83 protein-coding genes and 6 pseudogenes (1 of these 89 running past the window's edge) are annotated in these 101,781 nt (G+C 66.1%); 32 read left to right on the top strand and 57 right to left on the bottom strand.

All coding sequences use genetic code 11. The features are described 5' to 3' along the window. Window positions 1-192: 192 nt before the first annotated feature. Window positions 193-402: a transposase gene (locus ABN273_RS16905; protein WP_349449793.1), complete on the top strand. Its 210-nt coding sequence runs from the start codon at window positions 193-195 to the stop codon at window positions 400-402. A gap of 158 nt (window positions 403-560) precedes the next feature. Here ABN273_RS16905 and ABN273_RS16900 read toward each other — a convergent pair whose 3' ends face one another. Further along, window positions 561-1,103, bottom strand: coding sequence for a hypothetical protein (locus tag ABN273_RS16900; protein WP_349449792.1), 543 nt, complete (start codon window positions 1,101-1,103; stop codon window positions 561-563). Between the two features lie 717 nt (window positions 1,104-1,820). Between ABN273_RS16900 and ABN273_RS16895 the strand changes: the two genes are divergently transcribed. The 4 genes from ABN273_RS16895 to ABN273_RS16880 are packed head-to-tail and all read left to right on the top strand — an operon-like array spanning window position 1,821 to window position 9,836. After that, a complete protein-coding gene (locus ABN273_RS16895; protein WP_349449791.1) occupies window positions 1,821-3,353 on the top strand; it encodes a TIGR02677 family protein in 1,533 nt (510 codons plus the stop codon). Continuing rightward, window positions 3,350-4,501, top strand: coding sequence for a TIGR02678 family protein (locus ABN273_RS16890; RefSeq protein ID WP_349449790.1), 1,152 nt, complete (start codon window positions 3,350-3,352; stop codon window positions 4,499-4,501). Before ABN273_RS16895 ends, ABN273_RS16890 begins: the two co-directional genes overlap by 4 nt. After that, entirely contained in the window at window positions 4,501-8,589 is a 4,089-nt protein-coding gene (locus tag ABN273_RS16885; protein WP_349449789.1) for a TIGR02680 family protein, read from the top strand. Before ABN273_RS16890 ends, ABN273_RS16885 begins: the two co-directional genes overlap by 1 nt. Then, on the top strand, window positions 8,586-9,836 hold the full coding sequence (locus ABN273_RS16880) for a TIGR02679 family protein (protein WP_349449788.1): 1,251 nt from the start codon (window positions 8,586-8,588) through the stop codon (window positions 9,834-9,836). Before ABN273_RS16885 ends, ABN273_RS16880 begins: the two co-directional genes overlap by 4 nt. 555 nt (window positions 9,837-10,391) lie before the next feature. Here ABN273_RS16880 and ABN273_RS16875 read toward each other — a convergent pair. Beyond that, window positions 10,392-10,661 (bottom strand): integrase core domain-containing protein, encoded by a 270-nt coding sequence (locus ABN273_RS16875; protein ID WP_349449787.1) that lies wholly within the window; start codon window positions 10,659-10,661, stop codon window positions 10,392-10,394. Continuing rightward, complete coding sequence (locus ABN273_RS16870) at window positions 10,658-11,830, bottom strand: IS3 family transposase (protein WP_349449786.1); 1,173 nt, start codon at window positions 11,828-11,830, stop codon at window positions 10,658-10,660. Before ABN273_RS16870 ends, ABN273_RS16875 begins: the two co-directional genes overlap by 4 nt. Before the next feature lie 427 nt (window positions 11,831-12,257). Between ABN273_RS16870 and ABN273_RS16865 the strand changes: the two genes are divergently transcribed. After that, the gene (locus tag ABN273_RS16865; protein WP_349449785.1) at window positions 12,258-13,871 is read left to right on the top strand and encodes an RICIN domain-containing protein; all 1,614 of its coding nucleotides are present in this window, start codon (window positions 12,258-12,260) and stop codon (window positions 13,869-13,871) included. Window positions 13,872-14,230: 359 nt separating this feature from the next. Here ABN273_RS16865 and ABN273_RS16860 read toward each other — a convergent pair whose 3' ends face one another. Further along, window positions 14,231-15,292 (bottom strand): site-specific integrase, encoded by a 1,062-nt coding sequence (locus ABN273_RS16860; RefSeq protein ID WP_502911047.1) that lies wholly within the window; start codon window positions 15,290-15,292, stop codon window positions 14,231-14,233. Between ABN273_RS16860 and ABN273_RS59485 the strand changes: the two genes are divergently transcribed. The 3 genes from ABN273_RS59485 to ABN273_RS16850 are packed head-to-tail and all read left to right on the top strand — an operon-like array spanning window position 15,173 to window position 16,601. Further along, entirely contained in the window at window positions 15,173-15,808 is a 636-nt protein-coding gene (locus ABN273_RS59485) for an integrase core domain-containing protein (RefSeq protein ID WP_502911046.1), read from the top strand. The two genes, ABN273_RS16860 and ABN273_RS59485, sit on opposite strands and share 120 nt — an antisense overlap. Next, window positions 15,730-16,062: a hypothetical protein gene (locus ABN273_RS16855; protein ID WP_349449784.1), complete on the top strand. Its 333-nt coding sequence runs from the start codon at window positions 15,730-15,732 to the stop codon at window positions 16,060-16,062. Before ABN273_RS59485 ends, ABN273_RS16855 begins: the two co-directional genes overlap by 79 nt. Beyond that, on the top strand, window positions 16,032-16,601 hold the full coding sequence (locus ABN273_RS16850; RefSeq protein WP_349449783.1) for a transposase: 570 nt from the start codon (window positions 16,032-16,034) through the stop codon (window positions 16,599-16,601). Before ABN273_RS16855 ends, ABN273_RS16850 begins: the two co-directional genes overlap by 31 nt. Before the next feature lie 417 nt (window positions 16,602-17,018). Here ABN273_RS16850 and ABN273_RS16845 read toward each other — a convergent pair whose 3' ends face one another. The 5 genes and pseudogenes from ABN273_RS16845 to ABN273_RS16825 all read right to left on the bottom strand — a co-directional run bounded on the left by ABN273_RS16845 (window position 17,019) and on the right by ABN273_RS16825 (window position 21,266). Further along, the gene (locus ABN273_RS16845) at window positions 17,019-17,735 is read right to left on the bottom strand and encodes an HAD family hydrolase (RefSeq protein ID WP_349449782.1); all 717 of its coding nucleotides are present in this window, start codon (window positions 17,733-17,735) and stop codon (window positions 17,019-17,021) included. After that, a complete protein-coding gene (truD, locus tag ABN273_RS16840; RefSeq protein ID WP_349449781.1) occupies window positions 17,732-18,751 on the bottom strand; it encodes a tRNA pseudouridine(13) synthase TruD in 1,020 nt (339 codons plus the stop codon). Before truD ends, ABN273_RS16845 begins: the two co-directional genes overlap by 4 nt. Beyond that, window positions 18,738-19,277, bottom strand: a complete 540-nt coding sequence (locus ABN273_RS16835) for a GMC family oxidoreductase (protein WP_349449780.1) — start codon at window positions 19,275-19,277, stop codon at window positions 18,738-18,740. The genes truD and ABN273_RS16835 overlap by 14 nt, the downstream gene beginning before the upstream one ends. Before the next feature lie 208 nt (window positions 19,278-19,485). Beyond that, window positions 19,486-20,322 (bottom strand): annotated as a pseudogene (locus ABN273_RS59480) (GMC family oxidoreductase); the annotation flags it as partial. Window positions 20,323-21,080: 758 nt separating this feature from the next. Further along, entirely contained in the window at window positions 21,081-21,266 is a 186-nt protein-coding gene (locus ABN273_RS16825) for a hypothetical protein (protein ID WP_349449808.1), read from the bottom strand. Between ABN273_RS16825 and ABN273_RS16820 the strand changes: the two are divergent. Then, a pseudogene (locus ABN273_RS16820) lies at window positions 21,238-21,441 on the top strand (transposase); the annotation flags it as partial. The gene ABN273_RS16825 and the pseudogene ABN273_RS16820 sit on opposite strands and share 29 nt — an antisense overlap. A gap of 139 nt (window positions 21,442-21,580) precedes the next feature. Then, on the top strand, window positions 21,581-22,639 hold the full coding sequence (locus ABN273_RS16815) for an IS110 family RNA-guided transposase (protein WP_349449778.1): 1,059 nt from the start codon (window positions 21,581-21,583) through the stop codon (window positions 22,637-22,639). A gap of 342 nt (window positions 22,640-22,981) precedes the next feature. On the opposite strand, the gene ABN273_RS16810 is transcribed toward ABN273_RS16815, so the two are convergent. Genes ABN273_RS16810 through ABN273_RS16800 form a run of 3 tightly spaced genes read right to left on the bottom strand, consistent with a single transcriptional unit; the run spans window position 22,982 to window position 25,473 of the window. Further along, window positions 22,982-23,785 (bottom strand): ABC transporter permease, encoded by an 804-nt coding sequence (locus ABN273_RS16810; RefSeq protein ID WP_349449777.1) that lies wholly within the window; start codon window positions 23,783-23,785, stop codon window positions 22,982-22,984. A gap of 9 nt (window positions 23,786-23,794) precedes the next feature. Continuing rightward, window positions 23,795-24,550: an ABC transporter permease gene (locus ABN273_RS16805; RefSeq protein ID WP_349449776.1), complete on the bottom strand. Its 756-nt coding sequence runs from the start codon at window positions 24,548-24,550 to the stop codon at window positions 23,795-23,797. Continuing rightward, window positions 24,550-25,473, bottom strand: coding sequence for an ABC transporter ATP-binding protein (locus ABN273_RS16800; protein ID WP_349449805.1), 924 nt, complete (start codon window positions 25,471-25,473; stop codon window positions 24,550-24,552). The genes ABN273_RS16805 and ABN273_RS16800 overlap by 1 nt, the downstream gene beginning before the upstream one ends. 184 nt (window positions 25,474-25,657) lie before the next feature. Between ABN273_RS16800 and ABN273_RS16795 the strand changes: the two genes are divergently transcribed. Further along, on the top strand, window positions 25,658-27,304 hold the full coding sequence (locus tag ABN273_RS16795; protein ID WP_349449775.1) for a carbamoyltransferase C-terminal domain-containing protein: 1,647 nt from the start codon (window positions 25,658-25,660) through the stop codon (window positions 27,302-27,304). Window positions 27,305-27,641: 337 nt separating this feature from the next. Here ABN273_RS16795 and ABN273_RS16785 read toward each other — a convergent pair whose 3' ends face one another. The 9 genes and pseudogenes from ABN273_RS16785 to ABN273_RS16745 form a co-directional block, all read right to left on the bottom strand. Continuing rightward, window positions 27,642-28,970: an FAD-binding oxidoreductase gene (locus tag ABN273_RS16785; RefSeq protein WP_349449774.1), complete on the bottom strand. Its 1,329-nt coding sequence runs from the start codon at window positions 28,968-28,970 to the stop codon at window positions 27,642-27,644. After that, window positions 28,970-30,196, bottom strand: coding sequence for a condensation domain-containing protein (locus ABN273_RS16780; protein ID WP_349449804.1), 1,227 nt, complete (start codon window positions 30,194-30,196; stop codon window positions 28,970-28,972). Before ABN273_RS16780 ends, ABN273_RS16785 begins: the two co-directional genes overlap by 1 nt. A gap of 99 nt (window positions 30,197-30,295) precedes the next feature. Next, entirely contained in the window at window positions 30,296-31,588 is a 1,293-nt protein-coding gene (locus ABN273_RS16775; protein ID WP_349449773.1) for an aminotransferase family protein, read from the bottom strand. Window positions 31,589-31,758: 170 nt separating this feature from the next. Further along, entirely contained in the window at window positions 31,759-34,086 is a 2,328-nt protein-coding gene (locus ABN273_RS16770) for a lantibiotic dehydratase (protein WP_349449772.1), read from the bottom strand. 33 nt (window positions 34,087-34,119) lie between these two features. Next, on the bottom strand, window positions 34,120-34,521 hold the full coding sequence (locus tag ABN273_RS16765) for an NUDIX hydrolase (RefSeq protein WP_349449771.1): 402 nt from the start codon (window positions 34,519-34,521) through the stop codon (window positions 34,120-34,122). Then, window positions 34,509-34,940, bottom strand: coding sequence for a hypothetical protein (locus tag ABN273_RS16760; RefSeq protein ID WP_349449770.1), 432 nt, complete (start codon window positions 34,938-34,940; stop codon window positions 34,509-34,511). The genes ABN273_RS16765 and ABN273_RS16760 overlap by 13 nt, the downstream gene beginning before the upstream one ends. Before the next feature lie 46 nt (window positions 34,941-34,986). Continuing rightward, window positions 34,987-35,142, bottom strand: a pseudogene (locus ABN273_RS59475) (hypothetical protein); the annotation flags it as partial. Window positions 35,143-35,433: 291 nt separating this feature from the next. Beyond that, entirely contained in the window at window positions 35,434-36,360 is a 927-nt protein-coding gene (locus ABN273_RS16750) for a TauD/TfdA family dioxygenase (RefSeq protein ID WP_349449768.1), read from the bottom strand. Window positions 36,361-36,575: 215 nt separating this feature from the next. Continuing rightward, complete coding sequence (locus tag ABN273_RS16745; protein WP_349449766.1) at window positions 36,576-37,433, bottom strand: class-II aminoacyl-tRNA synthetase family protein; 858 nt, start codon at window positions 37,431-37,433, stop codon at window positions 36,576-36,578. A gap of 316 nt (window positions 37,434-37,749) precedes the next feature. Between ABN273_RS16745 and ABN273_RS16740 the strand changes: the two genes are divergently transcribed. The 6 genes from ABN273_RS16740 (at window position 37,750) to ABN273_RS16715 (ending at window position 50,002) form a co-directional block, all read left to right on the top strand. After that, on the top strand, window positions 37,750-37,905 hold the full coding sequence (locus ABN273_RS16740; RefSeq protein WP_349449765.1) for a hypothetical protein: 156 nt from the start codon (window positions 37,750-37,752) through the stop codon (window positions 37,903-37,905). A 713-nt stretch (window positions 37,906-38,618) separates the two neighbouring features. Next, window positions 38,619-39,899, top strand: coding sequence for a lysine N(6)-hydroxylase/L-ornithine N(5)-oxygenase family protein (locus tag ABN273_RS16735; RefSeq protein ID WP_349449764.1), 1,281 nt, complete (start codon window positions 38,619-38,621; stop codon window positions 39,897-39,899). Window positions 39,900-39,942: 43 nt separating this feature from the next. Beyond that, on the top strand, window positions 39,943-40,617 hold the full coding sequence (locus ABN273_RS16730) for an FMN-binding negative transcriptional regulator (protein WP_349449762.1): 675 nt from the start codon (window positions 39,943-39,945) through the stop codon (window positions 40,615-40,617). 147 nt (window positions 40,618-40,764) lie between these two features. Then, window positions 40,765-46,572 carry an AMP-binding protein gene (locus ABN273_RS16725; protein ID WP_349449761.1) on the top strand — a complete coding sequence of 1,936 codons (5,808 nt, stop codon included), beginning with the start codon at window positions 40,765-40,767 and terminating at the stop codon, window positions 46,570-46,572. A 47-nt stretch (window positions 46,573-46,619) separates the two neighbouring features. Beyond that, window positions 46,620-48,482 (top strand): hypothetical protein, encoded by a 1,863-nt coding sequence (locus ABN273_RS16720; protein WP_349449760.1) that lies wholly within the window; start codon window positions 46,620-46,622, stop codon window positions 48,480-48,482. Continuing rightward, window positions 48,482-50,002, top strand: coding sequence for a phosphopantetheine-binding protein (locus ABN273_RS16715; protein ID WP_349449759.1), 1,521 nt, complete (start codon window positions 48,482-48,484; stop codon window positions 50,000-50,002). The genes ABN273_RS16720 and ABN273_RS16715 overlap by 1 nt, the downstream gene beginning before the upstream one ends. 116 nt (window positions 50,003-50,118) lie before the next feature. On the opposite strand, the gene ABN273_RS16710 is transcribed toward ABN273_RS16715, so the two are convergent. The 11 genes from ABN273_RS16710 to ABN273_RS16660 all read right to left on the bottom strand — a co-directional run bounded on the left by ABN273_RS16710 (window position 50,119) and on the right by ABN273_RS16660 (window position 62,542). Beyond that, on the bottom strand, window positions 50,119-50,868 hold the full coding sequence (locus ABN273_RS16710) for an alpha/beta hydrolase family protein (protein ID WP_349449757.1): 750 nt from the start codon (window positions 50,866-50,868) through the stop codon (window positions 50,119-50,121). Window positions 50,869-50,915: 47 nt separating this feature from the next. Next, on the bottom strand, window positions 50,916-53,366 hold the full coding sequence (locus ABN273_RS16705) for a non-ribosomal peptide synthetase (protein WP_349449755.1): 2,451 nt from the start codon (window positions 53,364-53,366) through the stop codon (window positions 50,916-50,918). A gap of 198 nt (window positions 53,367-53,564) precedes the next feature. Continuing rightward, complete coding sequence (locus ABN273_RS16700; protein ID WP_349449754.1) at window positions 53,565-54,377, bottom strand: phytanoyl-CoA dioxygenase family protein; 813 nt, start codon at window positions 54,375-54,377, stop codon at window positions 53,565-53,567. Window positions 54,378-54,407: 30 nt separating this feature from the next. Beyond that, complete coding sequence (locus ABN273_RS16695; protein ID WP_349449753.1) at window positions 54,408-55,412, bottom strand: LLM class flavin-dependent oxidoreductase; 1,005 nt, start codon at window positions 55,410-55,412, stop codon at window positions 54,408-54,410. Continuing rightward, the gene (locus ABN273_RS16690; RefSeq protein ID WP_349449752.1) at window positions 55,372-55,695 is read right to left on the bottom strand and encodes a phosphopantetheine-binding protein; all 324 of its coding nucleotides are present in this window, start codon (window positions 55,693-55,695) and stop codon (window positions 55,372-55,374) included. The genes ABN273_RS16695 and ABN273_RS16690 overlap by 41 nt, the downstream gene beginning before the upstream one ends. Window positions 55,696-55,702: 7 nt before the next feature. Continuing rightward, entirely contained in the window at window positions 55,703-56,110 is a 408-nt protein-coding gene (locus ABN273_RS16685; protein WP_349449751.1) for an acyl carrier protein, read from the bottom strand. Between the two features lie 100 nt (window positions 56,111-56,210). Next, window positions 56,211-56,987, bottom strand: a complete 777-nt coding sequence (locus tag ABN273_RS16680; RefSeq protein WP_349449750.1) for a hypothetical protein — start codon at window positions 56,985-56,987, stop codon at window positions 56,211-56,213. Between the two features lie 650 nt (window positions 56,988-57,637). After that, the gene (locus tag ABN273_RS16675) at window positions 57,638-59,197 is read right to left on the bottom strand and encodes a GMC family oxidoreductase (RefSeq protein ID WP_349449749.1); all 1,560 of its coding nucleotides are present in this window, start codon (window positions 59,195-59,197) and stop codon (window positions 57,638-57,640) included. A gap of 602 nt (window positions 59,198-59,799) precedes the next feature. Next, window positions 59,800-60,678 (bottom strand): hypothetical protein, encoded by an 879-nt coding sequence (locus tag ABN273_RS16670; RefSeq protein WP_349449748.1) that lies wholly within the window; start codon window positions 60,676-60,678, stop codon window positions 59,800-59,802. An 865-nt stretch (window positions 60,679-61,543) separates the two neighbouring features. Next, the gene (locus ABN273_RS16665; protein ID WP_349449747.1) at window positions 61,544-61,945 is read right to left on the bottom strand and encodes a hypothetical protein; all 402 of its coding nucleotides are present in this window, start codon (window positions 61,943-61,945) and stop codon (window positions 61,544-61,546) included. 102 nt (window positions 61,946-62,047) lie between these two features. Next, a complete protein-coding gene (locus ABN273_RS16660) occupies window positions 62,048-62,542 on the bottom strand; it encodes a hypothetical protein (protein WP_349449745.1) in 495 nt (164 codons plus the stop codon). A 374-nt stretch (window positions 62,543-62,916) separates the two neighbouring features. Between ABN273_RS16660 and ABN273_RS16655 the strand changes: the two are divergent. Then, window positions 62,917-63,003: pseudogene (locus tag ABN273_RS16655) on the top strand (transposase); the annotation flags it as partial. 84 nt (window positions 63,004-63,087) lie between these two features. Then, window positions 63,088-63,882: an integrase core domain-containing protein gene (locus tag ABN273_RS16650; protein WP_349449803.1), complete on the top strand. Its 795-nt coding sequence runs from the start codon at window positions 63,088-63,090 to the stop codon at window positions 63,880-63,882. A 126-nt stretch (window positions 63,883-64,008) separates the two neighbouring features. On the opposite strand, the gene ABN273_RS16645 is transcribed toward ABN273_RS16650, so the two are convergent. The 5 genes from ABN273_RS16645 to ABN273_RS16625 all read right to left on the bottom strand — a co-directional run bounded on the left by ABN273_RS16645 (window position 64,009) and on the right by ABN273_RS16625 (window position 71,904). Beyond that, window positions 64,009-66,120 carry an FtsX-like permease family protein gene (locus ABN273_RS16645; protein WP_349449744.1) on the bottom strand — a complete coding sequence of 704 codons (2,112 nt, stop codon included), beginning with the start codon at window positions 66,118-66,120 and terminating at the stop codon, window positions 64,009-64,011. Next, complete coding sequence (locus ABN273_RS16640; RefSeq protein ID WP_349449743.1) at window positions 66,117-69,287, bottom strand: FtsX-like permease family protein; 3,171 nt, start codon at window positions 69,285-69,287, stop codon at window positions 66,117-66,119. Before ABN273_RS16640 ends, ABN273_RS16645 begins: the two co-directional genes overlap by 4 nt. Window positions 69,288-69,303: 16 nt before the next feature. Beyond that, entirely contained in the window at window positions 69,304-70,044 is a 741-nt protein-coding gene (locus tag ABN273_RS16635) for an ABC transporter ATP-binding protein (protein WP_349449742.1), read from the bottom strand. After that, a complete protein-coding gene (locus ABN273_RS16630) occupies window positions 70,041-70,973 on the bottom strand; it encodes an ATP-binding cassette domain-containing protein (RefSeq protein WP_349449741.1) in 933 nt (310 codons plus the stop codon). Before ABN273_RS16630 ends, ABN273_RS16635 begins: the two co-directional genes overlap by 4 nt. Before the next feature lie 460 nt (window positions 70,974-71,433). Continuing rightward, complete coding sequence (locus ABN273_RS16625) at window positions 71,434-71,904, bottom strand: MarR family winged helix-turn-helix transcriptional regulator (protein WP_349449740.1); 471 nt, start codon at window positions 71,902-71,904, stop codon at window positions 71,434-71,436. A 245-nt stretch (window positions 71,905-72,149) separates the two neighbouring features. Here ABN273_RS16625 and ABN273_RS16620 point away from each other — a divergent pair, with 245 nt between their 5' ends. After that, complete coding sequence (locus ABN273_RS16620) at window positions 72,150-74,003, top strand: extracellular catalytic domain type 1 short-chain-length polyhydroxyalkanoate depolymerase (protein WP_349449739.1); 1,854 nt, start codon at window positions 72,150-72,152, stop codon at window positions 74,001-74,003. Between the two features lie 767 nt (window positions 74,004-74,770). On the opposite strand, the gene ABN273_RS16615 is transcribed toward ABN273_RS16620, so the two are convergent. Continuing rightward, window positions 74,771-75,292: a hypothetical protein gene (locus tag ABN273_RS16615; protein ID WP_349449737.1), complete on the bottom strand. Its 522-nt coding sequence runs from the start codon at window positions 75,290-75,292 to the stop codon at window positions 74,771-74,773. Window positions 75,293-76,492: 1,200 nt separating this feature from the next. Between ABN273_RS16615 and ABN273_RS16610 the strand changes: the two genes are divergently transcribed. Next, a complete protein-coding gene (locus ABN273_RS16610; protein ID WP_349449736.1) occupies window positions 76,493-77,119 on the top strand; it encodes a ClpP family protease in 627 nt (208 codons plus the stop codon). Further along, a complete protein-coding gene (locus tag ABN273_RS16605) occupies window positions 77,116-77,706 on the top strand; it encodes a ClpP family protease (protein ID WP_349449735.1) in 591 nt (196 codons plus the stop codon). Before ABN273_RS16610 ends, ABN273_RS16605 begins: the two co-directional genes overlap by 4 nt. A 27-nt stretch (window positions 77,707-77,733) precedes the next feature. Here ABN273_RS16605 and ABN273_RS16600 read toward each other — a convergent pair whose 3' ends face one another. The 7 genes from ABN273_RS16600 to ABN273_RS16570 form a co-directional block, all read right to left on the bottom strand. Next, window positions 77,734-78,090 carry a helix-turn-helix domain-containing protein gene (locus ABN273_RS16600; protein WP_349449734.1) on the bottom strand — a complete coding sequence of 119 codons (357 nt, stop codon included), beginning with the start codon at window positions 78,088-78,090 and terminating at the stop codon, window positions 77,734-77,736. Between the two features lie 355 nt (window positions 78,091-78,445). Continuing rightward, a complete protein-coding gene (locus ABN273_RS16595; RefSeq protein WP_349449732.1) occupies window positions 78,446-78,817 on the bottom strand; it encodes a hypothetical protein in 372 nt (123 codons plus the stop codon). 303 nt (window positions 78,818-79,120) lie between these two features. Continuing rightward, a complete protein-coding gene (locus tag ABN273_RS16590) occupies window positions 79,121-79,393 on the bottom strand; it encodes a hypothetical protein (protein WP_349449731.1) in 273 nt (90 codons plus the stop codon). A 259-nt stretch (window positions 79,394-79,652) separates the two neighbouring features. After that, window positions 79,653-80,207 (bottom strand): peptide-methionine (S)-S-oxide reductase MsrA, encoded by a 555-nt coding sequence (gene msrA, locus ABN273_RS16585; RefSeq protein ID WP_349449730.1) that lies wholly within the window; start codon window positions 80,205-80,207, stop codon window positions 79,653-79,655. Beyond that, window positions 80,204-80,854, bottom strand: a complete 651-nt coding sequence (gene msrB, locus ABN273_RS16580; protein ID WP_502911044.1) for a peptide-methionine (R)-S-oxide reductase MsrB — start codon at window positions 80,852-80,854, stop codon at window positions 80,204-80,206. The genes msrA and msrB overlap by 4 nt, the downstream gene beginning before the upstream one ends. Before the next feature lie 135 nt (window positions 80,855-80,989). Next, window positions 80,990-81,247 carry a hypothetical protein gene (locus ABN273_RS16575; RefSeq protein ID WP_349449729.1) on the bottom strand — a complete coding sequence of 86 codons (258 nt, stop codon included), beginning with the start codon at window positions 81,245-81,247 and terminating at the stop codon, window positions 80,990-80,992. Next, entirely contained in the window at window positions 81,244-81,912 is a 669-nt protein-coding gene (locus ABN273_RS16570; protein ID WP_349449728.1) for an RNA polymerase sigma factor, read from the bottom strand. The genes ABN273_RS16575 and ABN273_RS16570 overlap by 4 nt, the downstream gene beginning before the upstream one ends. Before the next feature lie 439 nt (window positions 81,913-82,351). On the opposite strand from ABN273_RS16570, the gene ABN273_RS16565 reads away from it, so the two are divergent. Continuing rightward, the gene (locus ABN273_RS16565; RefSeq protein WP_349449727.1) at window positions 82,352-82,762 is read left to right on the top strand and encodes a ferritin-like domain-containing protein; all 411 of its coding nucleotides are present in this window, start codon (window positions 82,352-82,354) and stop codon (window positions 82,760-82,762) included. A 57-nt stretch (window positions 82,763-82,819) separates the two neighbouring features. Here ABN273_RS16565 and ABN273_RS16560 read toward each other — a convergent pair whose 3' ends face one another. Beyond that, window positions 82,820-83,602: an SDR family NAD(P)-dependent oxidoreductase gene (locus ABN273_RS16560; RefSeq protein ID WP_349449725.1), complete on the bottom strand. Its 783-nt coding sequence runs from the start codon at window positions 83,600-83,602 to the stop codon at window positions 82,820-82,822. Between the two features lie 235 nt (window positions 83,603-83,837). Between ABN273_RS16560 and ABN273_RS16555 the strand changes: the two genes are divergently transcribed. Beyond that, complete coding sequence (locus ABN273_RS16555; RefSeq protein WP_349449724.1) at window positions 83,838-84,767, top strand: NADP-dependent oxidoreductase; 930 nt, start codon at window positions 83,838-83,840, stop codon at window positions 84,765-84,767. A gap of 245 nt (window positions 84,768-85,012) precedes the next feature. Here ABN273_RS16555 and ABN273_RS16550 read toward each other — a convergent pair. Next, a pseudogene (locus tag ABN273_RS16550) lies at window positions 85,013-85,396 on the bottom strand (transposase); the annotation flags it as partial. Between the two features lie 343 nt (window positions 85,397-85,739). Between ABN273_RS16550 and ABN273_RS16545 the strand changes: the two are divergent. Next, the gene (locus ABN273_RS16545; protein ID WP_349449722.1) at window positions 85,740-86,378 is read left to right on the top strand and encodes a TetR/AcrR family transcriptional regulator; all 639 of its coding nucleotides are present in this window, start codon (window positions 85,740-85,742) and stop codon (window positions 86,376-86,378) included. A 621-nt stretch (window positions 86,379-86,999) separates the two neighbouring features. Here ABN273_RS16545 and ABN273_RS16540 read toward each other — a convergent pair. Beyond that, window positions 87,000-89,738: a glycoside hydrolase family 15 protein gene (locus ABN273_RS16540; RefSeq protein ID WP_349449721.1), complete on the bottom strand. Its 2,739-nt coding sequence runs from the start codon at window positions 89,736-89,738 to the stop codon at window positions 87,000-87,002. Between ABN273_RS16540 and ABN273_RS16535 the strand changes: the two genes are divergently transcribed. Further along, window positions 89,722-90,132: an NAD-binding protein gene (locus tag ABN273_RS16535; RefSeq protein ID WP_349449720.1), complete on the top strand. Its 411-nt coding sequence runs from the start codon at window positions 89,722-89,724 to the stop codon at window positions 90,130-90,132. The genes ABN273_RS16540 and ABN273_RS16535 overlap by 17 nt on opposite strands. Before the next feature lie 29 nt (window positions 90,133-90,161). Here the strand turns inward: ABN273_RS16535 and ABN273_RS16530 are convergent, their stop codons facing one another. The 3 genes from ABN273_RS16530 to ABN273_RS16520 all read right to left on the bottom strand — a co-directional run bounded on the left by ABN273_RS16530 (window position 90,162) and on the right by ABN273_RS16520 (window position 93,406). After that, entirely contained in the window at window positions 90,162-90,626 is a 465-nt protein-coding gene (locus ABN273_RS16530; RefSeq protein WP_349449801.1) for a YkgB family protein, read from the bottom strand. A 245-nt stretch (window positions 90,627-90,871) separates the two neighbouring features. After that, the gene (locus ABN273_RS16525; RefSeq protein WP_349449719.1) at window positions 90,872-92,254 is read right to left on the bottom strand and encodes a sensor histidine kinase; all 1,383 of its coding nucleotides are present in this window, start codon (window positions 92,252-92,254) and stop codon (window positions 90,872-90,874) included. 900 nt (window positions 92,255-93,154) lie between these two features. Further along, window positions 93,155-93,406, bottom strand: coding sequence for a hypothetical protein (locus ABN273_RS16520; protein ID WP_349449718.1), 252 nt, complete (start codon window positions 93,404-93,406; stop codon window positions 93,155-93,157). A gap of 606 nt (window positions 93,407-94,012) precedes the next feature. Here ABN273_RS16520 and ABN273_RS16515 point away from each other — a divergent pair. Together ABN273_RS16515 and ABN273_RS16510 are read left to right on the top strand one after the other, a co-directional pair. Then, entirely contained in the window at window positions 94,013-94,270 is a 258-nt protein-coding gene (locus tag ABN273_RS16515; protein ID WP_502911043.1) for a hypothetical protein, read from the top strand. Between the two features lie 116 nt (window positions 94,271-94,386). Further along, window positions 94,387-94,620 carry a hypothetical protein gene (locus ABN273_RS16510; RefSeq protein WP_349449717.1) on the top strand — a complete coding sequence of 78 codons (234 nt, stop codon included), beginning with the start codon at window positions 94,387-94,389 and terminating at the stop codon, window positions 94,618-94,620. A 208-nt stretch (window positions 94,621-94,828) separates the two neighbouring features. On the opposite strand, the gene ABN273_RS16505 is transcribed toward ABN273_RS16510, so the two are convergent. Next, window positions 94,829-95,272, bottom strand: coding sequence for a hypothetical protein (locus ABN273_RS16505; RefSeq protein WP_349449716.1), 444 nt, complete (start codon window positions 95,270-95,272; stop codon window positions 94,829-94,831). A gap of 323 nt (window positions 95,273-95,595) precedes the next feature. Between ABN273_RS16505 and ABN273_RS16500 the strand changes: the two are divergent. Beyond that, a pseudogene (locus tag ABN273_RS16500) lies at window positions 95,596-96,172 on the top strand (ISAzo13-like element transposase-related protein); the annotation flags it as partial. A gap of 89 nt (window positions 96,173-96,261) precedes the next feature. Here ABN273_RS16500 and ABN273_RS16495 read toward each other — a convergent pair. The 4 genes from ABN273_RS16495 to ABN273_RS16480 form a co-directional block, all read right to left on the bottom strand. Continuing rightward, window positions 96,262-96,954: a pentapeptide repeat-containing protein gene (locus tag ABN273_RS16495; RefSeq protein WP_349449715.1), complete on the bottom strand. Its 693-nt coding sequence runs from the start codon at window positions 96,952-96,954 to the stop codon at window positions 96,262-96,264. Continuing rightward, window positions 96,954-97,610 carry a thiamine pyrophosphate-binding protein gene (locus ABN273_RS16490; RefSeq protein WP_349449799.1) on the bottom strand — a complete coding sequence of 219 codons (657 nt, stop codon included), beginning with the start codon at window positions 97,608-97,610 and terminating at the stop codon, window positions 96,954-96,956. The genes ABN273_RS16495 and ABN273_RS16490 overlap by 1 nt, the downstream gene beginning before the upstream one ends. Window positions 97,611-97,726: 116 nt before the next feature. After that, entirely contained in the window at window positions 97,727-98,251 is a 525-nt protein-coding gene (locus ABN273_RS16485) for a GNAT family N-acetyltransferase (protein WP_349449714.1), read from the bottom strand. After that, window positions 98,248-98,865: an MFS transporter gene (locus ABN273_RS16480; RefSeq protein ID WP_349449713.1), complete on the bottom strand. Its 618-nt coding sequence runs from the start codon at window positions 98,863-98,865 to the stop codon at window positions 98,248-98,250. The genes ABN273_RS16485 and ABN273_RS16480 overlap by 4 nt, the downstream gene beginning before the upstream one ends. Here ABN273_RS16480 and ABN273_RS16475 point away from each other — a divergent pair. Together ABN273_RS16475 and ABN273_RS16470 are read left to right on the top strand one after the other, a co-directional pair. After that, window positions 98,864-99,307, top strand: coding sequence for a hypothetical protein (locus ABN273_RS16475; protein ID WP_349449712.1), 444 nt, complete (start codon window positions 98,864-98,866; stop codon window positions 99,305-99,307). The two genes, ABN273_RS16480 and ABN273_RS16475, sit on opposite strands and share 2 nt — an antisense overlap. A 1,210-nt stretch (window positions 99,308-100,517) precedes the next feature. Beyond that, window positions 100,518-101,450, top strand: a complete 933-nt coding sequence (locus tag ABN273_RS16470; RefSeq protein ID WP_349449711.1) for an SEC-C metal-binding domain-containing protein — start codon at window positions 100,518-100,520, stop codon at window positions 101,448-101,450. Window positions 101,451-101,582: 132 nt separating this feature from the next. Here ABN273_RS16470 and ABN273_RS16465 read toward each other — a convergent pair whose 3' ends face one another. Continuing rightward, a protein-coding gene (locus ABN273_RS16465; RefSeq protein ID WP_349449710.1) for an A24 family peptidase crosses the window boundary here: on the bottom strand, window positions 101,583-101,781 show its 3' portion. The gene runs 56 nt beyond the window's last position; 199 of the gene's 255 nt are visible here — the last part of the coding sequence; its start codon lies off the right edge, out of view — the gene reads right to left on this strand; it ends in the stop codon at window positions 101,583-101,585.

The following is a 101,781-nucleotide window of genomic DNA, read 5'->3' as shown; positions in this document are numbered from 1 at the left end:
CAACCTCATCCGCCTGGATGCCTGGTGGAACGGACACCCGCTCGACCGGACCCGCACCAGCCACCTCGCCCGCCTCGAACTGGCAGAACTCGCTCTCGCAGCCTGAGACGAGTTAACCAGCAGGATCACGACTTCGCCCAAAACCAGATCTGGTGCGAGCTCGTCGCCCTGGCCTGCGAACTCCTCGCATAGATGCAGATGCTCGCACTGCCCAACACCACCGCCCGCACCTACGAGCCCAAACGCCTACGCCTGCGCCTGCGCCTGCGCCTGTTCGCAGTGGCCGGACGCCTGATCCGCGGCGGCCGACGCCTGCACATACGCATCGCTGCTCGATGGCCCTGGGCCAACACCATCCTGACCGCTCTGCAACGCCTGCAAGCTCTACCGGCACCGACTTGACCAGCAACAAGCCGCCCCTACCACCGGAAGGACACCCTCGGGCCTGTGGAACCCCGCCCACCCAGCGCGCCAGCCGGGCCACCACGTTGACCACAACGCGAAATCGAACTTCAGCCGAACCGTTCAGCTGACCACACCAAGATCACGAAACGTCGAGGCTAACGGTGCACCGACTCACTCCCCGACCACTTCCCGTAATACTTTCCCCAGTCAGTATTCAGGTAGCCTCGAACATCCACAAGGACGTGTTCGTATTTCAGCTTGATGGAGATGCGGAAATCTTTGAGGCTCCCCGTGTTGAAATATTTCTTGTATGCCACATTGGTTGAGTTCATTACCCGGATTCGCACTTGTGCGTGAGTGAAGAGATCACTGCTGTTGGGCTTATGTTTGACGTATCCCCGAAACGTCCACTTCTTTGCCCCTGTGCAACTGGTGCGATTAAACGCAGCCTTTGCGCTCTCGTTGCTCACCGTCCGAACCTTAGACGCCGCACAGTCTGCTTGTGCCGCGATCGAGGGCGCTGTCGCGGCTGGGGCTTCTGACGCAGCCGAAGCAGATGCGGCCGCCGGGGCTCCAGAGAGTCCGATCAGAATAAGACTGCCAGCTCCGATACTGAGAGCACGCTTCATTCCTAGCTCCGGTGGTTGTGTGGCCGCGCCTGCGAGTGCGGCCATCACGACGTTGGTCATCTTGAACATGTCTGATCCCCCTCGGGCGATAGCGGTTATGCTTTGGTGAACTGCTTGCCTCGCTGGTGCATGAACGGTTCCCCTTTAATCACGAGACGATCCCCTGCGCGGGGAATGCAGTGACAGTTCACAGGCATGGGACGCGTCGTGTCAGCATGTTTCGACTGGGAGGAAAACACCGAGGTCACGGCCGTGCGCGTGATTCATTCGGGCGGCCGGGCGCGAACGAGCTCGGTGCCGAGCGGGGTCGCCTGGTGCAGTATCAGGTAGACCCGGCGGGTGCTGGTGATCAGCCCGGCTTGCCGCAGGATGTGGGCGTGCTTGCTGGCGTTGGCCCAGGGATGCGACCTTACGCCGGGCGAGTTCTGTCGTGGTGCAGCCCGGCGTGGCCGCGATGCAGCGGAGCGTCTCGGCGGGGTCCTGCCGAGCAGCTCCACCAGAGGGTTGTTGACGGTGGCAGGTGGAAAGCGATGTAGCAGGCGAAGCCGACCACCATCGACGGCGTGCTCGCCGACTACCGCAAGACCGTCGAGCGAGCGAACCAGGTCATCGACGCCTGCCCAGACCTGGCCTTTCCCGCCACCGGCGCGCAGCGCACACCCTGATGCACCGAATCGCCGAACAGTGCGGCAGCGCGGTGACCGTACGGCGAGATTCTCCTACTATCTGTGAACATCTGGCACCAATAGGGCCGCGGTACTCTCTCCCGTCAGGAAAACTGGCACCATGGCCTTCCCGTCTCAAGAGCATCAGCCTTTCGCTCACCTGAGCGCTCCCAACGCTGCCCTCTACCGGGAGATCCTGCGCGTCTTCGCCCGGGCGAAGGAACGTTTCATCGTGCATCTGCGGCCGGAGGACGTGGCGGCGGAGTTGCGGCGGGACAACGACGATGCGCTCACGCAAGCCCTGGAGAAGCTGCGGGACTGGGGCAACCTGCGGGCCGACGCGGACACCGGCAGGGTCACCTCTGTGGAGGATTTCCACCGCAAGCGGTTCCTGTTCCAGCTCACCCCTGCGGGGCAGGCGGCCGAGCAGGCGATCGACTTCTACGAGGAGGCGATCGGGCGGCGTGGGGTGCTGCAGTCGGTGGCCCTGGGCGACATCGCCGAACAGCTGCAGGCGCTGACCCTTCTGGCTCAGGAGCAGGATCCTGACCCGGCCAGGGTTCATCTGCTCCTGCTCTCCCTCGCGGAGCGGTTTTCGTCGCTGGCGGACAACGCCCAGGCGTTCATGGCCTCGCTGCGCCGGGCGATCGATTTCTCCGACGGCGACGTGGCGGGGTTCGTTGCCTACAAGGAGCGGCTGATCGAGTACATCAACCGGTTCATCGCCGACCTGGCCAACTCCGGCGCGCGGATAGCGACCCTGCTGGCGCGGCTGGAGACGTGCGGGCATGAGGAGCTGCTGAGACTGGCCGCGCGCAGGGAGGCCGCCGACGCCATGCCCGACTGGGAGGAAGCCGCGGACGCGTACGGGAGGGCCGAGGAGGCGGCGTACTCCTCGTGGCTGAACCGCTGGCGAGGACTTCGGGACTGGTTCGTCTCCACGGATGTGGGCCGGCCGTCACAGGCACGGTTGCTGCGCCAGGCGGCGATCACGGCGATCAAGCAGCTCATCGACGCGGTCGGGCTGCTCAACGAGCGGAGGTCCGGACGCTCCGACCGATCCGCGGACTTCCGTGCCCTGGCTCGCTGGTTCGCCGAGGCGCCCGACGAAGCGGCGATGCACCGCTTGTGGCGGGCGGCCTTCGGTTTGACCCCGGCCCGCCACCTGACGGTCACCGCCGCCACCCTGGACGAGTGGCGGGAGGTCGGAGCCGGGACTTCCTGGCAGGACGCAGCGCCGATCAGGATCTCTCCCCAGCTCCGGCGTACCGGCTCCTACGAGCGGCGCGGCAAGCCCAACAAAGTGGCCGACCGCAGCCAGGCGCGCAGGCTGCTGCTGGAGCAGGCCGAGCGGGAGGCGGCCGAGACCGCCGCGGCCCGGGCCCGGCTCCGCACGGACGGGCCGGTGCTGCTTTCGGAGCTGAACGTGCTGGACCCGCGGGCGTTCCGGCTGTTCCTGGGGCTGCTGGGTGACGCGCTGGCGGCCCGGCGGCCCGGGGAGACGGAAGTGAAGACGGTGACGGGCGACGGCTCGATGGAGGTGCGGCTCACCCTTGTCCCCGATGGCGGCGAGGTCGAGATCCACACCGAGGACGGCGTGTTCACTGGACCTGAGCACGTGGTGGAGATCTCCGATCTTATGGTGGTCCGATGACGCCCGAGGAGGAGCTGGCCCAGCGGCGCGCCGCGCTGCGCGCCCTGCTGGCCAAGCCACTGCTGACGGCGCAGGACGACGCGGAGGCGCTGGTGCTGGTCCGCCGCCATCTGACCGAGCTGCGCAAGTGGCTCACCCGGGAGACCGGCTGGCGGCTGACGGTGGATTCGGGCGCCGCGCGGCTGTTCAAGGGTGTCGCGGACACGTCCGACGCCACCCACCCTGCCAGAGGCAAAGCGGGAGAACCGTACGGCAGGCGCCGCTACGTCCTGTTGTGCCTGGCGCTGGCCGTGCTGGAGCGGGCCGACGCGCAGACCACGCTCGGCCGCCTGGCCGAGGAGGTGCTGTCGGCGGCGGCGGAGCCCGAACTGGACTTCCACTTCACCCTCGACAGCCGTGCCGAGCGGGCGGATCTGGTGACCGTGGTGCGCACGCTGCTCGGCTGGGGCGTGCTGCGCAGAGTCGCGGGCGATGAGGAGGCGTATCTGACCTCGACCGGTGACGTGCTGTACGACGTGCGCAGGCCGGTACTGGCCGCGTTGCTCACGGGCACGCGAGGCCCATCGACGATCATCGCGGAGTCGTTCGAGGAACGGCTGGCCGAGCTCACCGCCGAGCCTGTCCCCGACACCGACGACCTGCGCAACCAGGCACTTCGCCGCAGGCTGACCCGCAGGCTGCTGGAGGACCCGGTGATCTACTTCGCCGACATGGACGAGGCAGAGCGTGCCTACCTGACCTCCCAACGGCACGCGATCACCCGCCGGATCGTGGAAGCCACCGGGTTGGTGGCAGAAGTACGCGCGGAGGGCATCGCGATGGTGGATCCTGACGACGAACTGACCGACGTGCGCATGCCCGAACAGCGCACCGACGGCCACGTGACGCTGCTGGTGGCCGAGCACCTCGCCACCCGCGGGGCATCAAGCATGGATGATCTGAGGGCATTCGTCCGGCAGGCCGCCCGTGACCATACGTCGTTCTGGCGCAAGGGCGTGACCGAGCCGGGCGCCGAGGACGGACTGCTGGCCACGGCCCTGGGCAAGCTCACGGCGCTGCGGCTGGTCCACGTCACGGAGGACGCGGCCGTGGGGCTGCCCGCCATTGCCCGTTACGCGCTGGACGAACCCGTCATCAAAGGACAGTGATGCCGCCTTCTCCGACCTCCGAGCGCTGGAAGCCGCTGCGCGCCGGACTCGTCGACATGTTCTACTACGACGTGGAGGAGTTCCACTTCCACGACGGCCGCCTGCTGCTGCGCGGCAACAACGGCACGGGCAAGTCCAAGGTGCTGGCCCTGACGCTGCCGTTCCTGCTCGACGGCGAACTCGCCCCGCACCGGGTCGAGCCCGACGGCGACCGGCAGAAGCGCATGGAGTGGAACCTGCTGCTGGGCGGCAGGCACCCGCACCCCGAGCGGCTGGGGTACGCGTGGATGGAGTTCGGCCGCCGCGCCGCTGACGGGAGCGAGGAGTTCCGTACGATCGGCTGCGGGCTGAAGGCGGTTAAGGAGCGCGGCATCGTCCGGCACTGGTTCTTCGTCACTCCCCAGCGCATCGGCCGCGATCTCCACCTGCTCACCTCCACTGGAGTGGTGCTCACCAGGGAGAAGCTGCGTGAGGCGATCGAGGGCCACGGCATGGTCCACGACCGGGCTGCCGATTACCGCAGGGCGGTGGACGGAGCGCTGTTCGGGCTCGGCGAGCACCGCTACGAGGCGCTGGTGAACCTCCTCATTCAGCTGCGGCAACCGCAGTTGTCCAAGAAGCCCGATGAGAAGCTCCTGTCGCGGGCCCTCACCGAGGCGCTGCCGCCGCTCAGCCCCGCTCTGATCGCCACGGTCGCCGAGGCGTTCCGCGGCCTTGACGAGGAGCGAGACGCGCTGCGCGGGCTGGAGGAGGCGCGCAGGGCGGCGGCCGACTTCCTCGTCCACTACCGCCGGTACGCCGCGGTCGCGGCCAAGCGCAAGGCTGCCGTCCCCCGCCTGGCGCAGAGCCGGTACGAGCACCTGGGCCGCGACCTCGGCGAAGCCGAGGCCCGCCATGCGGCCGCGGAGGCGGAGCTGGCCGCGGCCCAGCAGGTGCTGGAGGAGCTGGCAGCCCAGCGGAACCTGCTGGAGGCCCGCAAGGAGGCGTTGCGGCAGAGCCCCGAGATGCGTGACGCCGAGCGGCTCAAACACATGGGAGAGGAAGCCGGCCGGCTGGACTCCCATGCACGCCGGTGCGAGCAGGAGCGCGACCGCCTCACCGGCGAGACCCAGCGCCGAGAGCAGCGGGCGAGCACCGCCCTCGGCAAGGCCGAGGAGGCGGACCGGGAGCTGGACCAGGCCAGGGAGTCCGCGCTCGCGGCCGCCCGCGCGGCGGCGTTCGAGGCCGGGTACCTCGACATCATCGACTGGCACGCACTCGGCGAGCCGTCGGAGCAGGCCAGGGCCCGGCGGGAGGCCGAGACGCTGGCTGACCGCCAGGAGCAGGCGATCAACGAGCTGGAGCGGCTCATCGACACCGTCCGGCAAGCTCGGTTCCGGCTCGCCGCGGCCCGTACGGAGGTGGACCGGCTGACCGGCGAGCTGCAGTCCGCCGCCGAGCGCATCGAAGCCGCCGAGCAGGCCACCGGCGCGGCCACGGCCGGGCTGGTCCACGAGTACGCCCTGTACCTGGCCGGCCTGACCGAGCTGCGGCTGGACGACCCTGACGAGGTGCTCGCGACGCTGGAGGGCTGGGCCGTCTCCGTCGATGGTCCCAACCCAGCCGCGACGGCGGTCGACGACGCGGCCAGGAACGCCACCGACGCGCTCGGCCGCTTGGGCGCCGAACTGGAGGCGGAGCTGCGCGAGGCGAGGCGGGCCGCCGCATCCCTGACGGAGGAGATGGCCCGGCTGGAGTCGGGCGGTCACGACGCTCCGCCCACCCCGCACACGCGCGCCGCAGACGCCCGGCTCGGCCGTCCTGGCGGCCCGCTGTGGAAGGTGGTGGACTTCGCTGAGGCAGTGCCGGCCGCGCATCGGGCCGGGCTGGAGGCCGCCCTGGAGGCCGCGGGCATCCTGGACGCGTGGGTCACGCCCGACGGGCGGCTGCTTGCCGAGGACGACACCGTCATCGTGACCGGCGAGCCGCCGGCCGGGCCGTCGTGCTCCGCCGTCCTGCGTCCTGCCCTCGACCGCGCCGACCCGCAGGCCGCGGCCCTGTCCGACGCCGCCGTCGAGACCGTGCTCAAGAGCATCGGGCTCGGCCAGGGCGGTGGGACGTGGGTGACCGTGGACGGACGGTGGGCCAACGGCATGCTGGCAGGCTCATGGCGCAAGAACGACGCCCACTACATCGGCGAGGGCGCGCGAGAAGCGGCGCGGCGTGCCCGGCTGGCGGCTCTCCGAGCGGAGCTGGACCAGGTCGCCCAGCGGATCCATCGCCTCGGCGCCAACCTCGACGCGCTCGCCGCCCGGCGCGAGAGGCTCGCGGCCGAGCACCGGGCGCTGCCTCCGGACGCGCCGCTGCGCGAGGCCCACGTCAAGCTCGCCGCCGAGCACGAACGCCGGCGCGAACTCGACGCCCAGCACACCGCCGCGACAGGGGTGGCGCTCCAGCGGCAGAGCGAGCTGGAGGCCGCCGACAACCGGGCCGCCGAGTTCGCCGGCGACGTCGGGCTGCCTGCCGAGCCTCAGGCCTTGGCCGAGGTCAAGAGCGGAGTCGCTGGCTACCGGCTGGCACTGGCCCGGTTCTGGCCCGCCGAACAGGCGCGGCGAGCCGCGCACGAGGCCGCCCACGAAGCCGCCGACGATCTCGAACGAACCCGGAGCCGGCTCGACGACGCGGCCGAACTGGCGGTGGCGGCACGCGGCGAGGCGGACGCCGCGGCGGAGACCTACCGCGCACTGGTGGAAACCGCCGGCGCCGCGGTCGAGGAGCTGTTCCGCCGGCTCGACCAGGTGGAGCGAGAACTACGCGAACGCACATCAGCCGAGGGCGAGACCCGCCGCAGGGAACAGGCGGCTCTGCAGGAACGAGGCAAGGCCGAGGGCGTGCGCGACGCCCTGCGCGGCCAGATCGACGAGGCGACCACGGCACGCGACACCGCCGTACGGGAGTTCCAGGCGTTCGCCGCCACGGGACTGCTGCACGTCGCGCTCCCCGCTCTGGACGTGCCTGACACGGACGGCCAGTGGGCGGCCACCCCCACGGTGCTCCTGGCCAGGACGGCCAACGCCGAGCTCGACGCCGTGGACGACGGCGACGGCCCCTGGGACCGGGTGCAGAAGAAGGTGGCCGAGGAGCACAAGCTGCTGTCGGACGCCATGGCCAGACACGGGCACTCCGTCGGACTGACCCTGCGGGACGGGGTCATGATCGTGGACGTGCTGTTCCAGGGCCGCAGCAGGGACGTTCCCGGCCTCGCCGAAGCGCTGGCGGAAGAGACCGGGCACAGGGCCCGGCTCCTGTCGGCCAAGGAACGCGAGATCCTGGAGAACCACCTGCTCAACGAGGTCGCCGGAACGTTGCACGAGCTGATCGCCGCGGCCGAGTCCGAGGTCCGGGAGATGAACGCCGAGCTGGAGTCCCGCCCCACCTCTACCGGCATGCGCCTGCGTCTGGTCTGGAAGATCGCCAGGAACGCTCCTGAAGGGCTGGAGCGGGTCCGCGACAAGCTCCGGCAGACGGTGGACGCCTGGTCCGTCGCCGACCGCTCGGCCGTGGGCGCATTCCTCCAGGACAGGATCGCCCGCGAGCATGCCGACAACCCTGCCGCCGGATGGATGGAAGCGCTGACCCGGGCCTTGGACTACCGCGTCTGGCACGAGTTCGCGATCCAGCGGCTGCAGGATGGGCAATGGCGGGCCGCCACCGGACCGGCCTCCGGCGGTGAGAGAGTGCTCGCGGCGTCGGTGCCGCTGTTCGCCGCCGCGTCGGCCCACTACAAATCGGCGGGCAACCCGTACGCTCCGCGGCTGGTCGCCCTGGACGAGGCGTTCGCGGGCGTCGACGACGACTCGCGCGCCAAATGCCTGGGCCTGCTGGCCACGTTCGACATGGACGTGGTGATGACGAGCGAGCGCGAATGGGGTTGCTACCCGCAGGTCCCGGGGCTTGCGATCTGCCAGCTGTCCCGTCGCGACGGCGTGGACGCGGTGCTGGTCACCCCGTGGCGTTGGGACGGGCGCGAGCGGCGGCGAGCGGAGCGCCCGGTCACCGCGATGCCGGCCGCTGACATGGCCGTGGCACAGGACGACCTGCTCGCATGAGCGTCCAGGATGAGCGGTTGCGGCGGCTGCTCGGCGGTGACGACATCGCCTGGCTGGTCGATCGGGCACGCCGCCGCCTGGAACAGGGCAAGCCGCTGACCGGGACGGTGACGCTCACGGCCGCGACTTCCGCGCAGCGCCGCGCGGCCGAGGTGCTGCTCGGCCGCCGTGCGGGAGCCGGTTCTTCCCTGTCGGTCTCCTTGGACGAGGTGGACCGCATCCTGCGAGCGGGCGGCGTCACCGCAGGCGGGCTGCGCGAAGCCGTCGTACGACTGCGCGGCCCGATCCGGGACCAGGCTGGAGAGAAGGCCGCGCAGGCGGCGGCCTGGGAACGGGCCTTCGCCAGGCTCGACGCTCTCATCGCCGACCGGCCCGAGCTGTCCGGGTGGCGATCGTGGCTGGAGTCCACCGGACTGGTCAGAAGGCTCGCCGCCACAGCCCAAGAAGCACGTATCCTGCTCGACCGGTTGAGCGCCGTGCTGGAGCGACTGCCGTCACCGGGCACACCCCTCGGCCGGCTCGCCGCCGAGACCTGCGCAGACGCACACGCTCTGGACGAAGGACGCCCGCTGGCCACCCTCGCCCTATCCGCAGCCCGTGCCCTGTCCGGTCTGCCGCACGCGGGCGAAGGCGGCGCGGACGCCCGCCGCTCGGCCTGGGCCGCGGTCGGCGTGCACCTCGATGACCTGTCCTCCCTCGTCCTCTGCCTGGGGCTGCCAGGTGACGAGCGCTCTCCCACCGGACGCATGCTCAGCGCCGCCAGGGCTGCAGGCGAGCCGTGCGTGCTGACATTGCGTCAACTCCGCCGCCACGAAGCACCGCTGCGCGCAGACCTGGTCAGGATCTGCGAGAACCCGGTCGTGGTCGCCGCGGCGGCCGACGAACTCGGAGCCTCCTGCCCACCCCTGGTATGCGGCGGCGGCCGGCCATCGGCGGCCGCCTGGCGGCTGCTGGACCTTCTCGCGGCCGGCGGCGCGACGTTCGCCTACCACGGGGACTTCGACTGGGGCGGAATCGCTATCGCCGCCGCGGTCCACGAGAGAGTCGGGTTCCTGCCATGGCGCTTCGAAACCGCCTTCTATCAAGCCGTGCCCTCGTCGGCGCCGCTGTCAGGGCAGGTGCGCCCGACTCCCTGGGATCCGGAACTGGGCATCGCGATGGAGCGACGAGGCGTACGGGTCGAGGAGGAGCTCGTACTCGCCGAGTTGATCGCCGACCTGGACCCGAAGGGAGGTCGCAGGCACTAAGGCCCAGACTTTCTTGTGATCGTCGACCCGAGGGTCAGGTAGTCTCAGCCGCTCGGCACGTGTTCCCCGATCTACGGGACGGGGAAAGCGTCGGATGCCCGTGGACCAGTAACCGAACAAGCCCGGCGAAAGCACGGGCTCGAAGAAGAAACAGCACTGTCATGGACGCCATCAAGCACGCCGCGGCCCTCAAGGCGCGGCTGGTCACCAGCTGGCCTCCGGCGACACGGTCATCGACCGCTTCCTGCGCGCCCACCCCGGCCTGAGCCTGCAGGAGCGGGCGATGCTCCTCGGCTGGAGGGACGTGGTCGAAGGCATCTTCGAGGTTCGGGGAAAGACCAGGACGGCGTGATCCTGTTCAACCTCGTGGACGAGCTCACCTATCGCGCCCGGTCCAACTCAAACGGTTATACGTGCTGGTGTTCATCGAGCACGGCACCCGCAGACTGCACCTGGCCGGCGTGACCGCGCACCCGACCGGGGCATAAGCGGTACAGACCCGCACCTGGCCATGGTGTACCGCTCGAATATTGAGTTACGTGTCCTGAGCTGCGGTTAAGCGGCGTGGTGGTATTCGCTGATCATGCCGGCAACGACAGGTTTTCGGCGGACGATCGGCTGGTCGTTGAGGTCGGTCACGTCGTAGGCGGGCTGCGTTGCGATGTCCGGAGGCCTTTGACGCCGGGACTGGTGCGGCCGGTGCCGGTTGTAGTGGATCAGGTACTCCTGGAGCGCGAGGGCCAGGTGGCGTTCGTTGAGGATCAGGATCGGGTCCAGGAGTTCACGGCGCAGCGTGCCGATGACGCGTTCGCAGATGGCGTTCATCCTCGGCGTCCGCGGCAGCGTGGTGATGATCTGCAGCCCTTCCCTTCGGCTTCGAAGACCTCGCTGAAGGCGGAGGTGAAGAGCGGACGATCGTGGATCACGAATCGCAGCCCGGTGACGCGGTCACTCACGTCCATGACCAGGTTGCGGGCCTGCTGTACCGCCCAAGCTCCGGTCGGGTGCGGGGTCACTCCGGCCAGGTGCAGTCGCCGGGTGCCGTGCTCGATGAAGACCAGCACATACAGTCGTTTGAGCATTATCGTCTCGATCACGAGGAAGTCGCAGGCGATGATCGCGTGAGCTTGCGCGGTCAGGGACTGCCGCCAGCTCGGCCCGGCTCGGCGGGGTGCCGGATCGATACCGGCGGCGTGCAGGATCTCCCACACTGTGGAGGCGGCGATCGGGTAACCCAGGCGAGCCAACTCGCCTTGGATTCTTCTGTGTCCCCAGGTCGGGTTCTCCCGGGCCATCCGAATGATCAGTGCCTTGACCGGCTGGCGGGTGCATGGCCGTCCCGGGCGCTGTCTGTCCGTGAAGGTCCACTTACGCGCTACCAGGTGACGATGCCAGCGCAAGATCGTCGCCGGGGTGACCGGGAACACCTGCGCCCACCGGTGACGGCGAATCAGCCTCGACAATGCCGCAAGCCAGAGCCGGTCGGCCTGCGACCGTAAGAAGGTCCGCCAGGAAGTATCGCGATGCCGGGGCGCCGGGACGAAACGGCGCGAGCGCAGGATACGTCGCACAGTAGCCTCGCTGACCTGGAAACCGAGCCGCACCAACTCTCCGTGCACCCGTCGATGGCCCCACGCAGGGTTCTCCCGCGCCAAGCGAATGATCAAGTCACGAAGCTCCTCGCTCGCTCCTGGGCACCCGGGCCGATGCGGGTAGGTCCAGGCCCGACGCAGCAGACGACGATGCCACGCCGGCAACGTTGCAGGAGTGACCAGCCGATGAGAGCGCAGCACCGCCGGCAACCATCGAGCCAACGCCGCGAGAACAGCCCGATCGGCCCAATCCGGCCTCGGCGGTCCGACCTGACGCCGCAGCACCGCCACCTCGTGACGCAACACCATGATCTCCGCGTCCTTCGACGCTTGGCTGCGGCCCAGCAACATCAGCCAGCCGAATATCCGGAGCGTGGTCAGGTAAAGCAGGCGGACAAGCACAAGACGCGATCTTGTCTGCAGGAATGAACCTCGTCAAACCATAGGTCAGAGCCGCCGTAACTGCGTTTTGACGCGGTACAAGTACCCGTTGGGTGGCCGCCTCTTGACAAGCCCGATGGTTACGTAAACGCTCGGCGGCAAGACACCTGAATATCGCTCGCAATACGGTCGTCCCCGTCCCGCAGAGGATCCTGGCCCAATGTTCTTCGGTGGATCCACGGCATCTTTTGTTAACGCTAACAATCTCCTGCAGCGCAGGTTTCGGAGAGTGGTCCCGTGTCTCTGCGTCCAAAGCTCGCCGCGCTCGTCGTGGGTCCTGTTGAGGTCGGTCGCCGCCGGTGCGCAGTGAGATGCCCGCAGCAATCCGCTGCGCGCAACGAAGCGGTCGACCTCAGTCACCGCTGCCGTCGCTACACCGGTCCTGCTGTTGGAGCACGATGCGGCCCGAACGTGCGTCAGCAACACGATCTACACAAGTGAGGGTTCGACCCAGGAAGTCAGATCTAGTGATTGGAATCTCATGACACTGATCATGGCGTCTGATGGTTACTCATCAGGACCGTCGCGGAGCACCCGGTCGTCGCGCCGGTTACTGATCACCCTCGTGGTGACCGCGCTCACCGCAGTGACAAGCCTCGTCGTCTCCGCGCCGCCCGCCAATGCCGCCACCCGCCAATTCCGAGGCATGAACTGGGCCGTGCTGGGTGACAACTTCAGCACCGGCACGCTCGTCGTGCACGGCCTGAGCCAGTCCGACAGCAACGCGACAGTACAGGCCAAGGCCAACGCCCTCTACGACGACATGGCCTCCGCCATGGGGGTCAACACCGTCCGGCTGCCCATCAACACTCACACCGTGGCTAACACCACCTGGTGGAACGCCTACCGCGGCGCCATCGACGCCGCCACCGCCCGAGGATTCAAGGTCATCCTCGCCTATTGGGAGGACGGCGCCGCCTCCGGCGGCAGGATCACAAACCTCGCCGCATGGAACACGATGTGGTCCAGCGTGATCAACACGTACGGCTCGAACAGCAACGTCTACTTCGAACCGATGAACGAGCCGCACGGCTACACATCGGCGGAATGGCGCAACGTCGCAGCGAACTGGCTCAGCTATCACACCTCGGCAGTGCCCGGCCGGGTGCTCATCGGCGGCACCGGCTACAGCCAGGACCTGCGGGACATCTGCAACGACAGCCGCTTCAACTCGACGCTGCTGTCCTTCCACCACTACGCCTTCTTCTATAGCGCGATGACCTACGACGCGTTCCGAAGCCACATTCAGACGCGTCTGGGCAACTGCGCCTCCCGCGCGGTCGCAACCGAGTTCGGCGCGCCGATGTCCACCGGCCTCAACTACGGCGACGCGAACAGCACCGAAAACTTCGTGCGCCACATCCGCGCCATGGCCCAGGTCATGCGTGACAACCAAATGGGCGGCACCTACTGGCCCGCCCTCGGCGGCAAGCCGGGCGACATCGGCTACGACTGGTACTCGATGTACGCCCTGAGCGGCAGCGGCACCGATCTCAACTTGACCGTCCGCAACACCTCCGGCGCTGACCGGATCCGGTACGCCTGGGGCGACACCATCGACTCCACCCCTCCGCCGGCGCCGGGGACGGTCTACAGGATCAACGCGCGCCACAGCGGCAAGGCCATGGATGTCCAACAACCGAACACCGACAACGGTGCGCGCGTCGGCCAGTACACGTACGGCGGCAACGCGTGGCAGCAGTGGCAGTTCCAGGACGCCGGCAGCGGCTATTGGCGCATCATCAGCCGCCACAGCGGAAAGTGTCTTGATGTGGTGAGCGCTTCGACCGCCGACGGTGCCGAGCTCATCCAGTACACCTGTGGCACCGGCACCAACCAGCAGTTCCAGATGGTCGCCAACGGCGGCTACTTCCAGCTCCGGGCACGACACAGCAGCAAATGCGTGGACGTACCGGCCGCGTCGACCGCGGACGGCGTGATCCTCAAGCAGTATCCGTGCAACACCGGCACCAACCAGCAGTGGTCGCGCACGGCCGTCTGACGGTCGTCTCGGCGTGACCGCGGATCCGCGGTACGGCCCTGACGCCCCCGGTGCCGAGCTCGTGCTGTGTGCTCGGTGCCGGGGAGCCGGACGGATCGGAAACGAGCAAGCGGTCGACGATACCATCGGCGCCTGGCCAATCTGCCGGCCAGGCGCCGTGACGTGGTCGTCGAGCTGTCCGCGGCGGCCCCCATCGCGGATTCACTCATTTCCGAACGATCATCACTGGTCCGCTTTTAATCCGTAGGTTCCGGGTTCGAGCCCCGGGCGCCCTACCACCTGCACCTGCGGTTCCTTCCCTTATGGGAAGGTTTCTTGCTGATCGTGAGACACATGTGGGTCACACCTGGGTCACTTGGTCAGGCCGCCGCCTTCCAGAGGTTGCGGGCAGTCCTGCGCGCCTTGCCCAGGACCAGCCGCGCGATCGCCTGGGCTGAGCGGTGATACACCTCTGGCAGCACCGAGGTGTAGATGTCGGAGGTCACCACGATGCTGCCGTGTCCGAGCGTGCCCTGCACGACCCGCAGGTCGGAGCCGCAGGCCAAGGCGAGGCTGGCGGTGCAGTGGCGTAGGTCATGCAATCGGATCGGGGACAGACCGCTCGCGTTCACGAGGTTACGGAACCGGACGGTGAGATAGTCCGGCCGAAGTGGAGATCCGTCCACCCGCGTGAAGATCGGGCCCGTTTCCCGCCAACAGTCGCCCAGTCGCTGCCGCTCGGTCTGCTCGTGACGGCGCAGCAAGCGAACGGTTTCCGTATCCAGGGCGATGATCCGCTGGCTGGCGGCGCTTTTCGGCGGGCAGACGATCAGCCCGGCGTCGGTGTGCACCAGTTGCCGGTTGACGGCCAGTTCCCGCCGGTCCAGGTCCAGGGCGATCCAGCGTAGCCCGGCTGCCTCTCCGCGGCGTAGCCCGCGCAGCGCGATCAACTGCCACAGCACGTGCAACCGATCGTGTCGGGCGAAGGCGAGGAACTCGGCCAGTTGGTCGGCGGTCCACACCGCCACCGTCGGGTGTTCGCCCTCGCGCCGCCAGGCGGCCACCCGCCGGTCGGTCCACACCTGCGGATACGGCCGGGAGGACGCGGGCAGCCGGATCATGCGTGCCGGGTTGAAGGCGATCAGGCCCTCACGCGCTGCGGCGTTCAATGCCGCGCGCAGCGTGGCCCGGATCCGGTGCAGGGTGGAGGGCGCGATCAGCTTGCCGTACCTGGTGCGCCGCCCGGCGAGGGCCGCGAACATGCGGCCGATGTCCCGGGTGGTCAGCTGGGCCAACTCGATCCGGCCCAAGTACGGGATCAGATGCAGGCGTACATGATCGGCGTAACCTTCGAAGGTGCTGGGCCGCAGTCCCTGCTGCGTCTGCAGCCAACAGCGCAGCCATCGCGCCGGCGCATCCGCGTGCTCGGCACCACCGCTCACCCGGCCGCGAACTGGGTCATCCAGGCGATAAAGAACCTGGTAATGGATCTGGACGATGCAGGCTGCCGGGCGCGCTTTCTGCTCCGAGACCGGGATGGGAAGTTCCCGGCCCTCATGGATGAGATCCTCGCCGAGGCCGGCATCAAGACAGTCCTCACCGGCATCCGGATGCCGCGGATGAACTCGATCATGGAGCGGTGGGTGCAGTCGTGCCGTCACGAGCTTCTCGACCGCTGCCTGCTCAGGAACCAACGCCACCTGCGGCACGCCCTGCGCGAGTACGAACTGTTCTACAACCGGCACCGAGCCCATCAAGCCCTGAACCAAGCCGCCCCGCTACGCACCGTCCCGAACCCCGATCAAGGATCCAGAGCGAATCACCGACCTGAACATACGCCGACGAGACCGGCTCGGCGGCATGCTTCGCGAGTACTCACATGCCGCTTGACCTGCACGGATGGAATTTTCGGCAGGCGCGGGGTGCCAACACCGTCGCCGACCACATTCGCGTGCTGAGCGAGGCGATCACGCAGATCCCCGACGCCTACCGGGCCAAGATCTGGATCCGCGTCGATGGTGCGGGCGCCACCCATGACCTGGTCGAGCACATGAAGAGCCTGAACACCACCCGGCGCACGGTCCGGTTCACCGTCGGCTGGAAGATCACCGATATCGATGAGGCCGCGATCGCCAAGCTTCCACCAGCGCCTGGCAGGCCGCTGTCTGCCAGGACGGCCGGGTGCACCCGCACGCTCACGTCGCCGAACTGACCGGTCTGGACGAACGCGCCACGGCCTGGGGCGTGCGCCTGCTGGTGCGCCGGGTCAAGCCCTCGGCCCGTGATGCCCGCCGGCTGACGGAGCTGGAGAAGCAGACCGGCTGGGAGTACGCGATCATCGCCACCAACCTCGGCCCGCGCGGCCTGCGTGGCATCGGCGGCAGCCACCACGTGCATTTCGTCGATGCCGTCCACCGTGATCATGCCGAGGTCGAGGACCGGGTGTGCACGAACAAGGCCATGGGCCTGCGCAATCTGCCGTCGAAAACGTGGAATGTGAACCTCGGGTGGGCGCTCGCCGCCAACCTCGCCGCCGACATCGACGCCTGGACCCGCCTGCTGGGCCTGCACGACGATACCGAGCTGGCCCGCGCCGAACCGCAGACGCTGCGCTACTGCCTGTGGCACCTGCCCGCCCGGCTGGTCTGCCACGCCCGCCGACGCACCCTGAAGATAAGCAGCACCTGGCCCTGGAAGAACGCCTTCCTGACCTGCTGGCAGCGCCTATCCGCCCTGCCGGCGCCCACCTGACCGGCATGAACGCATCCCACTGATTCCGAAAGGAGTAACCGGGTCCCATCCGCGGCTCGTGGAACCGCCGCCCGCCGAGCGTCTCGGGCAGGCCGCCGTGCCACCTGTCCGCAATGAACAGGATGATCAGGCACAAACCTTCATCAGCCGAAACTGATCAGGAGGGACGGCCACCCCGTGAGCCATCGAGGCCGACCTGCGCGATCAGGTTGAAAAAGCCTCAGCCTTCCCGAGGCACATTTGCAGGACCCAAGCCGTCCTCATTAATTTCAAATATCGGACGATATCGGCATTAAAGTTAATGAGATCGCTTCCGTGATATCCGTTGGACGACAAGCTTGAATAAGGAGCCGACGAGCACAGGCTTACGCCTGTGCTCGTCGGCCTCTGAGGCGGGGGCTGTTCGAGGCGAAGAGATTACTTGCAGGCCGTGCAAGTTCTTTTAGGCGTTCTCGACTCAACCTTATCCCGCCCCAAACCAGATGGCCGCGGCACTTCACTCCAATCGGAGAATATCATGTCAGCGCCACTCAGGCGATATCGCTTATGCGTGGTACACAACGCGATGCAGGGAATGCCTGCTGCCCGAGCAGCCGCAATGCCATGCGGCGCGTCTTCGATGACGACGCAATCAGCCGGCTCGATGCCCAGCTTGGATGCCGCGTACAAGAAAAGGTCCGGCGCGGGTTTGGCGACACCGTTCACATCTGCCGATGTGAATATCGGTCCAGGGAAACCCGCCCGCAGGTCTGTTGCTGATAGTGCTATATCAAGCAGGCTGGGGTCCATGGATGTTGCTGCGCATATGTCGACTACGGCAGCAGCATGGCGGACGAAATCCAGGGCCCCCGGAATGTAGTTTACTCCCTGGCTCAGAAGTTCGGCCATGATCTCCCAGCGCTCAAGCAGTAGAGTCGACGGGTCATCAGGCAACCGGTAATGAGCAATTACCGCGGCAATGGCCTGCTGTGCACCGAGCCCCGTAAGCTGGTGCTTGAGTGCTTCACGGTTGTAATCGTGACCTCGGCGCGAGAGTAATATTTTCTGTGCTTCGTCCCAGATGGTCTCGGTGTCCAAGACGACGCCTTCGAGGTCGAAGATGAACGCCGAAGCGCCGTTGATCGGATCCTTCATGCGATCTGTAGGGCGAGTTGTCGAATAGCGGCAGTCGCGTACGAGCCGGATGGCAGAAAGAAGCTAAGCTCGACCCTTTTCCGCCCCTGAAAGTACTCGTCGTCTGCGCGGCCAGCCACTTCGATAACCGTCTGTGCCACGGTCGCACGCACCGACGCGGAGCGTGCCGCGACATGGTCTTCGAATGTGTATCGCTTGATTGGCAACTCATACTTTGCCGCAAGTATGCTCGCAGTCGCGCTGGTATTGTCCAAATAGGTGAAGTCAATTCCGTCGACGGTCATCCGGTGGATTCCCTCCATCGCAGTCGCATCGACAAGACCGGCGAGCTCGTTGTTCCATATGAATGAAGCATAGGCAGCCGGAAAGAACGACCTTACTCGATCGTCCAGCTGGAAGAAGAAGTCTTGACTGGTACCAGACCAATTCGCGGCAAGTCGACTCTCCGGCGAGTTCAGCTCGATCAGTTTCTGCCTTGCGTCGTCCCAGTAGCCATCTGTCATGGCGGCACCAACGAGGTGTGAGTGATGCGGGCCACCCGGTACGCCGAAACGCTGGGTGTCGAAATAGTTGAGGAACATGAAGTTGATTTTCTTGCGCGCAAAAAAGCCGTCGACGTGGCGCTCTTCTAGGTTGCGCAGTATGATCTTGAAGCTGTTTCCCTCCATCTGTCCGACCCGCAGGGCGGCGTTGCCGAATCCGTAGGGCTGTACGTAATACCAGCGGTAGCTTTCGCGAACCGCCAAACGCTTGGCGGCGGCAACCGGGATCGCGATTGGAATCGATATCAGTTGCTCTGTGACACCGTCTTCATCCTTGAGACCACAATAGCCCACCGATCCCTCAGGGACGCCGAGTTTGTCAGCAATCCCGCGTACCGCCTCCATCGTCGTGTAACCACATTTGCGGAGCAACCAAAACTGATGTGTCGCTGCTTCTTGTTGGACGAGCCGGACCGCAACGCACTCGCGGACTAGGAAGTCTTCTGGAACATGCTTTACTTCAAATCGTTTCAACGATCCGCTCTCTCTGTGCGATTCCGGAAAGCGATCTGGCCAGATGCTCGCCGATCATGATGCAGGTCAAGTTAGTGTTGGCCCGTACAGGAAAAGGAATGATCGACGCGTCCGCAACGCGGAGGCCCTCCATGCCGAAGACTTGGCATTCACTGTCCACGACGCCAGTCGCGGCACTCGACGCCATAGCAACGATTCCGCTCGGATGGTGCGCGGTCTGTAGTCGCCTTGCGATATAGCGATCCAGGCTTGCATTATGCTCAAATGACAAGTCGTCAGCATTCACAATGCCTTTGATGAACGGAAGAACTCCCTCGTCGTCTGCGATACGTCGGGCCAGCCGTAGACCCTCGCGGAGGCGGGCTCGATCGGATGCCGCAGAGAGATGGTCGAGGTGCACCAACGGATGCCGATGGGGATCCCGGCTGGCCAGTCGTACGCTGCCGCGCGACTCCGGCCGCATCAGATTCGCGGTAATCACGAAGGCGTGGCAACCCTTTTTCAGGAGAAGGAAGGTACGGCGCATACTTATTCAGCTCGACATGGTTGAGCAGGCAAAGCTGCATGTCGTTCGTCATGCTCGATTCGTGAGCGCGGTACCGCAGGACGACTTCGGCGCAGGGTGCAGAGGGGTCGACGGCGCGCTGCGCCGAGGCAAAGATGAGCGGCACTTGTGAGTGATCCGCGAGATTCCGGCCAACAGCGGGAAGGTCGGCGGCGACGTTGATCCCGAGCACATGAAGATCCTCGGCCTGACCGATGCCCGAGCGGAGCAGAATTGCCGGACTGCCGAACGCTCCAGCTGCGATCGTCACTTCATCTGCACCGATTTGGCGTTCCTGCCCATCGGTAATTACTCGCACTCCGACTACTCGTGATCCAGCGCATAGGACCGAGTCCACGACAGTGTCCGCCATGACTGTGAGGTTGGCCCGGTGTCGTGCCGGTTCCAAGAAGGCTTTCGCGGTAGAGATCCGGCGTAGTGAACTATCTACGTTCAACGGAAGAGGGCCGGCACCAGTACTACCAGGCTCGTTGTGGTCGTCGACTCTGCCGAAGCCGGCACGCCGACAAGCTCCAAGGAACGCCCGAGACAGCGGAGTCACCTGCTCGCTTGCCATTCGAGCAATTGAAAGCGGACCGTGGCCACCGTGGTAGCTGCCGACATAGTCGAGATCGCTTTCTATGGCGACGAAGCTTTTGAGCACAGCATCCCACGACCAGGTCATATGGCCAGACGGCCAGTTGTCGAAGTCCCCGGGTTCCGGCCGAAGCGCGATGCATGTGTTGATGGCAGAGCAGCCGCCGACGATTTTACCGCGGGGTAGCCAGAATTCACGCTCACCGGGACCCTGGGCGGTATACCCCCAGTCATAGGACCCTAATGACGATGTCCGCCCATCCTCGAGCTCCGACGGGAGGGCATGCCCGTGATAGTCCGGTCCGGCCTCGATCAATAGGACGTGACGGTCAGTCCACTCTGCCAGTCGAGCAGCGATCACTGCGCCTGCTGAGCCAGCACCAGCGACTATGTGGTCAAAGAATGTTGATGGGCCTGTGGCCACCCGCATGCCTCTCTCCCTCGACCGCTGGTGGATTAAGGCAACTCTATTCGAGGTCCAACACACTCCGGCTCCTGACAGCCGCCAGGGTCGCGTCAGGCTCGGCTAATCATGCGTGTCGACACGCGTCAGGGCCCCGGCGTTCCCGGGTTCTGATGCGATATGGGGCGACTGTCCAGCGTTTCCAATCGGGACCGGCGTGGCTCGCGACTGTGGTGTCTCGACCGAGCTGAGTGCCAGCACGGTCGCGTGAACGCTGTGCCGCGCAGGATTGATGCCCAGGTCGGATCAGCTAGAGCGCTGCCTCCTGCCAAGTGTTAGTACCTCAGCACGCCGACAGGCGGGCACGCTCGGCGTGAGCTGCATCGACGAGAAGTGGAATGTGATGCGCGCGCTCCCCTTGATGGATTCACAACTTTGCTTGGCGCTGACCGCGGAAAGAACGGGCCATTGGCTCTCTGTCCCCTTGCTGTTCCGTGCGTCGCCGCCGAGCCTGTCGGCCGCCAACGTGGGACAGGTAATTCAATCAGTCACGCTCGGGAGTCCGGCGCTGTCCAGCCGAATCGGGTTCCCTCGCGGCGTCATGCACCAAGAGCGGCAGCCGGCAGAATGCGACTTCGGCGAGTTCACTGCGCAGGATGGGGAAGCTGGATTGAGACTCGAGGCGGCGGCGGTCCACGATAGCGAATCCTCTTTGGATGCCACCGATATGTCGGCCCGGTTCTGCTCACCTGTCCCTCTCGCGCGGCTGACGGTGGTGTTGCTCATCACCGCCGGGCGAAGGGAGCAGCACAGTCATGACGAGCATTCTGCAGGCCGAGCCGATCGGCAAAGTCGTGGTCGGCGTGGACACGCACAAGTATGTGCACACCGCGGCCGTGGTTGATGTCGTGGGCGGCCTGCAGGCCAGCATCAGCGTCGCTGCCGATCCCGGCTTCCTCCGGCACCACCATCCGACACCGCCTCAACCGGGGCGGCCACCGCCAGCTCAACGCAGCGCTGTATCGCGTGGTCATCGTCCACATGCGCTTCCACCAGCCCACCATCGACTACGTCGCTCGGCGCACCGCGGACGGCAAGACCAAACAAGAGATCATCCGCTGTCTGAAGCGCTACCTGACACGTGAATCAACCTCAGCCAAGCAGGCGTAGCGAACCCTGGCCGGACCCCATACAAGACGTTCTACGGTGTCCTGAAAGAGGCGGCACGCTGGCTGACCGGCCAGGGCGTGAGCCACGTGGCGATGGAGGCCACCGGGTCTACAGCATGCCGGTCTACCACTCCATGATCGAACACGGCCGGTTCACCCAGGTGCTGGTCTGCAATCCCGGGCACGTCAAGAACGTACCCGGCCGCAAGACCGACTATGCCGACGCCGAATGGCTGGTGCAACTGCTGGAATGCGGGCTGCTGAACGCCTCCTTCATTCCCATTACGCAAGTCAAGGCCGCTCGGGACGTGCTGCGCTATCACACCAAGGTGGTGCAGCAGCGCACCTCGGAGATCCAGCGGCTCGGAGCGGTACTGCAGGACGCCGGGATCAAGCTGGACTCGGTGGCCTCCAGCATCGCCACCGTCTCCGGCCGGCACATGATCGAAGCGCTGATCGACGGGGAACGTCGCGGTGCGGACCTGGCCGAGCTGGCCCTGGGCAATATGCGCACCAAGATTCCCAACCTGTCGATGGCCTTGGAGGGCCGCTTCGACGAGCATCCTGCGCTGATATGCCGCCTGCACCTGGAACATCTCGACCTGCTCGATGCGATGATCGCCGAACTTGATGTGCAGGTCGAGGAGATGATGGTGCCCTTTCGTGCCGCCCGGGAGCTTCTGAGAAGTATTCCCGGGATCGGGTCGATGGCCGCCGCCCAGATCATCGGCGAGATCGGCGTCGCGCCGCAGGAGTTCTTCGCCACCGCCGCCAAGCTCGCCGCCTGGTCGGGGCTGGCGCCGGGAAACCATGAGTCGGCGGGCAAACGCAAGTCCGGACGACGCCGTCACGGCAATCAGCACCTGCAACCGGTCCTGGTCGAGGCCGCCTGGTCGGCCGTGCGACATACCGGCTACCTGCGCTCGCTTTATCACCGGCACGTGATGAAGAACGGCGGCTACCGCAGCGGCGTGGCCAAGAAGAAGGCGATCGTCACCGTCGCCCACGCCATGATGATGATCGTCTGGCATGTCCTGGCCACCGGCACGCCCTACGACGAGCTCGGCGAGGACTACTTCACCACCCGCAAAGACCCCGAGAAGGAAACGCAGCGGCTCATCACCAGACTCCAAGCCCTCGGCCACAAGGTCACCCTCGAACCCGCGGCCGTCTGACGGCTCACCCACCGAACCCTGACCGATGATCGCTGGCCAGGGTTCGCTACCGCCTGCTTGGCTGAGGTTGATTCACGTGTCAGGCTCTACGACCATAAGACGGCTGTCCGGAATCTCCGTGGCCCCTCACGATGAGCGCAACCGCTCATCGATCATCGATAACACCGGGGCCCTCCCCCTGCGCGATGTCCTGAGCTTGGAGTGGTGATGGTGATCAATATGCGTACGCGCGTCTTAGGCGTGATCAGACCAAGGAGCCCCGTGCCGGAGACCTCGTGGCCGGCGTAGCGGCGGTAGATCGACCTTCTCCGGCGACGGCCGGCACACCAGCGCCGTCATCCGCTACGAGCACAACAACCGCTGGATCCGGCGCGAGGCGATCCACAAGCCCGCGACCATCATCACCAGCAGATACAGCGCATGCCCCAGCAACCCCCACGACACCAGCCCCAACGCCAGACCCCGCACCAGCTCCACGGCGTGATAGAGCGGAAGAGCAGCCACCAGCGCCTCCACCGCCGCTGGATACCCGCCTACGGGCGCGAATGTGCCGGAGAACAGGAACAACGAGAACTGCCCCACTGTGATCAGGTCGAGATCCTGCCAGCCGCGCATCAGCGTCGACACGACCATCCCCACCGCGCCGAACGCCATCCCCACCAGCAATGTCGCCGGGAACGCCGCCAGCGCCCACCAAGGATCCGCCAGCCCGAACATCACCGTGATCACCAGGAAGATCGCCGTGTAGAGGGCACTGCGCACCATGGCCCACGCCAGCTCACCGAACGCCACCTCGATCGGCTGCACCGGCGTAGCCAGGATCGCATCAAACGTCTTGGAGTACTTCATCTTGTAGAAGAAGTTGAACGCCGTCTCAGCCAGCGCCCCGTTCATCGCGGACGCCGCCAGCATCGCCGGAGCCACGAACACCGCGTACGGCACCAGCGCGCCGTCGTCCATCTGGATGTTCTTCACCAGCGCACCCACGCCGACACCGATCGACAGGAGATACAGCAATGGCTCGAAGAACCCCGCCAACAACACCAGCCAATACGACGCGCCGCTCCGCAAAGCCCCCAGGTTACGGTTCATCACCGCACCCACCCGGCTCGCCGACACCTGTCGCGCCACTAGCAAAGTCACCATGACGCCCACCTAATCCTGAAGCCGTCGACGGAACGTGAGCGAAGCCCACCACCACCCGGCGGACCCATAGGCCACCAGCACCCCTACGTGCACGAGCCACGGCCATGACGTCGGCAGACCCAGCATCGCCGCCCGGCACAGCTCCACCGCATGCCACAGCGGTGACACGTACGCCGCCACGCGCAGCCAGCCCAGCTGCTCCACCGGGAAGAAAACCCCAGAGAACAGCGTCGCGGGAATCATCACGAACCGGAACAGCAACTCGAAATAGCTGTCGTGGTCGACCTTGGCCGCGAATGCCGTCACCGGAGCCGCCGTCGCCAGCGCCAGCAAGGCCGCCAGTACCGGCGTCATCACCACCCACGGCGAGGACAACCCCACCCCGACCGCGACGACCACCAGGAACACCAGGACCGCGATCTCCACCCGAACCACGAGGTAGAGGAACCAGCCTCGCAACAGGTCCCCGATCGACACCCGCGTCGCGAACGCGGCGTGCGCCGAGCGATAGTCCTTGAACGCCGCCATCACCGAATACGTCGACTCGCCGATCATCATCTGGAACGCCGTCGACGCCAGCACCCCGGGCACGATCCACTCAACGTAAGAAAAGCCCTGTATGTCGCCCACATACCGCCCTACCCCCAGCCCGATACTGACCAGGAACAGCAACGGCAACGCGAACGACGCGAACACCGACGTCCGCCACAAACGCTTGTACACCACCATGTTCCGCTCGAACACGGCTATCGTCGGATGCGCCATCAGTCGACCAGGGTCCGGCCGGTCAGGTGCAGGAACACATCCTCCAGTGACGAACGCCGAATCAGCACGCTGGAGGGCGTCAACGCGCGCCGATGCACCTCATTCACCGCCCCGTCGCCGTTCTTCGCATAGAGCAGAATCCGGTCCGGCAACAGGTCGATCCGATCCCCGATCCCATCCAGCTTTTCCACATACGTCGCCAGCTCATCCGTCCCGAACCGCAGCTCCACCACTTCGGGGGAGGCATACGTCTCGATCAGCTGCCGCGGCGACCCCTCCGCGACGATCCGCCCTCCGTCCATCACCACCAGCCGATCACACAATTGCTCGGCCTCGTCCATGTAGTGCGTTGTCAGCACCAACGTCGTGCCCTGCTGCTTGAGCCGGAACAACCGCTCCCACAACAGATGCCGCGCCTGCGGATCCAGCCCCGTCGTCGGCTCATCGAGCAGCACCAGCTCCGGATCGTTCACCAGCGCCCGCGCGATCGTCAGCCGCCGCCTCATCCCGCCCGACAAGGGCGCCACCTTTGACGACGCCTTCTCCGTCAGCTGCGCGAACTCCAGCAGCTCGACGGCCTTGGCCCGCGCCTGCGCCCGTGACAGCCCGAAATAACGGGCATACGTCGTCAGGTTCTCCGTCACCGTCAGATCCAGATCCAGATTTTCCAGCTGCGGGCATACCCCCAGCCGCGCCCGGATCGCCGAACTCTCCCGCACCGGATCCCGCCCGAGAATCCGTAGCGACCCCGCCGACGGCATCGACACACAGCCAATCATCCGCATCGTCGACGACTTCCCCGCCCCATTGGGCCCCAGGAACCCGAACGCCTCCCCCGGCGCCACTTCCAGGTCGATCCCCGCCACCGCGGTGAACTCCCCGAACCGTTTGACCAGGCCCTGAGCCTGAATAAGCGATTGCATGGACACACACTAGATCCTACGCACAGACATGATCTCAGAGTCCCGCCACACTCCTGTCCGATGTCAGTACCGGGTCGACGCGTCGATCGATAATCTGATTCCCCGCGCCACAATGCTCTGTGGTTGAGTCTTCCTAGCCGCCGAACCTGCCGTCAAGTCGTTCGCGACAGGCATGCGAATCGAAATGACCGAGAACGAGCGCAAATCCGTTCACCGTCGTTCGTCCGCACCCATTGCTATCAAAGGAATTGGTATGCTGATCTTGGCTATGAAGGAAGGCCATGACGGAGGCATCGTCGCAATCGAAGACGGCAAGCTGTTGTTTGCCCTCGAGGCGGAAAAGGACAACTTCCCGCGCTATGACAGGTTGACCGCCGAGGTCATCACCAGGGGCCTCGGTCTGGTGGACCGCCAACCGGACGTCGTGGCGCTGGGAGGCTGGATGAAAGGGTTCTCCCTTGCGAACCCGCCCTCGCGCACAGGATACTTCGGGGTCGGCGAGAGATCCACTTCCGACGAAGAGGGCAGGCTCTTCGGCAAGAAAGTCAGGTATTTCTCCTCCACCCACGAACGCTCGCACATCTATGCCTCGCTCGGTATGGCGCCGCCAGTTCCTGGCAAGGAATACTACGCGCTCGTCTGGGAAGGTCATATCGGTTCGTTCTACCGCGTGGATGCCAAGGGCGAAGCCACGCACCTCAAACAAGTGATGAGCGACCCCGGGAGCAAATACGCGTATCTATTTGCGCTGGCCGACCCAGCACATCCCGGCGGTGCCGTATTCCGCTTCAACGACGCCGGCAAGCAGATGGCGCTGACCGGTTTCGCCGAGGACGTTCCGATTACTCAGCAGGAGCGAAAGACCATCGAATATATCCTGAAGCAGGAGCGGGTTTTCTCGTCACTGTCCAAGGCAGACATGTCGTGGTCGCACGTTTACAACAAAGGCATCGAGTCGCAGGAATACAAGAACATCGCCAAGCGACTATCCGATGCGATTTTCCACGCTTTCTATGACTACGCCGAGGAGAATCTCACTGAAGGTTTGCCGCTGCTGATCTCGGGCGGGTGCGGCCTCAACTGTGACTGGAACAGGATGTGGCGTGAGAGCGGCCTGTTCGAGTCGGTGTTCGTTCCCCCCTGTCCAAATGACAGCGGTTCCGCGCTCGGCACGGCAGTCGACGCCCAGTGGTACTACACCGGCCAGGCCAGCATTGAGTGGTCGGTGTATGCGGGCGAGGAATTCGTGGAAGACGTCCAACCAGACCCGGCCAAGTACCTCGTACGCCCGCTGGTCGTCAGTGAAGTCGCCGAGTGCATCGAGCGCGGCGACATCATCGGCTGGGCACGCGGACGCTATGAGTTTGGGCCCCGCGCCCTGGGCAACCGCTCCATCTTGGCTGCACCGTTCACCGAGGAGACCACGGTCCGACTGAACAGGATCAAGCGCCGCGAGGGTTACCGCCCGATCGCGCCCATCGCGCTGGAGTCCGACGCACCGAAGTGGTTCGCCGGGTCGGTTGTAGACCCGTACATGCTGTACTTCAACCACGTGACCTCCGACGACCTCAAAGCGATCACCCATGTCGACGGCACCGCGCGAACTCAGACCGTGACACGGGACCGCAATCCAGGCATCGTGGACCTACTCGAGGCGTTCCGCGACCGCACCGGCTTCAGCGTTCTGTGCAACACCTCGCTGAACAACAACGGACGCGGCTTTATCAACCGCACCAGCGATCTCATCAAGTACGGCGAGAAACACGGTCTTGACGGCTACGTCATCAACAACAGCTTCGTCACTCCCCGCCGTCCGCGGACCGGGCAGTAGGGTCACCCCAGCTGAACGCTCAGGCATCCGCCACGAGATTTCCCTCTGTGATGTCGGCGGCCCGCTCGGCCTCCGCCCGGCCGCCGGCTCGGGTCGGGGGCCTGCTGGTGAGCCGGACCGGCTGCCGGCCACCTACCGTCGTGCCCAGGGCATGGCCTACTTCCACAGCTGCTATTTCGTAGGCGATGACCCACTGTGGAGCGTCAACCGACGCCTGCCAGGGCATCGACCACACCTAAGCCGAGCCCGGGCCCTGCACGCCTACCCCCGGTCACAGCACTAGCCATGCACCCTGGCCGGCTGCTTCACAGCCAGGGCACGCCGCCGGAAGCCAGGTTCACTGCACGGGGGTACCCAGGTAACCGGGGAATCGCCCCTCCGGATCACGGACGGCCCGGATCCGCTGAAGCCTGGACCAGGCCGCATTGGACAGGATTCTGTCCGGGCGGACGGTGAAGTCGCTGTCACCGAGATAGCAACCGTCCGAGTACGGCGACAACCTGTTCATAGTGGAGTCCAACCAGGAACGGCACCTTTCGTCGTCGGCCGGGCTGCGGCCGGCTACATACGCGGCGAAATACAGGTCAGGGCGAAGCGAGACAGCCATGTCCGGCAGCTCTCGCGACGTTTGCGGGCTGAAGTCACTGAGAATCACGGACGCTTCCGGCGTGGGCAGGTCGGTGAAGGCCGCCACCAATGCGGGCACCAGTTCCGATGCCTCCCCGACGAGGTAAACGTTGTCCACGAAGTAACGAAGGCCCGCGGGGCTGCTGTCTGACTGCTCGGCAAACAAAGCACTCATCGCCGTCGGCTGAGCAGCCGTGGACTTCAACGCTCTGTCGGCCACTGGGCACGTCTCCAGTGCGGCCAGCGCGGACGGGCCGCCGTCGAAGGACACCCCATCGATGATCACCACAGGAGAGTCGAAGCCGGGCGGAGTGGCTCCGATGGCGAGGAACCCCACAGACGAATCCACGTCGCGCCGTACAGAGTGGAACCAGGTCAGCACCTCGGTCGCTACCTCAGCCGGGTAGACGTAGGTGGATCGGGTCAGGCTCCGGTGGCGGGGGCGAGTGCGCAGCCGGAATTCGGTGACCACACCGAAGAAGCCGGGGCCCGACCCGCGCGCCGCCCAGAATAGATCCGCGTTCTCCGTCTCGGAGCAGCGGACCAGTTCCCCGGATGCGGTGACCACGTCCATGGATTCGACCGACTCCACGGCCCAGCCCCCGCCGCGGCAGCTCAAGCCCATCCCGCCCTGCAGGAGAAAACCGCCCATGCTCACGGTGGGATGGTGTCCGACGGCGAAGAACCGGCCGTGCGCGGCGAGGAACGGGTCCAGGTCCAGTCCGCTGCGTGCCGCCGGGCCGACCGCGGCGATTCCGGTGCCCGCGTCGTAGTGCATCCCGTTGAGCGAGGCCAGGTCGATGAGCAGCGCGTCCTCGCGCAGCGACCAGGCGGCCCAGCTGTGTCCGCCGGAGCGGACCGACACCTTCCACCCCTCCGCGGCCGCCAGTTTCACCCCGGCCGCCACGTCGGCGGCGTCAGCGGCACGCAGCATCGCAGCCGGGCGTCGCGAGGGCCTGCGACCGTTGAAGATGTTCGCAAGCGCGGCGTCAGAGAAACCGACGTCGCCGCTGTGCCAGAAGGCGCCGGTGAAGCTCATCAGCGGCCATCCGAGACTGCGAATCGTGCCGCCACGTCCACGATGGTCTCAACGGCCTCCGTGGTGATCAGGCTTTCGTCGTAGTGCACGACCAGGCGCGGGACCGCCTCATCCAGCCACCACGCGAAGATGAGGGGGTCCACCAGGCCATGACCACCCGGTGCGGGCAACTGGACCGGCTCAGCCTGCGTTCCCGCCAGAGGCGAGCCCTGGAAACCCTCTCCTGACTGATCGAGTGTCACATGGGCCCCGTTTCCACCGATCGAGGATGTCAGGTCCAGGCCCCAGGACCGTTCGACGGTGTCGAGCGGGAGCGCGTATTCGAAGACGTCGAGGCTCTGCCCGAAGACGTCGCGGACCGTTTCCAGCGGCCCGCCCGGTTCGCCGTCGAGATGCATGGGGACGCGCTGGACGAATTGTCCGAGCGTCTTGGCCGTGTGCGGCAGAGCACGCCCGTGGTGAGCGACACTGACCCCCACACTTGAGGCACCGGTCGCCTTCTTCATGCCCGTCAGAATGGCGGAGGTCACCACCACGAACGGCGTCGCCCTGGCATGCCTCGCCAGATCCCGTACCCTCGAGTGCGCGTCCGCCGGCAGCGCACGACGCACGATCTTCAGCGCGGGCTCGCTCTCCGTCGCGTCGGCGATCGGCAAGGGGGGAGAGGCGGTTCCGAACCTTTCGGTGTACGCAAGCCAGAACGCTCTGCGCTCCTCCCCCCATCGGCCGGCGAACTCCTGCCGGAGCAGCGAGGCGAACTCTTGATAAGAGTCGGCGCCCTCGGTTTCGCAGCTGATCCGTTCACCGGCGACCGCACGCTCGTAGAGCTCGCCCAATTCCGCTACGAGAAGGTTCCACGAGGTGAGGTCGGTGATGAGGTGGTCCAGCGCTATCCCGAACAGATGCCGCCGGTCGTCGCGCTGCACGACAACGGCGCGCGACAGACCTATGGCGTCGAGGCTGAAAGGAGCCCCGACAAGGGTCCGGCGCATCGTCTCGAGCGCTTCATCGTCCGTATCGGCCGTGTGGAACTCCACCTCGGTCAGCACGTCTTCGTACGTGCACGCCTCGTCCGGTGAGACGTACGCCCTGCGCATGACGTCATGGCGCAGGCACAGGACGCGCCACGCCGCACGCAGAGCCGCGAGTTCCAGCCCTCCGGTCAGCCACGCCGCGGAGTAGACCAAGTTGTGCCAGTGCGCGTAGTTTCCGGCCAGCCGAGCCATCTCCACGAACGATGTCGGACCTCGCGTGGCCTTACCCCAGCCCACCAGCATTCCTCTTCCTCCTCAGATCAGGCATTACGTTCGGGCGCGGTGGCGACTTCAGCCGAGCGTGGCGATGGCCCTGCTGAGCTTGTCGACGAGTTCGATCGACTCGTCGGTGGTGATCGTCAATGGAGGCGCGATGCGCACCACGCCGCGCTCGGCGCGCACGAGAAGGCCGTTGTCCATGGCCCCCGTCGCGATGGCTTCCGCCGACTCCGGCGAGTCGGCCTCAATGGCGATGACGAGGCCCAGCCCGCGGATGTCAGCGATCTTCGGGTGCGCTCGGAAGGCATCGAGGCCTGACCGGATTCCGGCACCCTGGGCCGCCGCGTTCTCCACGAGCTTCTCTTCGGCCATGACGTCGAGCACGGCTTTCGCGACTGCGGCGGCGACCGCGTGCCCGCCCGTCGTATGCCCGTAGCGCAGCCCCTGGGCGACCGGGGCGTTCCTGAACGTCTCCTTGATCGCCGTCGTGGCCGTCACCGCGGCGAGCGGGACCAGCCCGCTGCTGATCCCCTTGCTCGTGACGACAATGTCGGGAGTAATCCCGTCATGGTCGAAGCCGAACATCCGGCCGGTACGGCCGAAGCCGGTGAATATCTCGTCCAGGATTAGCAGCGTCCCGTGCTCATCGCACAGCCGCCGGAGCCCGGCGAGGAACCCCTCGGGGAGCACAGTGCAGCCGCCCAGCCCCAGCAGCGGCTCGACGATGACCGCCGCGGCCGGCGTCCCGCTCTTGAGCGCCTGGGAGAAGAGCGCGAGCAGTGCGTCGGCGCCTTCCGTCGTGCGCAGCGCACGAGGCACCGCGGGCAGCGCCACGTGGTCGACCGGGAACCGGTTCGGCCAGTCGTTCACGGTGAACGGCAGCCTCGACAGCTCCTGACCGAGGGCGGTGGTGCCGTGGTATCCGGCTTCGAAGGAGATGATGCGCTCGCGATTCTCGCCGAGGTGGCGCCAGTACTGCCAGCAGATCTTGAGCGCCGCCTCGATCCCCTCAGAACCGCTGTTGACGAGGCAGCTCTCATTGAGATCGCCTGGCATGATCTCGGCGAGCCGCCGTGCCAGAGTCTCGGCGGGCTGATGAGAGGCGGCCATCGGATCGTAATGGGCGAGCCGCTGCATCTGGTCCACCGCGGCGTCGATCAGTCGAGGATGCCCGTGGCCGCACGACACGTTCAGCACACCTGAAATGCCGTCCAGGTACCAGGTGCCGTCCGCGCCGCGTACTCGGCATCCGCGCGCCTCGGTGATCTGCAGATCAACCTGCTGGGTGACCGGCGTCCAAGGCCGCCAGAGGGAACTCGAAGAAGTCGATCGGCTCATGGCGTTGCCCTCCGTGAGTCTGGTCATCGGGAATTGCCGTGCGAGATGGATTGCAGAATTCGAACCGGTTCGGTGTCGATGACGCGAAGAGGCGGCCGGCCCCAAGACCGGATGTGCATTGCTGGCAGCCTACGAGGCATGCCCTGCTCAAAGTACTGACGAATAACAGGAACCTGCGGGGCCCGGTCCGGGTCGCCTCAGCAGGCTCGCTCGGTGACCACCATGCGCAACTCCGATGTGTATCGTTCGCCGTCTCCGTCGGAGAGCCAACACTCCTGCGGGGCCGGCAACATCTCGGTGAAGGTGATGTCGCCGTCCGAGCCGTCCTTGGCCATACGTCGGATCGTGCTGGCCAGGCTGTTGATCAGCGGCAGGCTCGTGAAGTCGACGTACGCCGGCTTGGTCTCGATGGAGACGGAGTAGAACGCTCGCCGAGGCAGGTTGTTGCGGGCCACCCACTCCCGCATCTGCAAATAGCGGAGCTGTTCGTTCAGTTCGCCGCGGACCGCCGCGTAAGCCCAACCGCACTCGCTCGGCGAAAGGCGCCAAGACTCCCGAGCGACGACGAGCCGCCCAATGGACACACGCGAGCGGTGCGGCTGTTTCGGCAACATCCGGAACGCGTTCACCGAGACCATGGACAGGTAATCGCCGAGAACCTCGGACAGCGGATAGCGTCGGTCATCGACATCGCTGCGAACCATGAGCGTTTCGTCAACCCGGGCCACTGTGAGGGCGCCCAGAGGAATCACGTCGCCTGGCACGTGGGACACATCGTCGGCGCCGCGGCTCCAGTACCTGTAGCGCGGCGACATCAGTGACGCGGGCATGATGGTCCGGGTGAGATCATCCCAAGCGCGAGGAACGATCAGTACCATCCGCTCGTCGCCGACGGCGGCATGAGTCATCGCCAGAAGGCGATCCGGGTCGGGGTGCTGGTCGGCGAACGTCTGGATCTCGACCGTGTTGTGCGTCATGTGGAGCTCTCCCAGCACGAACTGGTAGTCGCCACGGCCGATCGCGTCGATCGATTCAGCCCCGAGCAGGACATCAGGGGAATGCTGCTGCCCACGCGCCCACGGTGGCGCCGATGCAGCGAACTCGGTCCGGACCTGGTCAGCGATCTCAGCGGGCTCGACCCGGTACCGCTGCACCCCGTCGGGGATCGCCAGGATGCCCGCCCAGCGCCGCTGCAGCTCCTCGACCGCATTCTGAACGAGGGGCGGAAGGTCTCGATCCAAGTAGAACTCGCGGGTCGCCAACGCCAGCAGCCGTGCCAGCGGAACTTCGGCAGTGCCGAGCAGGAGGCAGGCTCGGTCATATAAGGCGTCGAGCCGGCTGAGGTAGTTGCGCGCGATACGGGCAGCGAGCCAGCGCACGCTGTCCAGGACGAGTGAGAGCGGCTCGCCCAGTTCATCGAGCATGTCGCCGCTCAGCGTGACAGTGCCATCGCGGACAGTGTCCTCGTAAACCGTTGTTCGCGCACCGTACGTCTTCCCGTGTGAACGGACGGCGCTGTTGCCGGTGAGCTGCTGAAACTCGACGTGCAGCTTTTCCAGCGCGCCTCTGAGCCGGGCCGGATCGCCGGCAGTGGCGGCGACATCGTTCTTCGCCCGGATGAGCCGATCGAGATCGTCAAGGGCCCGCTGTCTGGCTTGCGGCTCCGGCACCCGGGCCAGCCGGGCCCGCAGGCGCTGCTCTGCTCGGGCTTCGACAGGTCCCTCGAAGTCAAGCCGTAACAGGTCCCGGTCGCACAGCTCGTCGAGAAGAACCAGCAGCTCCTCCTCGTCGATCGCCAGGTCCTCGGCGATCTCCCGTACCGTGCGCACTCCGTCGCATCGCTGCAGTACGGCGGCGGTATCAGCGGAAAGCGGCACCCGCTCGCCGCTCGCCAGTACGACGTGGTCGTCGTGGAGTCGGTGGGCGGGCACCCGGCGCGGGGGAACACCATGCCGCAGCTCGGGCCGCCTGGCCAGGGCCGCACCCACCGCGTCGATGGCCCATACCTCGAAGGAGACGCTGCGTCGACTCAGCAGAGACGGCCCCACGAGCAGCGACGGCCGGGGAGCCGTGGCATCCCACTCGGCCCAGCCCACCGGACCGAAGAACCCTATCGAGTCGTTCTTCGTGGTGTACCGCTGCAGGTAGTTAGCGATCGCCATCTCCCGCCGGCGCACTGCGCTGTCGCGACCACCAGGCTCGGCTCCGCCCCTGTCGAGGCAGGTGTCGAGGAAGTGAGGGTTCTGCCAGGTGACGGCTTCACGCAGGCGCGGATCGGTAGCGACGGATTGGACGGCGTCAGCGACTCGGGTCAGCGCCGCGGCGAACTCGGCTTCGTATTCGGCCGCACCATCACCCTGGGCCTGATCGGCCTTCGCCTTTATGCACTGATCTGCAGCCAAGGCGAGTTGCGGATCGCTGATCGCCTCGACTTGGCGGACTGGGAACCCCGCACCTCTGAGGACCATGCCACGCCAGATAGACCATCGTCCGCCCGGCAGGCGGAGAAATTCAGAGGCAGTCACCGGGGCCCCTCCTCAAAAGTGCGCCAAAGAGCGTCAAAGAAGACTTCCTTCGCGGGAAAGGTAATCGAAGATCACCTGGTCGACGGCCGATACGCGATCCCGATCCGCATAAGTGAGCCAGACGATCTCTGCGATCTCATGGCTGGGCGCGGGCGTTCCCTGATAGTCGGCGGAGTAACACGTCATTTGCACCATCGTCTCGAACGAGTGACCGTGGGCCTGAGCTTCGAAAGTTCCCACATATCTGGCGCTCGACGGAATGATCGCGACGGTCAACTCCTCGCGAATCTCCCGGACGAGAGTATCGATATCCCCCGCCCCCGCCTCACGTTTCCCGCCAGGGATGTAGTACACATCTTTGCCCTTGGCACGAGTACTTAAAATCCTACCGTCCACCACGTTTATCCATGCGATCTTGTCGATTACGTGACCCACAGCCTCAGAACCATTTTCCAGCCGTGACGGGTCATCGGTATCGGCGACTGGTCAAGAGCGCCGTGGTTCAAGCGTTGCGCGGTCTCGTGACCGCGGAGGAGATTGTTCTCCATGCGGACCAGGCTCCGTGCCCCGGCCAGCCTCGCCCCGCTCGCGAGCCCCACCGCGGTCGCTTCATCGCCGCACGGTACGTAGGGAATTCGGCGGCGGGCCGCCGAATAGCGATGCAGGGGATTGAGCAGGGAGTCGGGAGTCCCGGTGATCAGCCGGACGCCCGCCTCGGCGATCGCCGCATAGGCTTGGCCGGCGGTCATCAGTGCTGCTCGGCCGTCGAGAGCAACTCGACGATGATGTTCGTGTAATTGGTCGTACCGATGTTTTTGAGAGATGCGCCATACCGGCTTGATGGTAGACCGCATCTCCGATCTCGTCTCCCGGAATCACGGTCGAGTCGACGTTCACCGTCTCCGTCTGGCCTCCCTCGACAACGACGTAGACGTAATCACAGGGATGCTGGTGAATTGCGGTCTGCTCGCCCGGCGCCAGCTCCAGCAGCCAGAGACGAACTCGATCGCCCTGATACAGAAGCTTGGTTCCGACCTGTTCGATATCGCCCCGCACGACTCCTCCGGAAAGGTGATCATCTTGCTGTCATACCGTCTCGACCTTATCGATCACACACTTCCTGAGCAGCACGGGATCGATTTTGCCAAGGAAAAGCCAGGACCGTGGCGCTGCAGTACGCGCGGTTTCCAGGAAACACCTGGTGCTGCAGCATGTTCGTCGGTCGCCGGCCATCGAGTGGGAACACCCGGCCTTTCTGTAATTACGGCTGGTGCGAGTATGCAGACTCGTCGGCAGTACTAGTACTGAAACCTGCCAGTATTGCCCGGTAGCCGGAGTCCGCCTGACCTACGACAAGACGGATAGAGGCACGGGATCGCCCAGGTAGGTGAAGAACAGCGGGTTCCCCTTATAGGGCCGACGGCCCTGTGCGGTGAGGACGTTGTCCGCGACGATCAAGTCTCCCGCCTGCCATCGGACGGCTGCGGACGTTTTGGCATAGGCGTCTTGGATGGCAGACACCTCATCCTCGGTCAGCGGAGAGCCGTCGCCGTAACCGGTCTCCATCGGGATGTCCGGCCCGAATGCCCGCCGCAGAACCGCCAGGTCTCTCGGCTGTAAGCTCGCGGAGTTGAAGAACGCCGCCTGATTGAACCAGCACTCCTCACCCGTCTTCGGGTGGACCACTGTCGCCCGCCGCCGGCGGACCGTGCGCAGTCCGCCGTTGGACACCCAGTCGTGATCGATTCCGATCTGCGAGAACAGCTCGATCAACGCGTCGTTGGAGTCGACGCCAAAAGCCTCACGCCACTTCATGCCGAACTCTTCGCGGAACACTCGCGTCAGCGTCCAGCCCAGTTCCTGGAAGCGGCGCGCGAGTTCGTCCGGCAGGTGGTGCAGCAGCTCGCGCGAGTCGGCGAGGCAGGCCTCTCCGCCCGCTTCGGGCGGGCGCACGCACGCGGTCAGAGCGATACTGGGGACGACCGCGCTGAACGTCTCCTCCTGGTAAGGGCACAGTTCGCGCTCAGCCGGCCACTCGATCGGTGAAGCGACTCCGTCACCGTAAACGGTGCGCTGACCGAACAGCTCCGTCGCCCGATACGGTTGCACGCCGAGGATTTTCCTGACGATCGTCAGATCGCCGGGTTCGCGGATGGGCAGGCCGCGAATCAGGGCCGCGCCCCTCATCCGAACCGTGCTGCGGATATGGTCGGCCGCGTCCAGCAGCCAGTCGAACGCTGATTCTCCAGGGCTCAGGATGGTCGGGGGCATCATGGTGACTCCTCGGTCGCGAATCGGCATCGAAATCGGCAGGTCGAGAGCCTGATCATCGGGATCACTACGGAGATCGACGACGCTATCAACGCCGGAAAGGGAAGTGCCCTGGTCGATGTCAGCACGACCATGCGTGACCGAATCCTGAGAGAGCAGCTTGTCCAGGTGGTGATCTTATTGGAGTTGATCGTCCCTTCATCTGCACCGAGCGCCTTCTACCGCGACTCGCTTGTGGGAGCACCGTCGCGCTCGGCGTACGCCACCGCGAGCGCGATGCGTTCCAGCCCGAAGGCGACACAGGCGCTGTGTGCCGGACTGCCGTCCGGCAGCTCTATCCCGAAGATCTCACCGAAGTGGTCCTTGTGGCAGTTGGCTGAAGCCACGGCCTGCCTCAGGCCGTCGGCCACCGGGGCCACCAGTTCGAACTTGAGCGCTTGGGCACGCTGGTTGACGGAGAGCAACTTCGCCCCGGGGCCGAAGAACGGGTCGGTGGCCGTCTCCGTGGCGACGTCGAGTCCCAGGCTGGTCAGCCAGTCCGCGACCCGCTGCCGCCAGCGATCGCGAAACTCCACGCAGGCGTCCGGGGTACCGACGAATACCAGCTCACGCATGCGGAACGACCGGAACCGTCCTGGCTCGACGGTCGCCTCGTGCCGGTAACAGCACGCCTCCACGGCGAAGCGCGCCGGTGCGGTCAGCGTCGTACCCGCCAGGAGCGGGTAGATGTGATAGCACGCCGCGGGCGTGAGCACCACGTCGGCTATTTCCTGGCGATCGTGCCACATGCCGCCCGAGACCGCCTCAGCCCGCCGGGCCAGCCATTCGCTCGCGTCGCCGCCGAAGTTGTGCACAGAACCGAGCAGATGCGGGAACTCGCGCACGTACCCGGACCGCTCGACGACGTCACGGGGGAGCACCGGAGGCGCGGTGAGCACCGTCAGATCCTCGGCCGCGGCCAGGTCATCGATGTCCGTGCGCAGGCGTGCCAGCACCCGCTCGAACTCTGCCGGAAAAAGCGCCACTCCAGGCGCCGCGGTCTGCAGCGGGAGAGCTTGTCGTGCATCGTTGATCATCAACTTTTCCTTTCGGGGCTCACAGGGGAAGACGCGGCATCGTGGACATCGCCGTTCAGCCCCTACGTGTGCGGATGGGGAGCCGCCCTACACTTTGTCCGCGCGATACTCCTCCAGGGCCTCGATGTCGCGCGTCCGCTGCAGCGGCGAGAAGAAGGCCCACAGCCCCGCGCTACATGTCCGATCATCGCGATCCACAACGTTTCGCGGATGCCGATCTGCGAGCCGAGCACTCCCCCGATCGCGGCGCCCAGCGGCATCGTCCCCCACACGATGAAGTGCACACTCGCGGTCATGCGGCCGAGTGGTTCCGGCGGTGTTCGGTGTGCAGCCCTGGCGCACCGAGGACGTCAAGAGCCAAGCCCGGCTGACAGAGGGAAGCGAATCCGATGCTGATCACCTGGCCGCGGCGGCCGCGTTTCTCGCCGTACGCATGAAATCGCTCGAGCGATTACTGAAACCTCGTCCCTGAACCTCATAAAAGAGAACGCAGCCCAACTCGCCATTCCCCGCAGCCCTCGCAAAGGGAGCCAAATGTCGACTTGACCCTGATCTTCGAACGGCAAATGCCGACCGTACGCCGTCGGATTGGGACTCTAAACCCCTGATGGGGCATACGCAACAACCCTGACATGCCCAACCTCGTGGATGTTCGTCGCTTCCTTGGCGACGCTCGCCTTGGCGGAAGGCCTGGCCTTGCCCGGTCGCGCGGCGCTTGCGAAGGACCCGGCGGCGCCTGGTTTCCCTCAAAGACCTGGGGCTATGCGGTGAGTCGATGCGGTCGCCCGCATCCCTCCGGCCCTGGGGACACATCATCACCGGAAGAGGAATCGAGCCGAAGGTCGACACCCCTGACCGATGTCAGTACTGGTGGCGGACATCGACGGATAATTTGATCCGTGCCTCGCGACTGCACACGCGAAGCTCCCCGAATTGGACTGCAAGCTGCCGTCGATTCGTTCGCGGCAAACACCGAGTCGACAGTTACCGCATCAGCAATCGAGTATTTTCGGCGCGACCGACTGGCCATCCCAGCCGTGTTCTTCAGTCATGCACATTCGCAGCAGGACCACAGCTGGCTCCGCGGCTCGTCGGGGGCGACCGGACCAGCCAGGCCGACCGTGTTCCCCCCTGTTCGCTGACCGGATTGGATGAACAATGAGCCAGAGTTATGGGAACGGGAGCATGGACGCCGGCGCGGTGCTCGATATCGCCGGAGTCGGATTCGGGCCCGCCAACCTCGCGCTGGCCATCGCTCTGGACGAGATGGACTCAGCCGGCAGAGCGGTCACAGCGCGATTCTTCGAGGCCCAAGAGCGCTTCGGCTGGCATCGTGGCATGCTGATCGAGGGCGCGACGATGCAGGTGCCGTTCCTGAAGGATCTGGTCACCATGCGCAATCCGACCAGTCGATTCTCGTTTCTGTCGTTCTTGCACACGCGCGGCAGGATCGTCGACTTCGCCAACACCAAGACGTTCTTCCCCTTGCGGACCGAGTTCCACGAGTACTTGGCATGGGCTGCCGAGCAATTCGAGAACTGTGTCTCCTACCAGTCCGAGGTGGTCGGGATCAGGTCGGCCACGGGGCCGGGTGATGTCGAAGCCGTGGACGTCTCGGTGCGGGTAGGCGGCCGCGATGGAACGCCGCGGACTCACCGGGCCCGTAACGTGGTGATCGCAGCGGGCGGGCGGCCGCGGATGCCGGAAGGTCTACCGGAGTCCGAACGGATCTGGCATTCCTCCAGGCTTCTTGACGGCGCGCAGGCCATCGCCGGATCGGAACCGTCGTCATTCGTGGTCCTCGGCTCCGGTCAGAGCGCCGCCGAAGCCGTCGACTATCTGCACCGCGAGTTCGCAGATGCCCAAGTGCATTCCGTGCACTCCCGATATGGCTACAGCGTCGCGGACGACAGCGCCTTCACGAACGCGATCTTCAACCCCGAGGCCGTCGACCATCATTTCGCGGCTTCCGAGAGCGTGCGGCGGTCATTGCACGCCTACCATGCGAATACCAACTACTCGGTCGTGGACGAAGGTCTCATCAGCCGGCTGTATCAGACCTCATATCTCGAATCGGTGACCGGGCGGCGTCGCCTCCACTTCCATAAGGTCTCGCGACTGGTCGAGGTGACCCACGCCGGGGACCGCCTGCGCGTGGTGATCGAGTTCCTGCCCGACGGGAGCACGACCACGATCGAGGCTGACGCGTTGGTCTGCGCCACCGGTTACCTGCGAGCCGATCCGGGATCTCTGCTGGGCGACCTGCTCCCCCGCTGCCGACGGGACGGCCAGGGCCGTCTGCTCCTTGACCGCAACCGCCGGGTGGCGACCGACGAGTCCGTGAAATGCGGCATCTACGTCCTCGGCTATGGAGAGCATTCGCACGGCCTGTCCGAAACCCTTCTGTCGCTCACGGCCGTCCGCGCCGGCGAGCTGGCCGAGGTTCTGACCAAGGAGCTGGTGTGACGACGAACCGTGAGTCCGCGGCAGGCCAGGTGGAGGTAGGCGGATGCTGATTCCCCCGATATACCGGGTGGACGGGGAGAACTGGGCGGTCGAGATCGTCGACCGGCATCCGCTCGCCCTTCTCATCAGCAATGGGAAGACGGTTCCCGAGGCAACTCAAGTGCCCATCGTCCGGCGGCCGGCATCCGGCGACGATCAGCTCACCGGTACCAGCCTGCTGGGGCACATGAACCGGGCGAACCCGCATTGGGCGACCCTGGCCCACGAAACCGCCGCAAAACTGATCTTCATGGGACCCGGCGGCTACGTCTCACCCACGCTGTACAACACCGACGTGGCCGCGCCGACATGGGATTTCGTCACCGTACACCTACACGGGACGGTGACGCTCGCTGCGAGCCTTGACGAGACCCTGTCCGTGGTGATGACGACGGCACGAACGCTGGAAAGCCGATTCGGCTCAGGCTTTGATTTCGAAGCCTCGCATGACTACCACAGCTCGCTCGCACCCGGTGTCGGCGCGTTCTCCTTCCATGTGGAGAAGGTGGAGGCGATGTTCAAGTTCAGCCAGGAGAAGAGTCCGGAGATCCAAGAGCACGTCATCGCCTGGTTCGCGGACGGTAACGGCGGTTCTTGCACTGACATAGCCGGCACGATGCGGAAACTGGGTCTGGGAAAGGCGTCGAGGAAGAAACGGGAGCCCGGCTCAGCGAGCTGACATGACCCGGCACGGACCCTCCGCCCCTGATTCTGACGCCGATCGCGACCCATGGTCTTCCAGGACTCCATGCAGACGCTTCGCCATCGGTTCCCACGACCTCCCCGCTTTGGTTGATCGTTTGACACATCGAGAGAGGCTGCGTAAGTGACTGGCGCCAACGATGGAAGCCCCGCCGCACAGTGGCAGTGGGATCTGAACGACGGGGATCCCGTTCCGGAGGAGTGGAATGCCACAACGGTTCCTTTCGACGAGCTGGCCACTCTGCCTGATCTGATCGAGAGGGCTGTCGAAGCAGACCCCGAGGCCATCGCCATCGAAACCAGCGACGGTGCTCGTACCACCTTCGGGCAGCTATGGTCGCGAGCTCAGCAGCTCAGCAATGCGCTCACCGCGGAAGGGCTTGGACCCGGTCACTACGTCGGCGTCCTCGTCGAGCATTCGGTCACGGCCATCGTTGCGATCCTGGGCGTCACGTGCTCCGGTGCGGCCTATGTGCCTCTCGACCCTCGGTGGCCCGCATCACGCGTGGCGGAACCGATAGCACAACTCCAAATCAACTGGATCATGACCAGTCGGCGGCATGCGCGCCTGGCGGAGGAGGCGGCATGGATCGCCGGCCAGGACACGCGTCTGATGTGCCTGGACGCCGCCCAGCATCCTGTTGACCACCTGGAAGAGTCGAGCACGCGTCTTCTCTGGGATGAGATCGCCGCGGATGAGGACCCGCTGCGCGCAGCCGGATTCAATCAGGGCCGGAGCGAAGAAGGGTTTGAGCGCGGGGACGTCGCCGTTTACCTGGAGCACGTGCGCGACCTGGTGGCTTCAGCCGGAAATCCGCGCTCCGTCTTGGAGATCGGCTGCGGATCCGGGCTGCTCGCAGCTGAGCTCGGCGGACTGGTGGCCGAATATGTCGGGGTGGACCCGTCGCCGGTCGCGATAGAGCGCTGCCGGAGCGCGATGTCCGGCTCGCCTGCCATCACGCACTTCTCCACGGGGTTCGCGCACGACATCAGGGAAATCGCCGGTGAACGGCGGTTCGATGCGGTCCTCATGTCCAGCGTCACGCAGTTCTATCCCGGCCCTGATTACGCCCGGAAAGCCATACTCGACGCAATCGGCCTGGTTGTCGAAGGCGGAGCCGTCATCATCGCCGATGTGATCGACACGGAAAGCGAGACCGGAGCAGGCCACCTGCGACTGCCGCGTTCCTGGTTCCAGAAGCTCGCCTCGGAGACGACGACTCCGGTCGACGTGGAGATCGTGGCGAGGAGCGGCGACCACTGGCACGGCTCACTCGCCGGACGATACGACGTGGTGATCCGTCGGGCGCCCTCGTCCTCCCACGCTCCGGCCCATGACCCGAAGCCCAGGGTTCTGACATGGACGGCCATCGAGCGATTCCGTGATGTCCGCGAACTCCGCCGCACATCCTCGAGCGATCCGGCCTACGTGATCTTCACGTCAGGGTCGACCGGCCGCCCTAAAGGGGTGCAGGTATGCCACCGGAGCGTCGTGAACCTTATCGAATGGGTCAACAGAACCTATTCGATCTGTCCGGAGGACCGGCTGCTGCTCGTTACGGCCTTCACCTTCGACCTCTCCGTGTACGACATCTTCGGGATTCTCGCCGCAGGCGGCACGATTCGCATCATCAGTCCGGACGAGATGGCGGATCCGGATCGCGTTCTGGACATCCTCGATCGGGAGAAGATCACTTTCTGGGATTCGGCTCCTGCTGCACTCAGTCAGGTGATGGCCGTCGCCGCGGGCCGTCAACCACCTCAGAACCCCAGCCTGCGCCTGGTCTTCCTCAGCGGGGACTGGGTGCCGCTCGCTCTCCCGGATGACATCCGCAGACGGTTCCCCGCTGCCCATGTCGTCGCACTCGGGGGAGCGACCGAGGCGACCGTCTGGTCGAACTATTTCGATGTCGGCGAGGTGGCCGCCGACTGGCCGAGCATCCCGTACGGGCGGCCCATCCAGAACGCCCGCTATTACATCCTGAATAGCGATCGCACCCCTTGTGCCATTGGCCAGCCGGGTGACTTGTACATCGCCGGCGTGCCGGTGGCCATGGGGTATGCCGGCGACAGCGAGCTGACCGAAGCACGGTTCATGCCCGACCCGTTCGCATCGGACCCGGCATCTCGCATGTATTTCACCGGTGATCGCGCACGCTGGACCACCAACGGTACGATGCAGTTCCTCGGGCGCCTTGACGACCAGGTCAAGATTCGTGGTTACCGCATCGAGCTGGGCGACGTCCAGGCAACGCTGAACAGAATAGAAGCGGTGGCGGACTCCGCTGTTCTGACGGTCGAGGGGGCTGACGGCAAGGAGCTCGCCATCGCCGTGGTGTACGCACCGGGCAAGGCCCTGACGACGGTTGCTCTGCGTAGGGAGATGGCAGCCTCATTGCCTCCCTATATGCTTCCCGATCACATTCTCATGCTTCCCTCGCTGCCTGTCGGACCCACCGGAAAAGTGGACCGGGACGCTCTGGCCCAACAGATCACCGGTGGTCCCGCGCAGCGTCAGCCGAGGACGCTGGCCCCTACGGCCCGAGACGATGCTCCCGGTCAAGCTGCCGACGTGGCACGGACGCGAGTTCTCGACATGATTCGCGACGTAGTCGGTGACCAGAGGGTGAACATCGACGACTCGTTCCTTGACGTCGGTGGTCATTCACTGGCGGCGGCCCGTCTCCGGAGCAGGATCGAGCTGGAGCTCGGCAGCATCGTCCGGGTCAGTGAAATCCTGGGGTCGACCAGCGTCGGCGAGCTTGCGGACATGATCGCCGGCGGTATGCGGGTGGCCGGCGGGCCAACGCCCCTCACCGCCTCGGATCGGGAATTCTCCGTCTCCCATGCGCAGGCACGCGCTCTCTACGAGATCGCGTCGGCACCTTCCGTGCCCGCGTACCAGAATCAGGTCGCCATCCACCTGCCCGGCACGCTCACGGAACAGGAGATCTCAGCGGCTCTCGCTGCCGTGGTGGCGGCTCATCCCGTCCTTCGCTCCACTTATCGCCCTGGTGCCGAAGGCTGGCGAGTCGTCATCGGCACCCCATGGGTTCCGGAGTTCGAGGTCGTGGATCTTCGCCGCGCCGACCGCACGGCCGGTGGCCGGCCTGCCGAACTCGACATGTTGCTCCGTGAACATGGCCGGATCGACTGGGATCTGGAGAAGGGCCGGCTCGTTTCCTGGCGTCTCTTCCGCATATCCGATGACGAGCAGGTACTGAGCCAGGTCGAACATCACCTCATCCACGATGGATGGTCTCTGACCCTTCTGTTGAGGGACTTCGTGCGTGCCCTGTCCGGGTCCGATCCGAGCTCCTGGAAAGCCCGGGGCCTCGAGTACGGTGACTACGTCGCAGATGAGGTCACGCGGGTCGAAGCCCTTCCGGGGTCACCGCAACTGGCCACCTATGTCGATCGGCTCGCTGACGCTCCGCAGCTTCCGGTGGCTCCACCGTTCGACTTCGAAACCTCATCCGTAGACCTCGCCCCGGCGCCGGCGGACTCCATCGACATCGTCATAGAAGGTCAGGAGTGGGAAGAGCTGCAGGCGTGGGCTACGCGGCAAGGTGCCACCGGCTTCGAACTCTTGATGGCCGCTTTTCTCTGCACACTGCACGAAATCTCAGGTGAAGAGGACCTCGTCATCGGGTCGGCGGTCAGCGCCCGTCCGTCGGGTTTCGAATCCACCCTGGGCATGTTCGTCAACACCGTGGCCGTACGTTCCGAGTGGTCCGCCGCATTCCCCGCCTTCCTCCTCCGGGTCAGAGTCGCGCTGCGCGACGCTCTGGACTACGAGCTGATCCCCTATGACACGATCCTGGAAGCAGTTCGCCAAGCAGAGGGAGAGCGACGCGCTTCGCTCTACCGGTGCATGTTCAGCGCGCACAACGCACCGCTACCGGACACGCACATACCGGGTCACGGAACGGCGCTCGTCGAGTACCGGCAGAACGGCACGACCAAGTGTCCTCTGGACGTTCTGGTTCTCCCCAAGCAGGCGGGCGCCGACCCTATGGCTCCCGATGGATCCGTCCGCCTGGTATGGGAGTTCGACACCTCCTTGTACCAGCTAGAAACAGTGCGGATGTTGACGGACATGTTCCGCCAAGGCCTGTCTCGGCTGGTCCGTGAGATCAGGAACGGTACGGTAGCGCAGGACTGGCGGTGGCCTTCCCCCGATCCTGCCGTCGTCGTAGGCCCACCCCCTCAGTACCACCACATGAGGATCGAACCTCGTCGATCTTCAGCCCCTGCTGTCATCGCGATGGAGTCCTACGCGACGCAGGAGCACTTCGCCATCCTGCTGAGTGCCGCAATACGCGAGCTGAACGTTGCCGGAGCAGCGGCCGGAGAAGTGGTGGCCGTCGACATCGGGCGTGATGCCGCCTATTGCAGCCGAATGGCCGCCTGCCTTGAGCAGGGTGTCGTCTTCATGCCGGTCGACCCGCTCGCTCCGGCAGCACGATTGTCGTCGATACTGGACTCTGCTCATTTCCGCTGGTCATCGGACGGAAAGCTGACCCGCCTGCGCACCGCGCACGACCTCGCGCTGCAACCCGGCGACGCCTACGTGGTGAGCACCAGCGGCACCACGGGTCAGCCGAAACGGATCTCAGTCGGCCGCCGGGCCCTGTCCGCGTATATCGGTGCATTCATGAACCGGCTGCAGTTGACCTCAAGCGATGTGGTCGCCGGTTCCAACTCCCTCCTCTTCGACGCATCCTTCGAAGAGGCGCTTCCCATCCTCTCGCTCGGCGGGACGCTTCTCCTGCTGGACTTGTCCGATGGCATCCCGGGGATGCTGCGACAAGTCGGATCACATCAGGCCACGGTGCTGGACCTTCCGACGGCATTGTGGGCTGTTCTAGCGGATCATCTGGAGCAGCGCGACGAGAGGTTGCCCGGCAGCGTAAGGGCCGTCGTGATCGGCGGAGAAGCTTACGACGCGGCTCGGGCCTCCAGATTCGTCCGCCGGCATCACGGCACCGTCAGCTTGCTCAGCACTTACGGCCCTGCCGAATGCGCCATTTCAGTTACCTGCCATGAAGTACGGGGACATGAATCCGAGCACGATCTGCCCCAGCTGGGCGCTCCCATCGGAGGCGCTACGCTATGCGTTCTCGATGACGATGGGACCCTCGTCCCCTTTGGCCGTCCCGGCGTTCTGGGAATCGCGGGCGTTCCGTGCGGAGACAGGCTTCGTGACCTGGTTCGCGTAGATGGGGTGGACTCCCCGATCTATCCGACCGGCGATCTCGTACGGATCAGGCAGAACGGGCGTATCGATTTTCTCGGTAGGGCCGACAACGAACTCAAGATACGCGGTTATCGTGTCTCGCCCGAAGAGGTCGAGCGTGCGGCCGGAGCAGTCCCCGGCGTTGGTGCGGCGGCCGCAGTCGGTGTCCGGAACCCCGCTGGAGACCTGCGTCTCGGCTTGGCGGTGGTGACGAACCAGGAGTGGACGGGAGAACGTTCTGCGCGGGGCGTGATGCGCGAGGCCATGGCGCTTCTTCTTCCCGACTACATGCTGCCCGACGCGGTCATCGTCGTTGAGCGCCTTCCCGTCAACGCTCATGGGAAGGTCGATTACAGAACTGTTCGCTCGCTGCTCGCTTCCCACCTCTCGGAGGAAAGCCGTACGAGCGAGGACGGGACCGAGTCCGGCGGGCAGTCCATCGTCATCTCGGAAGGCGCGGCCTCTTCTCCCGCTGAGGAGCAAGGCGTTCTGCCATCACTGTGGAAACGGGTGCTCGGCCCGGAGGCCCCTCTGCAGGTCAGTTTCATCGAGGCAGGCGGGGAATCTCTGGCGGCGATGCGGCTCGTGGCTGCGATTGAGGCTGAATTGGGGATTCGGGTGAGAGTCCGGGATGTCCTGCAGGCAGCGGGTTGCCATGCGCTCGAAAGCAAACTGTCCACGAGCTCCCGCTGACACCGCCCTGCGCGGCAAGGGCTTGTACTAGCACGATTGGGGAGACGATGTCGGATTCGAAAGCCGTTGTCCGCTGCGAGGACGCCCTCGGCTACGCACGGCTGGCCGCGTCATGGCAGCCCGGCGTTGCCTTCCCGGTCATGACCGGGCCCTCACTCACACGTTACGAGAACGTGCTGCGATCCGAGGGCGCGGTCGAGTTGCCGGAAGTGATCGACGCTTCCTGGCCCGGGGTGGTCGTTTCCCTGGGCGACCCGGTGGCCCATGCTGCGGCAGGGTTGCTGGCGAGCGCGACCTCGCGTCCGCATCACCGCGTCGACCCGGCCGACCTGTACGGTGTTCTCGATGATTTCGCGGCGGTTCCCGTCGCTCTGGTCGCGACCGCAGCCGACGCCGCGCGGCTCGGCGACTGGCCCGGTATCCGGCATCCTCGCTTCGGTCTCGTGACGAGCCGAACGCAGGAGTCGCTGTCCTGCCTGATCTACCGCACGCTCACACTGAGCAGCAGGGCAGCGGCGGATGACATAGCGCTGATCCATCCCACGGCGGTCGGCGCGGACCAGGCTGATGCTGTGGCACTGGATGAGTTGCGCCCTTTGCTGCAACGTCCTGGCAGGGCCCTTCAGGTGCTCACTCACGGACACGAGTGCTGCCTGTTGCTGGTTGATGGGCTCGTCTGCGGCAGGGGAACCGCCGCACCGCCGGTGGGAGCCGACCTCGCAGCGCGCACGAGGATGCCGTCGTGCCTGCGCGGTGAAGGCTGCTTGCGCCAGGAACTCGGAGATGAGGACCGGATCGCTGCATCGTCCATAGACGTACAGCTCGCGTTTCTGCAGTCCTGCGACTCGATCTCGGTCGGCAACAACGCGCACCCACTGTCGGTCGGCGTCGCGCTGGGTTTCATGGAGGGCACGACCGTCGCCGTCGTCGGCACCGTGGGATTTCACATCGCTCAGCGGCCGCTCTTCGATGACCTGGCGGGCGCGATCCATGGCGGAGCTCGTTTGGGTGAGGCGGTGGAGACTCTCAACGCGGTGGGAGGAGCGAACAGGGAATTCACCCAGTTCGGGCTTCTGGGTGATCCTTCGTTGCCGGTCGGCCTTCCCGCGTCACGATCGGCTCAACGGCGTTACTCGACTGTGCGGGAAGCGGACCCCGCCGACGAGGAGTTGAGCACGCAGCAGGTGATCTTGGGCAGACTGCGTTCTCTGCTGTCCCTGCACCTGCCCATTGACGAACGTCGTCTCGGCGAGGTGGAGCGGGCTATTCGCCGAGGTCTGCTCGCGCGTGGAAGCCGGCAGCTCGACACGCTGCGCGAGGTACGGCAGAACATCGATGAGATCCAGGCCGCCACAGTGCACGAGCTCCTGCGCGAGATTCACGGCACCTGGTGGGGGATCTTAGGCACCAACGCACGCGCGTTCCGGCAGGTGTCCAGTACGCCGGCCATCTGCCCTGCGTGCCGTCGCGAGTCCGCTGTCAGAGTCGAACTCACCCATCGTCTGCCCGTGGATTTGACGATCTTCGCCGTACATTGCCGGCGGTGCGGAGACCTCTCCTCGTCCACGTCGGCATCCCCCGATTACGAGATGGCCGCCGACCATGTCGTCTACGCACCGAGGCTGCGGGACAGCGAGCTCACGTGCACTCTGATCAGCGAGCGGGACAGGCCGATCCACGGACAGGCCGGCTTCGCCTTCGTCGCCGGAGGAATCGGTGACCTGCCGCAGGGGCGATCACGACCTGTATCCGTCGGCCCCCGCGGCACCCAGCGAGAGAGGTGGCGCTTCCGTCTCGGCGAGCACATACAGGCCGCCGAGCGCTCTGCGATTGTGGCCGTCCTCATCGAGGGCGAATACCGATGCGCGAACGTCTTCGTCAACACTCTGCCCCTGGATCGTGAGGATTGATGGATCGGACAACCACGCCTTCCCATGTCTTCGCCGCTGACGAGTGGAGCGACCCTCCAGAAGCAGTCGCGCAGATGCTGCTCGCCGCCCAGATCGCACCGCCTTCGGGATACATGCTCGAGGTACGGGCCGAGGCCGTCGGCATCACCGTTGACAACGTGCGTGCCGCCATGGCGGCTCTCACCGGCCGCTACCCGGAACTCGGAGCAAAGGTGGCCACGCAGGACGGACGGGTTCGCTGGTGCCGGGATGAGGCGGCCGTTTCGGACAGGGTGCTCTCGGTGGTGCGGCTCGACCCCGACCAATCTCCGAATCGGACCTTCGACCAGCTGGCCATGGCCGCCGACCAGGCGTCCGGGAATGCGCTCTTCTCCCTCGTGCTCAGCCCCGCGCCCGCGCGCATGTGGCTGCTCTTTCGTGTCCATCACGCGATCGTCGACGGGTCGGGGCTGGCTGCACTGATCGACGAATTTCTGGAACTCGCTCAGGCAGCGCCCGAAGATACGGTGGCCCAACGACGCGTCAGCGCGTTCGTCCGGACACCGGTCGCCGAGGCATCCGAGACGTGCCGCCAAGAGTGGCTCAAGCAGATCGCCCTCTTGCCCCCGCCCTGGTCGGCGTCGGACGCACGGCGCTTCGTCTATGACCGCACAGCAGCCATCATGCAGACCACTCTCGACCGGCAGAGGTTGGATGAGACCGCGCGGGCGCTCGGAGTTACGCCGATAGCGGTGCTGATGGGCTGCACGCGAGTGGCTGTGGCACGCCGTTTCCAATGGTCGCTCGACCGTGTCACGGTTCCGCTGACGGATGACGGCGACGCCCTCCTGGCCATCCGGCCGCTGCCCGTCATCCATCCCCTGTCAGTTGCGCGAACCGTACAGGCGGAGATCGGCACGTCGTTCGACGCATTACTTGACTCTCTCGATCGAGGCGCCCCACCCGCCGATCTGGTGGGCCGCCTCACCAGCAGCGCCGTACCAGGCATGCCGGACTGCCTCTTGACCGTCAATGACCAGCTGCGCATGTCACCGTCGCACAACGGGCTCGTGCTCCATCCCGGTCCTCACCGCGGCGCTCATGGGTTGCTCTCGGCCGAGCTGACGGGCGATATATTGCGGCTCTCGGGTCATCCGGCCATCTTCACCCGTGAAGATCTGGCGGGTTTCGCCGATGAGCTGGCCGCGGTACTCGAGGACCTCGACGGTCCTGCGGTCTCGGCCGGAAGCCGGCTCGGCCCTGTGCCCTCCACCACGTCTTCCCCCGTCGCCGCAGCCGAACCGGCGCGGGCGGATGGGGATTACCTCGAACGCTGCCTCAAGGTCTGGCGGGAACTGTTCGGCACCGATGTCGAGCCGGATGACAATCTCTTCGCACTGGGCGCCACGTCATTCATGTGCGCTCGTGTGGCGGCACGGCTCAGGACCGCTCTGGCGCTGCCGGTGACCATACGCGTTCTCTATCAGCATCCGACAGCACGCGAACTAGCCGGTTGGGCGACCAGGGCTGACAACCCCTAGAGGGATGCCTCCGGCCAGGTGGGTCAGGCTCCGTGAGGGTGCTCGACCCCTGGCCGGGGGCAGCGATAGGGTGACGCCTTTTGCGCCGCCTTACCAAGGAGTTCGGGAGGTGGTGCTCAATGCGACTTCACGAACGCCGACACCGCCTCAACGGTGTCCGGATGGCGCAGCAGATCCGCTCTATCGCACTTCACTCGAATCAGCTGCGTTTGAGAGGCACCCTGCCACGGCCCGCAGTACGGATGGCCTTCGGACGCGATGTGCAGAACGCCTCCTCCCCATGCAGGCCGCGCGGAGTGGTACGCAGATACAAGATAGATGAGATAGTCGAGCATGGACCGCATGATCTGTTCGTGACAGAAGACGAGCTCCTCTTCGCTGAGGTCGTCTGCGGCCAGGCTCTTGAGCACACGATCGGACAGGTCTTTCTCGAGAACGCCGACCAGCGCGCGTGGATCGTCCAGAAGGTCCGACAGCATGGACGCACTCAACGGTGCGGTGGACACTTGCCCGTCCGCTTCGGCGACACACGCCGAGTACCCCTGCCATAGTGCGTCCGCGCCACAGGGGTCGGCATCGAAAAGCACCAGCGGCACTGGGCCGGCGCCTCTCTCCACCAGCAACTGCGCCATTTCCTGAGCAATCGGCGCAGCCGCGCAATAGGCAAGTATGGCATGCACACCGTCGCTCGCGAGAGGTGACATGGAAAGCAGGTCCAGAGCATAGTCTCGGGCAGTGAAACGGACGGGAAGCGAGTCCCCCATCAGCGGTGTCAGCTCGATGCCGAAGGGTGACAGGTTCAGGTCGGCTATTCTCGCTTCAATCCGTCGTCCCGGATAGTCCAAGCCGAGCAGTCGAGTCGTCATGCTATCTCGATCTCCGCATCGTGATAGGTGACTCCCAGCATCAGGTGTCACGGGCTCTTGGTCGCCTTTCGCGACAGGATCTCACTGAGACCCGATATCGTCGGATCGATGGAAAACGTTCGTGCGGAGATCTCCACGCCGAACATGGATTTGACGCGATGCAGCATCTTCAGGGCTTTGAGCGAATTTCCGCCGACCGTGTAGAAGCCATCTTCACATCCGACCCACGCCAAGCCCAGTACGCTTTTCCAAAGCTCAGCGAGTGCTATCTCCATGGAAGTGCTCGGGGTGGTCCCTCCGGCCCTCGCCGCTCGATCCGCGGGTGTCGGAGCAGGCAGACGACGCCGGTCAAGCTTGCCTGAAGGACCGAGCGGGAAGGAATCCATACGGACGTAGGCCGACGGCAGCATGTACTCAGGTAGATACTCGCCGGCGTGCGCAGCCAGGACGTTCACAGAAGGCTCATCACCCACGAAGTAGGCGATCAGCTCGTCTTCATCTGCACTGTTCTTATGGGCTGTCACAGCACAGCTGCGAACGCCTGGATGACGTTCGAGAACCGCTTCCACCTCTCCGACTTCGACTCGGCCTCCACGAATCTTGATCTGGGTGTCGGACCGCCCGAGGAACGAGATGATTCCATCCTCGTCGGTCATCGCGAGGTCGCCGGTGAGATAGATCAGCTCATCCGGGGAGAGCGGGTAAGGATGAGGGACGAATCGCTCGGCGGTGAGCTCCGGATTCTTCTGGTAGCCCGTGGACAACCCTCCGATCCCGGCGACTCCCAGCTGCCCGACGACTCCGGGTGGCACCAATCTCAGCGCATCATCGAGGACGAATAGCCGATATACCCCCATCTGCTTACCGATCGGGACACCGTGCACGGAATCGTGCTTCGTACCCGTCCAGGCAGCAACCTCCGACGTCTCCGTCTGCCCGTACAGGTTGTGAAACTCGGCACTGAAGTGCTGAGTGAAGCGATCCAGAAGTGAGCTGGAGACAGCCTCTCCGGAGACCCAGACCCACCGAAGGTCGGGATACGACTGTGGTCGCGCATAGTCGAGGAACGCGCTCAACATGGAGGGTACGAAATGGGCCGCGACGAGGCCACGCGTGCTCAGCAGCCCGGCCAGATAGTCGGCATCGGCCTCACCGCGAGGCAGCGCCATGTGAATGGTCGCACCTACACTGAGCGGCGCGAAGATCTCCCAGATCGCCACATCGAAGATCAATGGCGTCTTCAGGAGAACGGACTCACCCTCCTTGAGAGGGAACCGCTGTATCAGGGATTCGATACGTCCGGCAGCACAGCGATGATCGATGACGACGCCCTTGGGCTCGCCGGTCGATCCGGAGGTGAAGTAGATGTAGGCGGTGTCGTCCAGCGCGACCTCGACCGCCGGCGGACGAGCGTCCGAGCCGGTGTCATCGGCATGGAGAAGGGTGACCCCAGTGCCCTGCAGCAGCGAGTCGAACTGCTCGTCGGTGATGATCGCCGCCAGCTCGCCACCTGTGACGATCGATTGGATACGGGCAGCAGGCAGCCTCGGGTCGAGCGGGACGAACGCGGCGCCCGCCTTCAGCGTTGCGAGCACGGCGACGATGAGTTCCGGCGAACGTTCCATGCAGATGCCGACGGCATGCTCGAGACCGATTCCCGCACCGGCCAGCGACTGCGCCATACGGTTGGCTCTGCGGTCAAGCTCACCGTAAGTGACGGCCACGTCCCCGAAGTGGATCGCCACCCGGCCGGGATGATCGCGCGCGGCTGATTCGAAGGGCTGGTGGATCGGCTTGAGATGGGGATAAACATCGAATGTCGCGTTGATGGCGGCTGCGCGCTCTTCCTCCTCATCGCCAGAGAGCATGCGCAATTCATCGACGCGCGCGTGAGGCCGCCTCACGGCATCCTCGAGCAGCGCGTGGAACGATCGCCACCACCGATGGGGGCTGATACCGGGAAGTGAATGCCGGTCGCAGTCCAGTTCGAGCAGGATCGCCACTCCCCCTGACCTCACTGCACAGGTGGCGCCTGACAGTTCCGCCGCGCCAGAGCTTTGTAGCGGTTCAACGGACAGGCCGGGAGGTGCTACGCCCGGATCCCAGGTGTCGAGGTCGGTGACAGCGAACCTGAGAGGGACGTGATGGAGCCACCCCTCATCCGCATCGGCATGCGCCTGCCGATGCTCGACCACCTCGTCGAACGACACCGCCGTCTCGGCGAGCAGGTCCTCGAAGGTGACTCCTGAAGAGAAAGCCATGCGGAGCGGAACGGTCGCAGTGTGGCAACCGATGACGGAACCACTGAGAGGTGGGCGTTCGTCGAGCACAAGACCGATGGTGACCGGGTCCTGGCGGCTGTGCCGATACTGTGTCGCCGCGAAGGCCGAGAGAAGAACAGCAGAGTCCGACGTCCCGTGACGCTCGGCCAGGAGGCGCAACGCATCGGCGGTCGCAGGGTCGAGTTCACGGCTCTCCAGTGCATATCGCGCATTCATCTTCGTCCTCGATTCCTCCTCGCAGCGGCAGCCCATCGACGCGTGCTTGCCGCTCTGCCTGTCGGGCGAGCATCTCTGGGGAAGGAAGCACACCGCTGGGTCCTGAATCCGCCCGATCTTGGCGTCGGAAAGTCCTGGAATGGACGCAGCGGGTCCGTCCCGCTCCCCAAGGAGGCCCGGCTGGAACGTGATGCCGTTCTACGACACGGGGGCGATCAGGGTCCCCTCAAGGGGTTTCAGGGGCGAGAACTCCCGGCCTACCAGCCATTCAGGGCGGGGACTAGGAGCGGGGAGGGCGTTACTGACGGCGTTGTAGCTCAAGAGCAGTAGGGATCGATCGATCGGAGACATGTTCTGTGCCGATCCATGGGGGATGCTGCAGTGGAACCAGAGCAAGGAACCCCGCGGTCCCTTGGGGGCGACAAGACCGTGCTGGTCGACCAGCACTTGCATGCGCTCTGAACTTTCGAGCGAATACTTCAGCTTGTTCGTCAACGTTGACTCCCAACCGTCATTTTTGGCGGCGGTGGGGATGAGCCCATCCGAATGGCCGCCGGGAACAACGATCAGGGGGCCGTTGAACTCCGTCACCTCGTCGAGGAAGACAGCGACGGTGAGCGCGCGCGGTTCCGGCATCTGATCCTCGTTGTGCCAGAACATGAAGTCCTGATGCCATCGCCAGATCTCTCCCTGGAAGGCGCGCTTCTTGTTGATTTTGAACTGATGGACGTACACGTCGTCATTCAGCAGCTGTCGAGCAATGCCGAGCACTTGGGGATGGCGGACGAACCGAGCGAACAGCTCACTGTGCATATGGGAGCCGTGGACACGGTAAGGGAGCCCGGTGTCGGCCTCGACCGTGCGCCTCGGCGTATCCTGTGCAAGCTCTCTCTCGGCTTCGCTTTTCAGCAGCTCGACGTCGCCCGCTTCGAGCACGCCGGGCTGAAAGATGAATCCCGCTCGATGATAGTCTTCGATCTGCTGGGGAGTGAGCAGGTTGTCATTCTGCACTTTTGCCTCCATCGAGAGTTGGCTGAGGCTTCACGAACGGTTCTCCGTGTACTTTGACCAGGCCAGACGCAGCACCTGAACCGAGTGGAACAGGTCGTCCTTGCTCGAAGCCTCGTCCAGGATGAAAGTCGAGGCGCCGAGTTTCATATACTGCAGCAGAAGGTTCGCCGTCTCCGCATAGTCGCCGACTATGTACGGGCAGAACGTTTTATACGCCCGAAACGGGTACATCCAGTAGCCGCCTATCGGGGCGCTCATCTTCATGGCATCCTCCGAGAGCCGGCGATGCCAGTGGGATTCGACCGATTCATAGGCGAGATCGTGAAACTCCTCGCCAAGCCGATCGACGGGGAAGCGCTCGTAGGCGAGCCGCCATGCGGTGCTCGAATCCTCTCGAGCGATGATGCCCAGCCGGAAGCCGCCGTCCGCGAGCAAGGACTCCTCGGCGTACTCCTGCGGCTCCCGTGGATAGCTCAGCCGTGTCGCACCGAGCTCCTTCTGCACGCGGATGCAGTCGTCCGAGCTTCCTGATACGAAGATGCGCGGCTCCAGGCCGGCGACCGGCGGAGGGGCCGGTCGGAGCCCGTTCAGCTGGTAATACTCGCCGGCGTACTTCAGCGGCCGTGCCGCTGAAGTCAGCTCGGCGATGATGGCGCCGAACTCCGCCAGCCTGTCATATCGCTGCCTGTGGTCCAGGTTGCAGCCCATCTCTCTCAAGTGCCTGGAAAAACCACCGGCCACCAGGTTCAAGCCGACGCGCCGGCCGCTGCGGGCGGCTATCGAGTTGATGCTCTTCGCGACCGACATCGGGTGCTGGTACACGGGATTCACGGCAATCAGCGGGACCAGGCCGCGCGACTTCTCCAGGACCCTGTTGGCGACGATCCATGGATCGAACGACGTGTTGTCCGAAAAGATCAGCATCCCGGCACAGCCCAGCTCTTCGGTCCATACGGTGATGTCGTCGAGATGTCGGAACGGCTCTTCGCGAGCTTCACCCATTAGCCATGGGGCCGAGGTGTAGATCGTCAGCATGAGTTCGCTCTCGGTATGCGATGTCGGTGCCTGACGCTCGGTCTGCTAGGAGGCTGACCAGCGACCAGAGTGCCCCAGGCGTGCTAAAGCTTTCAAACTTCAGCAGGTCCTCAGGAATCGAGATCCCGTACGCTGCTTCGATGTTCAAGAGGAGATTGACGGCCGCGAGTGAGGTCAGGCCGGCGGCCCTGGTGTCCAGATCCGCGGTCAGTTGCTGGTCGTCCGGCAGATCACGCAGCGCCGCGCGCAGCAGCGACTCGAAGCGCTGATCCCAGGTGTGCACGCTCGACTCACCTCTGTGACTTGAGCGGGGAGGCGCCGAGGAACACCGAAAGGCTCTTCGGCGTCGTGTGCTCGAAGATCTGGCGCAGGCGGACGTCCACGTCCATGACCTCGGAGACCCGGCCGATGATCTCGAGGACCTGCATCGACGTTCCGCCGGCCTCGAAGAGATCCGAGTTCTCGTCGAGGTGCTGCGGGCTGAGAACCTCGCGCCATATTTCGATAAGGGCCGTCGTGCGGTCCGCTTCGTTCTCGTATTCGGCCTTCATCTTTGGAAGCTCCTCAGAGGGACGGCGCTGGGCGACCACCGACTGCAGCCGGAAGATCAGAATCCGGATATGCTGACACTGAATGTGCCTGACGGGCGGCGACAATGCATCGAATAGTAAGTCATGCGGCTCCGCCCCGATCCTCATGGATGACAGGGAACCCGACCGCAGGCCGTGTCACTCGGCGCTGGTGACCATGTGCCATACTCAGCGGAGTGACAAATTCCTGGAACGCCGCAGCGGCCGGTCACGAGGCGCGGCGGGAGGCGGAGCTGGGGGGAAGCAAGCGCAGATCCTCTTCGCTCACGAGGTCGAACCGAAGGGCGAAGGCGACCAGAGCCTCACGCTTGGAATGCTTGGGTCCGTCGTCCTCGCACTTTGACCACTGGCCGACGGGAAGCTTACGAACCGCTAGGTAGTCGATGTGGTAGTTGACACTGCTACGGTTAGCGTCCTTAAATTGATCGACTCCTCGTAATCTCTCGACAACCTCTCGAAGTGAAGGCACGGCTGCCATAGAGGATCCGCGCAAACGCGGTTCGCACAGCGCGACGAGAACAAGGAAGTACTTGCTCGTCTTGTCCAGATGAATCGACGAGACCATCGCCCTCGTGGCCAGGTCCATCTGGAGCAGACGCGGCGGAGGGGCGTAGACGGTGAGTTCGGTGACGCCCGCGCTGGTCGGGATCAAAATGCGCGACATTTCAAATGGAATCACCAAGTCCAGCTGTCGAGGGCGCACCTTGACTAACTCGGCACCACCTTCCAGATTCTCGACGGCATAGGTAGTGCTCGTGGTGAGATTGGACAAAGTAGGTTGCTGGGCGGAAACCTTGAGTGCTCCGAGGCTGGGTTCGGCGTTCGGCTGAATCTTCCCCGAGCGTTTGGATATCCCAAACTTGAGTTCTTCGCCGGTCTTCAGGTTGATCCGCCCGCCGCTGCCGCGTCCCCGCAGATGACCGGAGTCGCTTTGCCAGGTCACGATCACCTCAACGCCCGCTGCGGTTTGCTGCCCACTTACCATGGCACTCCCATCTCGTCACGTTTGTGCCTGAATGCACCATATCGGCTCGTACGTTACCACGCAGAAATTCGGAAAGCACGTGCCAAAGTATGTGAACTTCGGAAATTGTACGGATCCCCCCAAAGGAATGGCGACGTGCATGTTGACTTGGGCTTTTACAAGCTTGACAAAGAGCCCCTACAATGGCCACTACAATTTGCCATCGTGAAGTCACGATGGGCTCGTTGCCACGTCGGAGCCGTAAAGGCGCGGGCGGACCATGCGGGGACATGTCGAACTCCTGCAGGCGGAAACTTTCGGTTGGTTCGGAGCGCCACGTTCGGCGACCGAACGGCAGCGTGCATGCGAAGCTTCAGCAGTCAGCGCCCAGTGATGGCGCTTCGTGAGATTGGCTACGGTCTATTGCGTCACTATCGGTGAGAGCGATCCAGAGATCCGTAGTCGAGATGACAGCTGATGCCGGCCGCAGGCATCCCTCCATGGCGCCCACCAGCGCGCCGACGAGCGACCCTGCGAAGCGTCTCCGTGGTTGTACAGCCGCGCTTGCGCAGTGGCCAGTGCCGCCGGATTGCCGCCCCTTGCCCAAGCCGGGACCAGGACGCTCTCCCTGCTGACGACGTCCTCCGGGAGACGCTTGACCTTCAACGGCGTCAACAGGCCACTCCCTGCACGGTTTCGGACAACGCCGCGGCGACGCGCTCGCCGATCATGATGCAGGTCAGGTTGGGGTTGGCCCGCACCGAGGAGGGAATGACCGAGGCATCCGCGACGCGGAGCCCGTCCGTGCCGAAGACCCGGCATTCGTTGTCGACGACGCCCGTGGCGGCACTCGACGCCATGGCGGCGGTGCCGCTCGGATGATGCGCCGTCTGCAGGTGCGCCGCAAGGTAGCGATCCGTGCTCGCGTCGTCGTCGACGGACCAGCCGTCGACGTCCACGAGTCTTTGGATGAACTTACTGACTGCCGGATCGTCCGCTATGTGCCGCGCCAGCCGTAGCCCTTCGCGGAGACGGGCCCGATCGGATGCCGCAGCGAGGTGGTCGAGGTGCACCACCGGGCGCTGATGGGGATCACGAGAGGCCAGCCGCACACTGCCCCGCGACTCCGGCCCCATCAGATTCGCCGTGATCACGAAGGCGTGGCTGCCTTCCACGGAGGCGGCCAGGCCGGGCGCGTACTTGCTCATCTCGACATGGTTGAGCAGGCACAGTTGCATGTCATTGGCCATGCTCGAGCCCTGCGCGCGGTACCGCAGGACGACCTCGGCGCAGGGCGCGGAAGGGTCTGCCGCGCCCTGCGCCGGTGCGCAGACGATCGGTACCTGTGAGTGATCCGCGAGGTTCCGGCCAACGGCAGGGAGGTCGGCGACGACGTCGATCCCGAGTGCGCTGAGTTCCTCGGCCTTACCGATGCCGGAACGGAGCAGGATCGCCGGGCTACCGATCGCACCGGCGGCGATCGTCACTTCGGCCGCGCCGATGTCGCGCTCCTGCCCATCGGCGACGACCCGCACTCCCGTCGCGCGCGATCCGGTGAACAGCACCGTATCCACCAAGGTGTTCGGCATGACGGTGAGATTGGCCCGCTGCCGCGCCGGCTCCAGAAAGGCTTTCGCCGTCGAGATCCGGCCCAGCGAACCGTCGACGTTCAGCGGAAGGACGCCCACGCCGGTGCTGTAGGGCTCGTTGTGATCGGCGGTACTGTCGAATCCGGCCCTCCGGCACGCCTCGGCGAATGCCTGGGACAGCGGAGTCATCCGCTCACTCGGCGTTCGGGCGATCCGAAGGGGGCCGCGGCTGCCGTGGTGAGCGCCGACCCGATCGACATCGGTCTCTATGGCGACGAACCCATCCAGCACCGCTTCCCACGACCAACTCACGCGGCCCGACGGCCAGTCGTCGAAGTCGCCGGGCTCCGGCCGGAGCGCGATGCACGTGTTCACACTCGAGCAGCCGCCGACGACCTTGCCGCGGGGGAGCCAATACTCGTTGCCGCCGGCACCGCGGGCGGTGTACCCCCAGTCGTGAGAGCCCAACGATGGTGTCCGCCCGTCCTGGAGCTCCGGTGGAAGGGCTAGGCCGTGATAGTCCGGTCCGGCCTCGATCAGCAGGACGCGGCGGTCGGTGCGCTCGGCGAGTCGAGCGGCGAGTACTGCACCCGACGACCCGGCGCCGACGACTATGTGGTCAAAGAACACTGGCGTGCGCATGCCCTACCCTTCGGCCGCTCATGGATTGCACGACTACGAACGAGGCGTACTTCGCCCCGGCACCTGACGACAGCGAGGAGGCCCGCCGGGCATCTGTAACGGAATGCAGGAGAGCGCTTTGCCGAGCAGACGGTCCTGGCGGGCGCTCAGGTTCTCGGCGTTGAAGCTTGTGACCTCCTCGTCCACGAGCCTCGATTGAGCTGCTTGCCGCACAACCGCAGTGGCCGAGAACGGTGTTACCGACCGGCTGCGTCGGCCAGGAGCCCGAAATCGGGCCGATGACACCGGGCTTGTCTGTGGCAGAGGGGAATGGCACGTCCGCATAGTCGATCTCTGAATACCACCCGTCGAGGAGTTCGCCATCACCTTCGGGACGCCTCTCGATCTCCACCGGGCCGAAGCTCCAGGAACGGAGCAGGCTCGCGATCACGGCGTCGAGGTCGCGATGGAGGCTGTTGGCGAAGGCGTGCCGCGCAGACACGTCTTCGGCGTTCCCGGCGGTCATCCCTTCGGGAGGCCGTGGCCTCAGCGTTGGTGAGCATGATGGTGAAGGAGTGAACATTCATGAGCTACGGCCGGTTCCGGCAGCGGTCCAGGACGGTTCAGGCGAGGTAATAGGGTCGGCTGTGTGCGGCGACCGGGGCCGACTGGTAGGTCCACACGCCCGCCGGGGCGGCGTGGGTCAGCAGCGCCGTGAGGTCCTGGCCCACGAGCGAGGTCGGCTCCGCCACATGCAGTGAGACCTGTGCGGCCGTTTCGGAGTCCAGCAGGTAGTACTGATAGGGGTGGTAGACGCTCTGCCGACTGGTCAGCAGGCGGCCCTCCGAATCGGTTCCGTAGCCCGTGATGGGAGTGTTGTTCACCGGCACGCCGGCCAGGCCGCCAAGGTGTGCGTCGATACTGAACAGCAGGCGACCGCCGGGCGTGATGCTCCCGTCTTCGGCAAAGTCGGCGTCCAGGACACGGACGTGCCAGTCGGACGTCTCCGGACCGTTGAGCGACGGCATGGTTGCCGTGAAGCGGGCCGGCAGCTTCGGCTCGGCGAATATTTTCGATCCGGCCTCGATGGCCATCGCATTGTCGCAGAGCACGTGGATTCTGCCGATGCCGAGCAACTTGGTCTGGTCGATTCCGGTGGCGTACTGCGCGTACGACACCGGGAACATCCGGTGCTCCTCGCCCTGCGGATAGGCGATGATGTTTATCTCCACCTCCTCCGTGATGCTCGAGCCGTCTCCGTACTGCGCGAAGTAAAGCTGGTAGTTGAGCGAGAAGCAGGCGCGGCCGTCGAAGTCGACTGGGGCCAGGCGCGGGTGGGTGCGACCGAGGATCTTCGCAGCCGTCTCGAAATCCACCAGGTAATCGATGCCGATGTTGTGCCACGCCCCACAATAGAAGGGCAGTCGAAATGGCTCGGGAATCGGCGGCAGAGGGAGGGGCGTGTCGCGTCGGGTCAAGGCCGGGTCGATAGCAGTCATCATGGTTGCTTTCTCGTGACGTGTGCCGGCGGCTGCACTCAGGTTCGTGCTGCCTGGATAGCGATAGGCAGGTGGGAGATGCCGTTGGAATGAACGTGTGCGGGGGCTCGCCAGCCAGGCTGAACCCGCTGGCCGAGGTCTGCCACAACATGTGCCGAAATAGAGAGCAGTAAATACCTGTCAAGCGCCACAGAGGCTAGCGGGGATTCCTCGCGCAGATCTCATCGAGTCGCAGCCGGACCTCGCGGGCAGCGTAAGCCAGGATCGCCACCCGACCGTTGATCTGCTCCATTCGCTCGGCCTCAACAAGCCGAGGTGAAAAGAAGGACGCTCAGGGCGTGATCACAGCAGACGAGCCACCCTCGCGGAGGTGGGTGGCGGCCGTTTCCTCGTTTCGATCACGAGATATGGCAAGACCCTGGCTCTCAGCTTCCTACTCGGCCGCTGCGGCACCAGAGACAGAGGATACATATTTCACCCCTTGAGGCAATGCTCAAAAGGCCAGGATTGATGTAGTGATGAGCGCTCGCTCATACTGGCAGGCCCTCTCATCGTGCGACTCTTGATCTCAAGGTGACACAACTCTAGACGCGAGCGGGCCTGCTCCATCCCTGACAGGCGCTAGGTTTGTCAACGTTGTCAGCGGTCAAGGGACTCTCCCCAAGGCCAGGTAGTCAGAGCCGCCGCCGTACCGTCAAGACGTGACTGATCTTGCACAGCCAGCCGGCGGGGAACTGGGGCTCCGTTGCTTGCCGTGTATGCCGACACTGCAGTTTCGTGCGCTGCCGAGACTGAACCGGTCCGGGTTTCTTGGAGGCCCTGAGAGTGCGTTACGCGAGCTGATGCCCCTTTCGTCGTTGCGATTGGATTAGGTCTGCTGGTCGGCAAGTCGCCGTTCGGTCTCTCGGCGCGGCTGGGTGAACAAGCCGGGCTCGGTTTCAGTGAGGATGCCGCGGCTGGCCAGGCGTTTGAGCTTGGGGCGGACGTTTTGGATGCCGTTGGGTGTCAGGGGCAGATCCATCGCCAGTGCCAGGTCGCGGGCGCGCAGCGAGCCGCCGGCCTTGCCGAAGACGGTGAGGATCTGCTGGTAGTCGAGATGATCGAAGCCGACCAGTGGCGCGTCCGGTTCGAGCGGGGCGGGGTCGGCTTCGGCGAGGGACAGGAGGGTCTTGCGGCTGATCCGCAGGTGCTCGACCGCCTGGCCGAGTTCGCCCAGCCGCGCGGTCAGGGTGTCGATTTCGGTCTGGGTCTGCTCGATTTGGCAGATCAAGGCCTGTTCGCGGGCATCCAGCCGGTCCAGGAGCCAGGTTCCGGGATCGGGCGGGCGGGCGGGTGTCGGGCCTGGTCATGTCCACCGCCAGGACGCCACACGTCACATTTTGAAGTGGGTCCAGCCTGCCCGCCACGTTCCGTAAGTCTTGGGGCCTGGCGGATAGCAGCCGCCAGCGTAGCACAGCGCAGTGCTCTTGATTAGACGGCTTACCTTTCCAGATTCGGCGCCGTAGTGGATACTTTGCCAGTAATACTGGTTCTTACCAGTCTGGTATCGCCTGCCGCAGGGTTCCTCGACGTACGCGATGTCGAAGGATCGCTCTCGCGAGTAGCTAACCATTCTGTCGGGCGTCGGCTTTACATTCTTGACGAATACCGTGTCGTATTTACGTCGAGGAGAAAGGTGGACGTTATACTTCCGCATCTTGGAGCCCTTTGTGCAGGTCTGGTTCTTCCACACCGCGAAGAGGTAGTACGGAGGCGATGCCGCAGCTGGTTGTGGTGTGGCCGCTACTACGCCGGTAGCGATCATGGAAAACGCCAGGCCAATGCCCAGCCTCCTGGCCGCACCCGGCAAAGCGGTCGGCTTCGACATTCGCTCTTCCCTCCTACCCGTGATGCAGACGGAAGAAACGATAGAGATCGTGGGTATGTTCTGAGTATGTCGGGCCTATGTATGTGTGGGGGGCACGGCCGCGAATACACTGCTGTGACGAATAGCCGGTCATCGGTTCGGTGTCGTACACCCGCTGCGATGACGACGTCACCAAAACCCGCTGCGCGTAGACGCCGATGAAGTTCTTCTGCGTTCCAGGGCCTCATCGTGAAGTCATAGCCCACACGCTCCGCCGTGAAGTCATACTCTTCAGAGTGCGTTACGTGAGTCCCCGTCCATGATGCCGCAGTGTGATCGTATGGATTTGTAGCGTTACCGCCAGTCGGCGGGTCCAGATGTGCTGGGATGGCCGCGTGACCGAACGCAAGCCATACCCGAGCGACTTAACCGACGCGCAGTGGGCGTTGATCGAGCCAGCGCTCACGGCGTGGAAGGCCGCGCACCCTGTGGGTGCCCGAAACTCGGCCGTCGGGGCTGACCTGGGGTTCGGCGTTCCGGTTGTCTCCAGGCATGATCATTGTTTTATGGCGCTGCGGTTGCTTTATCTGATCTTCGTTCGGCTCGCGGGTTGGCTGGTGCTGCTGGGTCGCTCGCAAAGGTCAAAGGACGCGGAGATCCTCGTCTTGCGGCATCAGCTCGCAGTGTTGCGCCGACAGGTGGCAAGGCCACGCCCGTTGGCACTTCGTCTGGCCCGAGAGAATCCGCTGTGGGGTTACCGGCGAATCGCCGGAGAACTCGCCACTCTGGGCTACCAGGTGGGCGCTTCTACGGTGTGGCTCCTCTTGAAGAAGGCCGGCATCGACCCCACGCCACGGCGCACGGGACCGACCTGGAATGAGTTCCTGCGTGCCCAAGCTGAGGGGATCTTGGCATGCGACTTCTTCCACTGCGACACCGTGCTGTTCAAACGCCTGTACTGCCTTGTCGTCATGGAGATCAGCACCCGCCGGGTTCATATCCTCGGCGTCACCGAGCATCCGACCGCGCCGTGGGTTGCACGACAGGCCAGGAACCTGGTGATCGAACTGGGGGACAGAGCGGAAGGGTTCAGATTCCTCATCCGCGATCGGGATACGAAGTTCACCGCGAGGTTCGACGAGGTCTTCACGGCCGCAGGCATCCGCATCCTCAAGATGCCACCTCAGGCTCCACGGGCTAACGCTTTCGCCGAACGCTGGATCGGTGGCCTGCGCCGAGAACTTCTCGATCGGATCCTCATCGTCAACGCCTGCCACTTACAACGCGTGCTTGCGATCTACGAGACCCACTTCAACGAGCATCGCCCACATCGCTCCCTGGGCCAGGCCGCCCCGCTGTGAGCCCTTCCCGACCCGATCGAGGACGATATCAAGGTCATCCGACGTGACCGCCTCGGCGGACTGCTCCACGAATACGCGCAGGTCGCATAGGGCGGCCAAGTTCTTGGCACCCACAAGTCGGCCGGCTCAGCTGTCGCCCGCGCGGAGTACCTCGCTCAGCCGTCGTCGGCGGCGTAGCGCCGATTCGACGGGCACCATGACGGCGACCGCCGCCAGGAACACGACCGCCACCAGGCCGAGCCCCCACCACGGCAACGCCAGGGCCGGATCGGCGCCGGTGAGCAGGCGCAGGGCGAGCGAGCCGAACGTCAGGCGGGCGAGCAGCACCCCGAGCAGCGGACCGCCCACAGCGGCGACCACCACCGGCGGCAGCAGCTCTCCCGCGGCGACCCAGCGGGCCTCCCGGGGCCGCAGCCCGAGGGTGCGCAGCCGGATCAGGGTCTGCCATCGCTCCGGCGCGCCGGCCGCCGACCCGAGAGCGAGTCCCAGCAGGCCCAGAACCGGCAGGGTTACAGCCGAGACCCACGCCAACCGCAGCAGTCCCGAGGCCAGCGGCCCATCCGGGGTCCCGTGGCCGACAGCAGCACCAAAGGTGAGTGCGTACGAGGCCAAGGCCACGGAGGTCACGAGCACCAGCAGCGGTAGCACCCGGGCAGAGGTCGCCGCCGCCCTCGCGGCCCCGAACACCGCCAGCGGCCGGCTCGACCGCAGAAGCCGCTTGAGCACAAAGCGCATCCCGAGGGGCAGCGCCCGCGCCAGCATGAGCGCGCCTACGAGCGCGCAGAGGGCGGGCGCGCTCGCGGGCAGCACCCCGCCACCGATTCCACGCTGGTACAGAGCGACGAGGGTGCCGGACGCGGCCACCAGCACCCCGGTCTCAAGAGCGGCCCGCCGCAGTCGTACGGTGTTACGCACCCACCGCCGCGCACTCCGGTTGGCCGGGACGCGGCGATCCCGGGTGGCGCGGGCGGCGGTGAGCGTGCCGAACGCCGGTCCGGCGGCGACGGCGGTGACCACCACGGGAGCCACCCACTCCCAGGAGACCCCCGGCGCGACGGCTCGGGCCAGGCCGAGCCCGGCCGCCGCGGCCAGCAGCGCCATCACGACGGATTCGAGCAGCAGCTCGCCACCGATCACCGGTAGCGACATCCCTCTTTGCCGGGCGGCGGCCAGGGCGGGAGCACGGCGGTGTACCAGCAGGTCGGCGGCGAGCAGCAGGACCAGGACCGCGACGGCGAGCAGGGTGATGAGCAGGATGGACGCTTGCGCGGACGCGGCGTCGACCTGGGAGCTCACGTTCCGCAACACCCCGTCGAGCCGGGTCTCCCACTTCAGCGAGCCATCCCGGGCGCCGGAGGAGCCGGAGGCCGCCTTGAGCGCGACCACCTTCGCGGCGACCGAGGGGACCGCGTCCCAGGTGAGCCGGGTCGGGTCGGGCGTGAACCAGACGGTACGCCGCAACTCGTCCTGGCCGAAGGCGAGCCGGACGTCGGGCAGCGAGTCGCGTGACAGCAGCCCGGCGAACCGGGTGCTTCCCGTGCCGTCCGCGCCGGCGACGGGACTCAGCAGCGAGGGGAGGAGCCGCCAGGCGGGATCGGCGCTGTCCCGAGGCCGGAAGATGCCGCTGACCTGGACCTTCTTGACATTCCCCTGGTCGTCTGCCAGCGGGATGCGGGCGCCGGGACGGAGCTGGAGAGCAGCGGCGTCCGCCTCCGACAGGCCCACCTGCACCGGCCACGGCGGCGCGCCGTAGGGAACCTCCGCCGTCGCGGAGGCGGTGGGCCGGGGCGGGCCGCCCGCGATCCAGGTCACGTCGGGCCCACCCTCGCGGGCCACATAGGCGAGCTGGAACGTACGCAGCACGCTGCCATCGGTGATCTTGAGGGTGGGGCCGGTGACGGTGGCGACGGGTGGACGCAGGGCGGCGCGCAGGCCGGGGCCGAGTTCGTCCGTCGCCCTGGCTCGGAAGTCGTCGACGTCCTCGGCGAGGCGGGGGTGCCGGACGCGGCTGCCGGCCGGCCCGTCGTCGCCTTCCATGCGAGCGTGGACCTGGAGGTCGCCGCCGGTCCTGCGTACCGCGTCCCGTACGGCGGCGTCGGCGGTCGCGGACAACGTCGGCGGCATCGCGCCGGCGAGCAGCGTGACGACCGCCACCACGACGGCGGCCAGGAGCAGCGGCCCGGCGTCCGCGCGGGCGCGGCCGACGACGCTGGGCCAGTGCGGTGCCGGGATCCTCACGACGCCACCCGCAGATACGCGGCATCGGCAAGCCGGGCCTGGACGACGACCACCGCGCTCACCGCCAGCGCGCACCCGGCCAGCAGCCCGGTGAGCAGGGCGGCCTCGGCGGCCCACGGCCAGACGGGCAGAACCTCGGGAACGGGAGCGGCGCCGGTATCGGAGCGGACGAGCAGAGGCGCGACGACGCGGGTGGCCAGCGCGCCGACGACCGCGCCCGCCGCGAGCAGCGGCAGCAGGATGCCGACGTGCTGGCCGAGCAGCACGGTACGAATCTCGCGCCGGGTCATCCCGAGACCCCGCAGGCGCGCCATCTCGACCGCGCGGGCCCGCAGGTCGAACGTCACGTGTAGGACGATCCCGGCGATCATCAGCAGCACCGCGGCCGGTACGAGCAGCCGGAGCACGGCCGGGAGCCCGGCCCGCAGCGGGCCGCCGGTGAGCCGGGCGGTCTCGGACGCGCGCGTGGTGACGCTGCCGAGGCGGAGATCGGCCGCATCACCTCTGGCGGGATGGCCGACCCACCACGCGTCCACGGGCACGTCGAAGTCACCGCTGACGGCGAGGGCACGGGAGAGGGCGTCGAAGTCGGCCAGGATGGCCGCGGCACCCGGAGCGGACGGCACGGCCGGCAGCACCTCGGCCACGCTGACCTGTACGGGGGTGAGGCCGACGGTGAGGTCGAGCCGCGAGCCGCGCCGGGCGCCCACCTCGTCGGCGAAGCGGGCGGAGACGGCCACGGGCACCGGTCCCGGGGCCGGGAAGGCGGTGGCGACCAGGTTCCTGGCGGCGTCCGGCGGGCCCTTCAGCGCGACGGTCGTGGTCATCCTCAGCTCGGTGCCCGCGGAGGTGCTGGTCAGGGCGACGGCCGGATTGCCGAGCTGCCCGGGGGCCGGCCCGGCTGAGGTGGCGGTCCAGGGCGATGCCCCAGAGGCTGTTCCCGCCACGGTGAGCGTCACGGCGACGCGGCTGTCCCCCGCCGGGGGGTCCGCCAGGGCATCGGAGTGGCCGGTGCCCACGTTCCCCGTCGCGATCGCGAGCGGAAGGGACACCGCGACCAGCCGGAGCCCTTCGGCCGTCGCGCAGTCCGGCAGCGGATGTGCTGTGCCGTCGAGCGGAATGGGCGCACCTGTGCAAGGAGTACGCAGCCCTGTCGCATCCTGCAGCAGCAGCCGGGGCGTCACGGTGAGCGGCGTCGGACCGGTCGCGTTCCCGGCCAGGGAGAGCGCGGCTCCGGCCGGGACGGGAACACCGGCGGCGCGCGTCGGCGGCGCGAGAAGGGTGCCCACGGCGTTCCAGGTGCGACCGTCGTTCAGCCGTCCGCGCAGCAGCGCCTCGGCACGAGTGGTGTCCACGGCGATCAGCCGCGGCGGGTCACCGGCGCCGCCGAGCCACTGCCCGACCGCGACGCCACGATCGGTGGCCGGGCTCACCTCTCCCCCGCTGGCCGCGCCGACCACCGGGCCCTGCCCGGCGGCGGGCGGGGCGGTGAGGGTGAGCGCGAGATCGGTGCCGACGGACAGATCGGCCTGGTCCTGCTGGGAGCGCTGCCACGTGGCGTCGAACCCGATCCCGTACGTGGCCGCCGCGCAGCCCAGCCCGATCAGCAGCCCCGCCGCGACCGCCTGTGGCCTGCGGGCGGCTTCGAACGCGGCCAGCGGCACCATCAACCCGCGAGCCCGGACGGCCAGCCGTTCCACAACGCGCAACGCGGGCCACACCAGGCGCAACGTCACTGCGGATCCGGCGATGAGCAGCAGCGCGGGAGCGAGCACCCGTACGGTGTCGACGGGGGAGCCTGAGCTGGTCGGCTGATCGTGCAACTGCCACCAGCCGATGGCGGCGAGCGCCACGAGCAGCAGGTCGGCGCCGGATCGGGCGAGCAGCTCCCGCCGCCCGCGTACACCTCCGGAGGAGGTCCGCAGCGAGGGCACGACGAGCACCGCCGCCAGCGCCAGCGCGCCGCCGGCGACGGACAACACCTGTGCGGCGTTCACGCCGAAAGGCGTGGCGAGCCCGGCCCCGGCCATGGGCGGCAGCCGGGTCAGCCCGGCGTGCAGGGCGGACGAGGCCGGGATCGCGACCGCGGTGGCGAGCACGGCGAGCGCGCCGGCCTCGACGAGCGATGCGCCGGCGAGTTGACCGCGGCCGACCCCCAGCGCGGACAGCAGGGCGGTCTCGTCGCCGCGCACACCGGCGCTGAGCCGGCCGGCGAGGGCGAGGGCGGTCGCGGTCAGGACGAGTCCGATGGCGGCGACGGCGAGCACGGCGGCCGTGGTGACCCGCTGCTGATCGTGCGCGGCCAGCAGGGTCGAGGGCAATCGGGAGGCGACGCGCTGGATGCGTACCCGGTCACCAAGCGTCTGCCCCAGCCGGCGGTCGGCGCCGAGCACGACCTGGGTGACGGTGTCGAGGTCGCGGCGGTCGGGGGCGGACAGGTCGGGGTGGGCGATGATCTCCAGCCGGTCGAGGGTGGAGCCGCCGCCGAGCAGGTCGGCGAGGTCGACGATGAACGGCCCGTACGCGTGAACCGACTGTGCGGAGCGGCCGTCGCGGTAGGCCAGATCGTAGCCGGTGGCGGCGAGGGGGTCACGCTCCCAGCCGGTGCCCGGCAGCGGGCGTACGATCCCGACCACGCTCACCTCGATCCCCTGGTCGGGATCGTCGGCCAGCTCTCTGCCGAGGCTGACCCGACTGCCGACGGTCAGGCCGAGCTGCCGCGCGGTGCTCTCCAGGACCACGGACTCCGCCGGCGCGGCACCCGCCCGAGGCAGGCGTCCGTCGGCCAGTTGCGTGCGGGCCGGCAGGTCCTCCACCCCCGACAGGTACGCCACAGCCGGAACACCGGCACCGGGGAGCGACCGCATCGCGGACGACGCGCGCGCGGCCGTCGTCGTCGCGAACGGAGCGAGGGCCGAGGTCAGCGCGGCGCGGATGTCGTCGGCGACGGATCTCGCGTGCTCGCCGCGAATGGTGACGGTGTAGGCGGTGACGTCGATCTGGTCAGGGGTGGCGCGAGAGGCGGCGGTCTCCAGCGCCTGCTCGGCGGTACGGGTGAGTAGGAGGGCGCAGGCGCCGAGCAGCGTGGGGCCGACCACGGCGACGGCCAGGAGGGCTGCCAGCAAGGGCCATTGCGCACGGGCTCGCCGGGCGACCAGCCTCAGCACGGACAGCTCTTACTGATCAAGAATCGCCCCGACCGTTGGAGCGTCCGTCGAGCTGCCCATCAGAGCGCATGCCGGGATGCTCGTCGAGATGCCCGTCGTTGATGCGGATCACCCGATCCGCCAGCGCGAGCATCGTCGGATCATGCGTGGAGACCAGCGCCGTCACCCCCTCGGACTCCACCACCCCGCGCAGCAGTGCCATCACCGACAGACCGGTCTCGGCGTCCAGCTGCCCGGTCGGCTCGTCCGCGATCAGCAGCCGGGGCGAGGCGGCCAGCGCCCGGGCGATCGCCACCCGCTGCTGCTGCCCGCCGGACAGCTCAGCGGGTAGCTGCTCGGCATGGGCGGCCAGTCCGACCAGTTCCAGCAGCAGCGCGACCCGCCGCTCACGCTCCACCGGCGGTACGCGGGCCAGCCGCAGCGGGGCGCCCACATTCTCCGCGGCCGACAACACCGGGATCAGGCCGAAGGTCTGGAAGACGTACGAGACCTTCTCCCGCCGTAGCAGGGACAGGCCGTCCTCGTCGAGGGCGGTGACGTCCGTTCCGTCGACGAGGACCGTACCGGAGTCCGGGCGGTCCAGGCCGCCGATGATGTTGAGCAGCGTGGTCTTGCCGGAGCCGGACCGCCCGACGAGGGCGGTCATGGTGCCGGCCGCGAGCTCGAACGTCACGTCCCGCAACGCGTGCACGGCGGTCGCCCCGCTGCCGTACCGGCGATGAACGCCACGCACGCTGACCAGGGGCCCGCCGTTCATCCGGCCCCGCCGCCGTCGGGGCGGATCGCGACGTGATCGGCCTCCAGCACCAGCCGGACCCGTCGCGTCAACGCCAGCGCCTCCCGGTAGTCGCGCGGCACCTGAATCCGCCCTGCCCGGTCCATCACCGCGTATTCCTCGGCGATCATCTGCGGGGCGCCGTCGTCTCCAGTGGCGGTACGCCGCAACACCTCGCTGCTCGTGCGCCCGTCGCGAATCGCCACCGTCCGCTCCACCTGCCCACTGACCGCGGGATCGTGGGTCACGATGACGACGGTGACGCCCAGCCGCCGGTTGATCTCCCGCAACAGCCCGAACACCGCGGCCGACGTGGCGCTGTCCAGTTCCCCGGTCGGCTCATCGGCCAGCAGCACCCTGGGCTCGTTGGCCAGGGCCACCGCGATGGCCACCCGCATCTGCTGCCCGCCGGACAGCTGCGCGGGCCGCCGCTCGGCGCACTCGGCGACGCCGAGCAGGTCCAGCAACTCGGCAGCGCGCCTGCGGCGTACCCGGCCGGGAGTGCGGGCCGCTGTCATCGGCAGGTCGACCATCTGCCGCGCGGTCAGGTACGGGATGAGGTTAGCGGCCGTCTGCTGGCGTACGAGTCCCACGGTGTGCCGCCGATACCGGACACGATCGGCCCGCGACATGTCCAGCAGATTCCACTGATCGACCCGCACCCGCCCGGCGGTGGGAGCGTCGACCCCGGCCAGGATGGACAACAACGTCGACTTCCCCGACCCGGACGCTCCGACGACGGCCACCATCTCCCCGCTGTCCACGACCAGGTCCAGCCCCTGCAGTGCCTGCACCTCGACCGACCCGGACTGGTAGATCCGCACCAGGCTCTCGCACACGATCAGCGCGTCTCGTCCGAACTCCGGCGCCTTCGCAGGAGGCTGCGGCAGGGATAAGGGCGTGATGGACATCCCCCTCCTCAACCCCGGCACGGCTCTGCCTTAGGGCCAGACTCTATCGTCCTCGCAAATCGGACCCCAAGACCCTTTCACACCGCGGATCTCACCGTGCGCTCGCGTGAAGGGTGTCGATACTCCATTCACGGTCGTGAGCTGCGGGTTTGCTTGGCTTCCCGGTCGGAGCAGTGGCCTGGGTCGCCGTCCGCTGAGGCCAAGCCGGAGGCGGCCCTCGGGGTGATCGACCCGGTCCCCGCGCGGAGGCGGGGGGCGGGCCACATCCCATAGGACCAGCGCTTGAACTGCCGCGCGGTGTGTCTCCGTCGAATTCCTGCCAGTGCAGTGCCGTACCCGTAGGAGTCCCGATTCGATCGCTTCTGTGGTTGGTCGAGTCCGGTGCTGTGGTCCGTGGCTGGCCACGGACCACAGCATGGCCAGGGCGACGGTGGTGGCTTCTGCGAGCGAAGGACTGGGATCAGGGCCGCATGTCCGGATGGAGGGCTCGGGCGCACAGCGTGAGCGCTTCCGCGAGTGTCGTGCGGTCCGGGTCGTCGATCTCGGCGAGCATGACGGCTTCGATGCTGTCGAGGGAGCGGTCGCATCGCCGGAGGGTGCTCAGGCCTTTCGGGGTAAGGCGGGTGCGCAGAGCGCGGCCGCCACGGGGATGCGGGTCGCGGCGGATCAGGCCGCGTTGTTCGAGATCGCGGATGACCAGGTTCATCGCCTGCGGAGTGACGAAGGCGATGCGGGCCAGGTCGGCCGAGGACGGGGCGTCGCGCAGGCGCAGCTCGCTGAGCGCCATGTATTCGGTGGTTGTCATGCCGTGCCGGGCGAGCGCTTCATCCAGGCAGGCGCGGATGCGGCGTTCCAGCCGGAACACCAGGTAGCTCACACGGGGCGGCGGTGCGTCCGGCGCAGCGGCCGCGGGGACACCCGGATCGGTCACCAGGAGACGATATCGCGCCCCCTCGGAACCGCCCCGATGTAAGTTTCCCACACCGGTTATCAAGGACCTTGATAGCAAGTTACTTGATAACCAGGGAAAACGGCTCTCTGCCAGGTGAACTGGCGGGCATGCGCACCAAGCGTGCATTGACGGTGGATCGTGGCCCTTCTATTTTCCAGCGACCGACGTCAATACGCGGCGGACCGATCCGCGGCGCGCCGCGGATATGGAGAGGAGGAGCGCGAATGAGACGATTGACCACGGTGCTGGCTGGTGCCTGCGCCGCGGCGCTCTTTGCCGTCATGACCGTGGTACTCGGATCGCCGGCCGTCGCCGCCACCCTGGTGGAGGTGACCAGCTTCGGCAACAACCCGGGCAACATGCGGATGCACGTCTATGTGCCGGACTCGCACCCGGCCACGCCGGCGATCGTGGTTGCGATGCATGGCTGCGGCGGCTCCGGTCCCGGCTTCTACCAGGGCAGTGAGTTCGCCTCGCTGGCGGATCGATACGGCTTCATCGTCATCTACCCGACCGCCACCCAGTCGGCAGGGTTCGGCAACTGCTTCGACACCTGGTCGGACGCGGCCAAGCAGCGCGGCGGCGGCAGCGATCCGGTCTCGATCACCTCGATGATCGACTATGTCGAGCGGAACTATCAGGGAGACCCGAACCGGGTCTACGCCACTGGAAGCTCGTCCGGCGGCATGATGACCCAGCACATGCTCGCCGTCTACCCGGACGTGTTCAAGGCAGGGGCCTCCTTCATGGGTGTGCCCTTCAACTGCTTCGCCGGCGCCTCCGACTATCCGCCCGGAAGCAGCAGGTGCACCGGCGGGAGCATGGACCGAACACCCCAGCAGTGGGGCGATGCGGTCCGCCAGGCGTACCCGGGATATTCCGGCCCCCGCCCGCGCATGCAGCTGTGGCACGGCACCAGCGACACCCTCGTGCCCTACTCGCTGCTGCGAGAGTCGATCGAGCAGTGGACCAATGTGTTTGGGCTGAGCCAGACCCCGACCAGCACCGACACCCCGCAGGCAAACTGGACCCGCAGCCGGTACGCCAATCTGTCCGGCACCGGGCAGGTGGAGGCGTACAGCATCCAGGGCGCCGGGCATGCTCTTCCGCAGAGCGGTATGGCCCTCTACGCCATCGAGTTCTTCGGCTTGACCACCAGTCCGACCGACACCACGCCGCCGACCACGCCAGGCACCCCGGTCGCGTCCAACGTGACCGCCGCCAGTGCCACGCTGACCTGGACCGCGTCCACCGACCAGGGCGGCTCCGGCTTGGCCGGCTACAACGTCTACCGGGAGCAGGGCGCCACCGACCCGCAGCTCGGCCAGTCCACCACCACCTCGATCACCCTGACCGGACTGAGTGCCAACACCCAATACCAGGTGTACGTACGGGCGCGTGACGGCGCGGGCAACCTGTCGGGCAACTCCGCGCCGACCACCTTCACCACGGCCGCCACCGGAGGCGACACCACGCCGCCGACCGCCCCGGCCGGGCTCACCGCCTGGGGCACCACCACAACCGGCACCAGCCTGGCCTGGACGGCCTCCACTGACGACACCGGTGTGACCGGCTATGAGATCCTGCGCGCTCCCGGCGCGACGGGCGGCACGTTCACCCAGGTCGGCACCTCGGCCACGACCTCGTTCACCGACACGGACCTGACTGCGAACACCACCTACCGCTACCAGGTCCGGGCGCGCGATGCCGCTGGCAACGTCTCACCGGTCTCCAACACCGTCCAGATCACCACACAGGGAGGCACGACCGGTGCCTGCTCGGCCACCCCGACCGTGCAGTCCCAGTGGGGGAACGGGTATGTGATCCAGCCGCTGACCATCACCAACACCAGCACCTCGACGATCACCAGCTGGACCGTCACCTTCACCCTGCCGGCCGGGCACACCCTGACCGGCTCATGGAACGCCACCATCACCACCAGCGGCCAGACCGTCACGGTCAGAAGTGTCAGCCACAACGGCACGCTCGCGCCGGGAGCCAGCACCACCAGCTTCGGCTTCCAAGCGAGCAGGCCCAACGGCAACACCGCCCTGCCGTCCGGCTACACCTGCGCCTGACCTCAGCGCGCTTCCCTGATCACGGCCCCGTCATTGGCAGGTGGGACCGGGCCGTGATCAAGGGCTCCGCGCCGGCGGGAGAACCGGCTGCGTACCGCCATCGTGCTGTGACAGGGCCGGGCGACCAAAGTCCCGCGCGAGCCGGCTCGATCGCTCCAGTCCCGCGGTACGGCTGGCGGAACCGGTGACCGGGACCGCTGCCAGGGCCACTCGGTGCGCCTCGCGGCCCCGCTTGCCCTCCACCGCGCCGTGCTGGAGCAGAGCGTCGTCCTCGCGGCAGGCGCCGACCCGGCCGCACGCAAGGCCTACCGGGTGTACTCCACCCTGCGGGGTGCCAATATCCTGTTCATCAGCCTGAGCTGCGAAGTCTTGATGAGTGGCCGGCCCGTCCGATCCCGCATCACCGCAAGTCAGACCATGATCAAAGCGCGCCCTGCAGGATTCGAACCTGCGACCGTCGGATTAGAAGCAAGATCTTTAAGTGCCACGCGATACTGTTTGATGGCAGTTCGTGCTGCCTCGGCGTACATTGCGTGTCCGGCAGTGCCGGGTTCTGACGGCGTGTGACGGGGCGTACGAGCACGCATCGAGCACGCCCGCGACCATCCTGCCAACCACGACGGGGCCATCATCTCCCACATCGGGTCGAAAATTTGCGAGAGATCGTCGCCGACGAACCCGGTTGAGCCACAGGCACATCTCAACAGGCACCCAGAGCAGCTGTCATCTTCATGACGCATCTCCCGACGCACGAAGAGATCCTCGAATCACTCCGGTACGACTTCGCCCGCGCCGCTCACGTCCCCCACGCCGGCCGGAGAGGCGGAGGTCTCTTCCGGCTGAAGCCCGCCCTTGCGTAACTGCAGCACCGTCTCCCACCAGAAGCCGTTCTGGAAGGCGAGCAGGTAATCGGCCAGCGTGTGCGGATGATCCTTGATGGCCAGGTACACCGACATGAAGACGATGGGACCGACCAGCAGGGCCATCCAGAAGCGTGGACTGCTCGTAATCCCGCGCAGCTCCGCGATGATGGAGATTCTCCCGGACGCCTTCTTGAGCTCTTCGAACAGGTGCCCGGCGACCAGCCCGGCGACCATGACCGCCACCAAGACGGCCAGCTGCCCCCAGGTGGCGTCGGGCGCACTGCCGGGAACGGACATTCGTGGCCGCGTATCGGAGCTTCGCGCCACGACGAACACCCACATGACATAGACGATGATCGTCGCCACCAGCAGTGCCGCGATCGCGGCCAGCCAGGGAGCAGCGCGCCGTCTCCCATTTCCACGCACACGAGACTCCTCTCGATCTCAACCGCAGGCCGCAGGCGGCCAGGGAGGCGCTTCGGGGTCGGACGCGATCACCCTGAACCAACGACGCCGCCTCTTCACGGCGTCCTTGACAGGACTGCAGGCGGTCCGCTGCGATACCCGGCGGCTCCAAAGACTGGCGGCCCACCGGACCTCGGCGAGCCAGAGATACACCACGTCCCATTCGTCCCGATGCCGGCGGCGAGCATTTGGAGCGGTCAGTGCCGCGTCTTGTCCTTCCCCTTGCCAATCTTCCAGGCGATGGCGAGGGCGATCATTATGCCGATGGCGGAGATGATCCAGCCTGCCATGTCCATACGGCCTCCCTACGGCCTCCTTGGACGAACACTCAGCGGTACTGCCCCGCGATCGCAGCGGCTCTGCCGGCAGCCCACCGATCCCGTAAGCCGTTAGGGCTGCCCCGTCGAGGGCGGACCTAAACAATGCTCGTGCCGCGCGAAAGAAGATCGGATGTAGACCTGTTTCGGCAGGCGCAGCGCAAGGCGGCCCGCGTGACAAGGCGGAAGCTGGATTGCCTGAACCCCAATCTCCAGCGGAGACCCTGCACGACCAGGACGGGCTGGAACGCGCCGAGCCCGACACCATGCGCTACCGGCTCTACCGTTCCATTTGCCCGCCCGCTTGGCTGCCCACGCCCGGTGCCGTCACCTGCGGATCGAGCGCACCCAATCCTGGGCGCAGGCATTCGTTCTGGCCTGGCAGCGCATCACCCATCTCCCGGCCCTCGCCTGAGTGCCGGACCCTCGCCGCAACGACCAGGAAGGAGTCCAGCCCCGGCCCGTAAAACCCGGCGCACCCGCAGCGATATGCGACGGCCCACCCCAACCGCGCATGGGACATCACGGGCAAGACCGCGGACTCGATGAACGTCAACTAGCCCCTGCGGGGTGGTGCGTTTCGGCCGTGCCGTGTGGGTGCGTAACCGCGCACGGGCGCGGTGGAACAGATCGCGGGTTATCCGACCGCCGCTGTCGAAGAGGCGGGCGTCCACGAGATCCTCATCGATCTCCTACCGCGCGCCCGCTCGATTCCCGGGCCGCAATGGCACGAGCCGGGCCGGAAATCGAGTTGTTCCTGCTCAGGAGTTCTCTCTGCTCAGAGCAGATCTGCCCCAGGCGGATCGTGTCGACGTCGACCCGGATCGCCTCACATGATGGACGCATGAGCGAAGAATCGAAACACCCACTGTTCAACGCGCGGGTAAGACGCGAGCTCTACGAGCAGCGTGTTCTCGTCCTCGACGGCCCTCTCGATGACGACAATGGGACACTGCTGGCCACGCAACTGATGGCACTCGCCACGCAGGATGCGTCGAGCGATATCGCATTGTGGATTCACTCCCCGGGCGGCTCGGTTCCCTCGATGCTTGCGATCCGCGACATCATTCGAATCATTCCCTGTGACGTATCGACCCTCGTGCTGGGCATCGCTTACAGCGCTGGGCAATTCTTGCTGTCATCGGGGGCCCGAGGGAAGCGCCGCGCCCTGCCGCACGCACGCGTCCTGATGCACCAAGGCTCGGCGGGAATCGGTGGCACCGCAGTCGACATCGAACTGCAGGCTGGCGACCTTCGGCATACTCGCGACACGGTGCTCGGTCTTATCGCTGAGGACACGGGTCAGCCCGTCGAGCGCATATTCGAGGATTCTCTGCACGATCGTTGGTACACAGCGCAAGAGGCACTGGACTACGGCTTCATAGATGCAATCGTGCAGACCTTCGACGAAATCGCGTCTCACAATCGCCCACGGCCCGGATTCGGCTTCACCGAAGGAGTCCGCCAGTGACCACATATACGATCCCGAACGTCATCGCTCAGAATCCTCGTGGCGAGCGGGTCATGGACGTTTACTCGCACCTGCTCACCGAGCGAATCGTCTATCTGGGCACCGCAATTGACGCGGGCGTCGCGAACGCGCTCATCGCGCAGCTGATTTTTCTGGAGTCAGACAACCCCGATGCCGAAATACAGTTCTATATCAACTGCGAAGGCGGGGACCCGAGCGCAATGCTCGCGATATACGACACCATGCGCCATATCCGCCCGCGGGTTTCGACAACTTGCGTTGGACAGGCCGTCGCCGTGGGTGCCGTCCTTCTCGCCGCGGGTGCCGAGGGAAAACGTGCCGCTCTCCCACACGCACGAGTAATCCTGCACCAACCGGCCGCTCAGGGGCGCGGAACGATCCCCGATCTCATCTTGCAAGCCGACGAGGTCGTACGTGTCCGGGCAGACATCGAGCGGATACTGTCACGGCACACCGGCCAGACCATCGAGACCCTACGCGCCGACACCGATCACGATCGCGTGTTCACCGCGACCGCGGCCCTGGAGTACGGGCTCCTCGATCAGATCATCGAGGAGCATTCATAGGCCCGTGGATAACCCCGGCAAGCCGCGCTACGCGGCCAGAGCATACGCCGCCGAGCAGGTAGCACCTCTCGACGCGCCGTGCTGAGCAGTCCGCAAGCTCTCGGCAACGGCGAGGGTCAGATCGACCAGGGTCACATCCAGCGCGCCGGCGACCGCAGCGATCATTTCGCTCGACGGCTCTTTGATGCCTCGTTCCATCTCGGAGAGATATTGCGGCGAGACTCCGGCGCGACTTGCCGTCTCACTCAACTTCTCGCCCCGCTCGTGACGAAGACCTCTCAGACACTCACCGAGCACGTGCCGCCACAGCGGCTCGCGAGCCGGAGACGGCTTGGGGGCGGTCCGATCGATCGCTGGACGTAGCGGCGGGATGGAGGAGGCCATGCTTCACCCTAGGTAGACGGCGCGTTCGAGTTCTGCCGGCTTCGCGCAGAGCAGAATCGTCCCTGCCTCCTCCGCTCGGCCTCAGGGCGCATTTGCGCGCTCACCGAGTGGTCACCGTAGCGGCGATCACTCGGTGACCAGCCACATGAGCAGGGCGCGCAAACCGTGCTCAGCGGGGTGAGGCGGGTCGGGTGGCTGGTGATGCGGGCCTCGAGGAGGACCTCCGCGGTGGCCAGGTAGAGCAGAAAGCCACCGAAGAAGCCCAGGTACGGCGCAATGGCCTGGGCCGGGACGGGGATCAACGAGGTCGCAGATGCGCCAGAAACCGGGGCGACCGTGTCGAGCAACAGCAGGGTCAGCGCGCGGCAGCGGGTGTCCCGGGAAACATGGTTTCGTACTGTGAGCTGGGGTTTCGCTGAATGATCAGGGCGGCGGCTGAGATCATCGCGGGGTGGTGTTGTCGCTTGTCTACCGATTGGTGCGGTGCTTCGTTGATGTACTGGAGTTTATGAGCCGCGCGGTAATGTACGAGCTGAGCATCCGTCAGGCGGCGAACCGCGTACCCGCCGCATTTGCTACACCAGTCGAAGTGGCCGTCCACCAGGTCCGCCACCGTGATCAGATCATCGTTCGGATGCAGAGCGACGCCTCCGTCGCGGACATGACGGCAGGAGGCCGCGTGTTCCTTGCCGTAGTCTGGATCGCTGTTCGACGTGTAGATCTGCACGCCCACGAGTACACCAAGTGGAAGCCCCAGCCCGGGCGTCCTTGTCCGCCCGCCTTCCGTCGTTTGGAACGGTGTCAGGTCCAGCCATTCGAAGGCCAGCAATGCCTCCCAAACCACTGGCGGGATCGCCTTGTAGTCGTAGCGGTGCGCAGATCATGCACGCCCCGGGCGATGGCCAGGAGGCCCAGACACCGCGACACCCCTCTCGGATCTTCGGCACCGGACTGGAATCCGAAGGCGTAAGGCCTCTCCAACGCCTTCTCCCCCGCCGAAGCGGACAGCTTGTAACCGAAATCCTCGTCATCAGATTGCGGTCGAGCCCAGTTCGATGAAAGAACTTTCAGTGTCGGCGCTCGTCACCTGCTGGGTCCATTGCGCCATCAGCGCCGCTGGCAGGTCGTCCGCCCCGGCCACCAAGACTCCCCGCCACCCACGGGGGCATCGCTCGGCAAGTACCTGCAGCGGCACCGCCTCGAACCCGCCGCCGGCTGAAAACACCACGTAGACAACCTCGTCGTCGCGCTCATCGCGTAACGCCGCGATGTCGGCCGCTGTTAGCGGGCTCCGCTCCGCCACTGGCCCATCGTCCAGGACTCCCGGAAGCAGCGCTCCATAACGACGTGGCAGGTGCTCATCGATCCAGTCAGCGAGTACTTTGTCGTAGCTCTGATCGGGGAAAGGACTGACTCGTCATTCTTCCCGGACCGAGGGCAGGGACCGTGCCCAGCCTCGGAGACGACACCACCATCGGGCACACGATCGGCGCCGTTCGTGACGGAACCGGTGAGGGCGCGCTCATCGCCTCAGTGGCGAACGCGCCCTCGCAATAAAGCCCTCAGACTGAGGGCGCAGCGCGCCTGGGCAGTACCCAGTCCGGACGCGGGAAGTGGCACGTGTAGCCGTTCGGGTACGCGATCAGATAGTCCTGGTGCTCGGGTTCGGCCTCCCAGAACGGTCCTACGGGCTCGATCGTCGTCACGGCCTTACTCGGCCACAGGCCCGACGCATCGACATCGGCGATCGTGTCACGTGCGACCTTCTCCTGTTCGGGGGTGAGCGGGAAGATCGCCGAGCGGTAGCTCGTGCCGATGTCGTTGCCCTGACGGTTCAACGTCGACGGGTCGTGGATCTGGAAGAAGAACGCCAGGATGTCACGGTAGGTCGTCTGCGCCGGATCGAAGACGATCTCGACCGCCTCGGCGTGGCCGGGGTGGTTGCGATACGTGGCGTGATCGTTGTCTCCGCCGGTGTATCCGACGCGCGTGTCCAGCACGCCTGGCCGCCGGCGAATGAGGTCCTCCATGCCCCAGAAACACCCGCCGGCCAGGATGGCCGTCTCGGTGCCCGGTTCGCGGGTGATCTGTCCGGTGTCATGAATTCCGCTGGTCATGATGCGTGCTCCTCTGTGCTGGTGGTGTCGGCCGTCTCGAACAGCGAGCGGTACTCGCCGTAACCCTGCGTCTCGAGCTCGGAGACCGGGACGAAGCGCAGCGCCGCTGAGTTCATGCAGTACCTCTGGCCGCCGGCGTCGGCAGGACCGTCATCGAACACGTGCCCGAGGTGACTGTCAGCTCCGGTGGACCGCACCTCCGTGCGAGTCATCCCGAACGACCTGTCCGTCTCCGAGCGAACGGCGTCCGCCACGATCGGCTTGGTAAAGCTCGGCCATCCGGTGCCGCTGTCGTACTTGTCGGTCGACGAGAACAGAGGCTGCCCGGAGACCACATCCACGTAGATCCCCGGCTCATGGTTGTTCCAATACTCGTTGCGGAACGCCGGCTCCGTCCCGTCCTTTTGAGTGACGCGGAACTGGCTGTCGGTGAGGCGGCTCAGCGCCTCCGGAGTCTTGCTGTAGTCGTGCGACACGATATCTCCTCTTCTGACGTCGCTGGCTGCGGCGTCACTGGAAATAACATCGCAGAGAATCGTTTTGGTCCCGGGTTCCTGACAACTCGCTGTGACTGCGATCTCAGGTTCGGGTGGAAGGGTCAGGTCCGGAAAGCCCGCGTCGACGAGTCTGCCGATGAACTCGAGCATGTCAGCGATGTGGCCGCAAGCGTCACATCGAGTCCGTACCCGATCTCAAGCCAACGCCATAGTTGATCGAATGCGACCGCTGACCTCAGATGTCCTGACATGCGGCACATGATGAACCGTTGTCGTGAAGCCGATTCAGCGAACGCGCCACTCATCCGGGCCTCCGACGTGCAGATCATGGTCCTGCACAGCGGCTAACAGGCCCCGCGCGTCCTCCGCACACGGTCCGCACGCAGCCAAGTGCGACGCCAATCCCGGATAGTGCGCGGCCGCATCGACTCCGGCCGCGAGTAGCTCGACATAGACGTGCAGCACAGCCATCGCCTCATCACACCCGATGTCACGTGGGTCGGTGGCCAGGAATCGTTCGAAGCCGTCCCACCACCCGGTCATGACCTTTTCACCTTTACCTGTTGGTCAGTAGGCTGGGCAGCCGCCGGCTCCCCTTCCAGATAGCCATTAGCGGTCAGGAATCTGCGGATCTTACGGCGTGCATCGAAAACGGTCTTGTAGATCGCGCCCCGATTCGATCCAGACCGAGACACCATCGCATCCAGCGGTACACCGTTGACCACGATTGCGACGAACAGTCGACGCTGATGATCGGTCAACGTCTCGTCCACGGCCCGCCGCACGGCCGTGATCATCTCCCGCTGCTGTGCCTGCGCGAGCGGGTCGACAGCGAACCGTGCAGGGAGTCGTTCCCAATCCTCGGTGTCGAAGGACACAGATGGCCGACGCCAAAAGTGGCGGCCGAGCTTGCTGGAAACCTCCAGCACTACAAAGCGATACGCCCAGGTCGTGAATCGGCTCTCCCCGCGAAAGGTATCGAGCTTCCCCAGTAGGGAAACCATCGCATCGTCAGCAGCCTGCTGTGCAAGGTCATCGAGTTCCGGCCCACCGATGCGGGCGGCGGGCCCGCGCCGATGCGCCTCACGGGTCGCCACCCTGAGCAACATCACGTGCAGGCGGGCCAGCGCCGTGTCCCGTTTGGTTCCAGAGCCGTGGAGCGCGGTCAGCCACGACGAGGAGTCCATGTCCATCCCGGTAAAGTCCAATCCGGCGAGTGTGCCGCCTGTCGTGGGCGTTCCAGCATCGCCGCAGTCTGCTCCGCGGCCGATGGCTCATGCGTACCCCCGTTCTCAAGTTGCAGCGGGTGGTTGGCCCGAGGGGCGGCCGATCTATTGATCATGAAAAAACAGAACTATTCCGTCCACACTAAGATGTCGTGACATCGCTCGGCAAGCGTCTGCGCTTGATGCTGAGAGTCCAGGAACTGGGACTGCCTTCGGACACAGCACTCCAGCAAGCGCCCGTCAGTCTTTGCTCGTCAGTGCGGGCGATCGCTCGCCGCCTTCCTCCAGCGTCTTCGGAGAGAATCTGGACCTTCTCGTCCTTTTCGCTAGGAAGGTAGCGGTGGCCTCGACGGCCCGATCCAAGATCACAGCGGCCTGCCTCTAGGCGCGACCGTCATCATCGAACAGCACGGGAGTCAGGATGTCTGAGAACCGCTTCATCGACGCCATCAACCGCAGCGTCGAAACAGCAGAAGACCGCGCCAAGCTCACCAACATGGCCACCGAAGCCTCCGCTGGCGCACCGACGACCACGACAGACGAAAGCGGTCCCAGCGACGGTTCGACCCTGAACTTCGCACTCAACTTGGAATACCTTGAAGCCGAGTTCTACCTCCGCGGCGCAACCGGTCAGGGACTGCCCGATGACAGGGTAGGCAGGACAGGGAAGCCCGGCCGGGTGTCCGGTGGCCGACAGGTCGACTTCCGTAGTCCCTTGATCAAGAACATCGCCCGCGAGATCGCCATGGACGAGCGAGCCCACGTTGCGTTCCTCACGCCGGGATCGTACGGGCCACGCTCTTCAAGTGTTGCCTGCCACGTTTTCTCCTGAACTCGCCTGGTCAGCGGCTACGGGGCACCCAGTCGGACCGGATGACGTGCGCGCCACCTATGCGGTGACGGTGTCGCCGAGTTCCCAGATGGCACCGGTCCGTTCACCGTCTTCCCCGAGGAGATGACCGAGCAGGGCACTGGCTGACTCCTGCGGGGTAAGCAGTGCGCCGGAGTCGTACCTGCTGACAAAGCGGTCGTGCAGGCCTGCACCGATCCCTTGGGGATCCTGACTACGGATCCAGCCCTGCATAGCGGTGTCGACGCCCCCTGGCCGGTAGACGTTGACCGTCACACCCGTGCCGTCGAGTTCGGCGGCAACGTTACGACTGTGGACTTCGAGAGCAGCTTTCGTGGCCGCGTTGGCGTTTCCACCGATCATCGAGGCGGGGTGGCCCACGACGCTTGACGAGACGTTGACGATACGACCCCAGCTGGCCTTGACCATGCCCGGTGTGAGTGCGGCGGTCAGCGTGGCGGGAGCAATCACATTGATCTCAAAAGCCTGCCGTAGCTGCGCTGGACTGATCGTGGCGCTGGCGCCGAGGGGCTCGACAGTCGCCGCGTTGTTGATCAGAACATCGACCGGGCCACCGGACAGCAGGTCGTCGATAGCCGTGGCGCGTTGGGTGTCGTCGGTCAGATCGGCAGTCACGATGCGAACCTCAACACCCGACGCACTCGCCCTGATCACGTTGGCCGTTTCGTCCAGTTGGTCGGCAGTACGGGCGAGAAGGATGACATCGGCTCCGGCCCGGGCAAGTCCAGTCGCGATCGCTGCGCCGATACCCCGGTCAGAGCCGGTGATCAGGGCGGTCTTGCCAACAAGCTCAGCTGGCATGCGTGAGGATTCCTTTCAGTGCGATCTGTGTGAGTGCGAAGGCACGACAGATGACACCTGCGCCTACCTCATGAGCGTCGATCCGTCGCGCCGTCTTTCCGACAACTTCGCGATCGTGCTCGTTCCTCGACGCCCTCGCGCCATAACCCCTACCGATCAGCGTGGTAAGAGGCCGAGGGTTGGTGCCGCTAACGCTGGTGAACCGAAAACGCCGTGTAGGCGAGGACTGGATGCAATGGAGGGCCGGATGAAGGCGATTGTGGTGACGGACCAGGCCGCGGGAAAAGCCGGGATGACGCTGGTGGAGCGGCCCGAGCCGCAGGCAGCGCTGAGCGACGTCGTCGTTCAGGTTCATGCGTCGGGATTCGTCCCGACTGAGATGGCGTGGCCCTCGACCTGGACCGATCGCCTCGACCGTGACCGAACACCGTCGATCCCTGGGCACGAGCTGGCCGGAGTGGTCACCGCCCTCGGCTATGGAACGACGGGGCTGTCGGTGGGACAGCGGGTGTTCGGCCTCACGGACTGGACTCGCGACGGCACCCTGGCGGAGTACGTGGCCGTCGAGGCACGCAACCTCGCGCCGCTGCCGGGCGACGTCGACTTCACGGTAGGCGCCAGCCTGCCGATCTCGGGCCTGACCGCGTGGCAGGGACTGTTCGAGCACGGCCGCCTTCAGGCGGGGCAGAGCGTCCTCGTGCACGGCGCGGCCGGCGCAGTCGGGTCGATGGTGACGCAACTCGCACGAGAGGCCGGCGCCTACGTCATCGGCACCGGACGCGCCACCGACCGTCAGACGGTGCTCGACTTCGGCGCGCAGGAGTTCGTCGACCTTGAGAACGACGCGCTGGAAGACGTCGGCGAAGTCGATCTAGTGTTCGATGTCATCGGCGGCGACATCGGGAAGCGGTCCGCACGCCTGATTCGAGCCGGAGGAACACTGGTGTCCATCGTCGGGCCGCCCGAGGCGCGGCCCGCCGACGGCCTGGCGGTCGACTTCGTTGTCGAGTCCGATCGCGCCCAACTGAGTGAGATCGTCCAGCGGGTTCGGGACGGACGACTGCGGACGAACATCGGCAACGTCGCGACCCTCGACGACGCCGTCGCCGCCCTCAATCCGACCGAGCGGATCAACGGGAAGACGATCATCCGCGTTCGTCCGTGAGGACTCGAGGACGCGATCGTCGGGCAGGCGGCAGGTCGGCACAACCAGGCCGGCATTCCCCGGGCAACTGGTGGAGATCAAGCTCGTCGCCAAGATATCGCCAGCTAGTCGAGTCAGCGCGGAACGTAACGCGGCTGTTCGAAACGGTCCCGTTACGTTCCGCGCTCCATGCTCGCCCCTGGGCAGCTTGCCGGCCATGACGTCGGCGCGGACCTTGCCGACGCCGGTGGTGATCTGGTGGGCGCGACCTTGCCAAGCGTGCCGGTGTACTGCCGCTGCACTCCCGCCGAGCAGCTGCCCTGTTTGGCAAACCCGGTGTCGTCACCGACCAGGATCCCGTCGGCCTCGCCCAAGTACTCCATCAGGTAGGTGCCGATGTCGTCGCGCACGCCGTCGACGTCCCATTTCGCGGCGTTGAACAGGCGCTGCATCCCGTCTGGGGTGCCCTCGCCGGCGAACTCGGCGAGCGACCAGCCGTTCTTCCGCTCCAGCCCAGACAGCATTCCTGCCAGACACGCACGAGCACGCTGCCGAACTTCTGAGCGTCTGAATCGCCCAGCCACCAGCGCGAACGCGGCATCCAGGTCTGCCTGCAGACGAGCGGCACTGAGATGTTCTACTCTGGCCAACGCGGCCACCGCATGATCTTCAGATCCATCACGCCTGAATGATCACAGCAGTGGTCGCTCGTCTTTCACCCAGCTACACGCACGCGTAGGCATGCACCGGCGTGCGTACCTGTGCTCAAGCATGCCCAGCGTGACCCAGCCCGTTTCCGGCTCACGTCTCATGTGCGGCTGGAGGACTAGCCCTAACGGCGCCGACGGCGGTCTCCGGTTCTCGTTATCCGCCCCGCAGATTGGCCCGTCTGCCGGAGTTCACCTGCGGTCGTTCTCTGCAGAGGTTTTCCAAAAAGAACCTTGAAGTCCATAATTGGAGTTTTTAGGATTCGCTCGCACTAGGCTGGATCCCGTGGCGGATCAGGCGCGGGACAAGAACGATGCTCGGCTGACCGAGCGTGGGCGGGCCACGCGCAATCGCATCCTGAGAGCGGCCACGGACATGATGTATGTCCGCGGCGTGGCCGCAACAACCCTCGACGATGTCCGGACAGCCAGCGGAACGAGCAAGTCACAGCTGTATCGTCACTATCCCGACAAGGATGCCCTGATGCGTGATGTCGTCGCGCTGCAAGCCTCCGAGGTTCTGGAGTGGCACCAGCAATACCTCACGCGTTTGAAGTCCCTGCGGGGATTGGAGCGATGGCGGGACGCGCTGGTCGAACGCGTCGCCCTACGTGAGGGCGCGTACGGTTGCCCCCTGGGCTCGCTGGCGAGCGAGCTCGCCGACCAGGACGAGGGGATCCGCAAGACGCTCGCCCAGCACTTCGAGGAGTGGGAGGGGCTGCTCCGTGCCGGCCTGGAGAGAGCTCGAGACTCCGGCGCCCTGCGGCCGGACGCGGATCCCGCGGCGCTGGCCACCGGGATGATGGCCGCCGTGCAGGGCGGCTATCTGCTCGCTCAGACGGCCCGCGACCCGGGCCCCATGAAGATCTCCCTGGATATGGCGATCGACCATATCCGCGCCTACGCCGCCGATGAGGGCTCCTGAGCAGCCTCTCTCAGCCTGGGTAAGGTGAGGACGGCGGCGACCCGCATGGCATGTCAGAGCTCGCGGGGGTGCGCCGATAATCCTCACGTGCGGTAGATGTCGTTGTACATAAACGTCCAGTTCTCCGTACTCGGTCCGGTTCGGGTCCTCATGGACGAGACAAAGGCACGCATCGGGCAGCCGAGGCAACGCGCAGTGCTCGCTTCGCTCCTGCTGAGAGGCGGGAGCCCGGTGAGCCTGCGAACCTTGATCGACGATGTCTGGGGGACGAGGCCCGGGTGGCCGGGTACGCGTCGGCGAACTCAACGAGCGGGCGGGTGAGCAGGTCGGGCGGCAGTTCCAGAGGGATGCCGATCCGCAGCACGCGCGTACGCCGCGTGGCCCGTACTCGGCGGCCCAGGACTTGGTGAGCAGCTCCGGCGCGGCCTTGCTCGCCCCGTACAGGCCCATCCCGGCGACGCCGAACCGGCGACCATCGTGGTCCCGTTCACGATCGCGCCGTGTCCACGCTAGGCCATGCCCGGCGCCAGCGCGGCGACGAGGAAGAACGGCGCTGCGGCCGGCCTGGGTACGTCCGTGATACGGGCGCTGTCCGCCTTCCGGGATATACGGCGATCGCCTTCATCTTCGGTGCTCCCTCCGTGAGCGATGGTGACGGGCGCCCGGTCGCCACCGGCCGATGCCAGGGAGGATGGGCGACAGAGCTGCGGAGCGGGTGCGGACGGGCCGCCAGATGCGGTCGTCGGGTGAGGTGTAGGCGCAGTTCAGGAAGCGGCATGGGTAGGCCTGGTCGTGCATGAGCTTCGCGCAGGCCACGGTCCCCCACAGGCGCCGGTGCAGCAGCGCCGCGGTAACCGCGCCGAGTGTCGGTGCCACGAGGTATACCCACAGTCCCGTCCAGGTGGCGCCGACCAGCGCGGGGCCGATGCTGCGGGCGGGGTTCAGGCTGGTGCCAGACACCGGCGCCTCAGTGAACACCAGTACGGCCACGAGCGATGACGCGGCGGCCGCGGTGTACGGCATCAGGCGCGGGCGGTCGACGAAGGTGAGGATCAGCGTGAGGAGCAGGAACGTCATCACGGCCTCGGCCACCAGCGCGGTGGCCGCGCCGCCGAGCCCGGGTACAGTCGCGCCGACCCGCACGCTGGCCGCCGCGCCGTCCCACACCAGAAGCGCCGCCAGCGCGCCGATGATCGCGCCCGCCACCTGCGCTGCGGCGTACTTCAGCGCCGAACCGGACGTCATCTTGTCCAGCACCCAGAACGCGGTCGTGACCGAGGGGTTCAGGTGGCCGCCGCTGATCCGGCCAAGTGGCGAGTAGATGATCCCCGCCGCCGCGGTGGCGGTCAGGACGCCCGTCAGGAGCCTCCGCAGGTCCTCGTTCGGCACCGTATCGACGAGCGGCGAGCCGGGTGCGAAGCCTGCGACGATCGCGCTGACGACGAGCAGTAGCAGGAGCGCCGTGCCGGCGAACTCGGCGGTGATCTCACGCCATCCGGCCATCGCCGTTCCCGCCGCCCGCACCGGCCCCCCGCCGGCCCGTGCGGTTCGTTCGGCTTCGTCGATGGCCCAGGCGGTGTTGATGAGCCCGATGTGGCTGAACGCCTGCGGGAAGTTGCCGAGCAGCTCGCCGCTCCTGGGGTCGACCTCCTCCGACAGCAGACCCACGTCGTTGGTGTACGCGGCGGCTCGCTCGAATGCCTCCCTGGCCCGGCCGACCTGCCCGGACATGGCGAGCGCCTGCGCCAGCCAGAACGAGCACAGCAGGAAGGTGCCCTCCTCGCCAGCGAGGCCGTCGATGCCGTCCGCGGTGCGGTAGCGGTAGACCAGGCCGTGGTCGTCGGTGAGCCGGTCCGCGACGGCGTCGATCGTGGAAAGCACTCGCGGGTCACCCGCGGGAAGGAAGCCGACGATCGGCACCATGAGGGCACTGGCGTCCAGCTCGTCGGAGCCGAAGGCCTGCGTGAACGCCCCCACCCGGTCGTTCCAGCCCTCGCGCAGCAGGGTTTCGCGGATCTCGGCGCGGGTCCGCCGCCAGGACTCGACACGCTCCTGCGCCCGTAGGAGGCCGGCGAGGGCGATGCCGCGGTCCAGCGCCACCCAGCACATGAGCTTGGAGTACAGGAAGTGCCGCGGCTCCCCGCGTATCTCCCAGATGCCCTGGTCCTTTTCCATCCAGCGCTCGGCCGCAGTGTCGGCACAGACGAGGAGGAAGCGCCGGACGTCGTCGTCGATGTCGCCGATCTGCCGTTCGAGGCGCATGGCCGCATCGAGCAGCTCGCCGTACACGTCGATCTGCCGCTGGTTCCAAGCGTCGTTTCCGACGCGTACCGGTCGGCTGCCGTGCCAGCCGCGCAGGTGCGGCAGAATGCGCTCGCTCAGGTCGTGCTCGCCGCGGACGCTGAACATGATCTGCAGCGCGCGGTCCTTGCCCAGGGACGGGGCGGCGGTGGTGAGGAAGGCGAAGAAGTCGCTCGCCTCGTCGGGGCAGGCCGCGACCCACAGGGCGCCCATAGTCAGTGACGCGTCCCGTACCCACGTGTACCGGTAGTCCCAGTTGCGCTCGCCGCCGGCCCATTCGGGCAGCGACGTCGTGGCGGCCGCGACGATCGCGCCGCTGGGCTGGAAGGACAGCGCCTGCAGCACCCGCCCGCTGTGGTGCACCAGGTCGCGCCACGGGCCGTCGTAGGCCTGGTGGAGGCTGGACCACGACTGCCAGGCGACGATCGTGTCGTCCAGCCGGGCCGCCAGTTCCGCCTGGTCCCACACCCGCGCGGGAGTCTCCTGCAGCGTCGAGCGGTGCATCCCGAAGTGCCGTGTTTCGCCCTCTCGCACCGTGAACACGCCGTATCCGCTGCAGTCGCCGATGCCGAGGGGGACCGGCGTGGTCAGCACGAGCCACTCGGCGCCGCCGCGGGCGGTCACGCCGCCGTCGACGACGGACAGGATCGGGTAGATCAGTCCGTACTCCGGCCGGGGCCGGTACTCCACCTCCATCGGCACCTCGCCGCCGACGCCGGACACCCGTCGGGCGAGCAGGTGCGGCACACCGACACCAAGCCGGTGGCCGCCGTCGTCCGGGCCGGTGAGCAGGGCGTCGGTGAGAACGACCGTGCCGCTCCCGGTGCGGAAGGTGGTCTCCAGCACCATCGTCTGCGGTAGGTAGCGGCGCGTCGTCTCATACGGGATGGCCGGGCGGATCGCCCAGTGCCCGGCCTCGTCGTCCAGCAGGCGGGCGAAGACGGACGGCCCGTCGAACCGGGGGAAGCACAGCCACTCGGCCGACCCGTCCCGGCTGATCAGGCCGGCGGAATGGCGATCGGACACCAACGCGAGGTCGGCGATGGGTGTGGTGCTCATCAGTGCTCCCGGCTGCCATTGGCATCAAGAACTGGTCGAACTGTTCGCACTGGATCCTGGCGGTGTCGTCAATCCCGACATGGCGGTGCACATCTCTGCCGTTGGACTGTCCATCGCTCAGCACGGGCCAAGTCGCTCCGCGGACGTCGACGCGCCGGCTCGACTGATCGGCCGAACACCCCTGACATTCCGCCAGTACGTCCGCGCCGATCCCGGCGCCTTGTTTCCGACCGACCGGCCCAGCGGCACGACCCTGCCCGGACGGCTTGCGATCGTGGGCGGCGGATACCAGGGCATCGAGTTCACCTCAATCTACCGCGGGTTCGGTTCACAGGTCACCGTGTTCGAAGCCGCTCCGAGAATTCTGAGGCGTGAGGACGGCCGGGCGGCATGACGAGCACCTCCCTCATGGCTGGGTCCGTCCTACGAGCCCGCGCCACCGGCGGCTTGCAGGGCGTCCGCGGCCGTCAGCAAGGAGGCTCCGAGGAGCACGACGTCCTTCACCAGGAACTGCCCCGCGAGGGACAGCTTCGGTTCCCCGCGGGTCTCTTGCCACGCCTCGGGCGTCGTAGCCAGGAAGCTGAGGGTGGTGGCGAACATGCCGACGGCGGCGAGGCTGCCGAGGGCTGACGCTCTCGGCGCGATCGGTTTTGCTCCGATCAGCGAGCCCAGAACGATTTCAGTGACGCCGATCAACCTAGCGACCTTCTTCTCCCCCAATCTGGCGATAAGCCACGAGAGCGGGGGGCTTGAGGTTACGAGGGGACGAATATTTTCTACCTCGTAGTCTTCAAATTTTATTCGCCCGATCTCCAGAAGATTGATCACAAGTCCATACCGGACGGTCGAAATCCCCACACTACGCACTATTTTTCCGATGCGGTGCATTTCCATGAAATCCTCGCCCCACGCGTCGGTTATATCGCCCAGTCTAGGACTCGAAACATCAACCAACGCTGAGCATCAGGTCATGCTTCACCATCGGTGTCGAGGCCACCGCCGATCACCGCTACGCGGTCGGCGACGACCACACGGCCGGGCCGTGTCCGTGCGGCTGGTCCGGGACGTGACCACGGCCAGCCCGCACGTTGACCGACCGACCCACCACCGCGCGGGCCGCGTGCTGGACCTCGTCAGGCGCCTGCACCCGATGTGGCCGTTGCGGGACCTCCGCTGACGAGCGGCAGCCACAGCACGAACCTGGCCCCGCGTGGGGAGTCCTCGACCGTGAGGGTGCCGTGGTGGGTGTGCGCAATGTCGCGGGAGATGGCCAGGCCGAGCCCGCTTCCGCCGGGGTCGCGGCGGCGGCCGTCGTCGAGGCGAACGAACCGTTCGAAGACGCGTTCGCGGTGGGTCGGCGGGATGCCGGGCCCGTCGTCGGTCACCGTGACCGCGACCCCGTCGTCGGCCGGCTCGACGCTGACCTCCACAGCGGACTCGGCGTGCCGCAGAGCGTTGGCCAGGAGGTTGTCCAGCACGCGGATCAGCTGCATGCGCGAGCCGCGGATCTCCGGCCCGCCGAGCGCGTGGACGTTGATCGGCACGGACGAGGACTGCGCGCTCACCTCGGCGGCGACGAGCTCGCCGAGATCGATCTTCTCCGGGGGGAGCGGATCGGTGGCCCGGAGACGGGCGAGCAGCAGCAGGTCGTTGACGATCGCTTCCAGCCGGCCGGCGGTGGCGAGCGAGCTGCGGAGCGCGTCCTGGGCGTCGACGTCGTCCGGGTAGAGCAGCGCCTCCTCCAGGTGTGCGCGCAGGGCGGCGATCGGGGTGCGCAGCTCGTGGCTGGTGGTGGAGGCGAACTGGCGTAGCTGCTCCACCGCGGCCTCCAGCTGGCTGAGCGTCTGGTTGGCGGTGGTGGCGAGCCGGCTGATCTCGTCGCTGCCCTGCGGTTCGGGGACGCGCAGGCTGAGGTCGCTCACCGTGATCTGCGAGATCTGGGTCCTGATCGCCTCGACGGGACGAAGCGCGCGCCCCACCAGCAGCCATGCGGTCCAGGCGGCGATGCCGGTGACCAGGACGATCCCGGCCGTGAGGGCGTACTCGAGCTGATGGGTGGCCAGCAGGTCCGGCTCTGGAAGGCCGGCGTAGACGACGCCCGCGTCCGGTGCCGGGGTCAGGCGGATGGCGTGCAGCAGGATGCACCGGTCGTTCGGCGGGCACTCGCGGTAGGGCTGGACACGGGCGTCGGGCGGCGGCCGGAGCCGGCTCAGCGGCACAGTCGCAGAAGCCGCCCGGCTGGAGTTCACGACCCGGTGATAGACGTCCACGACCTGGATGAGGTCGACCGGCGGGTCGGCGGGTATCGATCGTGGCACGATGCCGCCGCGGGCGACCGGGCTCCACTGGCTGGCCACCCGCTCGGCCTGGCGGAAGGCGCCGGACTGGATCCAGGAGCGGATGGCCAGGTCCAGCGTCGCGCCGAGCACCACCAGGATGCTCATCGCGAACAGCGCCACGATGAGGGTGCACCGAGCGCGGACGGAGCGCGGGCGTGGGCGTGGAAGGAGTGGCATGTCACCTCCGTAGGTCAGAAGCCGTCGAACCGATGCAGGACCGGGGCCTGCGATAGCACGTCAGTCATGTGCCTTCACCAGCTGCTCGGCCACGGTGTCGAGCGGTTCCCGCCAGGACTTCGCGAATCGGTCTGAAGCCGCCGTCGTAGTCGTCGGTGTCCGCGTCGTCGCTCGTGACAGTGTCCGCTCCTTTGATGGCGGTGGTCCAGTGGATGGTGTGTCGCGGGCGGAGTCTTGGTGGCCGATACAGGACTATATAGTCCCGTTTCTCGCCTGCAAAATCCTAGGACTGTCGATCTGACCAACCCGTGACACCGGGCCGGAACGGTCACCGTGTCCGCGAAATGACACTGTCTCCAGCGCGACCTCGCGGCCTGCCCCTGTCGGACCCGCCCTTCCCTTCCCGGTCGCGACACCGCTGCGGCCTGCTCTTCAGGCTCTGACGCGACACCCAACCCAACCCCCGCCTGGGCGAATCTGGCCGCCGTCGGCATGGAGCACTTGGTCAGATGGGCGACCCATCGCGACCCGACGGCCCCGTGCGACCGGGATGGCCCGAAGGAGTCGGGATGACACACAGAGCCGGCTTGGAATTTCGGGACAATATAGTCCAATTTTCCTACACACGACAGGGCCGTTGCGGAAAAGGACCAGTACGTCGAAGCTGTCGGCGTAGGTGAGCGGTGGCTCGTCGGGGACGTGTGCGGGGATCATGTGGATCGCTCTGGCACGGTTGGATCGCTTCCGGCGCCGGGTATGGGGTTGCCGGCCGGTTCCCAGTGGGAGCCATTCGGTTGGCCTCGGGCGCGGGTGTTGGGCTCAAGAGCTCGAGTACTTCAAGCGCAGAGCCCTTCGTCCGGTGGGAGGAAGGGCTCTGGGGCGCCGAATGGCTGGTCCGGGTCACCTGGGATCAGGTTTCGTGATCTTGTCGATGGTGTACGCCGTCACCCGGCGTCTGTTGTCTGAGGTGCCCACCTCCAGCTCATGATGAACGCCGGTAGCGCCGCCCTCGCCGCGCTGGCCGACCCGCCCGACATCGAACCGGCCCTTCTGGAGGCCACCGAAACCTGCCTGCCGTCCGGTCGGCACATCGACCTCGACCTTCGGGATAGCCGCCCTGTCCACCCGGCTGACCGCCCACCGCCTGGCCACCACCCAAGACCCGGCGCGACGAGCCGCGCTCCATCTCACCCATGCGAACCGCCTGCGCAACGTCGGCCAGCACCAGAACGCCCTAAGGCCTCCCAGCAGGCCGTCGACCTGTACGGCGAGCTGACCCGACTCAACCTGAGTTTCCCCCCGTACTCCGGACACTTGACCTGAGGTCATCCCCGATCGAGTGCGAGCCCTGGCTGGCGCGTCTGTCGTCGCACACCGTGGGGGTGGAGGTCGGACAGATGGCAAAGACTCGTGTGCAGGTCAGCAGGCGATGCGGCTGTGTAGATTCGGAAACGGGACGTCAGCAAGGCGTGACATGTCCGCGTCTGCCAGTAGATGACGATCACGGCAGCTGGTATTTCGCAGTGCAGGTACGCAGCCTGGACAGGCCGCGGCAGCAAGTCCGCCAGAGCGGTTACGCCGACCCCGAGGAAGCGCAAGCCGGCAGGCCGAGCTTTGGCCACTGCCGACCGCGACGGTGCAGGGGCCGGATGCACGCTCGGGCAATGGCTGGCACGCTGACTGGCCACCAAGGACGCCCTGCGGCCATCGACCCGGCAAGGCTACGCCACACACATCCGCCTCCACCTCATCCCACAGTTGGGACGGATCCTGCTCCACCAGCTCACCTCCCGCGACGTCAACGGACTGCTCGCGACGCTCGCGTCCCGCCCCTCGCCGACCGGCCGCCAACTGTCGCCCGCGACCGTGGTACGGATCCACACCACCTTGCGGACCGCAATGAACGCCGCGGTCCGCGGCCGGCTGATCACGGTCAACCCGGCCAACAGCGCCGAACTGCCCCATCCCCGGCGGCCGCATCCGGTCGTCTGGACCACCGGGCGGACGGCCCGCTGAACTGGCATGCCGTGAACGCGACCGCCAGGAGCAAGCGGCAGCACAGCAGTGGTGGAGCGGGGTGTCCGCAGCTCAGCTCACCGAGCTTCCGGACCATGTCGCGCTGCTGGCTCTGAGTGAGCACCGACAACTCCACCGCCCTGCTCGGCTACATCGAGGACCAGGCCCTGTTGGAGCGCGAGCCGTCCGAGAGGCCGAGTGGTGGGCGACCGGCCAGCGCCCGGCGTACGGCCTGGCTGTTCCGCGACCATCGGTTCAGCGAGGACGAGCGCGCCGCGGTGGCGCGTAATGTGGCACGCGTCCGGGCGCAGCCGATTGACTGGAAGCGGCCATCGAGTCAGGGGACGTGAGCCTTGATGAGAGCCTGGCCCGACTGCTGCGCGGCGAGTAGATCGTGCCCTCCAGGGGCTTGGCGGCCAACGTTTGCGGGGAGCAGGTGCGACGAGGCTTGGGCGGACTAGCTAATGGCACGGCGATCATGTGCCGGACCTCTGCCTTCGTCCCGTACCGCGCATGTTGGTGAGTTCAGCCAGACAGGACCGACGGTTTACCTTGGGGTCACCACCAGCCTGTCTTGCCCACCCTCCAGTCGTTGCCGTTGCTAAACGTCACGATTGCACGGAACTTGACCTTGGACGATGCACTCTCCGGGTAGGCGCCCGACCATGCTGGGCCGCCGTTGGACTCGCTCACTCCCCGCCTGCACTTCACCTCGCCGGTTTTCCCGCCGTCGAAGGACACGAACAGGGCAGGAGTGTCGCCCTTGCGGGTGTGACCGCTCCACCGTGCCCAGCCGTACCACTTGCCGTTGATCTTGCCCCGGCGCACCTCCAGTTTGAGCGGCTTGATGGTCGTGCCGAACAGGATGGATACCGCCGTGGACGAATTGGTAGCGCGCTGAGGGTCGGCGCAGGCCGCGGCCGCGGCTTCGGCCGGCGATGCGACCCAGGCCACGCTGCACACGGCGGCACCGAGCGCGCTACAGAGGATCCTTTTCACCATTTCGATCTCCCCTCGTAGTGGTCCCCTCAGCAGGTCTACCAAGGACCGATATGATGCTGCTTGCCTCGTTGGTGCATGAGCGGTTCCCCTTTGATCGCGAGATGATCTCCTTCGCGGGGAGTGCAGTGACAGTTCACAGGTCTGGGACGCGTCGTGTCAGCATGTTTCGGCTGGGAGGAAATCACCGAGGTCACGGCCGTGCGCGTGATTAATTCGGGCGGCTGGGCGATTAATTCGGGCGGCTCGGCGCTGCGCTGATGACCGTGGTCGACGTCATCGCCCTCGCCTCCGACGCCACCTCCATGTAAGACCGCCCGATACGAGGGCGCCGTCCGCTGGCCGAGGGCCGGATGCCTCGCTCCGGAGCGGGCCGCAAGCACGCCGAACAGGTCGACCCCCGGGCTGCCCACGGCGCTGGATGCGCTGGTGAAGCCGGCCACTCGGGGCGATCCGGAGTCGCCGCTGCGCTGGACGGCGTCGTCGTTGAACACGCTCGCCACCGAGTTGACCCGCCAGCGGCATCCGGCCAGCGACGACACCGTACGGCGACTGCTGATCGAGGCGAGGAACTCGTTGCAGGGCAACGCCGAGGTGCAGGAGGGCAACCAGCACCCGGACCGCAATGCCCAGTTCGGGTACATCCACTCCCAGGTGACCGCCCACATGGCCGAGGGTGACGACTTCGTCGACAAGCAGCTGGGCAAGGCGACCCCGTACGGGGTCTACGACCTGGCCGCCGACTCCGGATGGATCAGTGTCGGCACCGACGCCGACACCGCCCAGTTCGCCGTCAACACTCTGCGGACATGGTGGATCAAGGTTGGCAAGCCTGACTACCCGCAGGCTACCTGGCTCCTGATCATCGCGGACTCTGGCGGCTCCAACGGCAGCCGGCTGCGAACTCCAGCTGGCCATCCCGCGCGCATCACCGCCGTACTCACTGATCAACCCGAGTGGCGGCTTGCCGTAGCTATAGGAGTTCCGGGCCGTCAAGGAAGGTCCGCAGCATCGCCCTCAGGTTCGCTGTCGTCGTCAACCGGTTGGGAGTTGACTTGCAGCACATGCTGTGGCGGCAGACGTAGCCCGGGCGCCCGGTCGGGAAGCCAGGTAGGGGGCTCGGACCAGTCGGCAACGTCGGTGAAGTCGACCTCACCGCCGGAGAACGCCGCGTCCTCGAACCAGACCAGGCCGCCGGAGAACAGTGCACCCCGGAAGGAGATCTTGCCTCCGGAGAAGTCCGCGCGGTGGAACGAGACCTGGCCGCTGGAGAAGGCTGCGTCGTCGAACGCGACGTGGCCGCCGGAGAACTTCGCGTCGACGAACACGACCAGGCCGGAAAACTTCGTGCCGTCGAACGTGACCTTGCCGTCGGAGAACTGCGCGTCGTCGAACCGGATCCGGCAATTGGAGAACTCTGCGCCGTTGAAGCCGACCAGGCCGCCAGAGAACACCGCGTTGAAGAACGTGACCTGGCCACTGGAGAACACCGCGTTGGTGAACGAAACCTCACCACTGGAAAGCTGCTCGCGGATCCCGATGTTGATGACCCTCTCCGGATGCCGGGCCCTGGCCTGGCTGAACATCTCGGCGCTCAGGTCGGCGGTGAGCACCGCCAAGTTGCCGACCGTGTCCAGCAGCTCGCTGGTCACGTCGACAAAGCGCTGGCGCATCATTCCGGCCATCAGGAACGGGCCTCCCTGCTGCCGGCAGCGCAAACGTCCGCAACGACGAGTCTGGGCTGCCCGCCGTGCTGTTCGCGGTAAGCATCCTCCAGTGCTTGGTGATCGCGGCCGTCCACCCGCGCGCAGGACCATCCTTCGATCCGGAACCGCTCTTCCAGGCCACCGGGCCAGCCCTGGGTCGCCGAGTGATTGTCGATAAGGACGACGTGCAGCGCGTCGAGCCGGACCCGCCCCGCGTACGCGATGGCCTCCGCGTTGGATCCCTCATCAAGCTCCCCGTCGCCCATGAGCACCCAGACGCGGCCCGGCCGTCCGAGTGCCCGCAGGCCGAGCGCGGAGCCCACGGCGAGCGGGAGGCCGTGTCCCAGCGATCCGCTGGATATGTCGATGCCGGGGACCTTGATCCGGTCCGGGTGATGGCCGAGCATCGAGTGGAAGGTGCCGAACTGGTAGAGCTCGGCGGGGTCGATGAAACCCTTGATGGCCAGGACCGCGTAATAGGCCATCGGCCCGTGGCCCTTGGACAGGTAAAAGCGGTCCCTCTCGTCTCCCCCGTCAGGGGAGAAGCGGAGGATCTGGTCGTAGAGCACCCAAAGGGCGTCCGCGGTCGACTCGGCGGCATCGGCATGCTTGGCGTCGCCTCGGACGATAGCCATCAGCTCGCGGACATGCGCGATGCCATCCTTGGCGCGTTCCGCGGCCCCGGTCACCACTGCGGCACCTTCCCTCCTGTCTTCATCTGGATCAGCCGGAGCCGACCTGCCGCCAGTCATCACTCGTCCGGGTTGATCAGGTGGAACATGATGAAGTCCTGCCATCGTCCGGCGATCTGAAGGTAGGTCGGGGCGATGGCGAACGCCTGGAACCCGTTGCGGGCGAGCACGCGCTGGGAGGCCGTGTTGTGCAGCAGGGTCTCCGCCTGCAGCCGGTGCAGGCGAAGCTGCTTGAACGCGATCTCAATGACGTCGGCCAGAGCGGCACTCGCGAAGCCCCGGCCATTGTGCGACTGGCTCACCCAGTAGCCGACGCCCGCCGACTGGAAGGCGCCCCGGGTAATGCCATTGATGTTGATGCGCCCGATGAGCCGGCCGTCCTCGTCAACGATGGCGAGCGGCACCATGGCCTCACGCGAATGGGCTTCAAGGGCGCGCTCCAGGTCGGCCCGCTGCGCCTGCACGGTGAAGAAATCGTCGGTGCGCAGCGGCTCCCAGGGGGCGAGGAACTCGCGGTTCGCGGCGAGCACGGCCGCCATTTCCTCGGCGTCATCAACTGACAAGAGCCTGGTAACGGTCATCATGCACTCCTTAGCTTCGCCTGAGCGGCTTCCGTCATGTCCTCGATCGCGATGTCGCGTCCCCGGTCGGCCTTGGCCGCAGCCCAGGGCGTCAGCATGGCCGCGGCGACCGCGGCGACCGCGATGCCGATCCAGCCGACCACTCCGGCCCAGGTGACGATGCCCACCACGATGGCAGGGCCGAACACATTCTGCGTCACAACGTGCAGGTTGAACGTGCCGAAGTATTCGGCCTGCGCGGTCGGAGGAGCGAGGCCCTGGGCCAACCCCCAGGCCCCGGCGCTCTGCTGAATCTCCGCCATCGTGAACAGGACGACCGACGCGCAGAAGACAAAGGTTGCGAGGTCCCGGCCGACAAAGGTGGCCGTGATGACCACAAGGGTGCCGGCCATGACCCAGAATCCCGAGCGGCGGGCAAGGCGGGCCGCGCCGGAGACGGTGTCGGCCCCCTTGCTGGCGGCGACCTGGAACAACACGACGATGGCGGTGTTCAGGACGAGCAGCAGTGGCACGACCTCATGTGGCACGCTGGTGCGCGTCACAATCCACAGCGGCAGCGCGACCAGGATGATGGAGGAGTGCACCGCCAGTGGTATGGACAGTGCGACCACCCGCATGAACCGCATGTCCCTGACAGCGCCAAAGGTCCGAGTCTTTCCCCTGGGGCTGGGTGGGATCCTGGGCAGCCAGAGCGTAATGGCCCCGGAGAGCAGCGAGGTGGCCGGTCGCATAATCGGTGCTCGCCGCCGGCGCTTCGATCCACTGCCGGCGCTACCGGTCGCGGAGGTTCTCGAAGGAAGGCAGCGCGAGACCTTCCACGTTCATCCGGAGGGAATCCTCCATTGGACATCCGACTCGACAGGCGCCCTCATCACCACTGCCGACACTCTGGTGCCGGTGCCGCCGGAATACGTGGGGCGCTGCGAGAAGCTTCTGGCCGGGGCCTGGACGCCGATTCGTCGTGATGATCTGGCGGACATCGACCAGGAATTACTTGACCAGCTCATGGCGGCACGACTCCTGTGCACCGCATCCCATGAGGCCCGTCCAACTCCGTAAGGATCGGGAAGTGAGCAGGTGTTGGGCGTCATTCGTGCTGGCCACTGAGCGGCTTGCTGGTCGCCCCGGGCGTTCGGGAACGACTCCAAAGATTCGGGACCTGAGCATCCGCCTGGCGCGGGAGAATCCGGCGTAGGACCATCGACGGGTGCACGGCGAGGTGGTGCCAGAGGGACGGCACCGTGGTCGCCGACGCCGACCTCGACGTGCTGATCGACATGATGGCCGGAGCAGTGATCTGGCACGTCCTCCAGCCGAACCCGCCGTGAAGGATGTCAATACTCCGTTCACGGTTGCGAGCTGCGGGTCTGTTCAGGCTTCCTGGCCGAATACGAGCGCATCCGTGGCGAACTGCGGTATCTGGGCCACCAGGTGAGCGGCTCGATAATCAACCGCGTCCTGAAACGAGCACGCCTGAGTCCGGCGCCGCCGCGTCCACCCCGCACGTGCGCCAAGCGATCGGCGTGACCGCCCGGCACACCGGCCTGCTGCTACACGCCGTCAAGCGCGCCGCCCTCAGGCCACCCTCACCGACCAGCTCCGCCAATCGAAACCGTCACCTTGAACGGGCAACGCCAATACATCCTGGCCGTCATCGAGCCCGTGCTTGCCGATAATTACATCCGCCCACGTCATGGCCATGTGAGGGCTTCGCGTGGCGTGCACGAGCTCTGGCCGCCAAAAGAGGCAATCGCGTGCGGCATGATGATCAGCCGTGCTCCTTCGCCTGGCCTATCTCACCGTCACGAACACCTTCGCCGCACTGCGACTATTGCCCATGGGCGATCGAGACAAGGACATCGAGATTCTCGTTCTGCCCACCAGGTCACCGTCCCCGAACGGCAGCTCGGCACCGAAACCAGAGCGAGATTCGCACCGGAGGACTGGGCCTTTCTCGCCGTCCTCCTCGCTTCGTTGCCGCGCGAGGTCCTGCGCCGACTGCGGCTGCTCATCCGACCGGACACCGTCCTGCGCTGGCACCGCGATCTGATGAAACGGCGCCATGCCTGTACCAGCCGGCCGAAGCGACCTGAGCGACCGCCCACGGTCCGCTCCATCCGAGCCCTCGTCCTGCGCCTGGTTGGAGAGAACCCGGCTGGGGTATCAGGGGGTCCGCAGTGAACACTGTATCTCCCCCGACACCCACCAAGACAGTGCCCATCGTGGAGTCGGGACAGTTGACCTTGGCGGTGCCTCTACGCTCGTACGGGTGACGAGCGACAACCTGGTGAGCCGGGCCGACATCGACAGTCTGGGCATGGGCCGCTTCTCCGGGACCGAGCGGGACGCGGCAGTGGCCCGGGTGCTGGCAGCTGTCGACGAGCCCGCTCTCCGCGGCGAGGACTTCGACCGGCCGTACGCGCTGATGGTGGCCTGCGACTTCCTGGAGATGGACGGCGAGGTCGACCGGGCGATAGAGCTTCTACGCCGAGCAGATACCGAAAATATCCGGCGCCGGAACATGGAGCCGTTGACCCGGTTGGCCGCACTCCTCCACAAACAAGGCCAGACCAAGGAAGCCTCCGCGACCTTCCGCCGCGTGGTCAAGGAGGGGCTGGCGAACTGGACCGACTATGACCTTTACGCTGACGCGCTCGACGAGAGCGGCGATCAGGCCGGCGCCTTGCAGATCCTGGTCGGCGGCCAAGAGCGGCTGACCAGGCAAGGCGATGCTCTGTTCGCCGCTCAGCTGCAACGGTCGATCGATCGGCTCCGGCGCGAGATGGGCTTCCCCGACGCCCCCGCCGCGCCGGACCCGGATTCCGGCTGGCACAAGGAGGGCGACCCGCGCACGCTGTTCTGGCCCCACGAGGACTTCGAACGCCTCTCTCAGCGGTGGCCGCAGATCGCCGAAAAGTACGGGAGCGACTGGGACAACCACCGCTCGCGCGTCGAACTGGCCGGTCTCCAGCTCGCCGGCGAGGGCTCCAAGCTGCATCTCCTGTATGCCGACTTCACCGCATTCGCCCGGCTCATAATCCAGCGTCCAGACCTTGCCGACCCGATCGACGAGTACTTCGAGGACCCGGCATTGGATGCCACAGACTCGCCATGGCGGACAGAGCGGAACGCCCCATGCTGGTGCCGCTCGGGACGGAAGTACAAGCAGTGCTGCCGACGGTTCGGCATGGGAAGCCAATAAGTGAGGATCTTGGCCATTTCGCTGGCGCTCTGTGCATCGTTCGACGTGCTGACTTCTATACCTGCTCGTGGGTATCTCCGCGGTTATAGCCCAATCGCTACGGGCTCGGTCCTGTAGGAGACACAGCGTCGACTACGGACCGATCAGGAGCAGAGCAACAAGAACCCCCGCGGGCAGGAACGGCCCGTAGGGGAACTGAACTTTCCCCTCCGCCCCGCGCCGCCGGGTGCCGCTGTAGATGCCGCCCAGGATGGGGCCGTAGATCACGCCCACGAGCCAGGCGCTGAGGCCGAAGTAGCCGGTGGCCTCGCCGACCAGCCCTGCCGTTTTG

Source organism: Nonomuraea sp. B19D2 (assembly GCF_040137845.1).
Taxonomy (GTDB): Bacteria; Actinomycetota; Actinomycetes; order Streptosporangiales; family Streptosporangiaceae; genus Nonomuraea.
Note: the sequence above shows the minus strand (reverse complement) of the source record. Positions and strands in the feature narration are given on the sequence as shown.

Coding starts and splice junctions, on each gene's coding strand:
- ABN273_RS16905 (WP_349449793.1), top strand. CDS start 193: ATGCAGATGCTCGCACTGCCCAACACCACCGCCCGCACCTACGAGCCC.
- ABN273_RS16900 (WP_349449792.1), bottom strand. CDS start 1,103: ATGTTCAAGATGACCAACGTCGTGATGGCCGCACTCGCAGGCGCGGCC.
- ABN273_RS16895 (WP_349449791.1), top strand. CDS start 1,821: ATGGCCTTCCCGTCTCAAGAGCATCAGCCTTTCGCTCACCTGAGCGCT.
- ABN273_RS16890 (WP_349449790.1), top strand. CDS start 3,350: ATGACGCCCGAGGAGGAGCTGGCCCAGCGGCGCGCCGCGCTGCGCGCC.
- ABN273_RS16885 (WP_349449789.1), top strand. CDS start 4,501: ATGCCGCCTTCTCCGACCTCCGAGCGCTGGAAGCCGCTGCGCGCCGGA.
- ABN273_RS16880 (WP_349449788.1), top strand. CDS start 8,586: ATGAGCGTCCAGGATGAGCGGTTGCGGCGGCTGCTCGGCGGTGACGAC.
- ABN273_RS16875 (WP_349449787.1), bottom strand. CDS start 10,661: ATGAACGCCATCTGCGAACGCGTCATCGGCACGCTGCGCCGTGAACTC.
- ABN273_RS59485 (WP_502911046.1), top strand. CDS start 15,173: ATGCAGGCGTACATGATCGGCGTAACCTTCGAAGGTGCTGGGCCGCAG.
- ABN273_RS16855 (WP_349449784.1), top strand. CDS start 15,730: ATGCCGCTTGACCTGCACGGATGGAATTTTCGGCAGGCGCGGGGTGCC.
- ABN273_RS16845 (WP_349449782.1), bottom strand. CDS start 17,735: ATGAAGGATCCGATCAACGGCGCTTCGGCGTTCATCTTCGACCTCGAA.
- ABN273_RS16835 (WP_349449780.1), bottom strand. CDS start 19,277: ATGCGCCGTACCTTCCTTCTCCTGAAAAAGGGTTGCCACGCCTTCGTG.
- ABN273_RS16825 (WP_349449808.1), bottom strand. CDS start 21,266: ATGGTGGTGCCGGAGGAAGCCGGGATCGGCAGCGACGCTGATGCTGGC.
- ABN273_RS16815 (WP_349449778.1), top strand. CDS start 21,581: ATGCCGGTCTACCACTCCATGATCGAACACGGCCGGTTCACCCAGGTG.
- ABN273_RS16810 (WP_349449777.1), bottom strand. CDS start 23,785: ATGGTGACTTTGCTAGTGGCGCGACAGGTGTCGGCGAGCCGGGTGGGT.
- ABN273_RS16805 (WP_349449776.1), bottom strand. CDS start 24,550: ATGGCGCATCCGACGATAGCCGTGTTCGAGCGGAACATGGTGGTGTAC.
- ABN273_RS16800 (WP_349449805.1), bottom strand. CDS start 25,473: ATGCAATCGCTTATTCAGGCTCAGGGCCTGGTCAAACGGTTCGGGGAG.
- ABN273_RS16795 (WP_349449775.1), top strand. CDS start 25,658: ATGACCGAGAACGAGCGCAAATCCGTTCACCGTCGTTCGTCCGCACCC.
- ABN273_RS16785 (WP_349449774.1), bottom strand. CDS start 28,970: ATGAGCTTCACCGGCGCCTTCTGGCACAGCGGCGACGTCGGTTTCTCT.
- ABN273_RS16780 (WP_349449804.1), bottom strand. CDS start 30,196: ATGGCTCGGCTGGCCGGAAACTACGCGCACTGGCACAACTTGGTCTAC.
- ABN273_RS16775 (WP_349449773.1), bottom strand. CDS start 31,588: ATGACCAGACTCACGGAGGGCAACGCCATGAGCCGATCGACTTCTTCG.
- ABN273_RS16760 (WP_349449770.1), bottom strand. CDS start 34,940: ATGCGGTCTACCATCAAGCCGGTATGGCGCATCTCTCAAAAACATCGG.
- ABN273_RS16750 (WP_349449768.1), bottom strand. CDS start 36,360: ATGATGCCCCCGACCATCCTGAGCCCTGGAGAATCAGCGTTCGACTGG.
- ABN273_RS16745 (WP_349449766.1), bottom strand. CDS start 37,433: ATGATCAACGATGCACGACAAGCTCTCCCGCTGCAGACCGCGGCGCCT.
- ABN273_RS16735 (WP_349449764.1), top strand. CDS start 38,619: ATGGACGCCGGCGCGGTGCTCGATATCGCCGGAGTCGGATTCGGGCCC.
- ABN273_RS16730 (WP_349449762.1), top strand. CDS start 39,943: ATGCTGATTCCCCCGATATACCGGGTGGACGGGGAGAACTGGGCGGTC.
- ABN273_RS16720 (WP_349449760.1), top strand. CDS start 46,620: ATGTCGGATTCGAAAGCCGTTGTCCGCTGCGAGGACGCCCTCGGCTAC.
- ABN273_RS16715 (WP_349449759.1), top strand. CDS start 48,482: ATGGATCGGACAACCACGCCTTCCCATGTCTTCGCCGCTGACGAGTGG.
- ABN273_RS16710 (WP_349449757.1), bottom strand. CDS start 50,868: ATGACGACTCGACTGCTCGGCTTGGACTATCCGGGACGACGGATTGAA.
- ABN273_RS16705 (WP_349449755.1), bottom strand. CDS start 53,366: ATGAATGCGCGATATGCACTGGAGAGCCGTGAACTCGACCCTGCGACC.
- ABN273_RS16695 (WP_349449753.1), bottom strand. CDS start 55,412: ATGCTGACGATCTACACCTCGGCCCCATGGCTAATGGGTGAAGCTCGC.
- ABN273_RS16685 (WP_349449751.1), bottom strand. CDS start 56,110: ATGAGGATCGGGGCGGAGCCGCATGACTTACTATTCGATGCATTGTCG.
- ABN273_RS16680 (WP_349449750.1), bottom strand. CDS start 56,987: ATGGTAAGTGGGCAGCAAACCGCAGCGGGCGTTGAGGTGATCGTGACC.
- ABN273_RS16675 (WP_349449749.1), bottom strand. CDS start 59,197: ATGCGCACGCCAGTGTTCTTTGACCACATAGTCGTCGGCGCCGGGTCG.
- ABN273_RS16670 (WP_349449748.1), bottom strand. CDS start 60,678: ATGATGACTGCTATCGACCCGGCCTTGACCCGACGCGACACGCCCCTC.
- ABN273_RS16660 (WP_349449745.1), bottom strand. CDS start 62,542: ATGTCGAAGCCGACCGCTTTGCCGGGTGCGGCCAGGAGGCTGGGCATT.
- ABN273_RS16650 (WP_349449803.1), top strand. CDS start 63,088: ATGGCGCTGCGGTTGCTTTATCTGATCTTCGTTCGGCTCGCGGGTTGG.
- ABN273_RS16635 (WP_349449742.1), bottom strand. CDS start 70,044: ATGAACGGCGGGCCCCTGGTCAGCGTGCGTGGCGTTCATCGCCGGTAC.
- ABN273_RS16630 (WP_349449741.1), bottom strand. CDS start 70,973: ATGTCCATCACGCCCTTATCCCTGCCGCAGCCTCCTGCGAAGGCGCCG.
- ABN273_RS16620 (WP_349449739.1), top strand. CDS start 72,150: ATGAGACGATTGACCACGGTGCTGGCTGGTGCCTGCGCCGCGGCGCTC.
- ABN273_RS16610 (WP_349449736.1), top strand. CDS start 76,493: ATGAGCGAAGAATCGAAACACCCACTGTTCAACGCGCGGGTAAGACGC.
- ABN273_RS16600 (WP_349449734.1), bottom strand. CDS start 78,090: ATGGCCTCCTCCATCCCGCCGCTACGTCCAGCGATCGATCGGACCGCC.
- msrA (WP_349449730.1), bottom strand. CDS start 80,207: ATGACCAGCGGAATTCATGACACCGGACAGATCACCCGCGAACCGGGC.
- msrB (WP_502911044.1), bottom strand. CDS start 80,854: ATGCTCGAGTTCATCGGCAGACTCGTCGACGCGGGCTTTCCGGACCTG.
- ABN273_RS16575 (WP_349449729.1), bottom strand. CDS start 81,247: ATGACCGGGTGGTGGGACGGCTTCGAACGATTCCTGGCCACCGACCCA.
- ABN273_RS16565 (WP_349449727.1), top strand. CDS start 82,352: ATGTCTGAGAACCGCTTCATCGACGCCATCAACCGCAGCGTCGAAACA.
- ABN273_RS16560 (WP_349449725.1), bottom strand. CDS start 83,602: ATGCCAGCTGAGCTTGTTGGCAAGACCGCCCTGATCACCGGCTCTGAC.
- ABN273_RS16555 (WP_349449724.1), top strand. CDS start 83,838: ATGGAGGGCCGGATGAAGGCGATTGTGGTGACGGACCAGGCCGCGGGA.
- ABN273_RS16535 (WP_349449720.1), top strand. CDS start 89,722: ATGGGTGTGGTGCTCATCAGTGCTCCCGGCTGCCATTGGCATCAAGAA.
- ABN273_RS16540 (WP_349449721.1), bottom strand. CDS start 89,738: ATGAGCACCACACCCATCGCCGACCTCGCGTTGGTGTCCGATCGCCAT.
- ABN273_RS16530 (WP_349449801.1), bottom strand. CDS start 90,626: ATGCACCGCATCGGAAAAATAGTGCGTAGTGTGGGGATTTCGACCGTC.
- ABN273_RS16525 (WP_349449719.1), bottom strand. CDS start 92,254: ATGCCACTCCTTCCACGCCCACGCCCGCGCTCCGTCCGCGCTCGGTGC.
- ABN273_RS16505 (WP_349449716.1), bottom strand. CDS start 95,272: ATGGTGAAAAGGATCCTCTGTAGCGCGCTCGGTGCCGCCGTGTGCAGC.
- ABN273_RS16495 (WP_349449715.1), bottom strand. CDS start 96,954: ATGGCCGGAATGATGCGCCAGCGCTTTGTCGACGTGACCAGCGAGCTG.
- ABN273_RS16490 (WP_349449799.1), bottom strand. CDS start 97,610: ATGGCTATCGTCCGAGGCGACGCCAAGCATGCCGATGCCGCCGAGTCG.
- ABN273_RS16485 (WP_349449714.1), bottom strand. CDS start 98,251: ATGATGACCGTTACCAGGCTCTTGTCAGTTGATGACGCCGAGGAAATG.
- ABN273_RS16475 (WP_349449712.1), top strand. CDS start 98,864: ATGAACCGCATGTCCCTGACAGCGCCAAAGGTCCGAGTCTTTCCCCTG.
- ABN273_RS16480 (WP_349449713.1), bottom strand. CDS start 98,865: ATGCGGGTGGTCGCACTGTCCATACCACTGGCGGTGCACTCCTCCATC.